89 protein-coding genes, 3 tRNA genes, 1 pseudogene and 1 riboswitch (1 of these 94 only partly in view) are annotated in these 105,365 nt (G+C 45.2%); of the genes and pseudogenes, 45 read left to right on the forward strand and 48 right to left on the reverse strand.

The annotated features are described in order from the left end of the window. Both AC27G9_RS18345 and AC27G9_RS18350 read left to right on the forward strand, forming a co-directional pair. A protein-coding gene (locus tag AC27G9_RS18345; protein WP_487075939.1) for an EAL domain-containing protein crosses the window boundary here: on the forward strand, positions 1-2,814 show its 3' portion. It extends 1,671 nt beyond the left edge of the window; the window shows 2,814 of its 4,485 coding nt (coding positions 1,672-4,485); its start codon lies beyond the left edge, outside the window; the stop codon is at positions 2,812-2,814. Positions 2,815-2,983: 169 nt separating this feature from the next. Continuing rightward, entirely contained in the window at positions 2,984-3,160 is a 177-nt protein-coding gene (locus tag AC27G9_RS18350; RefSeq protein WP_487075940.1) for a hypothetical protein, read from the forward strand. 389 nt (positions 3,161-3,549) lie between these two features. On the opposite strand, the gene fadJ is transcribed toward AC27G9_RS18350, so the two are convergent. Continuing rightward, positions 3,550-5,691 (reverse strand): fatty acid oxidation complex subunit alpha FadJ, encoded by a 2,142-nt coding sequence (gene fadJ, locus AC27G9_RS18355; protein ID WP_487075941.1) that lies wholly within the window; start codon positions 5,689-5,691, stop codon positions 3,550-3,552. A 1-nt stretch (position 5,692) separates the two neighbouring features. Then, positions 5,693-7,003 carry an acetyl-CoA C-acyltransferase FadI gene (fadI, locus tag AC27G9_RS18360; protein WP_487075942.1) on the reverse strand — a complete coding sequence of 437 codons (1,311 nt, stop codon included), beginning with the start codon at positions 7,001-7,003 and terminating at the stop codon, positions 5,693-5,695. A 469-nt stretch (positions 7,004-7,472) separates the two neighbouring features. Here fadI and AC27G9_RS18365 point away from each other — a divergent pair, with 469 nt between their 5' ends. The 15 genes from AC27G9_RS18365 (at position 7,473) to AC27G9_RS18435 (ending at position 25,020) form a co-directional block, all read left to right on the forward strand. Continuing rightward, a complete protein-coding gene (locus AC27G9_RS18365) occupies positions 7,473-8,429 on the forward strand; it encodes an AAA family ATPase (protein WP_487075943.1) in 957 nt (318 codons plus the stop codon). A 1-nt stretch (position 8,430) separates the two neighbouring features. Continuing rightward, positions 8,431-9,390, forward strand: coding sequence for a DUF58 domain-containing protein (locus tag AC27G9_RS18370; RefSeq protein ID WP_487075944.1), 960 nt, complete (start codon positions 8,431-8,433; stop codon positions 9,388-9,390). After that, positions 9,387-9,887: a DUF4381 domain-containing protein gene (locus AC27G9_RS18375; RefSeq protein ID WP_487075945.1), complete on the forward strand. Its 501-nt coding sequence runs from the start codon at positions 9,387-9,389 to the stop codon at positions 9,885-9,887. Before AC27G9_RS18370 ends, AC27G9_RS18375 begins: the two co-directional genes overlap by 4 nt. Beyond that, positions 9,880-10,890: a vWA domain-containing protein gene (locus AC27G9_RS18380; protein WP_487075946.1), complete on the forward strand. Its 1,011-nt coding sequence runs from the start codon at positions 9,880-9,882 to the stop codon at positions 10,888-10,890. Before AC27G9_RS18375 ends, AC27G9_RS18380 begins: the two co-directional genes overlap by 8 nt. Continuing rightward, entirely contained in the window at positions 10,887-12,770 is a 1,884-nt protein-coding gene (locus AC27G9_RS18385) for a vWA domain-containing protein (protein WP_487075947.1), read from the forward strand. Before AC27G9_RS18380 ends, AC27G9_RS18385 begins: the two co-directional genes overlap by 4 nt. Next, a complete protein-coding gene (locus AC27G9_RS18390; protein ID WP_487075948.1) occupies positions 12,770-14,473 on the forward strand; it encodes a BatD family protein in 1,704 nt (567 codons plus the stop codon). The genes AC27G9_RS18385 and AC27G9_RS18390 overlap by 1 nt, the downstream gene beginning before the upstream one ends. A 21-nt stretch (positions 14,474-14,494) precedes the next feature. Further along, complete coding sequence (locus tag AC27G9_RS18395; protein WP_487075949.1) at positions 14,495-16,333, forward strand: DUF885 domain-containing protein; 1,839 nt, start codon at positions 14,495-14,497, stop codon at positions 16,331-16,333. Positions 16,334-16,480: 147 nt separating this feature from the next. Further along, the gene (locus AC27G9_RS18400) at positions 16,481-17,038 is read left to right on the forward strand and encodes a sigma-70 family RNA polymerase sigma factor (RefSeq protein ID WP_487075950.1); all 558 of its coding nucleotides are present in this window, start codon (positions 16,481-16,483) and stop codon (positions 17,036-17,038) included. Next, the gene (locus AC27G9_RS18405; protein ID WP_487075951.1) at positions 17,031-17,738 is read left to right on the forward strand and encodes a DUF3379 family protein; all 708 of its coding nucleotides are present in this window, start codon (positions 17,031-17,033) and stop codon (positions 17,736-17,738) included. Before AC27G9_RS18400 ends, AC27G9_RS18405 begins: the two co-directional genes overlap by 8 nt. 117 nt (positions 17,739-17,855) lie before the next feature. Next, entirely contained in the window at positions 17,856-19,364 is a 1,509-nt protein-coding gene (gene putP / locus AC27G9_RS18410) for a sodium/proline symporter PutP (RefSeq protein ID WP_487075952.1), read from the forward strand. Positions 19,365-19,559: 195 nt separating this feature from the next. Beyond that, on the forward strand, positions 19,560-20,474 hold the full coding sequence (cysD, locus tag AC27G9_RS18415; RefSeq protein ID WP_487075953.1) for a sulfate adenylyltransferase subunit CysD: 915 nt from the start codon (positions 19,560-19,562) through the stop codon (positions 20,472-20,474). Continuing rightward, positions 20,474-21,070 carry an adenylyl-sulfate kinase gene (cysC, locus tag AC27G9_RS18420; protein ID WP_487075954.1) on the forward strand — a complete coding sequence of 199 codons (597 nt, stop codon included), beginning with the start codon at positions 20,474-20,476 and terminating at the stop codon, positions 21,068-21,070. The genes cysD and cysC overlap by 1 nt, the downstream gene beginning before the upstream one ends. A 1-nt stretch (position 21,071) precedes the next feature. Beyond that, positions 21,072-21,860: a 3'(2'),5'-bisphosphate nucleotidase CysQ gene (gene cysQ, locus AC27G9_RS18425; RefSeq protein ID WP_487075955.1), complete on the forward strand. Its 789-nt coding sequence runs from the start codon at positions 21,072-21,074 to the stop codon at positions 21,858-21,860. 3 nt (positions 21,861-21,863) lie between these two features. Next, complete coding sequence (gene cysN / locus AC27G9_RS18430) at positions 21,864-23,279, forward strand: sulfate adenylyltransferase subunit CysN (RefSeq protein WP_487075956.1); 1,416 nt, start codon at positions 21,864-21,866, stop codon at positions 23,277-23,279. A 16-nt stretch (positions 23,280-23,295) separates the two neighbouring features. After that, entirely contained in the window at positions 23,296-25,020 is a 1,725-nt protein-coding gene (locus AC27G9_RS18435) for an SLC13 family permease (protein ID WP_487075957.1), read from the forward strand. A 33-nt stretch (positions 25,021-25,053) separates the two neighbouring features. Here the strand turns inward: AC27G9_RS18435 and AC27G9_RS18440 are convergent, their stop codons facing one another. Both AC27G9_RS18440 and AC27G9_RS18445 read right to left on the reverse strand, forming a co-directional pair. Beyond that, a complete protein-coding gene (locus AC27G9_RS18440) occupies positions 25,054-26,247 on the reverse strand; it encodes an ABC transporter permease (protein WP_487075958.1) in 1,194 nt (397 codons plus the stop codon). 2 nt (positions 26,248-26,249) lie between these two features. Further along, positions 26,250-27,029 carry an ABC transporter ATP-binding protein gene (locus tag AC27G9_RS18445; protein WP_487075959.1) on the reverse strand — a complete coding sequence of 260 codons (780 nt, stop codon included), beginning with the start codon at positions 27,027-27,029 and terminating at the stop codon, positions 26,250-26,252. A gap of 158 nt (positions 27,030-27,187) precedes the next feature. Here AC27G9_RS18445 and AC27G9_RS18450 point away from each other — a divergent pair, with 158 nt between their 5' ends. Further along, a complete protein-coding gene (locus AC27G9_RS18450) occupies positions 27,188-27,892 on the forward strand; it encodes a YIP1 family protein (RefSeq protein WP_487075960.1) in 705 nt (234 codons plus the stop codon). On the opposite strand, the gene AC27G9_RS18455 is transcribed toward AC27G9_RS18450, so the two are convergent. Then, positions 27,881-28,750, reverse strand: a complete 870-nt coding sequence (locus AC27G9_RS18455; RefSeq protein ID WP_487075961.1) for a DUF3025 domain-containing protein — start codon at positions 28,748-28,750, stop codon at positions 27,881-27,883. The genes AC27G9_RS18450 and AC27G9_RS18455 overlap by 12 nt on opposite strands. 69 nt (positions 28,751-28,819) lie before the next feature. Between AC27G9_RS18455 and AC27G9_RS18460 the strand changes: the two genes are divergently transcribed. Further along, positions 28,820-30,466, forward strand: a complete 1,647-nt coding sequence (locus AC27G9_RS18460; RefSeq protein ID WP_487075962.1) for a M28 family metallopeptidase — start codon at positions 28,820-28,822, stop codon at positions 30,464-30,466. A gap of 227 nt (positions 30,467-30,693) precedes the next feature. After that, entirely contained in the window at positions 30,694-32,367 is a 1,674-nt protein-coding gene (gene asnB / locus AC27G9_RS18465; protein WP_487075963.1) for an asparagine synthase B, read from the forward strand. 42 nt (positions 32,368-32,409) lie between these two features. Here the strand turns inward: asnB and AC27G9_RS18470 are convergent, their stop codons facing one another. The 3 genes from AC27G9_RS18470 to queE are packed head-to-tail and all read right to left on the reverse strand — an operon-like array spanning position 32,410 to position 34,348. Next, a complete protein-coding gene (locus tag AC27G9_RS18470; RefSeq protein WP_487075964.1) occupies positions 32,410-33,294 on the reverse strand; it encodes an amino acid ABC transporter substrate-binding protein in 885 nt (294 codons plus the stop codon). A gap of 4 nt (positions 33,295-33,298) precedes the next feature. After that, positions 33,299-33,694 (reverse strand): hypothetical protein, encoded by a 396-nt coding sequence (locus AC27G9_RS18475; RefSeq protein ID WP_487075965.1) that lies wholly within the window; start codon positions 33,692-33,694, stop codon positions 33,299-33,301. Between the two features lie 3 nt (positions 33,695-33,697). Then, positions 33,698-34,348, reverse strand: a complete 651-nt coding sequence (gene queE / locus AC27G9_RS18480; RefSeq protein WP_487076029.1) for a 7-carboxy-7-deazaguanine synthase QueE — start codon at positions 34,346-34,348, stop codon at positions 33,698-33,700. 114 nt (positions 34,349-34,462) lie between these two features. Here queE and queC point away from each other — a divergent pair, with 114 nt between their 5' ends. Beyond that, positions 34,463-35,119 (forward strand): 7-cyano-7-deazaguanine synthase QueC, encoded by a 657-nt coding sequence (gene queC, locus AC27G9_RS18485; protein WP_487075966.1) that lies wholly within the window; start codon positions 34,463-34,465, stop codon positions 35,117-35,119. A gap of 174 nt (positions 35,120-35,293) precedes the next feature. On the opposite strand, the gene AC27G9_RS18490 is transcribed toward queC, so the two are convergent. The 3 genes from AC27G9_RS18490 to AC27G9_RS18500 form a co-directional block, all read right to left on the reverse strand. Next, positions 35,294-36,220, reverse strand: a complete 927-nt coding sequence (locus tag AC27G9_RS18490; RefSeq protein WP_487075967.1) for a LysR family transcriptional regulator — start codon at positions 36,218-36,220, stop codon at positions 35,294-35,296. 189 nt (positions 36,221-36,409) lie between these two features. Further along, on the reverse strand, positions 36,410-38,419 hold the full coding sequence (gene uvrB, locus AC27G9_RS18495) for an excinuclease ABC subunit UvrB (RefSeq protein ID WP_487075968.1): 2,010 nt from the start codon (positions 38,417-38,419) through the stop codon (positions 36,410-36,412). Further along, entirely contained in the window at positions 38,416-39,792 is a 1,377-nt protein-coding gene (locus AC27G9_RS18500) for an MATE family efflux transporter (protein WP_487075969.1), read from the reverse strand. The genes uvrB and AC27G9_RS18500 overlap by 4 nt, the downstream gene beginning before the upstream one ends. Before the next feature lie 1,140 nt (positions 39,793-40,932). On the opposite strand from AC27G9_RS18500, the gene AC27G9_RS18505 reads away from it, so the two are divergent. From AC27G9_RS18505 to nth, 9 genes are all read left to right on the forward strand, one after another. Beyond that, positions 40,933-41,009, forward strand: a tRNA-Asn gene (locus AC27G9_RS18505). Between the two features lie 26 nt (positions 41,010-41,035). Next, a tRNA-Asn gene (locus AC27G9_RS18510) sits at positions 41,036-41,112 on the forward strand. 211 nt (positions 41,113-41,323) lie between these two features. After that, positions 41,324-41,905: an electron transport complex subunit RsxA gene (gene rsxA, locus AC27G9_RS18515; RefSeq protein WP_487075970.1), complete on the forward strand. Its 582-nt coding sequence runs from the start codon at positions 41,324-41,326 to the stop codon at positions 41,903-41,905. Then, a complete protein-coding gene (gene rsxB, locus AC27G9_RS18520; RefSeq protein WP_487075971.1) occupies positions 41,905-42,468 on the forward strand; it encodes an electron transport complex subunit RsxB in 564 nt (187 codons plus the stop codon). The genes rsxA and rsxB overlap by 1 nt, the downstream gene beginning before the upstream one ends. Next, positions 42,469-44,913, forward strand: coding sequence for an electron transport complex subunit RsxC (gene rsxC, locus AC27G9_RS18525; protein WP_487075972.1), 2,445 nt, complete (start codon positions 42,469-42,471; stop codon positions 44,911-44,913). Between the two features lie 3 nt (positions 44,914-44,916). After that, positions 44,917-46,011, forward strand: coding sequence for an electron transport complex subunit RsxD (rsxD, locus tag AC27G9_RS18530; protein WP_487075973.1), 1,095 nt, complete (start codon positions 44,917-44,919; stop codon positions 46,009-46,011). Beyond that, positions 46,008-46,643 (forward strand): electron transport complex subunit RsxG, encoded by a 636-nt coding sequence (rsxG, locus tag AC27G9_RS18535; RefSeq protein ID WP_487075974.1) that lies wholly within the window; start codon positions 46,008-46,010, stop codon positions 46,641-46,643. The genes rsxD and rsxG overlap by 4 nt, the downstream gene beginning before the upstream one ends. Positions 46,644-46,647: 4 nt before the next feature. Beyond that, on the forward strand, positions 46,648-47,340 hold the full coding sequence (locus AC27G9_RS18540) for an electron transport complex subunit E (RefSeq protein ID WP_487075975.1): 693 nt from the start codon (positions 46,648-46,650) through the stop codon (positions 47,338-47,340). Positions 47,341-47,361: 21 nt separating this feature from the next. After that, complete coding sequence (gene nth, locus AC27G9_RS18545; protein WP_487075976.1) at positions 47,362-48,051, forward strand: endonuclease III; 690 nt, start codon at positions 47,362-47,364, stop codon at positions 48,049-48,051. A 6-nt stretch (positions 48,052-48,057) separates the two neighbouring features. Here the strand turns inward: nth and AC27G9_RS18550 are convergent, their stop codons facing one another. After that, positions 48,058-49,089, reverse strand: coding sequence for an MBL fold metallo-hydrolase (locus tag AC27G9_RS18550; protein ID WP_487075977.1), 1,032 nt, complete (start codon positions 49,087-49,089; stop codon positions 48,058-48,060). A 52-nt stretch (positions 49,090-49,141) separates the two neighbouring features. Between AC27G9_RS18550 and gloA the strand changes: the two genes are divergently transcribed. Together gloA and glpQ are read left to right on the forward strand one after the other, a co-directional pair. Next, positions 49,142-49,528 carry a lactoylglutathione lyase gene (gene gloA, locus AC27G9_RS18555; protein ID WP_487075978.1) on the forward strand — a complete coding sequence of 129 codons (387 nt, stop codon included), beginning with the start codon at positions 49,142-49,144 and terminating at the stop codon, positions 49,526-49,528. A 4-nt stretch (positions 49,529-49,532) separates the two neighbouring features. Further along, entirely contained in the window at positions 49,533-50,525 is a 993-nt protein-coding gene (gene glpQ / locus AC27G9_RS18560) for a glycerophosphodiester phosphodiesterase (protein WP_487075979.1), read from the forward strand. A gap of 37 nt (positions 50,526-50,562) precedes the next feature. Here glpQ and AC27G9_RS18565 read toward each other — a convergent pair whose 3' ends face one another. Beyond that, entirely contained in the window at positions 50,563-51,426 is an 864-nt protein-coding gene (locus AC27G9_RS18565; RefSeq protein ID WP_487075980.1) for a flagellar protein MotY, read from the reverse strand. A 307-nt stretch (positions 51,427-51,733) separates the two neighbouring features. On the opposite strand from AC27G9_RS18565, the gene rnt reads away from it, so the two are divergent. After that, a complete protein-coding gene (gene rnt / locus AC27G9_RS18570; RefSeq protein WP_487075981.1) occupies positions 51,734-52,363 on the forward strand; it encodes a ribonuclease T in 630 nt (209 codons plus the stop codon). Positions 52,364-52,468: 105 nt separating this feature from the next. On the opposite strand, the gene AC27G9_RS18575 is transcribed toward rnt, so the two are convergent. Next, positions 52,469-53,074, reverse strand: a complete 606-nt coding sequence (locus tag AC27G9_RS18575) for a peroxiredoxin (protein WP_487075982.1) — start codon at positions 53,072-53,074, stop codon at positions 52,469-52,471. A gap of 241 nt (positions 53,075-53,315) precedes the next feature. Here AC27G9_RS18575 and AC27G9_RS18580 point away from each other — a divergent pair, with 241 nt between their 5' ends. After that, a complete protein-coding gene (locus AC27G9_RS18580) occupies positions 53,316-53,510 on the forward strand; it encodes a bacterioferritin-associated ferredoxin (protein ID WP_487075983.1) in 195 nt (64 codons plus the stop codon). Between the two features lie 9 nt (positions 53,511-53,519). Here AC27G9_RS18580 and AC27G9_RS18585 read toward each other — a convergent pair whose 3' ends face one another. The 5 genes from AC27G9_RS18585 to AC27G9_RS18605 all read right to left on the reverse strand — a co-directional run bounded on the left by AC27G9_RS18585 (position 53,520) and on the right by AC27G9_RS18605 (position 61,862). Beyond that, positions 53,520-56,345 carry a TonB-dependent receptor plug domain-containing protein gene (locus AC27G9_RS18585; protein ID WP_487075984.1) on the reverse strand — a complete coding sequence of 942 codons (2,826 nt, stop codon included), beginning with the start codon at positions 56,343-56,345 and terminating at the stop codon, positions 53,520-53,522. 410 nt (positions 56,346-56,755) lie between these two features. Continuing rightward, complete coding sequence (locus AC27G9_RS18590) at positions 56,756-57,811, reverse strand: FecR family protein (protein WP_487075985.1); 1,056 nt, start codon at positions 57,809-57,811, stop codon at positions 56,756-56,758. Further along, complete coding sequence (locus AC27G9_RS18595; RefSeq protein WP_487075986.1) at positions 57,808-58,377, reverse strand: RNA polymerase sigma factor; 570 nt, start codon at positions 58,375-58,377, stop codon at positions 57,808-57,810. Before AC27G9_RS18595 ends, AC27G9_RS18590 begins: the two co-directional genes overlap by 4 nt. A gap of 156 nt (positions 58,378-58,533) precedes the next feature. Continuing rightward, positions 58,534-61,101 carry a TonB-dependent receptor plug domain-containing protein gene (locus AC27G9_RS18600; RefSeq protein ID WP_487075987.1) on the reverse strand — a complete coding sequence of 856 codons (2,568 nt, stop codon included), beginning with the start codon at positions 61,099-61,101 and terminating at the stop codon, positions 58,534-58,536. Between the two features lie 398 nt (positions 61,102-61,499). After that, positions 61,500-61,862, reverse strand: coding sequence for a Grx4 family monothiol glutaredoxin (locus AC27G9_RS18605; protein ID WP_487075988.1), 363 nt, complete (start codon positions 61,860-61,862; stop codon positions 61,500-61,502). Between the two features lie 339 nt (positions 61,863-62,201). Here AC27G9_RS18605 and AC27G9_RS18610 point away from each other — a divergent pair, with 339 nt between their 5' ends. From AC27G9_RS18610 to AC27G9_RS18625, 4 genes are all read left to right on the forward strand, one after another. After that, a complete protein-coding gene (locus AC27G9_RS18610) occupies positions 62,202-62,786 on the forward strand; it encodes a Fe-Mn family superoxide dismutase (protein ID WP_487075989.1) in 585 nt (194 codons plus the stop codon). 192 nt (positions 62,787-62,978) lie between these two features. Beyond that, positions 62,979-64,901, forward strand: a complete 1,923-nt coding sequence (locus AC27G9_RS18615; protein ID WP_487075990.1) for a PrkA family serine protein kinase — start codon at positions 62,979-62,981, stop codon at positions 64,899-64,901. A gap of 29 nt (positions 64,902-64,930) precedes the next feature. Further along, on the forward strand, positions 64,931-66,214 hold the full coding sequence (locus tag AC27G9_RS18620; protein WP_487075991.1) for a YeaH/YhbH family protein: 1,284 nt from the start codon (positions 64,931-64,933) through the stop codon (positions 66,212-66,214). A 1-nt stretch (position 66,215) separates the two neighbouring features. Then, positions 66,216-67,745 carry a SpoVR family protein gene (locus AC27G9_RS18625; protein ID WP_487075992.1) on the forward strand — a complete coding sequence of 510 codons (1,530 nt, stop codon included), beginning with the start codon at positions 66,216-66,218 and terminating at the stop codon, positions 67,743-67,745. A gap of 29 nt (positions 67,746-67,774) precedes the next feature. Here AC27G9_RS18625 and AC27G9_RS18630 read toward each other — a convergent pair whose 3' ends face one another. The 5 genes from AC27G9_RS18630 to prmB form a co-directional block, all read right to left on the reverse strand. Further along, positions 67,775-68,662, reverse strand: a complete 888-nt coding sequence (locus tag AC27G9_RS18630; RefSeq protein ID WP_487075993.1) for a hypothetical protein — start codon at positions 68,660-68,662, stop codon at positions 67,775-67,777. Positions 68,663-68,777: 115 nt separating this feature from the next. Next, positions 68,778-69,188: a hypothetical protein gene (locus tag AC27G9_RS18635; protein ID WP_487075994.1), complete on the reverse strand. Its 411-nt coding sequence runs from the start codon at positions 69,186-69,188 to the stop codon at positions 68,778-68,780. A 119-nt stretch (positions 69,189-69,307) separates the two neighbouring features. After that, positions 69,308-70,447: an MFS transporter gene (locus AC27G9_RS18640; RefSeq protein ID WP_487076030.1), complete on the reverse strand. Its 1,140-nt coding sequence runs from the start codon at positions 70,445-70,447 to the stop codon at positions 69,308-69,310. 88 nt (positions 70,448-70,535) lie between these two features. After that, the gene (gene aroC / locus AC27G9_RS18645) at positions 70,536-71,636 is read right to left on the reverse strand and encodes a chorismate synthase (RefSeq protein WP_487075995.1); all 1,101 of its coding nucleotides are present in this window, start codon (positions 71,634-71,636) and stop codon (positions 70,536-70,538) included. 4 nt (positions 71,637-71,640) lie between these two features. Continuing rightward, complete coding sequence (prmB, locus tag AC27G9_RS18650) at positions 71,641-72,579, reverse strand: 50S ribosomal protein L3 N(5)-glutamine methyltransferase (protein WP_487075996.1); 939 nt, start codon at positions 72,577-72,579, stop codon at positions 71,641-71,643. A gap of 164 nt (positions 72,580-72,743) precedes the next feature. Here prmB and smrB point away from each other — a divergent pair, with 164 nt between their 5' ends. Further along, positions 72,744-73,325, forward strand: a complete 582-nt coding sequence (gene smrB, locus AC27G9_RS18655; protein WP_487075997.1) for an endonuclease SmrB — start codon at positions 72,744-72,746, stop codon at positions 73,323-73,325. 80 nt (positions 73,326-73,405) lie between these two features. Here smrB and AC27G9_RS18660 read toward each other — a convergent pair whose 3' ends face one another. The 4 genes from AC27G9_RS18660 to AC27G9_RS18675 form a co-directional block, all read right to left on the reverse strand. Further along, entirely contained in the window at positions 73,406-73,531 is a 126-nt protein-coding gene (locus AC27G9_RS18660) for a DUF3149 domain-containing protein (protein WP_487075998.1), read from the reverse strand. Between the two features lie 320 nt (positions 73,532-73,851). Beyond that, on the reverse strand, positions 73,852-74,487 hold the full coding sequence (locus tag AC27G9_RS18665; protein WP_487075999.1) for a transglycosylase SLT domain-containing protein: 636 nt from the start codon (positions 74,485-74,487) through the stop codon (positions 73,852-73,854). An 80-nt stretch (positions 74,488-74,567) separates the two neighbouring features. Continuing rightward, positions 74,568-76,154 carry a glutamate--cysteine ligase gene (gene gshA / locus AC27G9_RS18670; RefSeq protein ID WP_487076000.1) on the reverse strand — a complete coding sequence of 529 codons (1,587 nt, stop codon included), beginning with the start codon at positions 76,152-76,154 and terminating at the stop codon, positions 74,568-74,570. Positions 76,155-76,275: 121 nt separating this feature from the next. Beyond that, positions 76,276-79,098, reverse strand: coding sequence for a M16 family metallopeptidase (locus AC27G9_RS18675; RefSeq protein WP_487076001.1), 2,823 nt, complete (start codon positions 79,096-79,098; stop codon positions 76,276-76,278). A 256-nt stretch (positions 79,099-79,354) separates the two neighbouring features. Here AC27G9_RS18675 and AC27G9_RS18680 point away from each other — a divergent pair, with 256 nt between their 5' ends. From AC27G9_RS18680 to AC27G9_RS18690, 3 genes are read left to right on the forward strand one after another with little or no spacing between them, the layout of a single operon-like run. Next, entirely contained in the window at positions 79,355-79,930 is a 576-nt protein-coding gene (locus AC27G9_RS18680; RefSeq protein ID WP_487076002.1) for an Hpt domain-containing protein, read from the forward strand. After that, positions 79,927-80,613 carry a pseudouridine synthase gene (locus AC27G9_RS18685; protein ID WP_487076003.1) on the forward strand — a complete coding sequence of 229 codons (687 nt, stop codon included), beginning with the start codon at positions 79,927-79,929 and terminating at the stop codon, positions 80,611-80,613. Before AC27G9_RS18680 ends, AC27G9_RS18685 begins: the two co-directional genes overlap by 4 nt. Further along, the gene (locus AC27G9_RS18690; RefSeq protein ID WP_487076004.1) at positions 80,589-81,524 is read left to right on the forward strand and encodes a ketopantoate reductase family protein; all 936 of its coding nucleotides are present in this window, start codon (positions 80,589-80,591) and stop codon (positions 81,522-81,524) included. The genes AC27G9_RS18685 and AC27G9_RS18690 overlap by 25 nt, the downstream gene beginning before the upstream one ends. Here the strand turns inward: AC27G9_RS18690 and lysS are convergent. From lysS to AC27G9_RS18705, 3 genes are all read right to left on the reverse strand, one after another. Further along, positions 81,521-83,062, reverse strand: coding sequence for a lysine--tRNA ligase (lysS, locus tag AC27G9_RS18695; RefSeq protein ID WP_487076005.1), 1,542 nt, complete (start codon positions 83,060-83,062; stop codon positions 81,521-81,523). The two genes, AC27G9_RS18690 and lysS, sit on opposite strands and share 4 nt — an antisense overlap. A 23-nt stretch (positions 83,063-83,085) precedes the next feature. Further along, positions 83,086-84,184, reverse strand: a protein-coding gene (gene prfB / locus AC27G9_RS18700) for a peptide chain release factor 2 (RefSeq protein ID WP_487076006.1) whose coding sequence is annotated in 2 segments (ribosomal slippage) — positions 83,086-84,108 and positions 84,110-84,184 — 1,098 coding nt in all. Because the reading frame shifts where the segments join, the coding sequence is not laid out codon by codon here. A 160-nt stretch (positions 84,185-84,344) separates the two neighbouring features. After that, complete coding sequence (locus tag AC27G9_RS18705; protein WP_487076007.1) at positions 84,345-84,917, reverse strand: NADPH-dependent FMN reductase; 573 nt, start codon at positions 84,915-84,917, stop codon at positions 84,345-84,347. A 146-nt stretch (positions 84,918-85,063) separates the two neighbouring features. On the opposite strand from AC27G9_RS18705, the gene AC27G9_RS18710 reads away from it, so the two are divergent. Next, on the forward strand, positions 85,064-86,812 hold the full coding sequence (locus tag AC27G9_RS18710; RefSeq protein ID WP_487076008.1) for a PAS domain S-box protein: 1,749 nt from the start codon (positions 85,064-85,066) through the stop codon (positions 86,810-86,812). Between the two features lie 66 nt (positions 86,813-86,878). After that, the gene (locus AC27G9_RS18715) at positions 86,879-87,250 is read left to right on the forward strand and encodes a VOC family protein (RefSeq protein WP_487076009.1); all 372 of its coding nucleotides are present in this window, start codon (positions 86,879-86,881) and stop codon (positions 87,248-87,250) included. A gap of 41 nt (positions 87,251-87,291) precedes the next feature. On the opposite strand, the gene argS is transcribed toward AC27G9_RS18715, so the two are convergent. From argS to AC27G9_RS18765, 10 genes are all read right to left on the reverse strand, one after another. Further along, on the reverse strand, positions 87,292-89,025 hold the full coding sequence (gene argS, locus AC27G9_RS18720) for an arginine--tRNA ligase (RefSeq protein ID WP_487076010.1): 1,734 nt from the start codon (positions 89,023-89,025) through the stop codon (positions 87,292-87,294). Positions 89,026-89,037: 12 nt separating this feature from the next. Then, the gene (prfC, locus tag AC27G9_RS18725; RefSeq protein WP_487076011.1) at positions 89,038-90,615 is read right to left on the reverse strand and encodes a peptide chain release factor 3; all 1,578 of its coding nucleotides are present in this window, start codon (positions 90,613-90,615) and stop codon (positions 89,038-89,040) included. A gap of 170 nt (positions 90,616-90,785) precedes the next feature. Beyond that, positions 90,786-91,235 carry a ribosomal protein S18-alanine N-acetyltransferase gene (gene rimI / locus AC27G9_RS18730; protein ID WP_487076012.1) on the reverse strand — a complete coding sequence of 150 codons (450 nt, stop codon included), beginning with the start codon at positions 91,233-91,235 and terminating at the stop codon, positions 90,786-90,788. An 8-nt stretch (positions 91,236-91,243) separates the two neighbouring features. Next, positions 91,244-91,681 carry a hypothetical protein gene (locus tag AC27G9_RS18735; RefSeq protein ID WP_487076013.1) on the reverse strand — a complete coding sequence of 146 codons (438 nt, stop codon included), beginning with the start codon at positions 91,679-91,681 and terminating at the stop codon, positions 91,244-91,246. Between the two features lie 54 nt (positions 91,682-91,735). Then, positions 91,736-91,812 (reverse strand) — tRNA-Trp (locus AC27G9_RS18740). 78 nt (positions 91,813-91,890) lie between these two features. Next, on the reverse strand, positions 91,891-92,718 hold the full coding sequence (locus AC27G9_RS18745; protein WP_487076014.1) for a phosphotransferase: 828 nt from the start codon (positions 92,716-92,718) through the stop codon (positions 91,891-91,893). After that, positions 92,702-93,304 (reverse strand): nicotinamide riboside transporter PnuC, encoded by a 603-nt coding sequence (gene pnuC / locus AC27G9_RS18750; RefSeq protein ID WP_487076015.1) that lies wholly within the window; start codon positions 93,302-93,304, stop codon positions 92,702-92,704. The genes AC27G9_RS18745 and pnuC overlap by 17 nt, the downstream gene beginning before the upstream one ends. Then, complete coding sequence (locus AC27G9_RS18755) at positions 93,297-93,563, reverse strand: YkoF family thiamine/hydroxymethylpyrimidine-binding protein (RefSeq protein WP_487076016.1); 267 nt, start codon at positions 93,561-93,563, stop codon at positions 93,297-93,299. Before AC27G9_RS18755 ends, pnuC begins: the two co-directional genes overlap by 8 nt. A 9-nt stretch (positions 93,564-93,572) precedes the next feature. Then, entirely contained in the window at positions 93,573-95,630 is a 2,058-nt protein-coding gene (locus AC27G9_RS18760; protein ID WP_487076017.1) for a TonB-dependent receptor, read from the reverse strand. Between the two features lie 54 nt (positions 95,631-95,684). Continuing rightward, positions 95,685-95,783: riboswitch (TPP riboswitch) on the reverse strand. Positions 95,784-95,851: 68 nt separating this feature from the next. Continuing rightward, a complete protein-coding gene (locus AC27G9_RS18765; RefSeq protein WP_487076018.1) occupies positions 95,852-96,271 on the reverse strand; it encodes an acyl-CoA thioesterase in 420 nt (139 codons plus the stop codon). 62 nt (positions 96,272-96,333) lie between these two features. Here AC27G9_RS18765 and AC27G9_RS18770 point away from each other — a divergent pair, with 62 nt between their 5' ends. Beyond that, positions 96,334-98,406, forward strand: a complete 2,073-nt coding sequence (locus AC27G9_RS18770) for a GNAT family N-acetyltransferase (RefSeq protein WP_487076019.1) — start codon at positions 96,334-96,336, stop codon at positions 98,404-98,406. A gap of 75 nt (positions 98,407-98,481) precedes the next feature. Here AC27G9_RS18770 and AC27G9_RS18775 read toward each other — a convergent pair. The 7 genes and pseudogenes from AC27G9_RS18775 to AC27G9_RS18805 all read right to left on the reverse strand — a co-directional run. Next, a pseudogene (locus tag AC27G9_RS18775) lies at positions 98,482-99,752 on the reverse strand (tetratricopeptide repeat protein). Positions 99,753-99,754: 2 nt separating this feature from the next. After that, on the reverse strand, positions 99,755-100,366 hold the full coding sequence (locus AC27G9_RS18780; protein WP_487076020.1) for an energy transducer TonB: 612 nt from the start codon (positions 100,364-100,366) through the stop codon (positions 99,755-99,757). Position 100,367: 1 nt separating this feature from the next. Continuing rightward, positions 100,368-100,766, reverse strand: coding sequence for an ExbD/TolR family protein (locus AC27G9_RS18785; RefSeq protein WP_487076021.1), 399 nt, complete (start codon positions 100,764-100,766; stop codon positions 100,368-100,370). Positions 100,767-100,777: 11 nt separating this feature from the next. Continuing rightward, positions 100,778-101,302 (reverse strand): MotA/TolQ/ExbB proton channel family protein, encoded by a 525-nt coding sequence (locus AC27G9_RS18790; protein WP_487076022.1) that lies wholly within the window; start codon positions 101,300-101,302, stop codon positions 100,778-100,780. A 1-nt stretch (position 101,303) separates the two neighbouring features. After that, on the reverse strand, positions 101,304-102,662 hold the full coding sequence (locus AC27G9_RS18795) for a MotA/TolQ/ExbB proton channel family protein (protein WP_487076023.1): 1,359 nt from the start codon (positions 102,660-102,662) through the stop codon (positions 101,304-101,306). A 6-nt stretch (positions 102,663-102,668) separates the two neighbouring features. After that, positions 102,669-103,433 carry a DUF3450 domain-containing protein gene (locus AC27G9_RS18800; RefSeq protein ID WP_487076024.1) on the reverse strand — a complete coding sequence of 255 codons (765 nt, stop codon included), beginning with the start codon at positions 103,431-103,433 and terminating at the stop codon, positions 102,669-102,671. Positions 103,434-104,175: 742 nt separating this feature from the next. After that, positions 104,176-105,365 (reverse strand): TonB-dependent receptor domain-containing protein (locus AC27G9_RS18805; RefSeq protein WP_487076025.1); only part of this gene is annotated, 1,190 nt, incomplete at its 5' end.

Consider the following 105,365-nt stretch of genomic DNA (forward strand, 5'->3'; position numbering starts at 1 on the left):
CAATTGGATAAGTTGACACTAAAACCTGTGGCTCAATTTGCCAAGGATAGCTTTGGTATCGTGCATTCGTCGATAGAACGCAACGGCACACTTTGGATTACTACCAGTGAAGGCATTGTATTCATCTCGTTAGAAACCAAAGCGGTCACAGGTAAATTAAGCAACCGAGAATTAGCGTTCAACAGTTTAAACGAAGGCGCTGCTCTGGTAACCAATAATGGCAGTGTTTTTCTCGGCGGAACAGACGGGTTTCATTTTGCAAAGTTTGGCGAGTTTGAACCTAGTGCGGTGAGCACTACGGTAAGCCCTTCCCCTCGTCTTCTTGGCCTTTCTGTCTTTGGAAGAGAACTGGCAATCGATACTGATGGCCCTCTGAAAAAACCCTTATACCTAACAGAATCACTGACATTAGCCTATAACGATTCTCGTTTTAGTTTGAATTTTGGCGTGACCGACCCTAACTTTTCTCGAAAAGTGGTATACCGTTATCGCATGAAAGGGTTTGACAGTGACTGGACGGAGACAGATAGCGATCGCACGGCACACTACAATAACGTCCCTTTTGGCAGCTATGAGTTTCAGGTCCAAGCGAAAACAAAAAACTCAACTTGGTCACCACCCACCGAGTTAAGCATAACCATTGAGAGACCACCTTGGCTTCACGTTAACGCCCTGTTTGCTTATGCTTTTGTTGTACTTGTTATATTGCTCTATCTAGTTCGCCAATATCAGGCGCGCAAAGCCAACCAGTTGGCGATTAGAGAATCAGAAGAGCGGTTAAAGCTTACTTTATGGAGTAGCGGTGATGAGTTGTGGGACTGGGATATATACCGCGGCCAAGTATTCCGTTCCAATACCTGGGGGTCTTTAGACTTTCCCCAAGACAATATCAGGACCAACAGCGCTTATGATGCCAACATCCATGCCAATGACATTACCCGTGTGCAAACGGCACTGCGTGAGCATCTCGAGGGCAAAACCGAATTCTATGAACTCGCCTATCGAGCGCGCACGTTTAAGAATGTTTGGATATGGGTGCTGGACAGAGGCAAGGTGGTAAAACGCGACCATAATGGCCAGCCTTTACGTATGACGGGCACGTTAAAGAACATACATCACCTTAAAGAAGCTGAAGAGCAACTCAACTTGTTTAAACGCTCCATCGAGAATATCTCCGAAGGTGTGTTCATTACCAATACCCAATTTAAGTTTATCTCTGTCAACAATGCCTATTGTAACTACACTGGGGAAACCCGCGAGCAGGCATTGGCCAGCTATATGTACTTCCATCAGTACCCTGACGCTTTTACCGAAGAAATCAAGAAAGCCCTACGCACGAAAGGCAATTGGTCGGGTGAAGTGGAGTCGGTTCGCATCAATGGCGAGCGCTACGAAATGGAACTGAATATCGATGCGGTCCACGATGAAGATGGGAAGATGAGCCATTTCGTAGGTGTATTTTCCGATATTACAACCCGTAAGAGTACCGAAAAAGAGCTGCTTAAACTCGCCAATACTGACCCGTTGACCGATTTAGCCAACCGCTCATTTTACCAAGCCAGTCACAACAATCTCGTTCGCAAAGGCGTGCCTCATGCTCTGCTCTGCTTGGACATGGACAACTTCAAAAAAATCAATGACTCTTTGGGTCACCAAACTGGCGACATATTGATAAAACAAATCGCCAAACGCATTCAAAGAATGACAGGTTCTAATGCTACTTGTTACCGTCTTGGTGGGGATGAATTCAGTGTGCTGTTAGAGGAACTGGGAGACATTCACCGGATTACCCATTTTGCCCAAAGCTTATTAGACACTCTTGCTCGCCCCTTTATTATCAACAAACAAGAGTTTGTCTTGGGTGCCAGTGTAGGTATTGCTTTCTACCCTGATGATGGAGCGACGCCACAAGAGTTACTCAAAAATGCCGATACTGCCATGTATTTTGCCAAGAATAATGGCGGCAACAGCTACCAGTTCTTTAGCGGTGAGATGAACCAAAATGCAGTTAGGCAGCTACAAATTGAGAACTTAATTCGTCAAGGCATCAAAGACGATTTGTTTACGGTTTACTACCAACCCAAAGTGGATATCGCGTCCGGTAAATTGGTCAGTATGGAAGCACTCGTTCGCTTTGAACACCCGCAAAAAGGCATTGTCAGCCCCAGTCAGTTCATTCCCCTCGCCGAACAGACTGGCCAGATTATCGAGATTGGCGAACAGGTACTGAGAAAAGCGTGTGAAGATACCAAGCGTTGGGTCAGCGAAGGCTTATTCTCTGGTCGCGTGGCGGTAAACATCTCTGCAAAACAGTTTGAACTGCCTAATCTTGACGACAAAATCGAACAGATACTTCGCAATGTTGGCTTATCTCCGCTCCACCTTGAGTGTGAGATAACCGAAGGCACCTTAATGGAAAGCCCGGAACAAGCGTTACAAATGATGGAAAGGCTACGAGAAAAAGGTATTCACCTTGCCCTCGATGACTTTGGGACCGGGTATTCTTCGCTGGCTTACCTCAAGCGCTTCCCGCTTAACACATTAAAAATAGATAAAGCCTTTATCGACGATATCGCCGAAAGCAGTGTAGACAGGCACATGGCCGCGGCAATTATCAATATTGCCCACAACCTTGGCTTAAAAGTGGTCGCCGAAGGGGTTGAATACGAAAAGCAGCTCAACATATTGAGCCGCTACGATTGTGAAATGATTCAAGGTTATTTGTACAGTAAACCTCTCACGGCGGACAAATTTGAAAAACTGCTGAGAGATAACCAGCGCTTACAGCACATATCTAGTCCGGCGTCATTTTAATGGCATACAGAACCTGAACTAAATGTTTTGTGTCAATTCCCCAGCACCTCCCATTATTCTCAATAAAATCAATGGTTTAAACAACATCTAAACTTGGCACGATCCTCGCTAATACATATTGACTGCAACGTCAGTCAGTTTTGTTTGTATAAAAATCGAGGAATATATAATGTTGAAAGCATACGCAGTAGCACTAGCACTATCTACATCAGCACCAGTGGCGGAAAAGCAAGAAGATACGGTTCAAAAACAAGATAAAAAAGAGCTTGTTCAAACGGTAAGCACGGAAGTAAAAGGCGGAAAAGGCAGACAGGGTTGGAATACCAAGAATACAACAGGTTTTTAATTGCCCGAAAACCAAATGGAGGCATTGCGCCTCCCTTATCTCAGCCCTAAGCACCGATATACAAATTATCGAAACCCACATCCCTACGCCATGCAATATGAGCGCTGATCGAAAACATAGGCAAGATAAAGGGTCCAAACACTAATCCCGCCACAGCCCACTTTTTAGCATTAAGCCCAAGCTTAAACGCTTTTACATAAAAGTACGCACTGCTGACAACTAAAACGAGAATTGCCATTAAGATCATGGTGTAAAATCCGCCCAGATAGAATAATAAGTCGGCGTATTTTACTGATAATTGCTCACTTAACCATCATTTTTATTATTTATATTCAAAAAAACCGGGCAAAGCCCGGTTTTTAACAATTATATAACACTTGGTTTTGATATTAGTAAAACGACTTACCGTCTTTCGCCATGGCAACCAATATCTCAGCTGGCGTAAACTTAGCATCCACAGTCTGTGCATAGTGATTGAGCTTATCAACTACGGTTTGCACGCCTAGCCTATCCATATAACGGAATGGTCCACCCAAGAACGGCGGGAAGCCAATACCAAAGATAGCGCCGATATCACCGTCTCGTGCGTTGCGGATAACACCTTCATCTAAGCAGCGCGCCGCTTCATTAAGCATCATAAAGACGCTGCGTTCTGCAATATCGCTTTCACTCAATTTAGCAGCGGGTGAAATACCAAGTACACTGTAGATAGTTTCATCCACTTCTTTACCCGGCTTTTTACCCGTGTAGTTATAGAACCCACGCTTGTTCTTTTTACCTTTGCGGTCATCTGCCAGAACTTTTTCAAAAGCATCTGGTGCAGTAAAACGCTCGCCAAATTGCTCAACCAAGAAGGGAATAATTTTGGTACCGACATCAATGCCGACTTCATCGAGTAGTTTAACTGGGCCCACTGGGAAACCAAACTTCACAAGCGCTTTATCGATTTTTTCAATTGGCTCACCAGCCAAAATCATAGACGCCGCTTCGTTCATGTATGGCGCTAAGATCCGATTGACATAAAAGCCCGCCCCATCTTTAACGACAACTGGTGTTTTACCTTGTTTCTTTGCAAACTCAACGGTCGTTGAAATGGTCTCGTCAGACGTTTTGTTGTGTGCAATCACTTCAGCCAATGGCATCTTGTCTACTGGTGAGAAATAATGCAGTCCAATTACGTTTTCAGGACGCGCCGCTTTTTCTGCGATCTGAGTAATAGGAATCGAAGACGTGTTAGAAGCAAAAATCGTCGTCTCCTTACCATTTTGTTCAACATCAGCGACCATTTGCTGCTTCAAACCCAAGTCTTCGAACACGGCCTCTACGACCATGTCTGCATCTTGTAGACCGTTGTAGTCCAACGTACCAGTTAGCATAGCAAGCTGTTTTTGCATCTGGCTTTTCAGCATGAAGCGACGCTTTACTTTCTTGTTGAGAATGTCGTAGCTGTACTTCATCGCATTCGCAATGCCTTCAGGGCGCACATCTTTGATGCGCACTGGCACGCCGGCTTTTGACGCAGTAACGAAAGCAATACCACCCCCCATCAAACCACCGCCAAGTACACCGACCTTATTCACTTTAGTCGGCTCGACACCGTCGACACCATTTTCTTTCTTCATCTCGGTAGTCGCGAAGAAGATTTGTCTTAGCTCAGCGGATTCAGGTGTCATACATAACTCACCAAACGCACGAGCTTCGGCGTCAAGTCCAGCAACTATTCCCTTACTTAAGCCCGCTTCAATTACGTCAATGATCTTCATTGGTGAAGGGTAATTGCCCTTTGTTTTCCCCAGGGTTTGCTTACGTGCTTGGCCAAATAAAAAGTTACGACCGAATCCCGTGCCCTCAAGTACCTTGTTCACCAGACCTTTCTGCTTAAGCTGTCTATTTGGCTTCGATTTAAGCGCGTAAATTTCAGCCACATCCATAAGGACAGATTGAGGAACAACATCATCAACAATGCCGTATTTTTTCGCTTGTTTTGCTCTTGCTGGAGCGCCTGTCAGCATCATCTTCATCGCTTGTTGAATGCCAATAAGACGAGGCAAACGCTGTGTACCGCCACTACCAGGCAACAACCCGAGTTGTACTTCAGGTAGGCCCAACTGCGTACTGTTGGAATCAGTACAAACCCGATAATGACACGCCAGAGCAAGTTCCAACCCGCCACCTAATGCAGGGCCGTGGATTGCAGCGACAAATGTTGCACGCATTTTCTCAATGCGATCAAATACACGCTGACCGCCCGCGGCGATAGTTTGTGCATCGATGGCAGTATTACAGGCATCCAGCATGGTAATGTCTGCACCCGCGACAAAACTGTTGGTTTTGCCACTAGTCAGTACTACCCCTTTGATTGATGAATCTTGCTCGATGTCATCAAGGATGGCACTGATTTCATCACCAAACTGCGCTTTTAGCGTGTTCATTGATTCGCCGGGCACATCCATCGACAAAATGGCAACACCATTGTCTTTTTTCGTCAAAGTGAATGCACTTTGCGCTGCTGTGTTCGCTTCTTGAGTCATCTTATTCTGTCTCCACAATCATCGCTGCACCAAGGCCACCGGCTGCACATGCTGTCAGTAAGCCCGTGCCACCGCCTCTGCGATTCAGTTCATTCAACATTTGGGTAATCATTCTTGCACCTGTGGCGGCGAATGGGTGACCGTACGCAATTGAACTACCCATCACGTTAAACTTGTCCATATCGATTTCGCCCGTCGCCTTGTCGCGACCCAGCTTTTCTTTTGCAAATTTATCACTGGCAAACATTTTCACGTTCGCTAGGGTTTGTGCCGCAAACGCTTCGTGCATCTCGATTAACGTCAGGTCGTTGAGCGTCATACCCGCCCTATCGAGTGCAATTGGTGTCGCATAAGACGGCCCCATAAGCATGTCTTCCCATACATCTATCGCTGAGAAAGCATAGCTCTTGATATAACCCAATGGGGTATAACCCAACGCTTTGGCTTTTGATTCCGTCATCATAAGTACCGCTGACGCCCCGTCAGTGAGTGGTGTCGCGTTTGCTGCAGTCACAGAACCGTACTTGCGGTCAAAAACTGGGCGTAGCTTGGCGTAACCCTCTAACTTTGAATCAAATCGGATATTGTTATCTTTATCCAATGCACCTTTAAATGGTTCTGCATAAGCCGTCATGACTTCACTGGCAAGTTTGCCCTCTTCCCAACTTTGCGCAGCAAGAGTGTGTGAACGGTGCGCTAGTTTATCCTGCTCTTCTCTCGAGATTTGATGTGATTTGGCCATTTGCTCAGCAGTTTGTCCCATCGACAAACCCGTGCTGTATTCCGCAACAGCTGGCGGCACTGGCATAAGATCTTTAAAGCTCAGCTTTTTAAGCACATTCCACTTCTGCCCCATCGTTTTGGTTTTTTGCAAATCGACCAAAGCACGGGCCAAGTTTTTCGACACACCAATAGGCGACACTGACGTAGAGTCGGCTCCGCCCGCAATACCGATTTCTACTGTTCCCGCCATCATAGACTCAGCGACATTCACGGTAGACTGGAAACTGGTTGCACAGGCACGAGAAACACTATACGCATCAGTGTGAACATTCATTCCGGTGCCCAAGACTATTTCACGCGCAATGTTAGGCGCTTCTGGCATTTGAACGACTTGTCCGTAGACAAGCTGGTCAACCATTTTTGGGTCTAGCCCATTTCTGATCATCATTTCATTGACAACCATCTTGCCTAAATCAACAGCGGGAACGCCGTGGAAATATGTTGCCATCTTCGCAAATGGAGTTCGTAAACCGTCAACGATCGCGATGCGATCACCTGAGCGAGTTGTTACGTCGAGTTTTTTAGCCATAATGCACCTAAATTATTGCCATCAAAGTGGTCAGACCTGTAGATAGTCCAGATTTTTACAGACTATGAACAAAATAGCAAATTTCCATTGACGTTAAATAAAGCCGATTGAACACTGCGGTGTAAATAATGTTGAACCTAGACAATGATGATCGCGCCATTGGCTAGCCTAAAATCACGACTCAACATCCAACACAGCTCAACCAACCGTTTTGTCTAAAAATCATACGGCAACGCAAAACATACGCGCTCTCGGTCTTGATAAAAAGCCAATTCACCCTATCAAAAGCGAACGTTGAACAATTAAAATGCGGTTGAAATACTTGTTAACACTGAATTATTTGGCATCCAACGTAAATTTATTGACAATAAACGTGTCAAACTTGAAGAAATTCTAGGGAACCTTATATAAAAGGCAGAGCCTAAACCCCACTCCACGACGAGTAACCCTGAGTAAACGGATAAGAAAAATGGCAGCAGCGCAGTTTCAGCACCTTCAAACCTACCTTGATACCCAAATCATCGGTCAGCAACATTTAACAAAAAACTTGCTTATCGCTCTGTTAGCAGATGGTCACCTTTTGGTTGAAGGTCCGCCGGGACTGGCGAAGACACGTGCGATTAACGCATTAGCGAAAGGGATTACTGGCGACTTTCATCGAGTGCAGTTTACGCCGGATTTGTTGCCAGCGGATTTAACGGGGACTGATATTTATCGCCCTGAGACCGGTGAATTTGTCTTTCAAAAAGGGCCGCTGTTTCACAACTTGGTGTTGGCAGACGAAATTAACCGAGCGCCAGCAAAAGTTCAGTCGGCGTTATTGGAAGCCATGGCTGAACGCCAGATCACGGTGGGCAACAAAACCTACCAATTGCCAGAACTCTTTCTGGTTATGGCCACACAGAACCCCTTAGAGCAAGAAGGCACCTACCCGCTGCCAGAAGCTCAACTCGACCGCTTCTTGATGCACGTTGAAATCGACTACCCCGATGCTCAAACCGAGTTGAGTATTTTGAAACTCACTCGCGATGAAGAGTTAGACATCCCTCAGGTCATGCCACCAACGCTGTCACAAGACGATATTTTCGCCGCGCGCAAAGCGTCACTCGCATTGCATATGGCCCCCGAGCTTGAGCAATACCTTGTCCAGCTCATTATGGCTACGCGCCAACCCGGCAGTTTTGATCAAGAGATGGCCCAATGGATAGAATTTGGCGCCAGTCCGCGAGCAACCATTTCACTGGACCGCTGCGCTCGAGCACATGCTTGGCTTGCTGGCCGAGACTTTGTCGGCCCAGACGACATACAAGCCGTTTTCCCCAATGTTTTAAGACACAGAATCATTTTGTCTTATCAAGCCGAAGCCGAAGGCATAACGGTCAACAAGGCACTGGAAAAAATACTTAGCGTGGTTGCCGTTCCTTAATATGGCTGTTTCTGATTTCAATAAACAATTAGCCCAACTGCAAAGTGACGGCGTCACCTTGCAGCTTCGCGAGTTGGTCAACTATCAGGCGCAAACCAAACTGTTGGACCTTGCGCCCAAAAGCGCCCCCCAAGCGAGATTGGCAGGCACCTATATTACCAAGCACAAAGGCCGGGGGATGGAATTTGACGAGGCTCGTCATTACCAACCTGGAGATGATATTCGTGCGATTGATTGGCGAGTGACGGCCAGAACGGGAAAGACGCACACCAAGGTGTACCGAGAAGAGCGCGAACGTCCAGTTTTTATTCTTTGCGATCTGAGCCACAGCATGCATTTTGGTACGCAGCTTTTACTTAAAAGCGTACAAGCCGCCCACTTGGCAGCACTCACCGCTTGGTCTGCAATCAAACGTGGAGACAAGGTAGGTGCGCTTATCTTTAACGATGGGCAACACGTCGAAAGAAAGCCCCTCGCGACGAAAAAAGCCGTACTCAACATTTGCCACGAACTCACGGCTCTTCACGGCAATGCACAAGCTCCAAAAGCCAACGATGCCAACGCTTTTTCACAGGCGTTAGGCCGTCTGCGTCGTTTAGCCAAACCGGGGAGCCTCATATACATTATTTCGGATTTTCAAAAAATGGATAGCGCATCACAGCAACACCTATCCAGTCTTTCAAAACACTGTGAAGTACACGGCCATATCATTGCCGACCCCCTTGAGTTGAGCCTGCCCGACTCACCTGTCATCCAACCGGTGACTGTCACCGATGGCAATGAGAAACAAACTTGGATACTGGGAGATAAACATCAAGCCAATCAGTACCACAAGCGCCAATCACGGATGTATCAAGACATTGAAATCTCGCTCACGAAAAACAGAGCAAGTTTTACTTATGTGTCTGCTGGTCAAGGGATTAAAACACAGTTGGAAGCGTCAAGAGGTCTAATACAATGAACCCATTAGACCAACTCAAAGACATAAAGACAGCAAGCACCGTTGATTGGTGGCCACTCTCCTGGGGATGGTGGGTACTCATCGGTGTCGTGGTTATGCTAATGATCGTTGCGGGTGTGTATTGTTGGAAACGATATCGATTCAACCATACCAAACGCCAAGCTATTGCTTCACTCAACGAGCTGGATGTCAGCGATGCAACCTGTGCCCAACAAATAAACGGAATTTTAAAACGAGTGACCCTTGCGTATTTTGATCCTCAACACAGTGCCTCCCTGCACGGTGCACAATGGGTTAACTTTTTGCTCGCACAACTGCCAAATTCTCAACATAAGGTAGACTTGGAGCCCCCTTTAAGTGAACTGCAATCAGCGCGATTCAAAGCCGACACGCCTTCAGAAGCCAGTTGCATAGCGTGGCGTGATGCAGCGCTCAGATGGCTAAAACACGCCGATCTGAAATGCGTCTATCCACAAGTGGAGGTATCGCATGTTTGAGTTTGCGTGGTGGTGGGCGTTGTTTGCACTTCCTGCGCCATTATTAATGAGGCTTTTGCCGGCGAAACAGAGGCAACAAGACGTTGCCTTACAAGTGCCACATTTGCCTACAGCAATGACGAATTCGGGTAACACCTTGAAAAAACCCAAAGCTAAGTTAGTACTTGCTAGCCTAATTTGGACTTTATTAGTCTTATCTGCAGCTCGTCCTCAGTGGCTAGGTGAACCCATCAGTATTCCGTCTGAAGGCAGGGAGCTTATGCTCGCCGTGGACCTTTCAGGCAGTATGAAAATCGAAGATATGGAAATCCGCGGCCGCCAAGTGAACCGTCTGACAATGATAAAGTCTGTACTCTACGACTTTATACAACGTCGAGTGGGCGACAGGCTCGGTCTTATTTTGTTTGCCGATACCGCTTATCTGCAGGCGCCATTGACCTACGATCGCGAAACCGTGTCGACCCTTTTATCGGAGTCCTTGATTGGCTTAGTGGGTGAACAAACGGCTATTGGTGACGCTATTGGCCTAGCAGTAAAGCGCTTTGAACAAAAAGATCAAACCAACAAGGTTTTGATTTTATTGACTGACGGCCAAAATACCGCGGGCAATATCACACCAGAACAAGCCAAAGAGTTGGCGATAAATAGTGGCACGAAAGTCTATACCATTGGCGTTGGCGCTGATTCCATGATGGTGAGACAATTTTTCGGGACTCGCCAAGTCAACCCCTCTCAAGAACTTGATGAAGACATGTTGTCAGATATCGCACAATCGACAGGCGGTCAGTATTTTAGAGCGAGAGATGTGAACGAATTAGAGGCAATCTACGCCACGCTAGACGAATTAGAGCCCATTGCTGGAGAGAGCCGAAAAATGCGCCCTTTGACGGCCCTGTTTTATTTTCCTCTAGCGTTGGCATTATTACTTTCTGCACTTCCATTTGTGCTGTCATTGCTGCGACACGGGTTATCTCGTATCAGTACTAAGGTTGCTAAAGCATGATTGACTGGCAAGCATTTCACTTTATTCGTCCAGAATGGTTTTACGCCGTCATACCGGCGATGCTAATTTGGGCGCTGTCGAGATTCATCGCAAAATACCAATCTGGCTGGCACGGTGTCATCTCTCAACATTTGTACCAAAGAATGTTGGGGCAACATTCAACTAAAATAAATCATCGTTCGCTAAATGTTTTGCTGATAGGCTGGATAATCTTAATCGCAGGGATGGCAGGGCCAACATGGGAACGGTTGCCGCAACCCGTTTATCAATTACAGACCGGTCACGTTCTAGTACTGGATATGTCGATGTCAATGCGGGCGACAGATGTATCTCCTGACCGATTGACTCGTGCAAAATATAAGGCAATTGATCTCGTCAACAGTATCAATGAAGGTGAACTAGGACTCGTCGCTTATGCTGGCGATGCGTTTGTTATTTCGCCTCTCACCACTGATGCCAATAACATTGCCACTTTAGTGCCAAGCCTCAGTCCAGAAATTATGCCCACTAGTGGTAGTGCGCCGATTACGGGAATTGAAGCGGCAAGCGAATTGCTTAAAAACGCCGGTTACAAAGACGGTTTTATCTATTGGATTACAGACGGTATTGAACTGTCTGACGTCGCCGAAGTGAGAAAGTTTGTATCCGAATCACCGTACACGTTAAATGTACTGGCAGTGGGTACACAAGCTGGTGCGCCAATTAAACAACTCAATGGCGAACTGCTTAAATCCAGAACCGGTGCTATCGTTATCCCAAAAGTGGATTCAGCTTCGCTGAAAGCACTTGCTAAGGCCGGACAAGGACGATTTGCGGAGATGACCCCAGATGAATCGGACATCAATTATTTGAGTACGCTATCAACATTAGAAACTCAACAAAACGCCGAAGCTAATGATACCGAGAACGCCGGAGATCAATGGCAAGAACAAGGTCCATGGCTGGTTCTTTTGGTTTTGCCATTCGCCATGTATGCGTTTCGTCGAGGCGTCCTTATTGTGTTGTGCACGCTCTCAATCGGTATCGCTATGCCAGATATAGTTTATGCACAAGACTCAGTATCATCAACGTCGTCGCCTTGGTGGAAACGACCATTTCAAAATGCCAATCAGCGAGGCTTAGAAAGTTACGTCAATGAGAACTTTGAAGACGCCGCTGCACATTTTAATGATTCCAACTGGAAAGGCTCAGCACTTTACAAAGCCGGTGACTATCAAGGGGCGTTACGTGAGTTTGCGAAAGATCCCTCACCCACAGGCTTGTTTAATCAATCAAACGCCTTAGCGCAACTCGGCGAGTTGGACGACGCTATCTCGACTTTGGACGACTTGCTCGCCATCGAACCAGACAATCAAGATGCGTTGCACAACAAAGCGTTATTGGAACAGCTAAAAGAGCAGCAAGAACAGGAACAAGACAAGCAAGAGCAAGATTCTTCAGAGCAAAACGAACAGGGAGAGCAAAACTCTGATTCGTCGGAACAAGGGGATAGTGAACAGCAAGATCAACGGGGCGACCCCTCTGAGAGTGAGAATCAAGACGCGCAACAAGGCGATCAAAGCCAACAGTCTGGCGAACAATCAGAACAAGATTCTCAGCAACAAGGTCAACAACAAGAGCAAGCTCCTGCACAAGAGGAACAAGGCGATCGCCAACAACAAGATGGCGAAGGTCAAAAAAGTGAGGAGGAATCACAACAGGCTGCAGCCGTTAGTGAGTCCGAAATGACAGACGAACAAAAAGAGCAACAACAGAGGCTGGAAAATCTTATGCGTCGAATCCCTGACGATCCCGCATTTTTACTCAAGCGCAAGATGCAACTCGAAGCACAAAAACGACGTCGAGAAAGGCTCCCCGCTTCGAAAAGGAGTGAATGGTAATGGGAAAACTTTTTTCTGCCGTCTTACTATTGACACTCTCATTGAGCGCGTTTGCGGATATCGAGTCTGTGGATGCGATTGTTGACCGAAACCCAGTGATGTTAGATGAAGCCATTACATTAACGGTCGTTGCTAAGGGTGACGCCGAGCGAGAAGCATTTGACAGCAGCGTATTACTGTCAGACTTTGTTGTGGGTCGCACGTCGGTAAGCAGTAAAACTCAGATCATCAATTTTCAATCTGAACAATCAACGACGTGGACAACCACTCTGTTTCCTCGTAAAACAGGCAAATTCACCATTCCCGCCTTCACCATCGAAGGTGTGTCTTCGCAGCCGATTTTTATAGAGGTCATCCCCGTCCCCACGGGTCAGAACCAACCGGCAAGGGATTTCTTTATAACCACCGAGGTCAACAGTACAGAGATCTATCTACAGCAACAATTGCAGTACACTGTAAAACTGTACTTAGCCACCGGAATTGAACGTGGCAGTTTGCAACCGCCAACACTTATTCAATCTCAAATTCAACAAATTGGCGAAGACAAGCAATATACAGATATTCAAAATGGTAAGCGCTATCAAATTATTGAGCGAACGTTTGCCATTATTCCGCAACAATCTGGCGATTTGACCATACGTGGGCCGATCTTTTCGGGAGAGGTGCTCGCGCCGAATACCAGTACGCGCTTCGGTATGTTCAATCGCACAACGCCGATCAATCGAGTGGGACCAGATATTGACGTCACCGTATTACCGATCCCAAGTGACATAGACTACCCTTGGTTGCCCAGTGAGTTTGTCGACCTTACCGAAGAATGGCAAAGCGATACCTTTGTCGTGGGAGAACCTGTTACGCGGACATTAGTACTCACCGCTGCCGGTTTGGTAGAAGAGCAAATACCTGAAATTGAACAGTTTTATCCGCCCGACTTTAAAACCTACCCGGATCAGGCGAGTACTGCGACCGTAGAGCGAGACAAAAAGTTAATTTCTCAACGCACAGAATCTATTGCCGTGATACCAACAAAAGTAGGTAAAACCATACTGCCCGAGGTAACTGTGCCTTGGTTTAATGTGAAAACAAAAAAGACTGAATTTGCCACGATTCCTGCACGTCAAATTGACGTTATGCCTGCCACAGTGACAGAACAAGGCTCAACGGCATTACCGTCAGCAATTCAACCACAGGCAACACCACTGGACGCTACCCAGACTCAGGAAATACTGATAGATAAACCTATTTGGTCTACTACCATGGGAATCTTGCTCATTATCGTCAGTATCGTATCGACACTGGGTTGGTTTATTACCTGGCTCTTTTTACGTCGTCCCGTCATCGATGACAAAACCTTGGTTGTCTCGCCATCGCAAAATAATCCAAACGAAGCACAGTTGTACAAAGCATTAATGTCGGCAGCAAAAGCAAAGCGCTCAGACGATGCTTATAGGTTAGTTTACGAGTGGCTGAGCGCAGGATTGGGATTGCAAATCAGCCCCGGCCAACAGCTGGGTCAGTTTCAACAAACCCAAAAACTGGCAGGTGCCGTAGAAGACCTCGTAGCATCGCGCTACGGCAGAAACGAATCGCAATGGCAAAACCAAAAGTTTATCGAGCAGATAGCTGCTTTTCGACAGCACTACTTGTCGGAAAAAAAATCGCATAAACAAGGTTTGAGTCCACTTTACCCAACCACTAAATAATAGAAATAATACGGGGATGACATGTTAAAACACACATTCAAAGCAGCATCTTTGTCGCTCGCAATAGCGACAATGTTTGGTTGTTCACCGACGACGGAAGCACCCACAGCACAAGTTGAAAAAGAAGAGGTTGCCACGCAATCAGAATCGGAAAGGCTTGCGGCTTTCTTCGCTACAGAGTTTGAAAATGACCTCAAACGCTCTCCCTTGTATCAGAGCTATTTGGGCATTAAATGGGATTACGATAAATGGAATGATTTATCTGAGGCCAACGTTGATGCCAACATCGCTACTATCAAAACAAGACTTGAACAAGCTCAAGGATTTGATACGAGCCAATTGAGTGATCAAGAACAGTTAAGCTTGGCACTATTTAAACTGGGTATTGAGCGCGATTTGGCAAACGATGAATTTCGTCACCACACCTATGTCGTACACCAATTCAGAGCGGCGCACACTTTAGTCCCTAGCTTTTTGATCAACATTCACCGAGTGGGCAGTGAACAGGATGCAAAAGACTATATTTCGAGACTCTCGCTAGTAGACGAAATGTTTGCTCAGGTTATCGAGCAAATGAAACTGCGGGAAAAAATGGGCGTTTTCCCGCCGAAATGGTCTTATGATCAAATGATTCAATCGTCGAAAAATGTTATCGCAGGCGCCCCTTTCGACGATAGCGACAACGACTCAACTATTCTCAACGACATCAAGAATAAAGTATCTAAATTAGACTTATCGCAAGAAGCAAAAGATGACCTGATCGCGCAAGCTAACAAAGCGTTAATTGACGATGTAAAGCCTGCCTACGAAAATCTGATTGCTGAATTAGAACACCAAAGTGAGCTAACACCAGAGGGCGACGGTGTATGGCGTTTACCTAACGGCAAAGAATGGTATCAAAACCGACTAAATTGGTTTACCACAACTGACCTGACTGCAGATCAAGTACACCAAATCGGCTTGGAGAATGTCGAACGCATTCACAATGCGATGCGTGACATTATGAAACAAGTTGGCTTCGAAGGCACACTCAATGAATTCTTCGAATTCATGAGAAACGATGAACAATTCTATTACCCCGATACTGACGAGGGCCGTCAACGCTATATGACGGAAGCAAAAGCACTCATTGATACGATGGAAGCTGCACTGCCAGAATACTTTGGCTTGAAACCCAAGGCACCGATGATAGTCAAGCGTGTGGAAGCGTTTCGGGAAAAAGCCGCAGGCAAAGCTTTCTACCAAAGCCCGGCGCAAGACGGCAGTCGCCCAGGTATTTACTACGCGAATTTGTACGACATGAAAGCGATGCCAACCTACCAAATGGAAGCATTGGCGTATCACGAAGGTATCCCGGGTCACCATATGCAACGTGCTATTGCACAAGAATTGGAAGGCATTCCCCAGTTCCAGAAATTCCTGAGTTTCACCGCTTATACCGAAGGCTGGGGGCTCTATACGGAAGAACTGGGTAAAGACATGGGCTTTTACGCCGACCCTTATTCTGACTTTGGTCGTTTAGCGATGGAGTTATGGCGTGCTTGTCGATTGGTTGTCGACACAGGCATTCATGCAAAAAAATGGAGCCGCGAAGAAGCCATTCAATATCTCATTGATAATACGCCAAATCCTGAATACGATGCTGTAAAGGCGATTGAGCGTTATATTGCAATGCCTGGGCAAGCAACAGCATATATGATCGGTAAACTCAAAATCATGGAATTGAGAGACAAGGCGCAAACAACGCTTGGTGAAAAGTTCTCTTTTGCAGGATTCCACGACGAAATACTAAAAGATGGCCCTGTTCCATTGTCGGTATTAGAACAAAAAATTGATAAGTGGATTGCTTCACAACAATAATATTGTGCTCGTCGCCGGTGCCTATCGCCGGCGACGTATTAAACTCAACCCCATGTTATAAAACACTTTTCTCATTCTTCTCCAATCGATTTCATATTTGTTGTACACTGTCCCTCTGGCAAGCACGACAAAAATTGTAAAAAATCTATGTTTGGCCGTAATAAAAATGACGATAGGCAGGTCTTATCGGACATGATGGAAAAACAAAAACGCTATGAAGCACTAGTCAGAGCATTTCATGCCGATATTTATCGGTATGCATACTGGTTAGTCAAAGATAAAGCCGTTGCTGAAGATATCGTTCAGGAGACTTTCTTGCGCGCCTGGCGCTCGCTCGACTCACTGAAAGACGAGAAAGCAGCAAAATCTTGGTTAATTACCATTTTGCGTCGGGAAAACGCACGTCGGTTTGAACGCAAGCAATTTGACCTTGTCGACATTGATGATGTCTCGGTGGCAGATGACCACGCAAGTCAAGACAATGCGCTCGAACATAGAGAACTGCGCAACCTCATGGCAGGATTATCAGAAGAGTATCGCGAGCCGCTAATGCTACAAATTATGTTTGGCTTTAGTGGTGAAGAAATCGCCCAACAGCTTGGGTTGAATAAAAACACCGTGATGACGAGATTATTCCGCGCCAGAAATCAGTTGAAGGATGCGCTAGATAGTGAAAGTAGTTTGAGAGGTCGTAATAGTGGATGAATTAGAATTTAGGCGTCGCGTATACGCTGATCCAGACACGACTGATGTTGCGGTGTTGGAAGCAGCTAAAGAAGATGCCACTAAATTATCATTTTTAAATGACATGCGAATGATGAACAGCCAATTGCGCCAAGCAATGGACGTTCCTGTACCTGAGGATTTAGCCAATAAACTCATTTGGCAACAATCGATGACTGAGCATGTGAGAGAAAAACAAAGAACTCGCTGGTACGTAGCGATGGCTGCCACTGTAGCTTTTGTGTTCGGCCTGAGTTTTACGTTAACGCAGCAAAACCAAGTCATCAGTTTGGGTAATGAAGCCTTGGCGCACATGCATCATGCGAGTGACGAGCTAGGGTTTTCAACCACGCCATTGACATTGGCGCAAGTCAATCAAAGGTTGGAAGAATACGGTGCACATTTGGCCTCTGATATCGGTCCGATTGAAGTGGCTAATTACTGTCACCTCGACAAAATCCGTTCATTGCACATGATTTTGAACAGTGAGAATGGCCCAGTATCAGTATTCGTCGTACCTCACTCGGACGATGCAACTGTCCCGAGTAGTTTTGGTAATGACGCCTACGAAGGCCAAGGGTACCAGTTCAAACATGCCAATATGATGGTTGTTGGGGACAAGAATACAGACATCAGTGCGTTTAAAGAAAAATTGCGCAACAGTATTCAGTTCTCAGCGTAATCGAAACAACGAAAAAGCCCCTATACGGGGCTTTTTTTGTATCTGCAGCCCCGCAAATACGGGGACATCGCCCCACTATTCCTGTTAGCATAAAGAAAAAATAAAAAAGGAATACGTATGACGACGGGAACCCTCATTGCCTTAGCAGTCTATTTCATGGCAATGTTAGCGATTGGCCTATATGCCTACAAAGAATCAGAAAAAAGTACATCGGGCTATATGCTCGGAGGGCGTCAACTTAGTCCAGCGGTCGCAGCCTTGTCTGCTGGTGCGTCTGATATGAGTGGATGGTTGCTCATGGGCTTACCCGGGGCGATGTTTGTGTCTGGCATGTCGGCATCATGGATAGGTATAGGGCTTATTATAGGGGCATGGTGCAACTATCTCATTGTCGCTCCGCGATTGCGTATCTACACAGAATTGGCAAATGATTCGATTACGTTGCCCGATTATTTTGAAAACCGTTTTGCCGATAAAACCCGTTTGCTGCGTATCATCGCATCGCTAGTCATCGTCATTTTCTTTACGCTTTACACGTCATCAGGTGTCGTTGCTGGAGGTAAGCTTTTCGAATCGGCATTTGGCATGACTTACGAAACGGGCCTCTACATCACAGCGCTTGTCGTCGTTGCCTACACGCTAATTGGCGGCTTTATGGCGGTTAGCCTGACCGATTTCGTACAAGGCATATTGATGTTTATTGCATTGATACTTGTTCCTATCGTTGTCTTTTTTGATTTGGGTGGTTTTGCCCCGATTTCATCTGAATTGACTCAAATTTCGCCTCACATGTTCTCTCTATGGATTGATGCGAATACTGGTGAAGCCTTATCTATTATAGCGATTATCTCACTAATGGCTTGGGGACTGGGATACTTCGGTCAACCCCACATCATCGTCAGATTTATGGCGATAAAAAGTGCTTCTCACGTTCCTGTCGCCCGCAGAATAGGTATGTCTTGGATGATATTATCAATGCTGGGGGCACTTGCTACGGGACTATTCGGTGCCGCTTACGCTAGCAAAAACGTCATCACACTCGATCCCGAGACTATTTTTATCTATCTGTCACAAGTTCTACTTTCGCCGTTAATTGCTGGCTTCCTACTCGCGGCCATACTAGCGGCAATTATGAGTACGATTTCCTCTCAATTGCTCGTAACGTCAAGCTCTCTGACTAAAGACTTCTATCAAATATTTTTACGCAAACACGCGTCTGAGAAAGAATCGTTAATTGTTGGGCGAGCTTCTGTTGCGCTTGTTGCTGCAATTGCTATTGCACTAGCCTATGACAGAGAGTCAACAATACTGTCCTTGGTCAGCAACGCCTGGGCTGGGTTTGGTGCTGCGTTTGGACCGCTGGTCATATTTAGCTTATTAAGCCGCAAAATGACTGCGACTTCCGCTCTCGTGGGTATGGTAACCGGCGCGGCAACCGTACTCCTCTGGATTTACCTGCCTATCACGATTTACGGGCAATCTCTTAGCGGGTTTATTTACGAGATCGTTCCCGGTTTCATCGCTTCTAGTCTCGCTATCATGGTATGTAATAGTTTGATATCGCCACCTGAGCACATTACGAAAAAGTTTGATCAATATCGCACTGCATTAAAAAGTCTGAATTAACGGCCGGCAGCGACTACTATTGATAATTGGTGCTGCGACACTACTCACTCTCGTGTAGTGTCGGCCAGCTCACAATTAAAGTGTTCTAAAACGCTATTTAAAATAGCGAAATAGCATACATAGACACCATACAAATATGTTAAGGTTCTATACATATAATAGTTTCATATATTAACTAAACAAGCGGACTGGAAAATGACTCTATCTATACCGTCTATAACCCACTTAAAGCAGCTTGAAGCTGAAAGTATTCACATTTTTCGCGAAGTGGCTGCGGAGTTTGACAACCCTGTGATGTTGTACTCTGTCGGTAAAGATTCTTCGGTGCTATTACATTTGGCGCGCAAAGCCTTTGCACCGGGTAAAATCCCCTTCCCTCTTTTGCATGTGGATACCACATGGAAATTCCAAGAGATGATCAAATTTAGGGACGAGCAAGCGAAAAAACACGACTTTGATTTGCTGGTGCATATTAACCAAGAAGGCGTTGAACAGGGCGTTGGGCCATTTTCTCATGGCAGTGCAAAGCACACTGATATCATGAAAACGGCCTCTCTCAAGCAAGCACTCAACAAGTATAAGTTTGATGCAGCCTTCGGTGGAGCTCGTCGAGATGAAGAAAAGTCACGAGCAAAAGAGCGCGTGTACTCGTTCAGAGACAGCAACCACAGATGGGACCCAAAAAATCAACGACCTGAACTTTGGAACATATACAATTCACAAATTGATAAAGGTGAGAGCATTCGAGTTTTCCCAATGTCAAACTGGACGGAATTGGACATTTGGCAATATATTTATCTTGAAAACATCGAGATCCCATCACTTTACTTGTCCAAGCCTCGCCCCGTCGTTGAACGCGATGGCGTTTTGATCATGGTGGACGACGACCGCATGCCATTGGAAGAAGGCGAGAAGCCTGAAATGCGTTCTGTTCGTTTCAGAACACTAGGCTGTTACCCATTAACAGGTGCGGTGGAATCTGAAGCCAGTACATTGCCCGAGGTTATCCAAGAAATGCTACTTACCACGACATCTGAGCGACAAGGCCGAGTTATCGACCACGACAGTGCGGGTTCGATGGAGAAAAAGAAAATGGAAGGTTATTTCTAATGGCGACCGACAACGTTGTTTGGCACAAACATGAGGTTAACAAAGCCTCTAGAGCAGCAAAGTTGTCCCAGAAACCATTAGTACTCTGGTTAACTGGCTTAAGTGGGTCAGGTAAGTCGACACTTGCCAACCTGCTTGAGAAAAAGCTGTTCGAACAAAATAAGCACACCTACCTCCTAGATGGTGACAATATTCGTCACGGACTATGCGGAGATTTGGGGTTCAGCGACAAAGATCGCGTGGAAAATATTCGCCGAATCAGTGAAGTCGCAAAGCTGTTTGTCGACTCAGGCTCTATCGTATTGACGGCATTCATTTCACCATTTCAAGCAGACCGCGATTTTTGCCGTAATTTGCTTGGCGACAGTGAATTCGTTGAAGTGTTTGTCGATACGCCACTAGCCGTATGCGAGTCGCGAGATCCTAAGGGTCTATATAAGAAAGCAAGAGCCGGAGAAATCAAAGATTTCACAGGCATAGATTCGACTTACGAAGCGCCAAGTACACCAGAAATCCACCTCAACTATGTGGAAGAAAGTGCGGAAGCGACAGCAGAACGCTTGTTCGAAATGCTGGTACAAAAGGGATTTATCTAATATGACATTTACTCATCCATTAGCGAGCGACGTGCTCGCGATTGCGAAGCAAGCTGGAGACAAGATCCTAGAGATATACCAAAAGGATTTCGCTATCTATGAGAAACAAGATACAAGCCCTTTGACAGAAGCCGACCTCGCTGCACATAAGGTGATTGTTGGTGAACTAGAAAAAGTATCTGACTTGCCTATTCTCTCTGAAGAATCGGCGGATATCCCATGGGAAGAGCGTCAATCTTGGTCCAGCTATTGGCTGGTAGACCCATTGGACGGCACCAAAGAGTTCATCAAGAAAAACGGCGAATTTACGGTGAACATCGCGTTGATCGATAATGGCAGACCTGTGATGGGCGTCGTTTACGCCCCCGTTTTGGATAAAACATATATTGGTATTGAAGGTGAAGGCGCTTGGGCCGGCACGGCGGGTGATTTAGCACCTATCGCGGCAAAAGTACATCAACCTGGTGACGTTTGGCGCGTTGTAGGTAGCCGCTCTCATCAAAGTCCTGAAATACAAAACCTATTAGCACAGCTTGAAGGTGATACCGAGCTTGTTGCAATGGGCAGCTCGTTAAAGCTATGTCTCGTCGCTGAAGGTGAAGCCCACCTCTACCCAAGGTTAGGCCCCACTTCTGAGTGGGACACTGGTGCGGCCCACGCTGTAGCGATTGCAGCCGGTGCCAAGGTAACGGTTCTAGACGCAGAAAATCCATTAGCCAAAGATGCAGCCGACCTGACGTATAACCAAAAAGATTCTGTTTTAAACCCATTTTTTCTTGTGAGCGCTTAAGCCATGATAATTGAAAACGAATTACTACAAGAAGACATTCTTGCGTATTTAGAACAACACGAACAAAAAGATTTGCTCCGTTTTTTGACTTGCGGAAGCGTTGATGATGGTAAAAGTACTCTCATTGGTCGGTTACTACACGATTCAAAAATGATCTATGAAGACCAACTTGCTGCGATTACCAAAGACAGTAAAAAAGTCGGTACAACGGGCGATAAAGTCGACCTAGCTCTATTGGTTGATGGATTGCAGTCAGAACGCGAGCAAGGTATTACGATAGACGTTGCCTACCGTTACTTCTCTACGGATAAGCGCAAGTTTATTATCGCTGATACACCGGGGCACGAGCAATATACTCGTAACATGGTAACTGGTGCATCAACCTGTGACCTTGCGATATTAATGGTCGACGCCCGAGCTGGAGTCAAAACACAGACAAAACGCCACTCTTTCTTGGCCTCGTTGCTTGGCATCAAGCACGTAATTGTCGCCGTCAATAAAATGGACTTAATGGGTTTCAGTGAAGAGGTTTACAATGAAATTAAGGCCGACTTCATTGAATTTTCTAAGGCTTTGAATATCCCAGATATTCAATTTGTACCAATCTCGGCACTCGATGGCGATAACGTTGTAAACAAAAGCGAGCACACACCTTGGTACGATGGTGACACGCTAATGCATTTGTTAGAAACCATTGAAATTGGCAACGATAACAACCATGATGATTTTAGATTCCCAGTACAATACGTAAACCGCCCTAATTTAGACTTTAGAGGGTTTGCTGGTACTGTCGTTTCAGGTCAGGTAGCGCCTGGTGATGAAATTACCGCCCTGCCCTCTGGCAAAACATCCAAAGTGGCTTCTGTTGTTACATTCGAAGGTGAACAAGAGCGAGCATTTACGCCACAAGCTGTGACATTGACGTTGGAAGACGAAATTGATATTTCACGTGGCGACATGATTGTTAAGTCTGATAACAAGCCATTGCTTTCTACCCAGTTCAAAACCCACCTAGTTTGGATGGCAGAAGAACCATTGATGCCAAACAAGCAATACAGCTTTAAATTCGCAACTAAGCTAACAACAGGCACAGTGGCAAACATCGATTATCAAATCGACGTTAACACCTTAGAGCAAACGCCTTCCGTTCACATGAACCTGAACGAAATTGCGGTTGTCGATATTAAGCTGACTCAACCAGTAGCCTGTGATGCTTACGATAAAAACCGAGCAACAGGTGCATTTATCGTAATCGATCGCTTAACAAATGGTACCGTAGGTGCAGGGATGATCATTGACGCATTGGCGACAGATGAACAACACGCCACGCCTCAATTCTCTGAGTTCGAGCTTGAGTTCAATGCCTTGGTCCGCAAGCATTTCCCTCACTGGAACGCGGTTGATATTACTAAGCTATAAACAATAGGCTGGCTTTATGGACCTAAACCAGTGGATAGTACTGAGCGTTTTGTTCAGTACTATCGGGGCGCTTATTTTTTCTAATAAACGCCCTTCTACTATCTTTGCAGGGACAATGCTGGTTTTGCTTGTTTCTCAGCAGGTAATGTTCGACGATATTCTGCACAACTTTACCAATAAAGGGCTAGTGACACTGATACTGTTGCTACTCATAAGTAGTGCAGTGGACAAGACAGCGTTAATTAAACGCTTAGGTCGAACCCTAGTCGTCAATAGTTTTAAGGCGTCATACTGGCGGCTGTTTACGTTGACGTTTTTCTCGTCAGCTATTCTCAACAACACGGCAATTGTCGCAAGTTTAATTGGCCCAGTTAAACAAAACCAATATCATCCTGCGTCAAAGTTACTCATACCCTTGTCATATGCAGCGATTTTGGGCGGCACTGTGACCTTAATTGGTACCTCTACTAACCTGATTGTCGATAGCTTCTTACAGGAGCAAGGGCACCCTGGGTTTAAGTTTTGGGACTTTACCCTGTTTGGTTTAATCGCCGGCTTAAGCTGCGGGTTTCTGTTGTTTTTGGTTTCGCCATTGTTACCTGATATCAAAAACAAGCAGGCTGCCTTTACCGAATACTTTCTTGAAGCAGAAGTCGAGGCCGACTCTGAACTAATTGGCAAAACGGTAGAACAAAACCACTTAAGAAATTTACCTGAGTTATTTCTTGTGGAGGTCATACGCAATGGAAAACTCATTAGCCCAGTCGGGCCCGACCTCATCATTGAACAGAGCGACAAGCTTATCTTTTCTGGCAATGTTCAGAGGATCGATAGTTTGAGCCACATCAAGGGATTGAGTACGTTTGCTGAAGCCGATGGCCTGATGCGAGAGAACCTCACTGAGGTCATCGTATCCAATCGCGCGCAAATCATTGGGCAGACTATCAAGGCTCTCGGCTTTAGAGCATTGTTCGACGCTGCAGTCGTTGCCATACGGCGAGATGGCGAGCAGTTATCAGGGAAACTTGGTGAAATTAAACTGCAAGCGGGCGACTTTTTGCTTTTGGCGACAGGCGCCGATTTCCATTCCCGGCACAACTTAGCAAAAAACTTCTTTGTTGTATCTGAACAAAAAGTGTCTAGACCTCTCGCCATAAAACAAGAGTGGATTACCGTTGGAGGGTTTCTCACCGTTGTCGGCTTAGCGGCGACCAATATAGTGCCACTAGCCATCGGTTTGCTATTTTTTGCTGCTGTACTTGTCGCGGTAAAAGTGACATCAAATGCCGAAGTAAAAAGAAACCTGCCACTTAACTTGATCATAGTGATTGTCGGTGCGCTAAGCTTAGCCACGGCATTAGAACGCTCTGGTGTTATTCAATTAACTACAGAATTAATGTTACCGGTGTTATCCGAAAGCAACTGGTTCGTCGCATTGGTTGTGGTCTATGTTGCCACCTTGCTGTTAACTGAATTCGTCACTAACAACGCCGCGGCAGCACTAATGTTTCCTTTCGCTTATGGCGTTGTTCAAGCATTGGGCGCACCGTTAATGCCCTTTGCTCTGGCCGTAGCATTTGCAGCTAGTGCTAGCTTTATCTCACCGTATGGTTATCAAACCAATTTACTGGTCTACAATGCGGCAAACTATCGATACAAACACTTTTTGAAAATTGGCTTACCGATATCAATAGCCTACAGCGCGATAGTCCTTGTACTTCTCAATTTCATTTACTTATAAAAAAAGCCCTCGCAACTGCGAGGGCTTTTTATATTAACGAAACAATACTTTTTCTTTGTTACACCAGTGAACACAAAAAGCTAACAACGCCCCTGCAATAATCGCTGTAGAGCTAAAAATGGCAAACAAAGCGACATAGTCCATGGTCCCCTTAATAATCTCTTTCATCGCCAATGCCACATTCGTCAACGGTACCCATGCCCAGCCACCTTTTAATTCAATGCCGGGTAACATAGCAAGCACTACCGGGACGATAACCACCATCATAATAGGAGACATATAACCCTGCGCTTCTTTAAAACTGCGAGCATAGATTGATAAACTCAATAACACCGCGGCAAAAATCGCGACAACGGGAACTAGCATTAAGAACATCAAGAAAAAGTCGAGCACACTGATAGCGCCCATAAACTCTAGCACCAGTTTAATCGCCATTCCCTGCCCTACGATGAGTCCCCATATTGCCATAGAAGAGACGGTAACCATGGCAGATGTCACACCAGCTAAGGCAATCGTAAAAAACTTACCCAAAACCAGTTTGTAACGTTCAATGGGAGAGATAAGTAGGGTTTCCAATGTGCCCCTCTCTTTTTCTCCTGCACCGAGATCTGTCGCAGGGATCATTGCTCCCTGTAAACACAGAATAAAGACAACATAAGGAATAAAGCCGCCAACTTTTTCTCCCCAGTTTTCACGGTTGTCTGCAACATTCACCTTCTCAACGGTAATTGGCTTCAACAACGCTTGTTGTTGGTTGCTATTGAGTTGAAGAGTGTCAAAGGCAGCGGCTTGGTTCGCATTAGCAAGTTCATTAACGATATCTTGCAAACGACCTTGTACCATATTAAGACCAGCATCATTTAGGTAAAGCGTTAGTGAGACTTGCACGCCACTTAGCGGGTCATTAGTGAAGTTTTCTGGAATAGCCAAAACAAAATCTGCGTTGCCATCTTTGACCCATTGTTTAACATCCACACCTTCGGGTAGTTCGACACGTTTAAACTCTTCTGTGCTCCCGAGCTTTTCTACTAAGTGAGCAGAGTACTGTGCGCCGACAACACCGTAGGTCAACACCTTCGATTGAGCATCTTCAATCGCTTTGGACGAAAAGAAAATCGCAATGCCAAATATCAAAGGGAATATCAAAATCGGCAGGGCAACCATAAAAAATAAGGTTTTTCTGTCTCGCAACAACTCTTTAATTTCTTTCAAAAATACTAACCACATGACTATGCCTCCTTTCCAATCGCGGCCATGAATGCTCGGTTCATCGACTCCGGAGCGAGTGATTTAAACGCATCAATACTGTCGTTGAAGCACGTCGTGCCTTGATTAATCAAGGCAACCCGATCACAGAGTTGCGATACCTCTTCTAAATTGTGAGTAGAGAAGATGACGGGTACGCCTTTTTGCTTCAAACCTTCTATGAACTCGAGCACAGTGTTTGCGGCAACAATATCTAGCCCCGTAGTAGGTTCATCGAGAATCACCACTTTGGGGTCGTGAACAACAGCTCTAGCAATCGCTGTTTTTTGCTTCATTCCGGTCGAGAAATTATCACTTTTGCGATCTAAAAACGTATGCAAGTCCAGCAAATCGGCTAACTCGAGGATTTTGGCATCGATAGCGGCTTTGTCCATTCCGTGCAATTGACCAAAATAAGCAATGTTCTCTCGCCCCGTCAGTTTTCCATACAAGCCAGTCGAACCGGACAAAAACCCAACCATTTGGCGTGCCATCAAGGGGTTATCCAGCACATTAATACCTTCGATGCTGATCTCACCACTGTCGGGTTTAATAGCTGTAGAAAGCATTCGTAAGGTGGTTGTTTTTCCTGCACCATTGGGACCAAGTAAACCTAAAACTTGGCCTTGTTCACAAGTGAATGAGACGTTTTGAACAGAATGAAAAAACCGCCCTTTTAATCTTGGGTCTTTCTTTTCTTGTTCGCTCAATTTCTTTGGGTTTTCCACCGTAAATTTTTTGGCTAATTGTTTAATTTCAATCATATCCATCCATCGCCTAATTGTTATTCCGCTTATATAGTCATCGACAAATTTACTTTATTACAGTGTTTAAAAAAAAACTAAAAAATAATTAAGTAGGTCTTGAACAATTGAATTGTATGAGTATTTTTGAATAAGTGTCTCTACAAGGAATTAAGAATATGCAATCTGTTAGCAACCCGCTTCAAGCACTGACCGACGTTTTTTATCAACCCGCAGCAGTGTTCCAATCACTCGCCGAAAAAAACAATTGGTCTTGGCTCCCCTTTTTCATCGTAGTGGGTTTTGGCTGCCTTCCTGCGTATTTATATTTTGGTTTTATCGATATCACCTGGTATCAAGATATGGCGCTGGCAAGTCAAGCTGACGAGCTCGCGCCAGCTCAACTCGACCAGATGCGCGAAGGCATGTCTCGAGGCATATTAGAGACATCCGCGCTGGTTACAGGGCTGTTATTCCCTGTCATTTTCACGGCAGTGTTCGCTATTTATTTGCATTTAATGACGAAAAGTGACGAGTCACAGGTTTACGGTTTTACCGATTGGTATGGCTTTTTATGGTGGACTGCGCTTCCCTCTGTACTCAACAGCCTAGTCGCCCTGATTTTGATTGTCACCGCGACAAACCACCAGTTGGAAATCACCACATTGAACCCGCTTTCTCTTGCCAACGCATTTTCAGTATCCATGACGGCAGATTGGTTTGGCTTCTTGTCATATTTTAGAGTGGATGTGGTGTGGGGCGTCCTGTTAACCGGTATTGGAATTAACCAGTGGACTTCATTTAGTAAGGCGAAATCTTTCACTCTTGCAACGGCCCCCCATATTGTCATTTTGACAATTTGGCTCCTGTTTTTAGTGATGTAAACACTGCAGCGGTAGTTGCACTGTGGGTTTAGTCCAATCGCGACGGGGGCGAAAACAGCTCTCGTCGCAGTAAAATTCACGATTTTGGTTCGCAGCCCAGTTTGGAATACCCAACAGGGGTATGGGCTTCAATATATTGTCCAATGTAAAATCAGCTAATTCCCGTATCCGAGAAAGCATCGCATCATCCAATAATTCTCGCTGTCGCTGCCAAGTAAGAGAGGAAAAATCGTCGTCAACCACCACAGCTAACCATTTCCCAGTCAACCCTTTGTATGGATTGAGCATCATTTCAAAATTAGCGTGTCCAAAAACTTCAGCATGAACAGCCTTACCCCAGCTATGACGCTCATTATACAAACTCTCTATCCATCGGTGGTCAGCGAGATGAGTCAGTAACTCATTGCCTGCAACCAGGTATTTTCGCGGTATGGCGAACACCACACCGCACTCATCAAAATGCGTGATGTGATTCCTTCGCCTTGTTCTTGGATGCGTGCCATGAACGCGAATATCGCGAATATGCAGTTCATTGAGATAGCGCTTTGTTTTAGGAAACTGTAACCATATCAACGCATTAAACAAGTCATGCCAACTGTTTTCTCTGGTGGGGACAAAACCATGTTCATAAATAATTTCTTCGTAGTACCCCAAGCTCTCGTCGACGTCTTGTTGATCCCTAAATTCAATTCCCTCGAGCGCTGTAGAGGATTGCTGCTCAATCCAGTCATTCCAAGTTGCCGATCGGGGGAATTGGGCACATTGCGCTAAGTTAAATCGAAATTTTACAGTTTCGAGGGGATTCAACAGGGTTGCAGAGTTGAGAAACTCGCTCCAAGAAGGTTCTGAATTTGACATATCGAGAGTTGGTTACAGCAGAAGATTTATCTATACTGCCCGCTATTGTAGAGCAAACAGAGACTAAAAATGAAAAGAATTCTTTTGCCGCTTAGTACCCTTGCGATCGTATTGAGTGCATGTACGCCGACAGAACAAGCCTCAAATGGTGAAGATGTTGCGAAAGATAATTTCCAGCAGGTATACGATAACATAAGCGTTGAAAAAATTGTTCCGCCACTCAAAACACTTGCCTCCGATGAGTTTGAAGGCAGGCTTCCAACAACAGAAGGCGAAAAGAAAACCCTCGATTTTCTGGTTACCGAGTTTAACAAGCTTGGCTACTCCCCAGGCAATGGTGACAGTTTTTTGCAAGAAGTCGATTTGATGGAAATCACCGCAGACCCAGACATGACTATGTCTATCGGTAGCCACACCTTTTCGTACAAACAGGACATGGTGGCATCATCCAAGCGCGAGCAGAAGGAAGTCACGTTAAATGACTCAGAGCTCGTATTTGTTGGCTATGGCGTAAACGCGCCTGAATATGAATGGAATGATTATGCAGGGTTAGATGTTGCCGGCAAAACTGTGGTCATTCTGGTCAACGACCCGGGATTTGAAAACCCTGAAAGTGGCAAGTTTCAGGGGACAACAATGACCTACTACGGGCGTTGGAGTTATAAATACGAAGAAGCGAGCCGTCAAGGTGCCGCTGGCGCCCTAATCGTTCATGAGACCGCTCCGGCTTCCTACGGCTGGTCTGTTGTTGCTAATAGTTGGAGTGGACCGCAATACGGTTTGGTATCAGCAGATGCAGGCGCAAGCCGTGTTGCTGTAGAAGGTTGGCTGTCTTTGGACGCCGCAGAGAAGGTCTTTGCTGAAGCTGGGCTAAGCTTTGCTGAACAAAAAGCAAAAGCCATGCAAGGCCCGTATTCTCAACCGATGGATATCAGTGCGTCAGTGACAGTAAAAAACACGTTCAAGCAGTCGAAAAGTCACAACGTTATCGCCACACTACCGGGAAAATCGAAACCGGAAGAACACGTTATTTATACGGCACATTGGGACCATCTCGGTAAAGACGAAACCAAAGATGGCGACCAAATTTACAATGGCGCGCACGACAATGCTACCGGTACAGCGGCCAGCGTAGTGATGGCAGAAGCATTCAGTCAGTTGACAGCCCGCCCTGATCGCTCTGTGACTTTCCTTATCGTTACGGCAGAAGAACAAGGGTTGCTAGGGTCAAAATTTTATGCTGATAATCCGATCATTCCCGACGACAACACAGTTGCAAATATCAACATGGATGCTATGAATGTACTAGGCCGTACAAAAGATGTTGCCGTAGTCGGAATGGGTAAATCAGAACTTGAGCAATACTTAGAAAAAGCGGCCGAAAAACAAGGTCGTTATCTCACTCAAGAAGACAGACCAGAAGCTGGCTATTACTACCGTTCCGACCACTTTAGTTTTGCCAAGAAAGGCATTCCTGCCTTGTATGCTGAAGGAGGCAGTGAACCGATTGATGATGCCACTGCGAAATATCGCAAACGCATGAGCTTGATCATTACCGGATGCTATCATCAGGTTTGCGACCAATATCGCGATAGCTGGGATTTGTCAGGTATTGTGCAAGACACCCAAATGTTATTTGATGTCGGTGTTCAAGTAGCTAACGCGGAAACCTGGCCCAAGTGGATGCCAGAGAGCGAATTTCAGCGTCAACACTGATAGTCAGCAAACAAAAAGCACCGCATCTGTGGTGCTTTTTTAAGCACCCTTATTGATAAATGTCTATTTGCTAAAAATTTCACCACATTCCCCTTGCAATTTCGTGTGAGACTGGCACATTCAGTACACGCGAGTGAATCAATTTCCAAAAACAACAATATCCACCGCATTCTCACGACAGAAAATCGACATCTTTTTTTAACAAGTGACAAGAGAGAACTCCTTTTATGTGTGGTATTTTCGGTATCTTAGATATCAAAACCGATGTGTCTGAACTCAGAACCCAAGCGTTAGATCTTACTAAATTGCTGCGCCATCGCGGCCCTGATTGGTCGGGTATCTGGAATAATGACAATACCATCTTGTGTCACGAGCGATTAGCTATCGTTGACGTTGATACAGGTGCCCAACCATTAACCAGTCGTGACGGTCAGAATATCCTTGCCGTAAATGGTGAGATCTATAATCACAAGCAACTCGCTCAAAATTTAGCTACACCTTATGACTTTAAAACGCGCTCAGATTGCGAAGTTATTTTGCCGCTGTATCAGCAGCGCGGTATCGACTTTATCGATGAGCTCGAAGGGATGTTTGCTTTCGTTTTGTACGATCAAGAGCAAGACGCCTACCTTATCGCAAGAGATCACATTGGAATTATTCCTCTGTACACTGGCTATGACGAACATGGCAATTTTTATGTCGCTTCAGAAATGAAAGCGCTAGCGCCGATTTGTAAAACAATCAGTGAGTTCCCTCCAGGCCACTATATGTGGAGCAAGACCGGTGAACTGACCAAGTACTACCAACGCGATTGGATGTCTTACGATGCGGTTAAAGGCAATGAAACCAACCTAGACGATTTAAAAGACGCTTTTGAAAAAGCGGTGAAGTCTCACTTGATGTCTGACGTTCCTTACGCTGTCTTGCTTTCAGGTGGCTTAGACTCATCACTAGTGTCTGCGGTAGCAGCCCAATACGTCGCTAAGCGCGTTGAAGACGAGGACAAATCAGACGCTTGGTGGCCAAGATTACACTCCTTTGCCGTAGGCCTAGAAGGTGCGCCAGACCTCAAAGCGGCAAAATCTGTTGCCGACATGATTGGCACCGTTCATCACGAAATCCACTTCACTGTTCAGGAAGGCTTGGATGCTATTCGCGACGTGATCTATCACTTGGAAACGTACGATACCACGACAATTCGTGCCGCTACACCAATGTATTTGATGACGCGAAAAATCAAAGCTATGGGTATCAAAATGGTACTTTCTGGTGAAGGTTCTGATGAAATATTTGGTGGTTATTTGTATTTCCACAAAGCCCCAAATGCCAAAGAATTCCACGAGGAGACAGTACGTAAACTCGATAGGCTTCACATGTTTGACTGTGCTCGCGCAAACAAAGCAACATCGGCATGGGGTGTCGAGGCACGCGTTCCCTTCCTCGACAAAAACTTTATTGACGTCGCCATGCGTTTGAATCCAGAAGACAAAATGTGCGTAGATGGCAAGATGGAAAAATGGATTCTGCGTAAGGCCTTTGACGATGGCAACACACTACCGGCTGAAGTATTGTGGCGTCAAAAAGAACAGTTTGGCGATGGTGTTGGTTACTCTTGGATTGATTCAATTCGCGACTTTGTTGACGCGGAAGTATCGGATCAACAGCTCGCTTCTGCTGAGTTCCGTTTCCCAGTAAATACGCCTGATACCAAAGAGGGATATTATTACCGCACCATTTTCGAAAGCTACTTCCCGCAAGAAAGCGCAGCGAAATGTGTGCCCGGTGGCAAATCTATCGCGTGTAGCACGGCGGAAGCCCTTGAATGGGACGAAAGCTTCAAAAACAATGCTGACCCTTCAGGTCGAGCGATGAAAGACGTACACGCAGGTGAGAGTCACTAATCGCTATAGGAATTGAAAAAGCAGCGTTATCGCTGCTTTTTTTTATTTTGCGTTTGGCGGCACAAACCAATAATTTTGAATATCCAATGGCGTATCATTTGACAGCAATGGATTTTCTAACGTAAAAACCGTCCGCTTATCAATATTTAATCGAGCCAGCGTGTCGGCATAGGTCTGTTGGAACAGCTGCTCGAATGAGCCATCGGCAATCGCTCGCTCCATACCCGTTTCGATCAGTCGCGCCAACGTTGGATTTGACTTGTTAACAAAGAAATACATAGCCGTCGGATAATAGAGCGCAAATGTCGGCTCTAGCACGATATCAGGGTCTAGCCCACGTATATTAAGTTCGGCTTCTACTTCTATCACCGAACGTGGGTAGATATCCCCTTGCATCGCCACCAGAGCATCAAAGCCTTCGGTAAACTGTCCAATTGGGAAAATGTGAAAACCATTAGCCTGCAAAATTTTGGTATCAGGCCAATCTGCCCCCTGAATCACCTTTAGCTTGTGAAGATCAGACAATTGAGACATATCACCGATATCAGCAATTTTATCCTGTCGTGTCATAAAGACCCGTAAACCGATCAGCCCTTTTGCAAGTGGAATACGGATGGGCAATAACTCGTCTTCTCTGTTGAGATCAGTCATAGTCCATACTACATTCACTTCGCGATTTTCTCTGAGTTGCCTAACGGCTTTGCTAGAAACTAATATTCGGTCGGATGCGTTTAACTCGTAATTCACCCCAGTTTTACTCAGAGCGAGCTTGAGTAACTCGAGAGGATATTCATGCCTGTGATCTCGCTCTTCAATGGGCCGCGGATACTTGATATTCCAAACAGCAGCGTTCGCGCCAACACTCAACAGCGCAACCATCACCCCCATCGCAAAACGAAAAACAAAGGTGGCAAATCCTTCGGTCATATCGCTATTCTCCATCAACTACTGACACGACTATGGTGAATCCACCGTCGGCATCAGACTGAATGGTGTAAGACGACTGTCGTTCACTCATCACCTCATCGCTCTGATCACTTAGCCACTGCCATTTGACTTGGACAAAGTATATCGAACTCGATAATTTCAAGACTTGCAGTACTTGTGGGTTGTGATGATAGGGTTCGCTCAGCGCTGCATTTTCAAGATAATGAGAAAGCTGAGATTGCAATTGGTCTGTTGTAACACACGCGTTTTTTACCCCTTCTTCGACAAAAATTGTTGGAATATGAAAAAAAGGCACTAACTTTGAGACTTGCCTTGCATCTACGGCGCCGGACAATGCATCGAAGAAGGATTGCGCTTGTAACTCAACAGATTTATCCATAACTCATTCAATACCAATATATTTATGTGTCTGTAACGATAGCCGCCAGTTTCTTTTGATACAAGTTTGAATCGCTAATTCCGTCGCTCTGGCTTGCTGGCTAATTGGCTGCAAGCAAACGGTTGGCACTTTATCTTCAGGTAGAGTAGCGAGCAATTCATCCAGCTCATCAATGTGTTTTTGCATAGCAATGGGGTGTTTAATCTCATTAGCCCGCAGTAGCGCTGACGTCAATACGTCGTAGCCCCCTTTCATGTTGACCTTGGGAGAAACCGTTACCCATGTGTTTTCACTACAATGCACTTCAAATGTACCGCTGGTTTCGATTTGCGCACTATACCCCAAGGCTTCCAATTTCTGCGTTAAGGGAACGAGGTCATACATGCATGGCTCGCCGCCAGTAATCACAACATGCTTGGCGTGATAACCGTAGTCTTTAAACAGAGCTATTAACGATTCTGGAGAGGCAGTGAAAAAGGTTTCGGACTCTTGCCCTTTGTTGACGACAGCAGCCACAGGTGACAACTTGGTTTCGTCGATGACCCAAGTGTGTTTAGTATCACACCAAGGACAACCGACAGGGCAACCTTGCAGTCGAACGAAAATAGAAGGCACGCCAGTATGCATCCCTTCACCCTGAATGGTTTCGAACATCTCATTAATTTTCAATTCTGTGAGCAACAAATTTCACGCCTCGCTAAAATCATTATTGGGATTTTATCAGGGATAACATAAAATTCGGTCATCATTTCTAAAATAAATCTATTTATGTCAGACAAAGTTATCGTTATTTACTCCGGTGGTATGGATTCTTTCACCGTGCTAAACAAGGCCATTGCTGACGGTAAGCAGCCATTAGCCTTATCTTTCGATTATGCTCAGAGACACAAGAAAGAACTCGACTATGCCGCTCGAGTTTGTGCTGAACTCAATGTCCCACACAAAATTGTAGATATCTCGGCAATCAATGCCATTGTCGGCGGCTCAGCGCTGACTGACGATATTGACGTACCTGAAGGCCATTACGAAGAGCCGAGTATGAAAACAACTGTGGTGCCTAACCGCAACATGATTCTACTATCCATGGCTGTGGGTTACGCCGTGAGTGAAGGTGCTAGTGAGGTGTATTATGGCGCTCATTCAGGGGATCACGCCATTTACCCTGATTGTCGTCCGGAGTTCGTCGAGAAAATGAATGATGTATGCCAAATCGCTAACTACGACGCAATCACGATTGTCACTCCTTATCTAGACGTCAGTAAAACTGCAATATTAACTGACGGCCTTGCCATGGGGCTTGATTACGGAAAAACATGGACTTGTTACAACGGAAGAGAAAAAGCCTGTGGGAAATGTGGGGCATGTCAGGAACGACTTGAAGCATTTAGAGATAACGGTGCCGTCGATCCTCTCAGCTATGAATAAATTGGTTTTACTCATTCAGCGGCGAGATATTTATCTGATGTAGCGCTATCCTCTGCAATCGAGCTTAACAAGAGGGATTGTGAGCACACTAAACGATTCGAAACACCGTATCACGGCACACAGTCGAAAAAAAACCAACACATGGTGTTGGTTTTTTCTCGTGTGGAATGAGGGTTAGCGCTGACTTTCACTAATAAAGTACGAAAGCTCTTTAATACAGTGCCTCAATACTGGGTTTAAGCGCGTATTTTTGCCGTTCATCACAAATAATTCATGGCTAAAGCTAAACAGTTCACCTTTCGCTATCGGCACGAGTCCGAGTGCGACACCTTGCTCTTTGGCCATATAATCTGGTAACAAACCAACATATTCGCCTGTCATAATCGCTGACATCGCCGCATCATAAGAGTCGGAAAACGTCTGAATAGATAGACGTCTCTCATCTTGAATGTAATTCGCTGACGACAAACCAGATATACCAATCGCTGGATAATCTTCAATGCGAACACTTTCAGGCAACTCCGTATCTTTGTATTTCGCTAACGGGTGACTTGATGAGCAATACAACCTACCCTCGCAATTCAGGCCGACAGGGTGGAAGGTCACTGACTCAGGTTTCACCATATCGTAAGTCGATACGACTAAATGGCATTCGCCACTCAATGCAACATGCTCTACTTCGTTGTACAAACGGGTTTGGATATTAACGTGAATATCATCAAACTTTTTCATCGTGCTCTTCACAGCTTTTGAAATTGCCAGCTGCATCGATAGCGGTAAACCTGCCATCATTACCAGAGTGATATGACCTGAATAGTCATCGTGAAGTGATTTCAAATTGAAGACGAAATTATCGAATGCATTAAAAATGCGTTTCGTTTCTTGGAATACAACCTCGCCCTCTTTCGTCATTTGGAAACCACCTCGGCCTCGATGGCAAAGTACAAGGTCCAAACGTTCTTCGAGCTTCTTGATTGCTGCACTGATATTCGGGCGTTGCATACGGAGAACTGGTTCAGCTGCAGTAAAGCCGTTACAACTCGCAACCGCATAAAATACTCTCAACAATTTAATGTCGGATTCTTGAAGACGGTTTAACATGATGGCACCACTTATAGGTATAGTTATAGATACTTATAACACCATCATAGGCAAGTGTGACGGGGATTACAACGGCTAATTAGATAAAAAATCAGAGAAAAATGGCCACTTCGAGAGGAAGTAGCCACATAAAGAGATGCGCGTTAATACTTTTCGTCCTGATTGCTGCCCCTGACCAGGCCAGCAAGGTTAGCTCAGTTCAACAATTTGCTTGCGTAACTGTTCTATTTCATCCCGTGTACTTGCCGCTTTTTCAAACTCTAATTCCTTTGCAAAAGCGAACATTTGCTTCTCAAGTTCAGCCACTCTCGCCATTAGCTCGGTGGGAGAAGCACTCAGCTTAGGCTTAGTTTCCGCCACCTTGCGTAACTTCACTTTGTTAGCGTCACCACTGCCATCACCTAAGTCCATAATGTCAGTAATAGGTTTCACCAGCCTTTGTGGCGTTTGATTGTGAAGCGTATTGTATTCTTCTTGCTTGGTGCGGCGGCGAAGTGTTTCGTCCATGGCTTTTTGCATCGACTTCGTTATCTTGTCAGCATACAAAATAGCTTTGCCGTTAATGTGCCGAGCGGCTCGTCCTATTGTCTGAATCAGCGACTTTTCGGCGCGCAAAAACCCTTCCTTGTCCGCATCGAGGATAGCAACTAGAGACACCTCAGGCATATCTAGGCCTTCTCTTAACAAGTTAATACCAACCAGTACATCAAACTTACCAATACGCAAATCACGAATGATCTCAATTCGCTCAACAGTATCAATATCGGAATGCAAGTAACGCACTTTTACACCGTGCTCATTGAGATATTCACTCAAATCTTCGGCCATGCGTTTGGTTAGTGTCGTGATTAACACTCGCTCATCCAACGCCACGCGTTTTTGAATTTCAGACAAAACGTCATCAACTTGGGTGGACACAGGACGCACTTCTATTTCAGGGTCAAGTAACCCAGTTGGCCTCACCACCTGTTCAACGATGTCTCCATCTGATTTTTCGAGCTCGTAAACACCCGGTGTAGCAGACACATAAATCGTTTGGGGAGAAATATGTTCAAACTCTTCAAATTTTAGCGGTCGATTGTCCAACGCCGACGGCAGGCGAAAGCCATACTCCACCAGCGTTTCTTTCCGCGAGCGGTCACCTTTGTACATGGCACCAATTTGCGAGACCGTTACGTGAGATTCATCAATGAACAACAATCCGTCAGCGGGGAAATAATCTAATAAGGTCGGCGGTGGCTCGCCAGGCGCTCGACCCGAGAGATACCTAGAGTAGTTTTCAATACCTGAGCAATACCCCAGCTCAAGCATCATCTCAACATCGAATTGAGTACGTTGGCTGATGCGTTGTTCTTCAATCAGTTTATTCACTGATTTCAATTGGTCTTTGCGCTCGACCAATTCTTCTTTGATTTGGTCCACGGCCGCTAGGATTTTCTCCCGCGGCGTAACATAGTGCGTTTTCGGGAATACCGTCGTTCTGACCACACTTTTATCTACGGCGCCGGTCAGCGGGTCAAACAAGCTGATCTTATCGATTTCATCATCAAACAATTCCACTCTGACAGCTTGTGCCTCTGAATCCGCTGGAAAAATATCAATGACATCTCCTCGAACTCTGAACGTACCGCGTTCAAAGGCAATGTCATTTCTGGTGTATTGTAACTCCGCCAGGCGACGCAATATGTCGCGCTGGTCCATAATGTCTCCTTGGCGCAAATGCAGCAACATTTTCATATAGGATTCGGGGTCGCCCAAGCCGTAAATAGCAGAGACACTGGCGACAATGACAACATCCCTGCGCTCCATCAGCGCCTTTGTTGCAGACAACCGCATTTGCTCGATGTGATCGTTGATTGACGCATCTTTTTCGATAAAGGTATCGGTGCTAGGAACGTAAGCCTCAGGCTGATAATAATCGTAGTAAGAAACGAAATATTCGACAGAGTTGTGAGGGAAAAACTCTTTCATTTCCCCGTACAACTGGGCCGCAAGGGTTTTGTTGTGAGCCAGAATCAACGTGGGACGTTGAACTTGATTGATGACATTGGCCATCGTGAAGGTCTTACCCGACCCCGTTACTCCCAACAAAGTTTGAGAAGCAAGACCGCATTCTAAACCGTCCACTAACGTTGCAATTGCATTAGGCTGATCACCTGCTGGTTCGTACTTGGCAACCAGTTCAAAACCTTTTGTCATGAATGTGACTCACTCATTTGCGTTGATTGTTGATTCACAGCATTTTTGAACCAAACGAAGGAACAAGCCGCCATCAGTAAATTGGCAATCACTGTACCGATGAACAAGCCCTCAAGGCCAAAAAAGTAACTTCCAGCATATGAGATTGGAACGAAAAAGACGAACAATCGCAATACACTCAGTACCAAAGCGGTCATCGGCATATGCATGGCGTTGAACGAGGAATTCGTTAATATCACGATTCCCTGCATGCCATACCCCAAAGGTACAATAGTAAGGAACATAGCAATCAGTACGGCGACGTTCTGTTCCTTGGCGAACAGCTCTGCGATAAGGGGGGATGTGAGCCACAATAAAACAAAAACCAACAGCTGCCAGCCAATTACGAATTTTAACGTTGCCATGTAAGCATCTTTAACTCGGTCTAAACGCCCTGCTCCTAGGTTTTGGCTGATAAATGGAGGGAGTGTCATGGATAACGCCAACACAACGATATTGGCCATCGACTCTAAGCGATTACCGACTCCCCACGCCGCTACAGACTCAGCACCGTAACCCGCAACAACCGCCGTCATGATGGCACCAGCAATCGGTGTCAACATATTTGCCCCAGCAGCGGGTAAGCCAATCTTAAGTATGGAAGCCGCGCTTTCACGTAATTCGGCCAATGTGAGTAAACGAGGCAGCATCAGCTTGCGTTTGTGCGCGAGTAACACAATGATCCAGGTCGCACCGATAATCCAAGCAATCAAGGTTGCATAAGCTGCACCTTTAATACCCATTCCTTCAATAGGCCCAAGACCGAAAATAAGCAGAGGGTCCAGTGCAGCGTTTATCGCACCACCAGCGGCCATGATGATACTCGGCGTTTTGGTATCACCGCAGGCGCGTAACACGCTGTTACCGACCATGGGAATACAGAGAAAAATCCCTGATAGATACCAGACGCCCATGTAATCTGAAATGTGTACAAGCAAGGCATCTGTGGCACCGAGCAAGCTAAAAATGGGCTCTACAGTAAAATACCCAATGATTGCCAGCACACCGACCATCAAAGTAGACAGCATGATGGCGCCAGTTGCATACATTCTGGCGTTTTTTATATCGCCTTGACCTTGAAGCTTTCCGATAATCGCAGAGGTACCGATGCCTAAGCCAATGTTGAGACTAATTACGGTGAAAGTAACTGGAAATGTAAAACTGATCGCGGCGAGTTCATCAGTCCCCAGTAAACTGACGAAAAACGTATCGACGAGCCCAAAGCTCATCAGCAGTATCATGCCTAGAATCATTGGAATCGTCATGCGTTTCAATGTTTCGAAGATATTACCCTGAGTCAGGTTAGATGTTGCCTTTGAATCCTGAGTGGTCACGTTGTTAGGTTCTCTATTGATTTTGGCGTTGCTGACAGTCGTATCAATGACTTCAATACGCTATTGGAGGAGAAATAGCTTAGCTTCTTCTTCACTGTACGTACTCATCGTCAAAAAGACACAAACACAACTGAACGAGCCACAGTTCTCGGACGCTTGAACAAGGACGATTAGCTCGACGATAATTGATGGTGAGATAATACCAAGGTTATGAGAAAAAAATAATAATTAAACGATAGATTAACGCTATCGCGAGCTATACAACTTGTAGATAATAAATCAAGTTGACGCTTGACGTGCACAAACGAGATTACAGACAAATTTGGTCATTTTACGCAACCTCAATCTCAAGTTTAGTTTGGCTTTCACACAATATTCTAGCGGCAAAACGCGCCTGAAACATAAGTGTCATCTTGATGAAGCATTTTGTTCACACAGTTTTATTTCAGAAACATCGAGAAAACGGCCATGGCGCGTTAATAATATGTTAACAGCAAAAATATTGTGCATTTTTGTCGCAACTCGCTCGGATTTAACACACAATCGCCACTGTGCTATCAACACTGAATCTCTTTTTATCCCAAAGCCTTCCCCAAATCACACAACACAATGATTTTAATAAAAAAACATGCCAATTCATGACATGATCATTTAGTGCGATCCAGATCTAAAAGGATGAACAGCCTGGTTTAACCACACCTATCAACATAGTTATCCACAGATTTAGTGGATAACTGTCCAAGCCCTCGTATTAACGGGCATTCATGGTCTTTAGGTCAGTTTTTAGGTAAGTAACGACTAACCTCAAGACGCAACAACAAGGTTACAGATTTATGAAAAGCTGGACATACAAACAGTAATCAACGAATTTTTAATAGCTTTTAGGTATAGATACACCTAATTTTAGAATATGAGATTGCATTTTTGCGCAAAGGAAAACAGCAAGAGCATTTTACCCTATATTTACCCGCGCCAAGACCGGTTAGAGAAGACATAACTCACTTTTTTGACCATTTAATAGGCATTTTGATGCGAAAGCATACAAAAAAACAAAAAAATAAATTTAAGGCGAAAAAAATCGGTAAGATTGTTGACAGCGCGATATTACGTCTTTAATATTCGCCTCCGTTGAAACACAGGTCCCCCTTAGCTCAGTTGGTTAGAGCGACGGACTGTTAATCCGCAGGTCCCCCGTTCGAGTCGGGGAGGGGGAGCCAAGTTTCGACAGAGTGAAATAGACTGTTCCCCCTTAGCTCAGTTGGTTAGAGCGACGGACTGTTAATCCGCAGGTCCCCCGTTCGAGTCGGGGAGGGGGAGCCACTCTTCAATTTTCCCAGTGATTCTCACTATCTTACCCACAGTACTATTTAATTCATCATTTCATAGAAATTCGACCGAATAACCCTAGTTTTATCAAGTTGTTTATCAACGCACAAAAAGCGATAATAGCGCACTAAACCAATATTTTACTTCCTGCGTAAAACGCCAAGTAAAAGCAGCAAACACAATCACAATGATTAATAGTGGGTAAATGACAGATTTTTTCCTTTTATTGATTGGTACCGTGCTGGTCAATAACTTTGTTCTTGTTAAATTTTTAGGCCTGTGCCCGTTTATGGGCGTATCGGGAAAGCTTGAGACAGCGATTGGAATGTCGTTGGCGACCACCTTTGTTCTAACTCTTGCATCAGTCTCAAGTTACTTAGTTGAATCCTATATTCTGCAACCGTTAGGTATTGGTTACTTGAGAACACTGGCGTTTATTCTCGTTATTGCTGTTGTCGTCCAATTTACGGAAATGGTGGTGCACAAGACAAGCCCAACCTTGTACCGCTTACTCGGAATATTTTTACCGCTAATAACGACCAACTGCGCGGTGCTCGGCGTTGCACTGTTGAACTTAACCGAACAACACAACCTCATTGAGAGCCTTATATACGGATTCGGTGCCGCTGCAGGTTTCTCTCTTGTACTCGTATTGTTCGCCGCGATGCGGGAACGCCTTGCCGCGGCGGATGTGCCCTCCCCCTTTAAAGGTGCGTCTATTGCTATGATTACTGCGGGCTTAATGTCTCTCGCATTTATGGGCTTTAGTGGATTGGTGAAATTCTGATGTTTAGCGCCGTTTCCGTCATTGGCCTGTTGGCACTTATCTTTGGATTAATATTGGGATACGCCGCGATTCGCTTCAAAGTAGAAGGGGATCCGCTTGTCGATCAAATAGATGAAATTCTGCCACAAACGCAATGTGGACAATGTGGTTACCCAGGCTGTAAACCTTATGCAGAAGCCATTGCTAACGGTGATGAAATCAACAAATGTCCTCCTGGCGGTGAAGCAACCATTAAGCGCTTAGCTGACCTGATGGGCGTAGAGGCAATACCACTAGATGCCGCGCATGGTGAGGAAGATAAAAAGAAAGTTGCCTACATCCGTGAGGACGAATGCATTGGTTGTACCAAATGTATTCAAGCCTGCCCAGTAGATGCCATCTTGGGCGCGGCTAAACACATGCATACAGTCATTGTCGACGAATGTACAGGTTGTGATTTGTGCGTAGACCCATGCCCAGTAGACTGCATTGATATGGTTGAAATTGAACCGACGACAAACTCTTGGAAATGGGACTTTGAGCAAACAAGTAAAGGTAATATTCCTGTGAAAATGGTGTCTTAAATGAGAATCGAAGAATTCGATACCATTGTCGAAAGATTAGCAAAAGGGCGTTTGTGGGACTTCCCTGGCGGTGTCCACCCCGAAGAGAAGAAATACCCTTCAAACCAAGCTTCAATTGGCCGTTGCGACATGCCAGAACAATTAATTCTGCCAGTAAAACAACACATAGGTGTAGAAGGCAGGTTGTTGGTGAGCGTTGGCGAACACGTACTCAAAGGCCAAAAGTTAACTCATAGCGCGCAACCTTTTGCTGTCCCTGTTCACGCGCCAACTTCTGGCGATATTATTGCGATAGAGAACAGGATAGTCGCGCATCCAAGCGGTTTGACAGAGCTCACCGTCGTTATTGCGCCAGATGGCAAAGACGAATGGTGTGAATTACAGGCAGTCTCAGATTTCCAACAAATGCCAAATGACATTATTGTCGCAGCGATTTGTGAAGCGGGTATCAGCGGAATGGGTGGAGCTGGCTTTCCAACACACATCAAAGCAAATGCGTCGAAGCCCGTTGAATTCCTAATCGTCAACGGTATTGAATGCGAGCCCTACATCACTTCGGATGACAGGCTCATGCGCGAGCACGCGTGGCAGATTCGCCAAGGTATTGATGTACTGGCTCATATTGCACAACCCAAAATGACCATTGTCGCCATTGAAGACAATAAACCCGAAGCCATAAAGGCGATGCAGATAGCCTGCCAAGGCAAAGACGATTTCCTTGTTGTCTCCGTGCCGACCAAATACCCTGCGGGCGGCGAAAAACAACTGATTCAGGTATTGACCAATCGCGAGGTACCGGGAGATGGATTACCTGCTGATATTGGCATAGTCATGTTCAACGTTGGCACCTGCTACGCTGTTGCTGACGCCATTTACAATGGAAAACCCTTAGTTGAGCGTGTAGTTACCGTGACAGGTAACGCCGTCTCTGCACCACAAAATTTTTGGGCACTGTTGGGCACACCTGTAGGCCACCTTTTGCAACAAGCCGGTTATGCGCCAGCCAAACAGGCGGTCCCACAAGTGATTATGGGTGGCCCTATGATGGGGTTCGCTGTTCCTACGGCAGAGGTACCTGTAGTCAAAACGACAAACTGCTTACTCGTGCCGGGAAAGGACGAATTGACCAACGGTGATGATGAGCGAGCCTGCATTCGTTGTAGTGAGTGTGCAGACGCCTGTCCGGTCAGCCTGTTACCCCAACAAATGTATTGGTATGCAAAAGCCAGTGATCACGACAAAGTACAAGAATACAATTTGTTTGATTGTATTGAATGCGGCGCTTGTGCGTATGTATGTCCAAGTGAGATCCCCTTAGTTCATTATTATCGTAAAGCGAAGTCGGAAATTCGTATTCAGCGTGATGAAAAGAGTAAAGCCGAAAAGGCAAAAGCCCGATTCGAATCTCGTAACGATCGTTTAGAGCGAGATAAAAAAGAACGAGAAGAGAAACACCGTTTGGCGGCAGAGGCTCGTAAGAAAGCCCAGCAAGGGTCACAAACTAAAGGCCCTTCAGACAAAGTCGCCGCTGCACTAGCTCGGGCAAAAGCCAAAAAAGCACAGTCTAACGACGAGGTTAGCGCGTCAAACACGCAAACGAAATCAAATGTCGCTGCAGCAATCGCCCGCGCAAAAGCAAAAAAAGCGCAACAAACAGATGCCCTAACCGCCGAAGCTCAAGAGGCAACAAGTCACTCTGCAACTGCCCAAAACGAAGATAATAAAGCAAAAGCTGCGGCTATTATCGCCAGGGCAAAAGCCAAGAAAGCGCAAGATGCGGCGCAGACGCAACAAAACGATGCCAGCGAAAAGGTTAACGAACAACCAGACAAGAAAGCCAAAATAGCCGCTGCGATTGCAAAGGCGAAAGCAAAACAAGCCGAGCACGAAGCGAACCAAACAGCTGATGACGTCAGCGAAGATAGCGCCACCAACGCTCAAACAGATAAACTGACAAAAGTGGCTGCGTCGGAACAAAAAGCCAAACGCGTAGAGACTGAGCAAGACCCGAATAATGACACGGCTTCGCCAGCGACTGTAAATGCGGAACCAGAACCGAGCATCTCAAAAACGTCTGACGAAGAGAAAAAAGCAAAGATTGCCGCTGCTGTTGCTAGGGCAAAAGCCAAAAAGAATCGCTCATCTGAGGAGCAACAAGCTGCTGAACTATTGCCTTCTTCAAGCAGTGAAGAGGTTGCAAACGCATCTGATGCACCAACAAGTGAGCAAGAGACAGACGAGTCAAAAATAGAATTGGATGATAAGCAAGCTAAAATTGCTGCCGCCGTCGCGAAAGCCAAGGCGAACAAAGCCAAAAAAGATGAGGTCTCATCCAAAGTCAGGCAAGTGGCAGATGACGACAAACAAGCCAAAATTGCGGCTGCCGTAGCGAAGGCAAAAGCGAAAAAATTAGCTCGACAGCAACAATCTAGCGAGAAAGAGTAGTAAATGATACCAACGCTAAAGCTCAATAGCTCTCCACACCAACGAGTGAAACGCGATACAGGCCAGGTAATGCGGCTTGTCATCTATGCCATGCTACCGGGAATAGCCTTGCAAACCTATTTCTTCGGTTTTGGTGTCATTATCCAATGTATTTTAGCGACCCTCACCGCCGTTGCTGCCGAAGCGCTTTTGCTGTTTATACGGAAGAAAAATATAGAGCGTACACTGAGTGACTACAGTGCCGTTTTAACAGGATTACTCATTGCCGTCAGTATTCCTCCACTTTTACCTTGGTGGATGACAGTCCTGGGAACCGCTTTTGCTATCATCATTGTCAAGCAGCTGTATGGTGGCCTTGGATTTAATATGTTCAACCCTGCGATGGTTGGGTATGTCGTACTGCTGATCTCCTTTCCCGCGGCGATGACAATGTGGTTACCACCAAACAGCCTGATGTATTACGAGGCCAATTTTGTTGATACGGCAATGGTGATATTCAGCAATTTCACCCAGTCCGGCTATGATATTCAACAGTTGCGAGTGATAGCCGACGGCACCACAATGGCTACGCCATTGGATGCAGTCAAAACTGGATTAGCAAACCAGCAAACCTACGGTGAAGTATTGTCTACGTCACTGTTCAATCAAGATACGATCAACGCTGCAGGAGTGGGTTGGGCTTGGGTGAGCATGGGTTACTTGCTTGGTGGCCTATATCTTCTGAAGATTCGTGTTATCAGCTGGCAAATCCCAGTGAGCCTAGTGTGCAGCGTAGCCGTGTTATCTTTGCTGTTCTTTGGTTATGACAGCGATCTTTTTGCCTCGCCTTTGTTTCACCTGCTTAACGGCAGTGTTTTTATCGGCGCTTTTTTCATCGCAACGGATCCTGTTTCCGCCTCGACTACACCAAGGGGCCGAATTGTATTTGGTGCCATGATAGGGTTTTGGATTGTAATCATTCGAAACTTTGGTGGGTATCCAGACGCTGTCGCCTTTGCGGTTATTATCATGAATATGGCCGTCCCTTTGATCGATTATTATACCCAGCCAAGGACATATGGTCATAAAGCAAAATCCGCGAGGAACTCCAACTCATGATCGATAAATCTATTGTTCGTAACGGTGCCCTGCTGGGATTATTTGCGGTGATTACAACAGGTCTCATTGCAGTCACTCATTTCAGTACCAAATCGCGGATTGAGACTCAACAAGCACATAAGTTAAAATCGCTTATCAATGAAGTCTTTCCTCAAGACAGGCATGACAACGCGATCTTAGACGATTGTATTCAATTGTCCTCACCACTTCTGGGGAGCACTGAAGCACAAACCATTTATCGAGCAAAACGACAAGACGAGCCCGTGGGTTTTGTCGTCACTACGATTGCGCCAAATGGTTACAGTGGGCAGATTAAAATGATTGTCGGCATTACCCTAGACTTAGAGATTCTCGGTACTCGCGTGATTGAACACAAAGAAACCCCAGGGCTGGGAGATAAAATAGATCTAGCGGTGAGTGACTGGATTTTAAGTTTCTCCAACAAAACCTTTTCCGATGACAATGCACGACAGTGGCAGGTCAAAAAGGATGGTGGGCAGTTTGACCAATTTACTGGCGCAACTATCACACCGAGGGCGGTTGTTGGCAGTGTCGCAAACACCGCCAGATTTGTTCATGACAACATGAGCCAATTACTTTCTGCGCAAACTAGCTGCCCAGCGAAGGAGTAAATCCGTGGTAGATTATCAGAACCTAACGATAGAAGGTCTTTGGAAAAACAACCCAGCACTGGTTCAGTTGTTGGGGTTATGTCCTCTCTTAGCCGTTACAGCGACCTTGATAAATGGTTTAGGCCTAGGCTTAGCAACGACCTTGGTACTCATTGGGTCTAATGTCACTGTCTCCCTAGTAAGAAACTACGTGCCCAATGAGATTCGTATTCCGGTGTTTGTCATGATTATTGCTGCCTTCGTGACAATCGTTCAACTACTGATGAACGCGTTCACATATGACTTGTATCTAGCGTTAGGTATATTCATTCCTTTGATTGTTACGAATTGTGCGATTATCGGTCGCGCAGAAGCGTTTGCCTCGAAAAACAATCCCCTACCCGCTGCTTACGATGGTTTAGTGATGGGAGCCGGTTTTACCGCTGTATTGATGTTGCTCGGAGCCATCCGAGAAATATTGGGCGCAGGTACCTTGTTCAGCGGTGCAGATCGACTACTCGGTGATTGGGCGCAGGTTATTGAGATTCAACTGTTTACAACAGAGCAGCCATTTTTATTGGCTATTTTGCCACCCGGCGCTTTTCTGGGGATGGGTTTTATCATAGCGGCGAAAAACGCGATCGATAACCACATTGCAAGTCAACAACAAGTAGCGGTAGAGAAGGTGTCTCGTGCTCGTGTTACTGCTGAAAACTAAAATAAGACCTCGCTATTGATTATGACTAACACAGACAAGCCAATCTCCAAAGCAGAGAAAGTCACAGAGATAATTCGAATTCTAGAAGCGCTTTACCCTGAAGTTCCTATCCCCCTCGATCACAAAGACCCATACACTTTGTTAGTTGCAGTGTTGTTGTCGGCTCAGTGTACCGATGAACGCGTGAATCAAATCACGCCTAAACTCTTTGCCAGGGCCGATAACCCGTTCGATATGGTTTTAATGAGCATTGACGAAATCAAAGAGATAATCAGGCCCTGTGGCTTATCTCCAATGAAGTCGAAAGGCATCTGGCACTTATCAGATATGATTATCAAGCAGCACAATGGCGAGGTGCCACAAGACTTCAAAGCACTAGAAGCCATGCCAGGAGTCGGCCATAAAACAGCCTCTGTCGTGATGGCACAGGCTTTCGGCGTACCAGCATTTCCAGTAGACACTCACATTCACCGATTGATGTATCGCTGGGGTTTGTCTAATGGTAAGAGCGTTGAACAAACGGAACGCGACGCCAAACGATTATTTCCAAAAGAAAAGTGGAACGACTTGCACCTTCAAATTATTTTCTACGGCCGTGAGTACTGCCCTGCTCGAGGTTTTTCCCTCGACAAATGTTTGATTACCCGTCAATTCGGCAGAAAGAGTTTCATCAACCAAGTGCTAAAAGAGCAGGCCAAAAAGAAAAAATAGCAAGGCTTATAATTGGACTTTCATCAAATCTTCTGCCAGTAAAACTGGTTTGCCTGTTTCTTTCGCCACTAGCGCCCGAATCGCCTCTCGCTGAGGGGCACTTCGATTCATAAAATGAGACAAGAGAATGCGTTTAGCAGCACTGTCATTAGCGATAGCTGCAATGTCTGATGGACGCATATGTAGCCTTGTCGCTACGCCCGAAGCGTGTTCATCGATCGCCGCATGCATAATGGCGAGATCGGCATTACGAGAAAATGCAGCGAAATCTTTGTTCGTGCCATTCATATCACCTGTGTAAGTAATTACACACCCTGCCACATTGATTTTCCAAGCCACAGCCGCTATCGGACCGTGTTCCACTGGTAAAGATTGAATGCGTATCGTCGAGGAAATACTCACTTCTTCACTGATGCGGTTGGCCGGCTGATTGACAACGCGTATAGGATATTGTTGTTGTGTATCGTCAAGGTTATCAGCAAGATACTGAAACGCGCCAGATTCACCAATTTGTCTATCAACAAATTGGGTCGTCGAAGGCATCAGTCTATTCCCACTGGGGCCCGCGATGACAAGCGGCTTATCACGGGGAGTAAAAAAAGCGCCCTTAATGTAAGAAGCAAAATCGGCGCTGTGATCGGAATGAAAGTGGCTAAACACAATCGCGTCGAGTGTATTCATATCGCCATGGGCATGATCAAACTGCACACTGCTCCCCGAGCCCGTGTCGACAAGCACCCGAGACTCGCCTTTGTACCAAATTAAATAGGAAGACGAGGCTCTGCCATCGTTGAGTTCTGGGCCGCCACTACCGAGCACTTGAACCTCAACGTCATCACACACATTGGCAAGTCCGGCTTGCGAAAATAAAACAAAACTGATCGCGCTGATGAATCTCATGTAAGCTCCTTTTTTATCACTATTGAAGTGACCGTAAAACGTCATATCTTCTTCCCGAGCACACACGATTGCTGTACCAAACTCAAAAAATACACCGTAAATCGCTAAAATACAGCTCTGCACCGCGAAAACTGTCATACTTAAGGGCTATAACTGAAGTTACGCTATTGAAAATTAACGGAGTTGCCGGATGAGAATGTTACACACTATGTTACGCGTAAAAGACCTTGAAAAGTCGTTATCGTTTTATGTTGATACCATGGGCATGACGCTTTTACGCCAGAGTGAAAACAAGGAATATCAATATACTTTAGCGTTTGTCGGGTACGGTGACGAGCAAAGTCAGGCAGTAATTGAATTAACTCACAATTGGGGAGAACACGATTACGATATGGGCACAGCATACGGCCATACGGCTTTCGCTGTGGATGATATCTATACGTTCTGCGAACAACTTAAAGCTAAGGGAGCTGAAGTTTACCGAGAGCCGGGCCCGGTGAAAGGTGGTTCAACGGTAATCGCATTTGTTCGCGACCCAGATGGCTACGCTATCGAGTTAATTCAAGAAGGTGAATAACCAAATGAAGCCACGTATTTTGTTTGCAGGTATTTGTCTCATTGCCAGCGTGAGTAAGGCTCACGCCTTTGATGTCATTGCCCACCGAGGAGCTTCAGGCTATCTTCCTGAGCATACGTTAGAGGCGGCTACCCTCGCCCATGCGCAGTCACCTACTTTTATTGAACAAGATATCGTTCTCAGCAAAGATCTCGTCCCCATTGTCCTTCACGACATTCATTTAGAAACCGTTACCGACGTGGAGCAAAAATATCCCGGAAGAGCGCGAGAAGATGGTAGGTTTTATGCTCTGGACTTTACCTTAAAAGAATTGCGAACGCTGAACGTTCACGAACGTACTGACAAACAAGGTAATCCTGTCTTCCCCAGTCGCTATCAAGGCGATGCGTCATTTCAAATCGCCACATTGAAAGAGCATATTGAATTGATTTCCCAGCTCAATCGACTGACGGGACAAAATATTGGTTTTTACCCGGAAATCAAATCCCCAGCCTGGCATCGCGAACAGGGCATCGATATCAGTTCAATTGTGATTGAGCTATTGAGACAATACGGTCTTGATTCGCCTGATGCACCGATTTATGTCCAGTGTTTTGACCATGAAGAGCTCCGTCGAATTCGACATGAACTAGGCGCAAAAATGAAACTAGTTCAACTGATAGCAGAAAACAGTTGGGCAGAATCTCCCACAGATTACGACTGGTTGAGGACATCAGAAGGGTTAGCATCGGTTGCCAGCGTTGCTCAAGGTGTCGGCCCTTGGATCGTTCAGCTTGTCGATATGCCTAAATTGGCACAAGGACAGGTTGTGCCCCAACTCTGGCTGAAAGAAGCCCAATCATTGGGATTGAAAGTTCATCCCTATACCTATCGTATCGATGCCCTACCGCAGGGTATAAGCGGAACTATGCTACTCGATATTCTGGTGGACAAGGTTAAGGCGGATGGTGTATTTACCGATCAGGTACCGCCTGTAAAGCAATTTTTAAACAAGTAAGTGCTTTGATGAAAAAGGGAGCGTAAGCTCCCTTTTGTTATGACTTGGTTAGTCTGACGACAACACGGCGGTTTTGCGCTCGACTTCGGCTATTTGTATTCGGCGAGATGTGACGTTTTTCTCCATGGCCTGTTACGGCAATACGGTCCATTGGCACGCCCATGGAAGCAAAGTAATCCTTGACGACATTAGCACGCCGAATTGACAGCTGTTCATTGTTCCATCTACCACCGTAACTATCGGTGTAGCCATCTAATAGAACCAACTCCAGCTCGTTATCCTCTTTGAGGTAGTCGCCGATCATCGCCAAGCGTTTCTTTGAGTACTTCGTCAACTCCACACTATTTTTTTCATAACTCAAAACAGTGTAAGCGATATCCTCAAAGCTGTACGGCAAAAGATTAGATACACATTGAACAAAATCGCGGTAGCTAGACGCAAAGTTAGCGGCATTTAAGCCCACTGAAACTTTGTCGTATTGGTTGTACCAATCTTGATAGTAAAGTGTTGGCCAATACCCTTTTTCTAACTCAGACAGCATGGTCCATGCGGCTTGTTCGGGCAAATCGCCATCGTACTGTGTGCGGATAGTCATATCTGCAATCGTCTTGCGGCTATGTCCGGGCATCCAGCTTGGAGGCATTGAATACACAGCTGCAACGCCAAATTTCTTGGGGAGCAACAACATGTCTAACTCAAACTCCATATTGAGCTGTTTTGAGGCTACACTCGTAAATAGCGCGTCGCCGTAACCCGGAATAGGATGAGAAAGAGTACAGGCTAGACGATTTTGCTGGGTCACCTGCCATTCAGAATTTTCTATTGTTGCAGCATACTGCCGCATTGCTCCGTGACTAGACAAAGAGATCACGGCAACTAAACTGATTAATATTCGACGCATTAAAAAGCCTCCACTTCAACAGAGTTATCGTCCGTTGGCGCGAAAAGTTTAGACCATATTGCTCGTGCTCATTGGTCTAAACAATACGGTGACGCTAACAATTGTTTACTTTTGCCAAGATTTACACAGACAAGTCTTACAAAAAAGGACAAAGCGCCTCGTTCATTGTGCCAAAAGTCTCGATTTGCGCCAATGCTATTTATCGCGAATTTGGGCCTGGTAGAAAGATGTGTTACGCCGCGCAATATGCGATAATTAATATTTACCGGCACATGCCTCACATCACATAAGAGCAAAACCCAACAAGATGTCAAAACAGCAACATGTATTGTCACAGCGCTTCCGTGGCTATTTTCCCGTCGTTATCGATGTCGAAACGGCTGGTTTCAATGCCAACCAGGACGCCCTTTTAGAAATCGCAGCGGTAACACTAAAGATGGATGAAAACGGCAACCTAGTGCCAGATAAAACCTTCCATCGTCATGTTGTACCGTTTGAGGGTGCCAATCTTGAACAAGCGGCACTGGATTTTAATGGTATAGATCCATTTTGTTCATTGCGCGGCGCGGTAGAAGAATCGGATGCAATGAAAGATTTGTGTAAATCGATTAGAAAATTGCAAAAGGATGCCGATTGTCAACGTTCAGTTATCGTCGCTCATAACGCGACCTTTGATCAGGGTTTTGTCAACGCAGCTATCGAAAGAAGTGGTATAAAACGTACTCCCTTTCACCCATTTGTGTCATTTGATACAACTAGCTTGGCCGGATTGACACTGGGCCAAACTGTACTTGTTAAAGCTTGCCAAGCGGCGAAAATAGCATTTGATCAAAAAGAAGCCCACTCAGCACTATACGATGCAGAGAAAACCGCTGAGTTGTTCTGCTATATGGTAAATCGTTACAAAGCACTCGGTGGCTGGCCTGTGGCTGAGTAATAGACGCGTCAGATAGCGAGTTTTTGCATTGCTATCGCGGGACATCGATAAAAACAAAAAAGCCTGACGATAGTCAGGCTTTTTGAATAAAAATAAAGCGTGAGATTATAGTTCTTCTGCTTTTTCAGCTAGGTACTTAGCAACACCTTCTGGACTTGCGTCCATACCTGATTTGCCTTCAGTCCAACCTGCAGGGCAAACTTCACCGTGTTCTTCGTGGAATGCCAAAGCATCAACCATACGTAACATTTCGTCGACGTTACGACCTAGTGGTAAATCATTAACAACTTGGTGACGCACAAGACCATCCGCATCGATTAGGAATGAGCCACGGAATGCAACGCCATCTTCTGGGTGCTCTACGTCATACGCCTGACAAATTTCGTGTTTAACGTCAGCAACCAAAGTGTATTGAACTGGACCAATACCGCCTTCGTTGACTGGCGTGTTACGCCATGCGTTGTGGCTGAATTGAGAATCGATAGACACACCGATTACCTCAACACCACGTTTTTGGAATTCTTCGAAACGCTTATCAAAAGCGATTAGTTCAGATGGACAAACGAATGTGAAGTCCAATGGGTAGAAAAATACAACGGCTTTTTTGCCTTTTATTGCTTCACTTAACGTGAATGAATCAACAATTTCACCACTGCCAAGAACGGCTGCAGCTGTAAAATCCGGTGCTGGACGACCTACTAAAACACTCATGATTGCTCCAATGTTTTCTGTTGTTATATGGGAGAGAGGACTCCTCCCGATTCTCAATTAGTCATATTGGTTCTTATTTAGAGAATACAAGTCTGAGCAGACAAAATAATTGCAAAACCATTGACTTAAATCACGACCTTTAAGAAAACGCGTTTCTAAATAAAAATTATTCGCAATTAAATCTTGATCGGTTGGAAAATAACAATTATTATCATTTGCGTTGAAGTATTGAGGTAACCTTATGTACGTTTGTATGTGTTTCGGTGTAACAGACAAAGCAATTAAGCAAGCTGTTGAAGAGAACGGCGTGGGCAATTTGCGTGAGTTACGTCAAACATTAGAACTTGGTACTCAGTGTGGAAAATGCGTGCAAATGGCGCAGCAAATCATCGATTCTACTATCATCGACGAATCCCTTTTCAAGAACGTGGGCTAGCTAGCCACTCTAATCAAATTCATATTTCAGTTGAGCGTAGTAATAACCGCCATTCATCCCTAGCGGAGACGTTGGAGGGTATCTTGCACCCGCAACATCACTAAATGGGTTCAGAGACGGTCGATTGTCAAACAAGTTCTGTGCACCAATTGTGAATTTCCAATCTTCGGCGAATTGATAGCTCAATTCCAAATCGACCACTATTTCTGCACTCCCCTCAATATCAAGCCCTGCAGCAGCATCGAGATGGTCTTCGTAAAACTCAGAGAAGTAACGCACTCGCCAAAGAGCACTGTAGGCTTTGTAATTCTGTGTCAACGCCATTACAACCCTAAAGTCAGGTAAGTTTTCCTCAAGCATTCTGATACGCGACGGTGCCAAGTTTGAAACGAAATCGATACCGCCGGATTCATTAAGCCTAGGATACAGTGTCACTCTGTCAACGTTAGTATGGGTCCAGTTGAAGGAAGTCGACAATGTATTCTCGATGTTGCCAGTGGCAAACTCGTAGTTCAACACGATATCGACGCCCTGAGTTGTCGTATCGAAGTCATTAGTGAAAAATTTCACACTTTCGAATATCTGGTTAGCAGGTACACCTTGTTCCACTAGGCTATTAACATCACTTTCGGTAAGTTGGATAGCCGATGTCGTGCTAATGCGGTCGTGTAATGTAATATGAAAATAATCCATCGTTACGAAAAAAGCATCGTTCCAGTAGTAAACCATACCAATACTCTTATTCACCGACTCTTCTGGGCGCAATGGCGTCGCCCCCACTTGTTCAGAAATAGGGTTGGTCGGCGGTAAGGTTGCTTGATCTTCCAACCCTCGAGCGGAAAATGCCGTTGTTACATTAATGACATTGCTCTGCCCCACCGTCGGCGCCTTGAATCCCGTACTGATTGAACTCCTAAAAGATAGCTGGTCGTTCAACTCATAACGCGCAGTAAGTTTCCCCTCAAATGTCGAGCCGAAGTCATTGAAGTGTTCATATCGAAGTGCAGTACCGACGAGTAAAGATTCCTTGAGATAGGTCTCGACATCGATGTACACCGCCCAGTTCGTGCGGCTCCAATCGCCTGCAGATTGCGGCGTGTATCCAGGAAAGCCGTTCGAGCCAACACTGAAACCTTGGCTTAAACCGGTATCGGGCTCCATGGCTAGAAAACCAACCTCATAGGAGTTGAGTTCTCCTGCTTTTTGATGATAGCTCTCCTTTCGCCATTCGATACCCGCAGCAAAATTGACGGCTTCATGCCACCCAAGATCTAAGAACTTTCTGACATCAAGATTAATGCTACGCTCTACTTGGCGAGCGCCTCCTGGATTAAAAGACGTAGGAGAATCAGGTCCTAGGGATGGGTTCACTGTGTTAGAAATCAAATAATCGATATTGGAATAGCCCAGGCCAATGCTGATATCGTAAGCCCACTCTGAAGGCGTATACCCTTTCACTCCAATACTCATCGCCGCGTCTTCAACACGGCCCCCAAACCGAGGAGCAAAACCGCCGGGTAACACTTCGTTAAATGCAAAACAATTGCGCCCTAGTGCCGTCGTATTGTCAGCTATCAACAAATAGTTGGGGTCATCGAGTACATTGTCATCAGTGATGAACACGTCAGGGCAACTCAACCCTTGATTGAGTCCATCGAGATCACCGACCAATAGCCGCGTATTCTCTGCTGTTGATTGGGGATCGGCAAAGACTCCTCTGCGAAAATGGGGATGACGAAAGTAAAACCCCCCTTCTATTTCTCTGCGAGCAAAATTTGAAAACGCATACCAACTGGTTTGCTCATTGAGTTGAGAGCCAAGGTTGGCCGCGAGTTTTACATCGCCATCAACGTCTAACGTCCCCCAATATTGGGCTGGATTTTGCACAAACTCATTGCCACCGTTGACTAGTTGTTGAGCGTCTGCCCGTTGTAGTGCCCGATTAGTATCATTCCTTTGACGGAATTCCGCACTTAAATTAGCAAAGCCATCTTCTCCCAAAGGCAAACCAATATTGGCGCGGAATTGGAAATCCTCACCATCTCCCTGGAAAAACTGGCCGCCACGGACGGCTACGCTACCACCAGAATTGGCATCGTTGAGGACGAAATTGATTACGCCTGCAATAGCGTCTGAACCATATTGGGCAGCAGCGCCATCTCTGAGGACTTCTACTTGTTTTACAGCCGAGGCTGGTAATACCGACACGTCGGGGCCCTGCGCACCATCGGACAACCCGCCTCCTAGGAAAGTTATCGCAGCGCTTCTATGCCTTCGCTTGCCATTTACCAGTATCAAAGTATGGTCAGACGCCATACCCCTAAGGTTTGCCGGACGTACTAAACTAGCTGCATCGTTAATCGATTGATCATTGACGTTAAGCGAGGGCACAAGGTTACTCAGCATGCTGAGGACGTCACTATCACCTTGTTCAAGCAATTTAGCATTACCAATAATATCGATGGGTACAGATGAAGAGACAACTGTTCTTGGGGAACTTCTGCTGCCCACAACGGCAATCTGCTCAATAGCATTCATCAGAATATCGTCTTCATCGTTGTTAACGGTGATGACAGGTAATTCGCTATCACTTGGTACAGGGGTGGCTTGTACGCTAAGTAAACCTTTATCGTCACGTACTACAATTAAAGACGTGCCGTGAAGTAACTTAGTAAGGCCATCGAAGTGAGAATAGACTCCAACCAAAGCTTGGGTATTCTCTTGTTCCGCTTCATCGAATGGGAACAATAAGGTGATGTTGGCCTGCCTAGCAAAAAGAGTAAGAGCAGTATCTGCGCGTTGAGCAGGAATAGCGAAGTCTGCCTCTTGAGCCATTGCGGCACAAAAGGAACTAAAGAAAAGCACGCACGTTGCAATCCACAACCTGTTAATTTTGAATTGCGCGCGAGAAAACCTACCTACCATCAAGTAGTGTACTCCGAATACCACGCCAGATTTGCTCCCCTTTCAACAGGCAATTAGGAGAGCTGACCCAGACGCTGCCTACAGCGAACTGTTCTAGCCAATTATTCCTGATTAAACACGAATTAAACGTAAACCGTATCATTGTTATTTTTCTTGTACTGCAAATCCCTAATCGGTCTAAGTGCCAATATTTATGGGAGCATTCGGTTCTTTAGAATATAAAAGTAAAAGCTACATGATAGCGGTATCAAAGACAATAAAAAGGGAGAAGAAAGCCGTCAGTAGGCCGTAATCTTAAGACAAGCGTTAAAAAGGGAGCGCTACGCTCCCTCTGAAAGCAATATCGTGAGCTCTGACACCCGCTCATGTTGAATAGAAAAACTGTTTTCTAGCGCACTTAACAAAGCCTCAATATCACCGACTTTGAAGTAACCAGCAACACGTCGGGATTTCAACGCCTCATCAGTAATCTGGAAGTGTACCGGTGTATAGCGCGTGATCTCCTCCAAAACACTGTCTAGAGGTTCACCTTTGAACACCAACATACCTTTTTGCCAAGCCAAATCATCTTCCATATATTCGCTTGATACGTTTTGACGCTGCGTGATTGCCTTCTTAACAATGGCTTTTTCGCCAGAGAAAACGAGTAGACCTTCATCAATGATGGCGCGCTGCCCCGTCAGAATTTTAGCGTCTTCATCTGCTCGTTGCACTGCCCTGTCTTGCACTAATACTCTGCCCTCAGTCACCACTAGCTCGAAGCTAGCATCCTCGACGATCTCGACGTTAAATGCCGTTCCAACCGCCGTTACGGTATTTGCTCCCGCAGCAACGACAAACGGGCGAGTTGTCTCGTGAGCAACATCGAAATAAGCCTCGCCTTGTAGCAGCGTAATACGACGCTCTTCATCGGAGTACGCAATACTGACCACTGAGTCTGTATTTAGATGCACAACCGAGCCGTCGGATAAGGTGATGTTTTTCTGCTCGCCCACTTGAGTTGAAGCCCGTTGCGCAGCGACGGCTAAAGCTTCAGGCGTAGTTTGCCAACTGGACGAAAAAATGCCGCCAATTGCCATAAACAAAAACGCAATACTCGCAGCGACTTGCCAGCGAGACGCTCGGAACACTGGTGTCGAAGCGGCTTCATTTGAAGTATTGAGTGGAAACAATCCACTAAGCTCATGCATCACTGACATGTCATCCCACAAGCTAGCCACTTCAAACAGCGCTTCTCTATTGGCGTTACTCTTCGCAGCCCATTGTGACAATTCAGTTTGTTCTGCATCGCTCAAGCCGCGATCCATTCGGCTAACCCAAACGCACGCTTGCTCGTGTATGTCCTCGCGAGTACTAAAACTGTGAACATTACTCATGGATTGATTCCATCTCTTAATTCAGCACGACCACTCGGATTATCCGAACTTCCGGTGCCTTGTTGTGATAATTGTTTTAAATAGCGGGAACAGAGTAACAAGCCTTTGGCAACATGTTTTTCTACTGTGCTCTCGCTCAATCCAAGGAGTTCTGCGATTTCTCGTTGGCTTTTGCCATACACCTTTTTTAACAAAAACACTCGTTTCACATCAGCAGAGAGTGTGTCTGTTGCTCGGCAAAAGTTCAAAAAGCGTTCTTTGCTTTCTACATTTTTTTCTAATGTATACCCCACCAATTCGTGAGGTAATGTATCCATGTCATCCAACTGGTCGCTTTGTACATTTTCGGCACGTGTAACGTGATTCAATGCGAGGTTACGAGCAGTTTTGAGCATGTATGTGCGTTCGTAGCGGATTTCTTGTTTAAGGTCCGCTTCGTAACTTTTAATAAATGTTTCCTGAACAATATCTTCGATATCTTCAGAGGGCACAATCGCCCCAACCGCCCGCATTAATTTCGAGCGATACTTTAAATAAGTTACAGCAAGTGTCGACTTTCTCGTCATATTCATCCTGACCTAGTCGTATCAAATACTTTACAAACCCATGTTATTATTTTGTCGGATATTATTGCAAAGTGAGACACTGAGATTGTTCTACTTTTCTGTCACTGCCATCCTAACAAAAAAGGGGGCGAAAATCGCCCCCAGGTGACCAATCAATTAAAAGGTGTATAAGCCTCTTAGATAGTAGAAGCCACCATTAATCCCAATGGGAGACGTGGTTGGGAATGCTGAACCTGCAATTTCGTTGTCATAGAGCGTGTTGCGATCTGGATCTTCATCCAAGGCGTTCTTCGCACCAACAACGAGTTCCAAGTTATCTGTTACGTGGTAACCCACTTCCAAATCCAAAGTAAACTCAGAGCCTACTTTGTCAATTGGCAAGCCAGAATCCAAGTGATCTTCAAAGATGCTACCTGTGTAGTTCAGGCGGCTGAGGAAGCGCCAGTCACCGTTATTGTGGTTAGCTGTTAAGCTATAACGCACTGCAGGCAAGTTGTCTTCGATCATTCGAATACGATCAGCTGAAATAAACTCAGATGCTTGGTCTACGGTTGTCGATGTCCAGTTGTATGCCAACGAGAACTTGGTATCACCACCGAACATTTCCATGCCGTAGTTCGCTACGATATCTACACCTTTCGTTGTCGTATCGAAGTCATTTGCAAAATAGCTTACTTCTGAGAAGCTTGAAGCATCGCGAATGCCACGAGCCAACAATGCGTCAATATCATCCTGCGTCAGAGCAATACCCGATACGGTACTAATGCGGTCTGTAACTTCGATGTTGTAGTAATCGGCGGTAATGAACAAGCCATTATCGAAGTTAGCTACGACACCAAAGCTGAAGCTTTCAGACTCTTCAGGTTGAAGTGGCTCACCACCAACCTGTGCTGCAATTGGGTCTGTTGGCGGAAGCGTTGCACGGTCGATAAGACGACCATCGGTACCAAATGCCGTTGTTACGTTTCGTACATTACTCTGACCAATAGTGGGTGCTTTAAAGCCTGTGGAATAGGCACCACGTAACGCGATGTTATCTAGCATTTGATAACGGAAAGACACTTTCCCTTTTGTGGTGTTACCAAAGTCAGAGAAATCTTCGTAACGAATTGCAGCCGTTAGTAAGAAGTCTTCCGTTAGATACGCTTCAGCATCTAAATAAAGCGCGATGTTATTTCTTGAAGCTTTACCTTGGCTACGAGCAGATAGGCCAGGGAAGCCGTTTGAACCGATACCAAAGCCTTGTGAAGCCAAAGGACCAATTTCATACGACGCAGGGTCGCCTGCGATGCTCTCGTAAGACTCGTTGCGATACTGGAAACCACCCGCTAAGAACAATGGCTCATCTAAACCGATGTCAATGGGTTTGGTTAGATCAAAGTCAAACGTTTGTTCTGATTGGATATATTTACCCGGGCTAAATTCAAGTGGTGTATCTGGACCTAGAGATGGGTTAATTGTGTTTGAGATAGCAAAATCAATCTCGTTCTGACCTAAATTAACACTGACGTCATAGCCCCACTCATTACCAAATTCACCTCTGGTACCAAATACGATTGAAGAGTCTTTGACCGTACCACCAAAACGAGGAGTAAAACCGCCTGGCAAAATCTCATTGAATGCAAAACAGTCTGGGTTATTTGCAACTTGGTCGATATACGTTTGGTTTTGTAATACGTTAGCACCTACTACGATGTCCGTTGGGCAGTTGCCAGTGCCGTCTGCGGTCAAATCGCCAACCAGGAGTAGCTGTTCGCCATCGGCATTCGTGCCACCATCATAAACACCACCGCGGTTATGAGGATTACGGAAGTAGAAGCCACCTTCAACTTCACGCTCAGCGTAGTTACCGAACAAGTAAGCTTCGGCGTTGTCGTTCAACTCTAGGCCTAAATTTGCGAACAATTTAATGTCGTGTTTGATTTCTGGGCTACCCCAGATTTGCGCTGGGTCAGCAACTGCTGTGTTACCTGCGGCAATTAGCGCAGCAGCATCGTCACGTTGAACACTACGAGAAGTATCGTCAGCAGTACGGTACTCCGCACTGAAGTTTGCAAAACCATTGTCTGACAAAGGCACGCCTACGTTAGCCGCGATCTGGTATAAATCACCGTCACCTTCATAATACGAGCCAGTACGTACTTCTACTGCACCGCCTTCGGTGTTGTCTTTTAATACAAAGTTTACTACGCCGGCGATAGCATCCGAACCGTACTGAGCAGCAGCGCCGTCTCTCAATACCTCAACCTGCTTCAATGCGATTGCTGGAATTACAGAGATGTCTGGGCCTTGCGCACCATCAGATAAGCCGCCACCAAGAAAGGTGATAACTGCAGAACGATGGCGACGCTTACCGTTTACCAACACCAAGGTGTGGTCAGATGCCATACCACGTAAGTTGGCAGGACGAACTAATGTCGAAGCATCATTGATTGGTTGGTCGTTTACGTTGAAAGAAGGCACGATGGTTTGCAGCATCGACACCATGTCGGTCGAACCTTGATTAGCAAATTCTTCATCACCGATGATATCGATAGGTACTGAAGAATCTGCGACGGAGCGAGGCGCTGCACGTGTACCTACGACAGCAATTTTTTCTACGTCTTTGGCTTCACCTTCGGCTTCTTGTGCATTTGCAGGCGCAATAGCAACCAAACTGAGCGCAGCGGTTGCACCCAAAGCAAGGCGTAATTGTTTAGTCAGTAATGACTCTGAAGTTCTCATAATGGTTTCCATGGATAGCTTGGTTTCTACAGTCAAAAACACAACAAATTTTGGCCGTGAACCTATTTAATTTTTATTCACTACAACACTTATCAACTAGGTTGACATCAATTCTTATAGCGCTTAAAACCATTGAAAACAAACAAAAAATAAGAAAATAAAAATATTTTTTCAAGCCGTAGAGGATTTCATTTTGTGGCTTGTCTATATAGATAATTAGGGGAGTTTATGCCTTGCGAAAATGCCCCCATTTTCGCCGTAATCACCTTTAATTAGTGAATACAATTGTGGCCTTCTGACCACACAATTTTTTTCTGAAAATCACTGATTTTGTTCTCGTATGAAAATCAGCCATAAAAAAACCTGCGAAAGCAGGTTTTTTTCATTTCATCGTTTGACTATTCAGCCGACGGCTGGTCGTCGTTATATTTTTCGGCGGTTTCTTTTATCAGAGGTTGCAACTCACCTTGTTGGAACATTTCCAAAATAATGTCACACCCGCCCACTAGTTCACCATCAACCCATAACTGAGGAAAGGTTGGCCAATTGGCATACTTAGGCAGTTCTGCGCGAATATCTGGATTCTGCAAAATATCGACATAGGCAAATGGTTCGCCACACGACATTAAGGCTTGTGACGCCTGAGATGAGAATCCGCAACTTGGTAGCTTTGGTGATCCTTTCATATATAAAAGGATTGGATTCTCAGCGATTTGCTCTTTAATTCTTTCAACCGTATCTTGGTTTTCAGTGGGTTCCATATCTTCCTCACTAGAGTAAATGATCTATTGCTGGCATTAATATGGGCTCTGTACACGCAAAATCAAGCACAATGCTTAGACATTTTTAATATCTTTTGTTGAAATTTGATCTTAGTTAAGCAAACTATGCTATACATCATAAAATTGCTTAAAAACGCTGTAAAACCTTATGAAATATAGGGTTAAGCGAACTTTGAAATATTGAAAAATTTTGTTGGATTACTACAATTCGACCCTATATCTACAAACTCGTTGCAGGAATCAACACTGAGACTCGGCACAATCCCACTGCCTTGGTGAAGAAAATGCAATATATCACGACCTATATGGAGACCGACAATGGCTTTTGAATTACCAGCATTACCGTATGAAAAAAACGCGCTTGAACCACATATCTCTGCTGAAACATTGGATTTTCACCACGGTAAACACCACGCAACTTACGTTACTAAGTTGAACGGTTTGATCGAAGGTACTGAGCTTGAAAGCAAAAGCCTAGAAGAGATCGTAAAATCTTCTGAAGGTGGTGTTTTCAATAACGCAGCCCAAATTTGGAACCACACGTTCTACTGGAACAGCCTAAGTCCAAACGGTGGTGGCGAGCCAACTGGCGCACTGGCCGACGCTATCAACGCAAAATGGGGTTCTTTTGCTGACTTCCAAGCGGCTTTCAACGACAAGGCAGTAAACAACTTCGGTTCTAGCTGGACTTGGTTGGTAAAAACTGCCGACGGTGGCTTAGACATCGTGAACACGAGCAATGCAGCAACACCTATCACTGAAGAAGGTGTTACGCCACTTCTTACTGTAGACCTGTGGGAGCACGCTTATTACATCGACTACCGCAATGTTCGTCCTAAGTACCTTGAAGGTTTCTGGGCACTTGCAAACTGGTCTTTCGCAGCGGAAAACTTCGGTGCTTAATTTCAGCGAATAAACACGTTTCAAAAGCCCTGCAATAGCGGGGCTTTTTTATATTCATCGAATTATAGCAATACCATTATTTGTTATATTCAATAACGCTAAATTTCTAAATTTATTCGATAAATTACCTCACCCTTTTGTAAATACCGACTAAGCTTTAAATAAGCGCTCGGTTTCTTCAAAGGGGTCAAAATGGGTATTTTCGAAAAATATCAACAACGCTACGAGGAACACAAGGAAGAAGAGTTTACACTTCAAGAATTCCTCGATATCTGCAAAAAAGAGCCACTCTCTTACGCCAACTCGGCGGAACGGTTACTCAATGCCATCGGTGAACCAGAAATGATTGATACGGCCACCGATCCCGCGCTGAGTCGAATTTTTTCCAATCGCGTTATCGCACGTTATCCCGCATTCAGTGAATTTTACGGTATGGAAGAAGCAATTGAACAGATTGTTTCCTATCTCAAACATGCCGCGCAAGGCCTTGAAGAGAAAAAACAAATCCTTTATTTACTGGGGCCTGTAGGTGGAGGTAAGTCATCACTGGCCGAGCGTTTAAAAGAGCTTATGCAAAGAGTTCCTATCTATGCACTTAAAGGCTCACCGGTAAACGACCATCCATTTTGCCTATTCGATGCTGGAGAAGATGGCGACATTTTAGAAAAGGATTATGGGATTCCCAAACGATATCTGAAAACCATTATGTCGCCTTGGGTACGCAAACGCCTGCACGAATACAACGGTGACATCAGCCAGTTTAAAGTCGTAAGGGTCTACCCCTCCATATTGGACCAAGTTGGCATCGCCAAAACAGAGCCAGGGGACGAAAACAATCAAGATATTTCATCACTGGTTGGTAAAGTAGATATCCGCAAACTGGAGCAGTACGCGCAGAACGATCCCGATGCATATAGTTACTCTGGGTCATTGTGTAAAGGCAACCAAGGGGTAATGGAATTTGTTGAAATGTTCAAAGCACCAATCAAGGTGCTTCACCCTTTGCTTACCGCAACTCAAGAAGGCAACTACAATCCGACTGAGGGATTTTCTGCCCTACCCTTCGATGGCCTGATTTTGGCACATTCTAATGAATCAGAATGGCAATCGTTTCGAAATAACAAAAACAACGAAGCGTTTTTAGACCGAGTCTACATTGTCAAAGTACCCTACTGCTTGCGAGTGTCTGAAGAGATGCGTATTTATCACAAGCTAATAGCCAACAGTGAGTTAACTGGCGCGCCTTGCGCACCTGATACTTTGGAATGTTTGGCGCAATTCACTGTGTTGTCTCGCCTCCACGCTCCGGAAAATTCCAGTATTTATTCAAAGATGCGCGTGTATGATGGCGAGAGTCTGAAAGATACTGATCCCAAGGCGAAATCGTATCAAGAATACCGAGACTATGCGGGTGTAGACGAAGGCATGGAAGGCCTTTCAACTCGATTCGCTTTCAAGATTTTGTCACGTGTATTCAACTTCGATCACCAAGAAGTCGCCGCTAACCCTGTGCACTTGTTTTATGTTTTAGAGCGGCAAATTGAGCGAGAACAGTTCCCACAAGACACCGCTGAGCGATACAAAGAATTTCTCAAGGGATATCTCATCCCGAGATACGTGGAGTTTATCGGTAAAGAAATTCAAACCGCCTACTTGGAATCGTATTCAGAATACGGTCAAAACTTGTTTGACCGGTATGTCACTTACGCTGACTTTTGGATACAAGACCAAGAATATCGAGATCCTGAAACTGGCCAACTCTTTGATAGAGAGTCTTTAAACGCCGAACTTGAAAAGACGGAAAAACCCGCAGGTATCAGCAATCCCAAAGATTTTCGAAATGAGATTGTTAACTTTGTTTTGCGCGCAAGGGCAAACAACAGTGGCAAAAACCCAACTTGGACTAGTTACGAAAAATTGAGAACCGTGATAGAGAAAAAAATGTTCTCAAACACAGAAGACTTACTACCTGTCATATCGTTTAACACGAAAGGCAGTTCTGAAGACAAGAAAAAACACGATGACTTTGTCAACAGAATGACGGAAAAAGGCTATACCCAAAAACAAGTAAGACTGCTTTGTGAGTGGTACTTGCGAGTGCGTAAGGCGAGTTAGATACGTCAGCATTTTGATTAGAGGTAAATATGGCGCATTTTATCGATCGCAGGTTGAATAGTAAGGGAAAAAGCACTGTCAATCGGCAACGCTTTATTCGACGTTACAAAGAGCAAATAAAGCGCGCCGTTTCAGATGCAGTGGGTGACCGTTCTGTCACGGATGTTGAAACAGGCGAAAAAGTCAGTATTCCCACTCGGGATATCTCAGAGCCTCTTTTTCATACCGGAAAAGGGGGCAAACGAGACCTTGTACATCCCGGCAACGACCAATTCACTGCTGGCGACCGTATAAAACGCCCACCACAGGGGCAAGGGCAAGGCAGCGGCGAAGGTGAAGCCAGCGACAGCGGTGAAGGCCAAGACGACTTTGTTTTCTCTATTTCGAGGGATGAATATCTAGACTTGTTATTTGATGATCTGGAGTTGCCAAACTTGCAACAGAGTCAGTTTGACCAAACCGTCCAGTATGAAACTTACCGAGCGGGTTACCAAACCGATGGTGTACCCAGTAACCTAGATATTGTTAGATCGTTAAAAGGCTCGGTGGCACGGCGTATTGCGTTGACAGCTGGAGACAAACGGCGTTTAGCGCAACTCGAGGAACAAGCGAAATCCCTTCGAGAAGACAAACACGATAATACTCTCGCATTACGAGACCTAGAGCTGGAAATCGAAGCACTAAAACGCAAGATCGCCGGCGTGCCATTTATTGATACCTTTGATTTGCGGTTCAAAAATTTCGATAAGCGTCCAATTCCAACATCAAAAGCCGTTATGTTTTGTTTGATGGATGTGTCAGGCTCTATGGACCAAGCCACAAAAGACATGGCGAAGCGGTTTTACATTTTGCTGTACCTTTTTCTTACACGAACCTATGAAAATGTTGAGGTCGTTTATATCCGCCACCACACTCAAGCAAAAGAAGTGGACGAGCACGAATTTTTCTACTCCCAAGAGACCGGTGGCACCATAGTGTCCAGCGCTCTTAAGTTGATGGATGAAATTGTTCAAGAGCGCTATCTCACAGGAGATTGGAATATTTACGCGGCTCAAGCGTCAGATGGTGACAATTGGGCTGATGACTCGCCGCAATGCAGTGAATTACTGACCAAACGCTTGCTACCAGTGACACGCTACTTCGCCTATATCGAAATTACCGAACGCCAGCATCAAAGTTTGTGGCGTGAATATCAAAAAGTCGCAGAGTCCACGGAAAACTTTGTGTGCACGCATATTCAAAACGTAAACGATATTTACCCAGTATTTAGGGAGTTGTTTAACAAAAATCGTGACACCTTGAGGTCGATTTAATATGCCGACAAAACGGAAAATCGAAGTAACGCCATTAGATGACGGCCCCGACTGGTCCTTCGACTTATTGGAAGAATACGAAGCTGAAATAGACAGGGTCGCAAAGGCCTTCAAACTTGATATTTACCCAAACCAAATCGAAGTGATCACTGCTGAGCAAATGATGGATGCCTATGCCAGTATCGGTATGCCCATCAACTATACGCATTGGTCGTTTGGCAAAAAATTTATTCAAACCGAACAACAGTACCGACGTGGCCAAATGGGGCTGGCCTATGAAATTGTTATCAACTCCAACCCCTGTATTTCCTATTTAATGGAGGAAAATACGATCACAATGCAGGCGCTCGTTATGGCACACGCTTGTTACGGTCACAATTCCTTTTTTAAAGGTAATTACCTGTTCCAAACGTGGACTGATGCAAGCTCAATCATCGACTATTTAGTGTTCGCCAAAAACTATATTGCTAAATGCGAACAAAAATATGGTGATAAAGAAGTCGAGAGTATTTTAGATTCTTGCCATGCTTTGATGAATTATGGTGTTGATAGGTATAAACGGCCGCAAAAGATTTCGATGCAAGAAGAGCAGAACCGCCAAGAACAGCGCGAAGCTTACATGCAAAGCCAAGTCAACGAATTGTGGCGCACGGTACCTGAGTCTAAAGAAGATGCTAAGCCCAAAAAGCAGCGTTTCCCGACAGAACCTCAAGAAAACTTACTGTATTTCATAGAGAAAAATGCGCCTTTACTTGAGCCATGGCAACGAGAAATAGTGCGAATCGTTCGCAAAGTTTCCCAATATTTCTACCCACAAAAACAAACTCAAGTGATGAACGAGGGATGGGCTTGCTTTTGGCACTACCACCTATTAAACACCTTATACGATGAAGGTAAAGTAACCGACCGCTTCATGCTCGAGTTTTTACACAGCCATACCAGTGTGGTCGCACAACCCGATTACAACAGCCCCTATTACTCGGGTATAAACCCATATGCACTGGGCTTTAATATGTTCATGGATATCAAGCGAATTTGTGAAGCGCCAACCGATGAAGACAAATACTACCTTCCCGATATTGCCGGTAAAGACTGGTTGGAAACCGTACACTTTGCGATGCATAACTTTAAAGACGAAAGCTTTATTAGTCAGTTTTTATCGCCAAAATTGATGCGAGATTTCAAGTTTTTCGCCGTTGAAGACGACGCGATAAAAACTTACGTCAGTGTCAGCGCAATCCATGATGAACAAGGTTACGCACAAATCAGAGAAAAGCTATCCGCACAGTATAATCTGAGTAACTTGGAACCTAATATACAAGTGCATAACGTCGATGTAATGGGAGACAGATCTCTCACACTGCGTTACATACCTCAAAATGGTATTCCATTAGCTGATTCGAAAGAAGAGGTGATGAAACACTTACATCGGTTGTGGAAGTTCGATGTCAACCTTGAACAAAAAGACGAAAACGGCAACGTGCAAGTGATTGCCAGTTGCCGTAAATCACCGTCAATACTCAATGAGTAACAATGAAGGCTTATGATTGGTAAGCTCGGTTAGCTGTCACAAACAAAAGCGAGCATTGAGCCACGCTTATCCACATGAATACGGCTGACTAGCCCTTTACAATACGCGGAGACGTCTAACCACTCTTGCCATTGACTACCGGGGCTGTGACTATCCCACCCTAGTATTTTACTTTCTACGCCAGTCAATGCGATTCCCGACGGAAACCAGGCCATATAATAAGCCCCCAAAGGCATAGCAACCATTGGGTTGGTTTCCAAAGTTTCTGGGTTTACTGCCATTAATGTCCAGGGTTGCCCATCGGGTGACGGATTTTTGGTATAACTGAACATGTCGGTCCCAGGAATAGGCCAAAGACTCGCTCCTATGTTGTCATCAACTAGTTCAGCGGAATTGTCCTGCCCCAACTTCTGCAACGTATGAGGCTGACCAAGTACGAAAGCCAATACGTGGTTCCTATCTATCCAAACATGATAACCAATGGGCTCAACATTAGTTAGCTTATCACCTAACTGACCGTCCATATGGTATTGATACAACCATTGTTTCTGGTTGCCATCCACATGTATCGCACTAAAACCATCTCCTGATGGATTAGGTGTAGGCGAATACTGAGATGAAGCGGATTCCGTAACCCTTGTGTGGAAGTGCTTACTAAGATGGTACGCCATCACATCGGTTTGCTCACTGCTCTGCTCATCAAAGCCTTGAGTGTAATACAAGATCTTCGAATCCTCGGTAAAATGAGGTTGATTGGAGTAACCCTGGTTGTCAGTCAGCTTGACCGCTCGATGAATGGTGACTTGCCCATCGTTTTTTTCCAGTTTGAGTAGCCAAATATTAGAGGTTGGCAATTGTCCAAAAGAAGACAAAGGTATAAGCGTGGAGAGCAATACCAAAAGAGATATGTATTTCATATTGAGCACTGTCAGTCTGGTTTATTTTCCCCTACCCTAAGACAAAACTGAACCCAAACCAAGTTCCAGAGCTAGATTATCAGTCAATGTGACGACTCAATCTGGTTATCGCAACCTAGGCAACAATGTAAGGCGATAACACGTCAAACCCTTGATAAGACAGCCAACGAAAAGCGTCACTCTCATTATCAAAGCGTTTTAGGCTGTGTGTATCACCTTGCTGAATCATTTTGTCGAGCTGAAACTCTTTCAAACTGTGGGGGTTGAGCACTTGTGCTGTAAAAGCCAACTGCCTCAATTCACACCACAGAACTAATTGTTCAACAATCGGTTCGATTTCGGGCGTACCCAGTTGCCAGTCGTCCAAATAAACAATGTGCGCCCACGGGCCTGGCGCTAAACTCTTGACTAGCTGCTTGAATCTATGACTATAAGCTAACACGCTACTCGCATTGGAAATACCGCTTAAATGGGCCACGATAACGCGGTTGTCGAGCCTTAGGCTGAACTCTCCAAACTTATTCATCTTGTCTCCCAAATAACGCACAGCATCTATATCGAGTTCTGTACGACGCCTGTTCCAATATAGCTCAAAATTGGGAGTGAAGGTCTAAAAAAACAGCGAAAGCAGCCAGCACCACAAACCTAAGTATTGCTGTTCATCGCCTTTGGCTTCACAAACAATAGCGCCATCGTACCAAGTAGTGCGGCACTGCCTGACACAGCGAAAGACAGACTCGCTCCTGCGCCTTGCATCCAGGTGACGCCGGCGAGGTAGCTGCCAATCGCTCCGCCCATACCGAACGCTACGCTTATGTAAACCGCTTGAGCTCGACTATGGTACTCGGGAGCGAAATAATGATGGATAAAGTGAACAGAGACGGCATGTGTCAGACCAAAACTCAGAGCGTGAATCAATTGGCTGGCCATAACAATCAACAGACTGTCAGCAAGATACCCCAATACGAACCATCGTACCGCGGTTGCTGCCATACTAAACACCAATAAATTCCATACGCCAAACTTCAGAATTAAGCGTCGTGCAGCGAGAAAAATCCCAACTTCAGCTACCACGCCAAGTGCGATCAACATGCCCGTTTCCTGTCCTGAGTAGTCGAGGTCGCGCATGTACAAAGAGAAAAAGCCGTAGTAGCTACCAAAACTGAACTGCAAAAGTGTCGCTGAAACCATAAAAGCGATAAATACAGGGCTTTTGACCACATCGAGCAACGAGGAACTGTGTTGGGATGCCTTGGCTTTCAGTGGCGGCTGCTTAATAAATAAAGTCACCACCCACAACCCACTCAAGGTCGCCATCGATACCACAACAGGCGTTTCGGTAGAGAAGATATCAAGTAACCAGCCAACTAAGACGGTGAGTACAATAAAGCCAATACTGCCCCATAAACGCACCTTGCCATACCCTATGTTTCGGGCGGCAATGCATTGCATTGTAATGACTTCCAGCTGGGGTAAAACCGCTGTCCAGAACATCATCATCAAGCTAAAGCTCAATGTCATGCCCCAAAAACTTTCAAAGTAGAACACTGACGCAAATGAAGACATCGTTAGAAATGTCCCCAGCCTCAGTACACCTAAGGCTTTGCCTTTTTTATCGGCAATGTTGGCCCACATAATGGGGCCTATGATACGCGCCAGGGTAATGATGGCGAGTAGTTCGCCGATTTGTACAGAAGAAAAACCCCTGCCATCGAGAAAAACACCAAGGTAAGGTACAAGTACACCTAATTGGCCAAAATACAAAAAATAGGTAAGCCCCAACATAAAAATGTTGGTTGGAGAAAAAGCGCGATCTAACAAGGTATAAAATCTAGTAGCAAAGGAGCCAGCCCAAAGGGCTGGCTTCAAGGGTTTAGGTCAGTGAGCCGGGAATAACTGGCGTGTCACTAATAATTCCGGCATTCTGTCCGCGATGACGTAAACAATGGTCCATCAAGGTAAGGGCAAGCATGGCCTCGGCAATCGGTACCGCTCTGATACCGACACAAGGGTCGTGGCGACCTTTCGTCACAATGTCAATTTCTTCACCTTGTTTATTAATCGTTTTTCCCGGTACTGAGATACTAGAAGTAGGCTTAAGGGCCATATGCACGATCAATTCTTGCCCAGTAGAAATACCACCGAGTACGCCACCTGCATGGTTGGTTTCAAAACCATTGGGAGTCAAAGTATCACGGTGCTCACTGCCTTTTTGGTTGATAACGTCAAAGCCATCGCCGATCTCCACGCCTTTAACGGCATTAATGCCCATCATGGCATGGGCAATATCTGCATCTAGACGGTCAAAAACAGGTTCACCAAGCCCAACGGGGACGTTTTTCGCGACCACAGAGACTTTGGCGCCAATCGAATCACCAGATTTTTTAAGGTCTCGCATATACTGATCAAGCGCATCTAATTTAGACGCATCAGGACAAAAGAAAGGGTTAGTATTGGTTATCTCATGATCGACAGTGTCGATAGCAATAGGACCTAATTCCGATAAGTAACCGTGTATCTCAATGCCGTGCACTTGCTTTAAGTACTTTTTCGCGATACCACCAGCTGCAACGCGAATCGCTGTCTCTCGAGCCGAAGAGCGACCACCACCTCGGTAATCTCTCGCTCCGTACTTTTGATCATACGTGTAGTCTGCATGTCCAGGACGGAACCGGTCGGCAATATTCGAGTAGTCTTGACTGCGTTGATCTTTGTTTTTGATCAGTAAACCAATACTTGTGCCCGTTGTTTTACCCTCAAACACGCCTGACAAGATTTGGACTTCATCATCTTCACGCCGCGCTGTGGTGTAACGAGAGGTACCCGGTTTACGACGGTCCAGATCGCCCTGCAAGTCGGCTTCACAGAGATCGAGCCCTGGAGGACAGCCATCAACAACGCCACCAATCGCAATACCATGACTTTCGCCAAACGTTGTTACCGTAAACAATTTTCCAAAGGTGTTACCTGACATATTCTTACTTCGTACCTCGTTGTTGATAGGCTTCCATGGCCGCTTTACTGACTGCAAAAATACCGTGACCGCCAGACTCGAACTCTATCCATTCAACGTCTAGGCCGTCGAAGCGATTCGCCATATGCACTTCACTATTACCGACTTCAACAAACATCCAACCACCGTCATTTAGAAAATCTGGCGCTTGAGCAATCATGATCTCTACTAGGTCTAGCCCGTCATCACCGGCGGCAAGAGCTAACTCCGGCTCGTGGTGATATTCATCGGGAAGGTCTGCCATGTCTTCAGCGTCGACATAAGGGGGGTTTGATACTATCAAATCGTATTTTTGGCCATGTAACTGTGAAAACAAATCCGATTTAATCGGAAAAACTCTGTGGCTTGCATTGTGCTCTTGAATATTGAAATCGGCGACGTCCAGGGCATCTTGACTAATATCGACAGCATCAACTTGGGCTTCATCAAATGCATAAGCGAGAGCGATAGCGATACATCCGCCGCCCGTGCACATATCGAGTATGGTGTTTGGCGCATCTGTTACCCAAGGCGCAAATTGCTTTTGAATCAACTCAGCAAAAGGCGAGCGCGGTATCAATACTCGCTCGTCAACGTAAAAGGGCAAATCACAAAACCAAGCTTCATGGGTAATATAGGGTAACGGCATACGAGTTTGAACGCGTTTGAGCACAAGCTCTGCGACTTTCTCTCTCTCACTTCGCGTTAGCTTCGCGTCAAACAAACCATCCCCTGTTTGTTGAACAATATGCTGGGGTAAATGCAGTGCTTGCAGCACAAGACTCACCGCTTCATCCCAAGCGTTGTCTGTACCATGACCAAAATAAAGACCCGCATCGTTAAAGCGGCTAACTGACCACCTTACAAAGTCCAACATAGTATGTAAGTCATCAATCGCTTCGTTTAAATATATTTTATCGGTCATAGCACTCGGGCAAGCTAAAAATTCAAACGGCTATAATACCCAATGTTTTACGGTGACACATGTATTATTTTGTTATCTGATAAGCTTTTCGGCGCAATTGGTCAGTGCCGCCTTTGATTCATTCATGATAAAATTATATGAGCTGTCGGAATACGTGTGTGGATATGAAAGATAAACTCAAACAAATTGGCCAAACGCTGTCGAATAGCGAAGATGACTTTTCTCTTTTTCAGGCATCAATGAAGGGGATAAAGCCATTACAGCAAGACAAAGTGGTCCACGAGAAAAAAGCAGTCACACCTTCAGGACGGCAAAAACAAAGAGCGCAAGACGCGATTGCGCAAAAGCAAAGTGCTGCTAGCTTCGAGTTTTCTGACGTGTTTCAAGCTAAATTGCCCGACGAGGGACCAATGCGCTATTGTCGAGAAGATAAACCAACCTATTTACTCAAACAATTGCGCAGAGGGGATTTTTCACCCGAATTAATCCTAGATTTACATGGCCTGACTAAACAGTCTACCAAGCACGAAGTAGCCGCGATGATCCATGCAGCGAGAAAACAGCGCCTTGACTGCGTTGCAATCGTTCATGGCTTAGGCGGTGGCGTTTTAAAACAGGCATTGCCTCACTACCTTGTTCAGCATCCCCATGTGTTAGCATTTCATCAAGCACCGCTAGAGTACGGAGGCCAGGGTGCGCTGGTAGTCTTGCTAGAACTCGACGAATCTCAATCAGGTAAGTTCTAAGACGTGCTGACCTTTGGCGTGCACGCTGTCGAGATCTGGCTTACTTATAGTGTGAGACTACCGCTCGGCCTAACAGAGCACTACTTGTTTTCGTCAGCGCTATTATGCATAAACAAATACGTGTAGTACCCCATCATCACGCAGATGATTAAAATACCAAGTAGTGAACCCCAAACGACTGGATCTTTCAACATTGTTAGGAACATGACGCTCTCCTTCACGGTGTGTTTTTATCTTCAACACCATTATCTGAGAGCGCTGGATGGGATTTACTGATCTAAATCATATAAGCCCCGTGAGTCACCTGAATCACTTGATGCAGATCAAAAAAGTGAAAAACTTCAAAAAATCACTTGATAATGATTCTCATTTACATTAAATTTAATCCTGCCTGTTCGGCGCAGGTTTAACGGTCTTGGCTTTGCGTCGATTTTAAAAAGCGGTTATGTGTGGGATGTAACCGCTTTTTCTTTTTTCCTAACAAGAGCTAGGTACAGCAGACTCGTACTAATTTGGGCGTGTTGAACTAGAACAATCCGAAAAACCAACCTTCTTTTAAGTCTTCTTCACACGTTTTTAGCTGCTTGGCATAACGCAAGCTTCGCGCTTTCACTTTTTGAGCGACTTTTTTGAGCCAAGGCTTTTTGTTGTAGCTCTTCTTTCTGTAGCCTCCCCAACCTTCGTGGTAGTTGAGGTATTGACCATAGGCATCCCATTTGGACACGCCATTCACTTTGTTTGACTTGTAGATGAACCACCCCATGAAGTCGATTGCATCATCAAAATCATCTCGGTCAGCGCCCGAATTACCGGTTTCTCGGATATAGTCACTCCACGTTGGCGTTTTAGCTTGGGAATAACCATAGGCAGAGCTGACTCTGCCCCAGGGGATCAAACCAAAAAATACGTAATCTTTTGGCGGTAATGCGTCGTGTTTAAAAGAACTCTCCTGGTACATCATTGCCATGGGCACGTGAATTGGTGCACCCCACTTATCTCTGGCATCTGCCGCAGCTTCATACCAATCAGATTTTTCCTCAAAAATGCTGCAGATATTACTAATATCCGATGGCGGCGTCGTAGAGCAGCTCGCCAGCAGAAGAGGTATGACCACAACAAAAAGTAGTCTTTTTTTTGTACAAGAAGTGAACTTTACCGACATGTGTTGTCCAACATAGTGTTCTAGTAATGTGTGTTTCCCTGGAACTTCTTTGATGCCTGGCTGCACCAGCCAGGCTTTTTTTATGCTTGCGGCGCCTCGAAATATTCTCGTATAAACGTATCGAAGTCTTTATCGTCTTCAGCTTCAATCTCGCTCTGCTTCGCTAATGACGTTTTTGCTTGCCCAGCAAAACTTGACTCGTTTGTGTGTACATAGTCGTAGGAGGCTAATGTTTGAGTGTACTCATCGGCTAGCTTCAATCCCAAGTCTCCATTATCCCAATCATTCTCTAGTAATTGCCCCAACCACTTACCCGATGGCGTAGTGTCTGGGTGTAATACTTTTTGCCACTCTCTTTCACACGCTTGGGTATAACGTCGTGTATCGTTAGCTTTATCAAGCAATACTGCAGTACGTTTGAAATTGGCAAACAGGGTTTCGGCCCATTGCTGCATGGGTACAGCTTCACCGTTTTGCTGCAACATTAAACCCGGCTTTCTGCCCTCTAATACGATACGAGAAAGATTGTCATCCGACTCTTTAAATGTCACCTCTGTTAGCTCTTCGCTCGGTGTTAACAAGCAAGTCAGAAGAAAGATATCGAGAAAATCAAACTGCTCTCTATCAATTCCCAATGCCGAGAATGGATTCACATCTAACGCGCGAACCTCGATGTAACTTACCCCTCTGCGGGCCAATGCATCCGTTGGTTTTTCCATTGATGCTGTGGGTTGTTTAGGACGAATGGGTGAATACAACTCGTTTTCAATCTGTAATACATTTTTGCTAAGTTGTTGGTAGTGCCCGCCTTCACCCGCTGCATACTGCGCGTAGCTGGTAGAAGGGGAATACATTGCCTCACGTAACAAAGCAATATAATTGTCTAGCTTGTTGTAGCAAATCTTCAATGCCGATTGTTCAGCATTGGTATAACCCAGATCACTCATTCGAAGCGACGTAGCATAAGGCAAATAATAGGTGCCTTTGCCCACACGCTCAAAAGGCAGTTTGTGTTCTTTGCCTTTTAGGAAAGAGCCACACAATGCCGGCGACGCACCATACAAAAATGGAATGAGCCAACAAAAACGACGATAGTTGCGAATAAGCGAAAAATAAGCAGCAGATACCGTATCTTGTGAATACTCTACCCCTTCCATTTTTGCCCATTGTTGCCAAAACTCATCGGGGAATGAAAAATTAAAATGCACACCAGAGATAGCTTGCATCATACTGCCATAGCGGTTTTTCAAACCAACGCGATAGACTTTTTTCATTTTGCCGACATTAGATGAGCCATAGTGAGCAATGGGAATACTGGATTCGTCTTCGATGAAACAAGGCATACTCATTGGCCACAAACGCTCGCCATCTAAGTTGGCAAGGACATACTTGTGCACATCGGCCAATTGCTCCATCGTCACCTTGCTATCGGCTTCTGGCGGCGTAATGAATTCAAGTAGTGACTCAGAAAAGTCTGTCGTGATGGATTCGTGAGTTAGAGCTGAACCTAAACTCACAGGATGTGGAGTTTGGGCCAGTGTGCCATCACTCTGAATTCGCAGGGCTTCGCGTTCTACTCCGCGGCGAATGTTTTTTAGCGTTGTAAGAAAATCGACGCTGTCCAACGCAGCGACACGGGCTTCAAATTGTGTTTGATTCGCAGCCAAAGCAAAATTCCGTAATATCAAAGGGCTATTCCAACATGGGAACAACCGAGTTTTTTTTCAAGTGAACACCATCGCGAATCCGACTGTGTTCACGGTCAAAACGTTTATCGCTTCCCGGTGACTATAGCACCAATTCTTCGATAGGAAGCTTCAACGATTGCAGTTGCGGTAAAATTTTTGATTTGTCGCCCACTACGACAATTTGCATATCTTCTGCTTGCAACTCTCTTTTTGCCACGGCATTGAGCTGTTCAAGTGTGACATTTTTGATAATAGAAGACTGCTCGTCACGATAAGTTTTATCCAACTGATAATTATACAAATGACGTAAGAAGGATGCCTTACTACTCGGCGTTTCATATTCTAATGCATCACTTAATGTATATGCACTTCGCATAAACGCGAGTTCACTGTCTGTCATCCCATTCTCGCGATAGGCTTTCAACTCATTAAATATTTCCCGAATACCATCTGCCGTATTTTCGCCATTCAAATCTGCACTCGCCTCAAACCATCCCAACGTTTTCCCTCCCAAGAACACTGAGCTGGCACCGTAGGTATAGCCTTTGTCCTCGCGAAGGTTCAAATTGATGCGGCTGTTAAACGCGCCACCCAATGGGAAGTTCATCAATCGCGTATAAAAAAAGTCACCTGTTGCGTCATAAGGTCTTGAGCGCTTAATTATCGATACGACAGACTGCACCGCTCCGGGGTTATCTACAAGATAGATTTTTTGTTCACTATATTTCGGGAAAGGTGAATATGGCGGAATGTCATAGTCAGTGCTGTGCCATTTTGACAAAAACGTTAATGCTTTGAGGACGTCGTTTTTGGCTAAGTCACTCACCACAATAGCACTGGCTTTTGACGCATTGATATAGGTTTGATAATAGTGTTTTACATCATCTATGGTCAGCGCCGCTATCGATTCTTGCGTGCCAGAATCTGGCCAGCCAATGCGATTTTCATCACCGTACATCAAGCGATATTTGGCTCGCTGCGCCTGTGAAGACGGGTTTTTCTCATCTTGTTGTAGACCTTGTAGCGTTCTCGCTTTTAAGGTCTCAAATTCAGTCGTATCAAATTTTGGCTTGAACAGTTTTTCTTCCAGCAGAGCCAATGTTGCCGTCAAATTTTTGGTCAAACTCGACACATAAATTTGGGTGTAGCGACCAGAAGCACTGAAATGAATCGAACTGCCTAACTTGGCCAAGTCATTGGCCATTACTTCGCTGGTTCTGGCCTGTGTCGATTCATTCAACATGGCAGCAGTCAAACTGGCAACCCCCGCCTTGGCTAACGGTTCCACCAACGAACCACCTTCAAGCGCAATAGAAAGACTCACTGTCGGTGTTTCGTCACTGGTTATTCCGAGAATATCGATTTCAAACGCTAATTTATCACGCCAGAAATCAGGTACTTTAACCACTGGTGCCTCACCAGCCGGAGGCTGAATACTGCGATCAAAGTTATCAATAATACCGTTATTTACTGCTTCGCTTGTTACAGTATCTATCGCGATATTGCGTTCTGGTTTGACAAAATTCACCTCTGCTAATTCAAGTTCAGTTTGCCCTCTTGGAACTAGGCTTAATTTGACAGCGGGTTTGTCTTTTATGTAAGTGTTATAAACGCGCATAACATCTTGTTTTGTCACATTACTATATCGCGAGAGATCTTTTGCGACTAAGTCAGGCTCACCGTAAAACGTTTGGTTGGCAGCTAGTGTTGACACCTTACCTGCAACACTTTGTAAACCATAAACCGTTGAAGACTCTATCGCCGCTTTTGTCCGCAACAAATCATCTTCAGTTACTCCTCTGTCTTCAAACTCTTTTAACGTCTCATCAATGATCTTTTCAAGCTCATTAAGATTCTCAATATTTTGAGGATTAGCGAGGGCCAGTAGCTGGAATTCACACGCCAACTCTCGACACGGGTGAGATACAATCGCTTGTACTGCTGCCCCTTTTTTGACTAGGTTTTTGTAAAATAAAGACGTTTTCCCACCACCGAGTATATCGGCAAGCACGTCTAAAGGCGCCTCATCAGGGTGACGTCCATATACGGTTGGAAGCGTAATTTGTAACAGAGGTAGATGCACATCATCCTCTAAGGTGAGATATCGGTCATTTTCCAATACCACTTGGGCTTTTTCAGCTTGCTCAACAACAGGGCCCACACTAATTGGCCCAAAGTACTTTTCGATCCAAGCCTTCGTTTGGGCAACGTCGATGTCGCCACCGATCGTCAATACGGCATTGTTAGGGCCATACCAGCGTTTAAAAAAGGCTTTTAGATCGTCAACAGTAACGCGATCTAGGTCTTCTACATATCCAATCGTCGACCAAGAATAGGGATGATTTAGCGGGTAGAGCGCCTCACCTACGCGTTCACTTCTCAGGCCGTATGGCTGATTGTCTACTCGCTGCGCTCGTTCATTTTTTACCGTTTCTCGCTGCACTTCGAACTTTTCTTGAGTCACCGCCTCAAGCAAAAAACCCATACGGTCAGCTTCAAGCCACAACACTTTTTCCAATTGATTGGCTGGAACAGTCTGGTAATAGTTTGTCCTATCCATGTTTGTCGTACCATTGAGGTTACCACCCGATTCAGTTATCACCTTAAAGTGTTGTTCATCAGCAACGTGCTTAGATCCCTGAAACATCATGTGCTCAAAGAAATGGGCAAAACCGGATTTGCCAACTTCTTCGCGCGCCGAACCCACGTGATAAGTAACATCTACGTGAACCAGAGGATCTGACGTGTCTTGATGCAGAATTACGGTCAGGCCATTTTCCAATGTGTACTTAGTATGAGGAATGTAAACCGCAGATTGCTGTGTTTCGACCGACTGGTCGACTTTGTCTGGTGTATGAAGACAAGCCTGAAGTGATATCCCACCGAGCGCGATAATCGCTGCGGAAAGAAAAGAGAAACGCATGTTGAACCTCTTTAGAGTATTCGCCCCAGCTTGTGATTCAACATGGAACGAAATATGTACGAGCATCCCTTCAGATTACCAAATTCAATCAACAAATACCCATACGAATTCCAGTGCTTTGTATCATTTTGTTGCCCATTGGTCGCAAAAAACAATTTTTGCGTACAAAATGTATGCAAATCATATTTTTCTAATACTAAGCTTAGAAATAATTCTGGGTATCGAATACACTTAGAGCGAGGGACAGGAGAGAACTATGAATTCACCAATTGTGCTTGATGTCGAGTTTGGCATATCGCAACTCAGTGGTAACAAAGGTTTACTATTAACTTTACTCAGAAAATTTGCTGACGAATATCGTCAAACTGAGCAAAAGCTCAATGCGCTCATTTCAGCGTCTGCATGGGAAGATGCACGGGTGCTCATTCACACGTTGAAAGGTGTGTCAGGAAATTTGGGCTGTGTTGCTTTGCATATGAGTTGTAAAACATTAGAAGCCGATATCAAAGAGCAGCAAGCGACTTTGAGCCATCTGCCACAGTTTTCTGCAACACTGAATGAAACTATCGGCACGATTGACGCGCTCAGTTCAGAACAACAATTATCTGTTAGTCCGACCACACAAAAGGCTGAGCCCGCCACAGCAAATGCACAGAGTAGCAAAGACGCCTTATTAACGGCTCTCCAAGCCAATGAATTCATCCCACCAGAAAAACTCAACGATTGGCTGAGTCAACTCTGCGATGATAATGATAAAAAAGAAGCCATTCAGGAAGCCGTTGATGAGCTCGATTATGGTATTGCAATCGACCTAGTCAATCAGCTTTCATGACCTATGACATAGAGATATGTCTCGAACATAAAGACTTTATTATTGTTAACAAGCCCTCTGGCGTCGCGATGCATGACGTCAATGAGGGCATTGTCGCACTGACTAAATCGCAATACGCCAATGAAGTGCTGTTGCCTTGCCATCGCCTGGATACGCCAACATCCGGTTTACTTATTCTCGCTAAATCCAGCGAGGCTGCTGCTGAGTTTGGCGAACTTTTCGAACGCAGAGCCATTCAAAAATTTTATGTGGCATTGACCGATGGCAAACCCAAAAAGAAGCAAGGCACCATCGAAGGCGATATGAAAAATCGCCGACGCGGACAGCATGTATTGCTTAAATCAAAAGATAACCCAGCGGCAACACAGTTTTTTTCTCATGGCTTAACCCCAGGCACAAGGGCAACAATCGTTCGCCCATTAACGGGAAAAACGCATCAAATTCGAGTTGCTATGAAAAGCAATGGAAGCCCGATTTTAGGTGACACTCACTATTCTGGTAAATCGTCGGATAGGCTGTATTTACACGCTTACCAGTTGTCATTTTGTTATCAAAACGAACCATTTACTGTTTGTCGCCCCCCAACGAGTGGCCAACACTTTTGCACAGACGCCTTCGCGGCTTGGATTGCACAAGTTGGCGCGCCGGAATTACTCAAATGGCCAGCATACAAAAAACGATGACACCGCATAACCGCTTTGGGGATTTGTTCATTGTAGGTGCTGGCGCAATAGGCAGCCTGATTGCAGCTGGCTTTTCCCATTCTGAGATAGCATATCAGTGGATTTTACGCGAGAAGACCTTGCCTCCAGACGCTGTCAAAACTCTCAGATACGGAGAGATCAGCCTACTCGACAAACAATGGCAACGAGGCAAATTCAGTGCGAGTGACATAATTGTTTTACCGTTAAAGGCGTATCAAATTGCCGATGCACTGAAGTTATTACAACCTCTGCTTCACCCATCAACGGTCGTCATACTTATGCACAATGGCATGGGGGGCGCTGAGGTTGCGAGAGAAGTACTTGGCCCTCTTCAACCAACCTATCTCGCAACGACGAGTCAAGCCGCGTTAAAACAGGCGGCGACACGGGTTGAGCACACTGGACTAGGTGACACCTATGTAGGGATGTCTTGGCTTTGCAATGCAACAAACAAAAGTGATGATATCGCTAATCTACTGGAGCAAACGCTAGCTCCCACTTTTGTGGCAACTGACATGAAGGCGGCGCTTTGGAAAAAGCTCATCATCAACGCCGCTATCAACCCGCTCACCGCGCTACACAGCATCAGAAATGGAGAGTTACAGCAGACACAATATCGAGAGACAATTACTCGAGTATGTGAGGAGGCCTGCGCCGTTGCAAAATGTGAAGACATTCTGCTAGATAGTATTGAAATGGTTGAAACAGTGTTGCGAGTCGCCAAAGATACCGCACAAAATTATTCGAGTATGAACCGCGATGTTCACGCTAGACGGCAAACAGAAATCGATTCGATCAGCGGGTATATTGTTGAAATAGCCAATAAAAAAGGCATCCACGTTCCCGTGAATGCCTTACTGTATGAATCAATAAAGCAGTGTGCTATTTAGTCCTGCTCTTGTGGCTTCATGTGCGGGAACAGGATCACATCTTTGATAGTAGAACTATCGGTAAATAGCATCGCGAGTCTATCGATACCAATACCTTCCCCGGCCGTCGGTGGTAACCCATATTCAAGCGCGCGAATGTAATCTTCATCGTAATGCATGGCTTCGTCATCGCCCGCATCCTTTTCTTCCACTTGCTTTCTGAATCTTGCTGCTTGGTCTTCCGCATCGTTTAACTCGCTGAAACCATTGGCTAGCTCTCGACCACCAACAAAGAACTCAAACCTGTCAGTAATGAACGGGTTTTCATCGTTACGACGAGCAAGTGGCGATACTTCCCACGGATACTCAGTAATGAATGTTGGCTGTTCAAGCTTTTCTTCAGCGGTTGCTTCAAAAATTTCACACAAGTACTTGCCTGCACCCCATATACCATCGACTTCAGGCTCTTTAATGTGTAACTGTTTAGCCATCGCTTTAAGTTCATCAAGATGCGCTTCAGGGTCACGAATGGCTTGCTCATTGGCTTCTGGCCAATACTTCAAAATGGCTTCGCCCATACTCAAACGGTCAAATGGTTTGCCAAAGTCATATCGAATTTCTTTTTCAATATTGCCTTCGCTGTCCTTGATCGTGTTGATAATTTCAGTTGAACCTAAGATATCTTGTGCAAGCGTACGTAGCATATCTTCCGTAAGGTTCATCAGATCGTTGTAATCAGCATAGGCTTGGTAGAATTCAAGCATAGTGAATTCTGGGTTGTGACGCGTTGATAACCCTTCATTTCTGAAGTTGCGATTAATCTCGAACACACGTTCGAAGCCGCCAACAACAAGTCGTTTCAAATACAACTCTGGTGCAATACGCAAGAACATATCGATGTCTAATGCATTGTGATGAGTAACAAATGGTCTAGCCGTGGCACCGCCGGGAATAACTTGTAACATCGGCGTTTCGACTTCAATGAAATCTCTTTGGCTCAAGTAATTGCGAATACCATTGACGATTTTGCTTCGAACGACGAAAGTTTCACGTGTTTTCTCACTCGTGATCAAGTCAACATAACGCTGACGATACTTGGTTTCCTGATCCGCCAAGCCGTGAAACTTTTCTGGCAGCGGACGCAGTGACTTGGTCAACAACTCGTATTGTTCCATATTCACGTAAAGGTCGCCCTTACCTGATTTATGCAATGCACCAGCTACGCCAATAATGTCACCGATGTCCAGTGCACCGTATTGCGCTTTTAAGGCTTTTTGAGTGTCTTTGTCAGCGTAAGCTTGGATGCGACCTGTCATGTCCTGAAGTAACAAGAACGGACCGCGTTTTGCCATGATACGGCCTGCAATACTGACTTTGTTATCTTGCTCAATCAGTGCTTCTTTGTCTAACTCACCGTACTTTTCCTGTAGCTCCTGTGCGTAGTTCTCGCGACGGAAACTGTTTGGAAAGCCATTTGCGCGGCAGTTTTCTCGAATAGCGTTGAGTTTTGCTCGACGCTCTGCAATTAATTTGTTTTCATCCAGTTGTTGGTCAGTCATAAACCTTTCACTTGTGTTGATTGCTACAGACCTGATTTCAGGCTGGCTTCAATAAATTTATCTAAATCGCCGTCAAGAACCGACTGCGTATTCCTATTTTCAACCCCAGTTCGCAAGTCTTTGATACGTGAATCATCTAACACGTAAGAACGAATCTGGCTTCCCCAGCCGATATCTGACTTGCTGTCTTCCAGGGCTTGTTTTTCCGCATTTTGTTTTTGCAGCTCATATTCATACAATTTCGCTTTGAGCTGCTTCATCGCCTGATCTTTGTTTTTGTGCTGCGACCTATCGTTTTGACACTGTACTACGATCCCCGTAGGTTCGTGAGTAATTCGCACAGCCGAATCCGTTCTGTTGACGTGTTGTCCACCTGCTCCAGAAGCCCGATACGTGTCGATACGCAAATCTGCAGGATTAATATCGATATCAATATTATCGTCAATCTCTGGGTAAACAAATGCTGATGAGAAAGAAGTATGACGGCGATTGCCAGAGTCAAATGGTGATTTTCGAACCAATCGATGGACGCCAGTCTCGGTTCTCAGCCACCCGAACGCATATTCCCCTTCAAAACGAATTGTGGCGCTTTTGATTCCCGCGACCTCGCCTTCAGAGACTTCAATTAATTCCGTTTTAAAACCATGAGCCTCACCCCAACGCAAGTACATGCGTAACAACATATTGGCCCAATCTTGTGCTTCAGTACCACCAGAACCTGATTGAATATCAATGTAACAATCACAGGTATCGTTAGGACCTGAGAACATGCGGCGAAACTCGAGTAACTCCAATTGCGAGGTCAGGTCAGCGAGTTCATTTTCAGCGTCGTCAAACGTTTCTTGATCTTCAGCTTCAATGGCGAGTTCTAACAAACCCTCAACATCCTCAGCACCGGCTTCCAAACGTACTATGGTTTCTACAACTTGCTCGAGTGTAACTTTTTCTTTGCCGAGGGATTGCGCCCGCTCTGGTTCATTCCAAACTTCTGGGCTTTCCAGTTCTCTATTAACTTCTTCTAAGCGCTCTTTCTTGACATCAAAGTCAAAGATACCCCCTAAGCGATGCTGTGCGCTCTCGAATATCAGCAATCGCGTTTTGCACGGGATTAATTTCAAACATAGGTGAATTTACTTATTACGCGGTAAGAGGCGGGATAGTAACGAATTTAGCGAAATTTTGATAGATGAATGTGGGATAAATAGTGACTGAATTACATAAAAACACAGTAATGACATAAATCGGGAGGCTGAGTGCCTCCCTCAGAAGATATTCGCCAATTTTAGCGGTTTATTTTTGCCGTCAGCGAAACCAGATCCGCACCGAGCTTTTTCAATTGCTCAGCCGTCTTTTCGTCACTCACGTTGCCCTGCTCATCAACCAAACCTGCGGCTTTAGCCACAGAGCGCTGGTTTGGCATTACGATGACACCTAAGTTTTCTAGTAACATACGCAAGGTAACTAGCACTCTCATACCGCCGAGCCCCCCTGGTGAGGCCGCCATAATTCCCGCCACTTTGCCTCGATAGGCACCAAGCATAGGTTCGTCGCCTTGCTTTCTGCTTGCCCAGTCAATGGCGTTTTTGAGTAACGCAGGATAACTGCTGTTGTACTCAGGTGAAGCAATCAAAAATCCATCGTGGCTGATCAGCAACTCTTTGAATGCTTGTGCCCGTTCTGGAATACCATTTTGCGCTTCTTCATCCTCGTTAAAAATTGGCATCGCATAGTCTGCCAAATTGATGACGGTGACTTCAGCTCCCGCTTCACTTGCCCCCTCAGCCGCCATTTTTACAATCGCTTGATTGAATGAACCAGACCTTGAACTGCCGGAAAATGCTAGAATTTTAGTCATTTAAATATCCTGTTTTACGAATTTAATCGTTTGTTTTTGTTCCAATCGTCTACGCTTTATTTCAACGGATTAAAAATCAAAGCTCAAGGATTCCACACACTTTTCCAAAGCGATTGTGGAAAGTAGCGCCTACACGGAGAATTACCATGTTTACGATGTGGTTTAATAAAAGCAACGACCAACAAAAAAATATACTTGAGCAATGTATTGATGCGGTAGTGAGTATAGATGAAAACAACAACATTACGTTTTTTAATGCTGCTGCAGAAAAGCTATGGGGTTACACCGCCTCAGAAGTCATGGGACGAAATGTAAAAATGCTGGTTCCCAGGGCAATTCAAGCCAATCATGATGATTATGTAAACCGCAACCGAAGAACAGGCGAAGACAAAATCGTCGGTACATCGAGAGATATTGAACTTGAAACTAAATCCGGAAAAAAGATTTGGTGTAATCTCTCACTCTCTCGGGTAAAAATAGCGGACAAAATTAGCTACACCGCCTTTGTTAAAGATATTTCTGCGGAAAAAGAAAATGCAGAGCGCATCGACCAAACTCTCGAGCAGTGTATCGATGCCGTTGTGACCATCGACGAAAACAACAATGTCATCTTTTTCAATCGCGCGGCGGAGACACTGTGGGCGATATCTCGAGAAAAAGTGTTGGGCAACAATGTAAAAATGCTCGTTCCAAAAGGGATTCAAAGCCAACACGATAGTTTTGTGAATGCCAATCGCAACACAGGGAACGATAAAATTGTCGGTACCTCTCGAGATATTCAGTTAGAGACCTTTGATGGCAGAGTAATCTGGGCAAATTTGTCACTCTCGAAAGTACAACTTGCTGACAAGATTGTTTACACCGCTTTTGTCAAAGATATAAACGCGGTGAAATTACAGCAAGAAGAGTTTGCCACCTTGTCTTTGGTTGCAAACGAAACGGACAACTCGGTCATCATCACAGGTGCCAATGGAAAAATAGAATACGTCAATCCGGGATTTAGTCGATTAACAGGCTTTGCCCCAGAAGAGGTCATCGGCAAAATACCCGGTAACGTGCTGCAAGGAAAGCATACTGATCCTCAGACCGTTGCTCGTATCCGCGATAATCTACAAAAGCGTAGAGCGTTTTATGATGAAATTCTCAACTATGACAAACAAGGCAAGCCATATTGGATTAGCCTTGCCATAAACCCAGTGTTTAACCAAAGTGGAGAAGTCGTAAAATTTATCTCTATTCAAGCCAATATCGATGAAACCAAGCGCAGAGCGTTAGAAAATGACGTAAGGCTTGAAGCCATTAATCAAAGTAATATTGTTATGGAGTTTTCTCCCACAGGGGAGCTCACAACCGCCAACGCCATGGCACTCTCCTCATTTGATGCTACCCACACTGACGAACTCAAACGCGTTATTCCATCGTTGAGAAACTACTTATCGACAGAAAACTGGGACACACTTCTCCAAGGAAGCAGCATTCGCACAGAGTTCACTATTGAAGTATCACAAAACCAACAAGTTAGGTTAGACGTTGCCTTGTCTGTCGTGGTGAATTCAGAGGGGGATATCGACAAGTTACTGTTGTATGGGTCTGATGCGTCTGAAAGAAATGCGGTGATATCGAAAACTCACGGAGCAATGTCACAGGTATTGGATCGTATTGGCAGCATTATTCAAACAATCAATGGTATTTCCGACCAAACTAACCTGCTGGCACTGAATGCGGCCATAGAATCCGCGCGAGCAGGTGAGGCAGGCAGAGGCTTTGCTGTCGTCGCAGAGGAGGTAAGAAATCTTGCGCTACGCACGACTGAATCTGCTGGTGAAATTAGCTCACTTATCGATGAAACGAAAGATCACGTAGACCAATTATCAAGCTACATGAGTGAAGAATAAAAAATACTGTACATTTATACAGCTATAGACTAGAGTAAAATTTCACCTACACGAGGAGGAAGATTCATGATTGGCTATGTAACATTGGGAACGAACGATTTGGCCGCAGGTGCTGCATTTTACGACGCACTACTTGCTGAAATAAATGCTGGACGGTTTATGGAGGATGATACTTTCATTGCTTGGGCAACCGCGCCGGATCAACCGGCAATCTCTATTACCCGTCCATTTGATGGGCAAGCTGCAACAATCGGCAATGGTGTGATGGTCGCGTTGCAAGTAGACAGCAAAGAAAAAGTAGATGCCCTTTACGAAAAAGCGATGTCTTTAGGAGCCACTGATGAAGGTAAACCAGGGCCTCGGGGAGACAATTTTTACGCGGCATACTTTCGTGATTTAGACGGGAATAAGTTAAATTTTTTCTATTTTGATCAATAGTGTTTATGGCCATAAAAAAGCCCGCTTTCGCGGGCTATTTTTTACATTTTATCGAGTGTGTCGATACCAAGTAGGTCTAGTCCCAGCTTTAGTGCATTCGCCGTAAGAGATGCCAACGCTAATCGACTTTCTTTCACAGCAGGCTCAACATCAGACTTCAATATTGGGCAAGCTTCATAAAATGACATAAAGGCACTAGCAAGTTCGTACAGATAAGAACACAGTACATGTGGCGTACCTTCGCGAGACACAGCGCCGACAACTTCTTCAAATTGCAGTAACTGAACAGCGAGCGTGTGTTCTTGTGCGGCGTCAAGAGATATTGCCTTAGATAACTGGGCCACATCTACGCCAGCCTTGCGAAAGATACTTTGAATCCGAGTGTAGGCATATTGTAAGTATGGTGCAGTATTACCTTCAAAACTCAGCATACTGTCCCAACTAAACATATAGTCTGTGGTGCGATTTTTGCTCAGATCGGCGTACTTAACAGCGCCTATACCCACTGTCTTAGCAACCTGATTGCGCGCAGCTTCGTCAAGATCAGTACTGCGCTCAGCAATCAGTGTACCCGCTCTCTCGACGGCCTCATCAAGTAACTCTACCAACTTAACCGTGCCGCCAGAACGAGTTTTAAAAGGCTTACCATCACTACCCAGCATCATGCCAAATGGGCAGTGTTCATAGGTTTGATTTTCTTCTATGAAGCCTGCTTTTCGCGCGACGATTTCAGTTTGTTTAAAGTGCAGCGCTTGCCGTGCATCGGTCAAAATTAGCGTGCGATCTGCGCCTAACACTTTATTGCGGTAGCGAATAGCCGCAAGATCGGTTGTCGCGTATAAATAACCACCGCCTGACTTCTGTACGATATAAACCGCAGGGTTGCCTTCCTTATCCGCCAATTCGGGAATAAAAACGACTTGCGCCCCTTGATCTTCAACCGCAAGCCCCGCAGCCTTCAAATCAGTTACGACATTAGCGAGATCGTCGTTATAAGCAGACTCACCTTTAATGTCTTCACGGGTTAAGCTAACGTTCAACTTGTCGTACACTTCTTCACTATGGGCGATAGACACATCAATAAATTGATGCCACAGCGTCATACATTGCTCATCACCACTTTGAAGTTTTACGACATATTCTCGCGCGCGATCGGCAAAGCCGTTTTCTTCATCAAATCGGACTTTTGCTTCGCGATAGAAATCTTCTAAATCAGACAATGCCGTTTCCGCAACTGCATTTTCAGCCAGCTTATCGCTCAAATGTGCAAGCAACATCCCAAATTGGGTACCCCAATCGCCCATGTGATTTTGTCTGATCACATTGTGCCCCAAAAATTCTAGGGTTTTGACCACAGCGTCACCGATGATAGTGGTACGCAGATGCCCAACGTGCATCTCTTTGGCCAAATTAGGAGAGGAGTAGTCCACCACTACAGTTTTAGCAGGTGCTTTTGCAATGCCCAAACGGTTGTCGTTCAATGCTTGATTGCACCGTTCAGATAACCATTCGTTGCTCAAATGGATATTGATAAATCCCGGCCCCGCCACTTCAAGCTTAGTAGCAACATCATCAAGCTTAACCGTTGATAAAATCGTTTGAGCAATATCTCGAGGTTTTTGCCTTAGTTGTTTTGCTAACGCCATTGCACCATTGAATTGATATTCGCCAAACTCAGGACGCGCGCTTCGCGTGACAGGAACTGGCGCGTCAGTTACGCCCATCTCTTCTAGTGCTTGAGAGAACCGACTAACTAATAGAGAGTGTATATTCATAATTGCTGTATCTTAATGTTCACGCGTTTTAGTAAATTCAATATCGGGATAACGTTCTTGCGCCAGTTGCAAATTGACCATGGTAGGCGCAATGTAAGTCAAATTGTCGCCCCCATCCAATGCTAAGTTTGCATCTGCTTTGCGTCTAAATTCATCGATTTTCTTATCATCGCCGTAGACCCAGCGCGCCGTTGCGACATTGACATGTTCATACAAAGCATCGACGTTGTACTCAGCCTTCAAACGAGCGACAACCACATCAAACTGCAGCACACCTACCGCCCCAACGATAAGGTCGTTGTTCGCGAGCGGCCTAAATACTTGAACAGCACCTTCTTCTGATAGCTGAATCAAACCTTTAAGCAATTGCTTTTGTTTGAGTGGATCTTTTAGTCTAATGCGCTTAAACAGTTCAGGCGCAAAGTTCGGGATCCCTGCGAAACGAAACGATTCACCGGAGGTAAAAGTATCACCTATTCGAATCGTACCGTGATTGTGCAAGCCAATAATGTCACCTGCATAGGCCTCTTCTAATAAGGCTCTATCCCCCGCAAGGAACGTCAATGCATCTGAGATACGGATGTCTTTGCCAATTCGAGAATGGCGCATCTTCATGCCTTTTTCGTATTTACCAGAAACGATTCGACAAAACGCAATACGGTCACGGTGTTTAGGGTCCATGTTCGCTTGAATCTTAAAGACGAATCCACTGAACCCCTTTTGGTCAGCTTCCACTCGACCGCTTTCAGTCTCACGGCCCTGTGGAGCGGGCGCCCACTCAACGAGGCCATCAAGCATATGATCGACACCAAAGTTACCCAAAGCCGTACCGAAAAATACTGGAGTTAACTCACCTTCCAAAAACATTTCTTGGTCAAATTCGTTAGATGCTCCCATAACAAGCTCTAGCTCTTCACGTAGCTGCTCTACCAAGCCACTGCCTATTGCTTCGTCTAATTCTGGATTGTCTAGCCCTTTGATGATTCTCACATCTTGAATGTGATGCCCTTGGCCGGTTTGATAGAGAATCGTCTCATCACGATGTAAGTGATAGACACCTTTAAACTCTTTACCACAACCGATGGGCCAAGTAATAGGCGCACACATGATGTTGAGTTCCGTCTCGACTTCATCAAGCAATTCCATCGGGTCGCGAATATCGCGGTCTAATTTATTCATGAAAGTGACGATAGGCGTATCACGCAATCGGGTGACTTCCATCAATTTACGAGTTCGGTCCTCTACCCCTTTCGCCGCGTCTATCACCATTAAACACGAATCCACTGCAGTCAGTGTTCTGTAGGTATCTTCAGAGAAATCTTCGTGCCCAGGCGTATCAAGCAAATTAACAAGGTTGTCGCCATAGGGAAACTGCATCACCGATGTGGTCACCGAGATACCGCGTTCCTTTTCCATGTCCATCCAGTCAGACTTGGCATGCTGGCCCGACTTTTTACCTTTAACCGTACCCGCTGTTTGTAGCGCATTTCCGTACAGTAATACTTTTTCGGTGATCGTAGTTTTACCGGCATCCGGGTGCGAAATGATCGCAAACGTGCGCCGCTTGTTAATTTCTTGCGGTAGAGACATGTATCTTTCAGTAATTTAGACGTTATTAAGGGCGCGAATTGTACCTGCTTATGGGACTAATACCAAGTATTACACCAAGATGAAGAAGAGAGACAATTGCGGGATTTGAGTCAGGAGAATCAGAAAAAGCACAAGGGATCTTGCTGCTGCAAATTGATAGGTCGTATGAGCTAGTTCTGCAAACTCAAGTCCAGACACATTATATTCGCATCTTCTTTACCATCAGTGCTGTCATAGTAACCTTTTCGCACTTCAACGACTTCAAAACCAAGGCGAGCATACAAACTAAACGCAATATGATTTGACGCTCTCACTTCTAACCAAATTTTGGCAATGGATAAAGCTTGAGCTCGCTCGATGACAGTTTTCAACAACGCCCTGCCAATCCCTTTTCCCCTTGAACATTCATCGACGGCGATGTCCATTAACGTCATTTCATCAACGACAATTAACAGTATCGCGTACCCAGCGACGGTTTCATCGTGCCACTGGACAAACGCTTCATAGGGTTTGGTAAAACAGTCTTCAAATGCAGACGCAGACCAGGGTTTTATATGGGCATTTTTATGAATATCGTAGGCTAGCTCAGCTTCGCGAGTGCCCGACACCAACGTTGTCATTGACATGCCTATAACTGACTCACATTTAGCCAAAGCTGGCGCTTTTGCTGAGGGGTCAAATCAGCCGGACAATGCACGCGTTGATTCGCAACTGAGATTGTCTCAGATTCCACCCACTGAAACTGTTTTGCAGCCGCACCTATGACGGTTTCAAGCGCCATGTAAACATCGTCGAATAATTTGGATTTACTCGCTTTTTCAAGCAATGGTATTGGGACCGGTTTTGCAATCGGTTCACTGACATCGCTCGTTTTCGCTTGTTCTTTGCCAAGTGCAGCGCGCAAGCTAGCCAACCCTTGAGCAGGATTTCGCGTTCTAGCCGGTTGCGCCATTGGCGACTGGTTCTCAGGCTCAATATTGGATTGCTCAACAGTAGCAGACTTATCTTGCCACACGATGATACCCATTTGCTGAAGTGCAGCGATTTTAGATTGAGAAAGTGTCATGACAGAATTCGTGAACTGTGGTAATGGAAAATATTACCTGAAAAGAAAGCGTTTTGGCAGGGGTGGAGGGACTCGAACCCCCAACCATCGGTTTTGGAGACCGCTGTTCTACCAATTCGAACTACACCCCTAACGCGGATTTGCATTATACGTATCGCAAATTAAAGGTAAAGCACTTTTGTGTAAACTCTTGAATAGTTGCACATGCTTTAACCAATTGATTCATTTTCGTTCGAATCTTGCGCTTTTTCAACGCGATTATTTGCCTCTAACGCTTTTGCCCAAAGTGTATAAGTCAGTTCAACAATGGGTTGAAATGCATTGGTTCCTTGGCGCACATCTTGTTCCGGAATCCCCACCAATTTAGCATAGGCCACTTCTAAGGTTTCAACTTGCGCAGGGTTGAGTTCGTTTATCAAGCAACACGCAACGATATCAAAATACCGATTCCCCATTGCCGCATATTCCCAATCCACCACGATAAATGGAGAACTTGATAAAATATGCCCGAAAGAAAGGTCATTGTGACAAAGGCATATATCACGGTCTTGATTCAACAGACGACTCAGTGTTGGGCGATACTCTGCAATTTTTGAGAATAGCTCGTCGGCGCGTTCAAGTTGGGCAAACTCACAGTAATGTTGCCAACGTTCGCTCAAATCCAGTGGCCTACCAGTAATTGGCTGGGCGTGAATGTGAGCAAGGCATGTTGCCAAAAGCTCTATGTCTATTTCACTTTGCATTCGAGGGCTATCATGCCACGACTCCACCCATAGTCGCCCTTCCTCATCTAACCAAATTGGGTCGGGAGCAAGACCTCGACTCGCGAGTTGCTCTTGCAAGGCGTACTGATGAATACGATTGATACCGCTGAATGAGTCATCACCAATCCACTTGACCGCATAGCAACGATCACCATCAATCAGTTTATACACATTATTGACAGCTCCTCCACCAATAGACTGGAGTCTAGCATCAGGGCTCAACCCCAAAGGGGCGGTGAGTAAACCAATAATGTTGTTAGGGGGTGACTGCAAGGCTACGCGTCCTTTCTTGTTGCCATTTAATGTAACCATACACCGAAAAGCCAACATAACCAATGTACAAACAGGCAGATAGCGCTAACCCAGATTGAAAATACAAGTATGCAGAAGCAATATTAATAAAAAACCAGTAAATCCAGTTCTCTAGCACTTTGTGCGCCACCATAAACGTTGTGACGACACTGAATACCTGTAAACTCGCGTCTAGCAATAAATAGTCACTATTAAACTGACTTGACGCAAAATACGATAGCGCCCACCCCAAGCTCGCTAATGCAACGACCAACAGTAAATGATGAGTCCAGTGGAAAGAGCGAATCATAGTAGTATCACTTTGCTCTCCCCTTCGCCATTGCCAATACCCATACACTGCCATGATCATATAGAACACATTTAGTGCAGCTTGAAACGGTAAGGTGACTTGCCAAAAAAGATAAACGTAAATACTCGTGCTGAGGAAAGCACAACTCCAACACCAGTTGTTTTGTCTAGCAGCTAACCAAACGTAGCCGATAGCAAATAGTACGGCGAGCCACTCTAAGAGTGACGTCGCCGCAAGTTGTTCGACAAAGTCAGTCATGCTGCTCTCGAGTTTGCATTGCATCAAAGTTCAAGAACTTAGTGACAAATATCGCTTGCCCCACAGATTCATGAGTCCGCTGCATTTCTTGTCCGAGAATACTGATCACCTCTTGATACTCGCCAGTCACGTGCGTGCTCGTCGCGTTAGTTGACACATCCAATGCATCATACGTATTTAAGCGGTCGATGAAGGATTTTATCGCTGGGATAAAATCGTTGGCTAATGGGTACAAAGAGATTTCCACCATGACTTGCATATAATACTCCTAGTATTGATATCGAACGGTCAAGCCAAACTGACGTTCAGCACCCAATTGAAAATAGGGTTCAACAAACGCGTATTCGTCTCTTGGGTCGTTGCTGAATCCACCAAAACCACGGACATAGTATTCGCGGTCAAAGGCATTTCTCACCCATAAACTCGCTTCCCACTGATCTTGTGACCACACTAGCTGTGAGTTCACTAAGGCAGTAAATGGTGACAATTCATTGTGGCCATCGGAAAAGCGATGCTCGTCTTTTACATCAAGATCAATTCGCCACATGAGGTTATCGGTCAACAACAACTCACTAAATAGGTTTGCTGTGTAGTTTGGCGACTGCGCTTGATTCTGCTCTTCCACCACAGAACCGTCAGCTCTTTCATAACCTTCGAAAGTGGCGTCTAAGTAGCCCACATTGAGATTAACTCTCCAGCTATCGGTTGCCTGCCACGCTAGCTCTGCTTCAACCCCTTGATTGACACCGAGGTCCGCATTATCGATTACATCGATGAAGTCAGGTGTACCATCATCTCGGACTAATACATCAAAGTCGCTAACTTGAGTGTTTTTCCTGTCCATGTAAAAAACCGCAACACGTGAAGTTAACGACGGATGGAATAACTGCCCTTTATAGCCTAACTCATAGTTCCAAGCGAACTCTGCGTCGAAGAAACGTTTTTGCTGACTGACTCGCTCATCTGGATTAAAGCCCGGCCCTTTGTATCCTCTAGAGATACTCGCATACCACAAGCTGTCATTAACGAAATAATTCAGAGCGAGTTTACCGCCAACCATGGTTTCGTCGTTGCTCTGTGTTAAGCCGGAATTATCGGAGTAGTCAAAATCATAGTTTTCAACACGCACCCCTGCGACAAGTGATAACTGCTCACTGAGGTCGGTAGTTGTTTCCAAGTACACCGACATAGCAGTTGGCGAGAAAGTACTTGCAAAGTCACTATCTGCAAAGGTGTATTGACGCAGTAGTTCTTCGTCTGTGGATTTGATATGTGCACCAACAACCCAACTCATCGCACCATTGAGCAAACTGGCCTGCTCTGAAGACGCAAAACGAAGTTCAGCCATTGTAGTATCAACATCTCGATAGTAAGCATCAAATGAGGTATAGCCGAACGGGTGGAAGCCAGTAAATGTCCAATCCTCATCATAGGCGTAGCCAATATCATGAGTCATATGGGTAGCGACAAGCGTAAGTAAGCCCGCATCGAATTCTATTTTTTGATTCAAGCCGAAAGCGTGCGTCTCTTGGCGGTCAAATCCCGGCTCATCAGATAGGGTTTGACCATTGTTATCGAGTGAGAAGTCATCGTAACCGTTGTCGATATCATACCAACGATAGTTTAGCGTTAAGGATGAACCATCACTCAAATCGAAACCCAGAGACAATTTTGCGGCAGTCTCATCAATGTTACTGGTGTCGTCACGACCTAAAAAGGTATTCTCTATGAAGCCATCGCTGCGATTATGAACGAAGGCCGCTCGGTAAGTCACGCCATCGCTCAATTCACTACCATAGGCAGCCTCCACGCGATAGCTGTCTTGGGAGCCAGCTCTTACTTCTGCATACCCATTAGCATCGCTGGACAAACCGTTAGAGGCAATTTTTACTGCCCCAGCGAGTGCACCTGTGCCAAACAAAGTAGCTTGAGGTCCACGAAATACCTCGACTTGTTGAGTGTCAAATATCAAGCCCGAGGCACCCAGGCCAGAAAAATCAAAATCATCAACAAACAAACTTACCGAGGGGTTTATTGGTTCCGCAAATTGGCTGCGTTCGCCGATGCCGCGTATTTGTACAAAACGTCCACGTGATGCACCTGAGGCGAAATTGACATTAGGAGCAATACTAAGAACCGAATCTAAATGCTCAGCTTGGCGACTTTGAAGACGGACGTCATCGAGTATCGACGCACTCGCGCTCAACTGATCGATTGTAGCCTGGCGAAAGTCGCTAGTCACAACAATGTGTTCGATATCACTATCTTCGGCCATCGCAGCATTTGAGGCAGCAGCGAGCGCTAAATAAAGGTATGTGTGTTTCATAGGATCTATTGGTCTCTCGATCAATCGATCCGGCTTAACGGCAGGTGTAGTGGTAGATTGTCAATTCACCATCCCTACGCCGGTATTATCCGGATCAGGTTGAAGGGTTCTCACTAGGTGAATCTCAGCCTTTCGGCACCCCTTGGTTTAATTGGCTCGGAGTCTATCAAGACTACCGAAATCGTCAAGAATATGACGAACTAATTTATATGTTTTTTGTTTTACTCTTCGATTAAGTTCAAGCTGCGCAATTCCTCGTTAGTTTGTTCTTCCAGACTCTCCAAGGTTTTGCCATGAGGTGTCGGTTTACGAGTATCCGGGTCGACTTTAACGAATACAATATCGTCAGCAAAACATATCGTGCGCTTAGTCGCTTTATTCCTTACCAAACATGAGACAGTAATTGAAGTTCGCCCCAATGCCTTCGTTTTTAAACCAAACTCAACAATATCCCCTTGCAGCGCTGGACTTTCAAAGGAGATTTCCCCGATGTGTTTGGTTACAAGGCAATTCGTCTCCAACTGGCAAATGGCGTAGATAGCCGCCTCTTCATCTATCCACTCAAGTGCGCGCCCACCAAACAATGAATTGGCGTAATTTAAGTCATTTGGCATGACAAGACGGCGGGACAAAAATCTCATTCGAATTCCTAATAGTTAATCGTTACACTTCTCACATACTATTATACGGAAAATTGACAAGAATGACCTTCGATGATGTGCTTAATTGGGTGGAAGCCAGAAATACAACACCCACACATCGACAGTTATTATGGCTAAACGGCGAACCATTGGAGTGTTACGCCAACGCCCTTTCGATTATGGAAACCGTTTCAGAAGATAGCGCCTCGGTTTGGATAGGACAAACAGCGGATACGCCTCAGTGCGCCATCGATTATAAGCATTATCAAACCTACCTCGGGAACGATTACTCGTTAGTGATTTACAATGCCTTTGGCGGTTTTAAGCCTGATGTATTTCTCGCGCTTTGCGGCTGTATTCCAGAAAATGGTTTACTGGTTCTCTTATCCCCCTCTAAAGCAAATTGGGCCGACTATTTAGATCCGATTCAAGCTACTTGGCTAAGTCACGGACATGAGTTTAAGGCATCTCTCTACAATAGTTTTATTGCTGAGAAGCTTGCAAATTCTGCTCAAGTCGCGCACTTCAACGCCAATGGCAGTGGTTTATTGCCCGAGGCGACCGCCGAGAACACTGAGTCTCGCCGATGGGATGTGTTTAGGACACAAGATCAAGCAGAGGCCTTTGATCTCTTAACACAGTCTTGCTCTAACACTCCCATTTTGCTCTCGGCCAAAAGAGGACGAGGTAAATCGACACTTCTCGGTCTGTTTATTGCCGACCAGCTTAGCCGTGGTAATCACATCAACCTGACTAGCATAAGTAGGCGTTCTGTCGACAGCATATTCAAAGGTATTGATTTCGCAAAGCAGAGTATCGATATCAAAGCTAACTCAGCAGTACACCAATGCACGGGTGCCATCTGCCAATGGTTGGCAAATGACAACCCCAATTTATATACGTCTTCAAATATCACCATAGTGGATGAAGCTGCAGCCAACAGCTTAATTGTCTTAAACAAGCTAAAAAATGTTCACAATTCACTTATCCTCGCTACGACCACAGACGGTTATGAAGGAAGCAGAGCGGGCTATCAACTCAAGTTTATACCCGATTTGATTAGCCAATTTCCTGACACCAGACAACTGTCTCTTGCAGCGCCGATTCGATGGCATCGAGATGACTGGATGGAACCCTTTACCGAGTCACTATTTGCTATTAACTCACACTTTAGTCACATTGAGCATAGCAATAAAGACACACTCGAATTGGTTACACTAACGAAAAAAGCGCTGTTAGCCGACAGACAATGGTGTCACCTTCTTGCCTCTTCTCACTATCAAACTAGCCCCGACGACCTGGCTCGCATTGTTAATGCCCCCGATATTCGCGTTTTTGCAGCAAAACAAAACCAAAAGCTATTAGGTTTGGTCATTGTAATAGAGGAAGGTGGTGAAAGACTATCTGATTTAGCTGACGACGTGTCCAGCGGCATGAGAAGGCCCAGAGGTCACTTAGGTGCACAAAGCTTGTCTATGCTCGGTGCAGACCCAGTCCTGGCAATAACACCCTCATGGCGTATCAACCGGATTGCAATCCACCCTAGTATCCAAAGACGTGGCTTAGGCTCTAAAGTGATAGCTTACATTCGAGAACAAGCAAAAGCTGAAAATGTAACTTTACTAACGACATCGTTTGCACACACTGATTCAGTTTGCCAATTTTGGGAATCCAATCGTTTCTTGCCAGTTAGGTTGGGTAAAAAAATTGATAATGCAAGCGGTACTTCTAGTACCTTAATGTTTTCTGGAGACGCCAACTATAGCTGGCTCTCTTCACTCGCCGTCTTAGATGGCGAACTGGGAACAATTGATGACTTCTACACATTGACCATAACAACCCAACATGCAGTTAATAAATGCATGACTAGAAGACTACAGCAATTTTTGTTAGGCAAGCGAAACCTGATTCATTTAGGCTTTAGTCTTGAGTGGTTTGTGCATGCCAACAGTATTGAAGTCAGCCGCCTACCTGACCTTCTTCGCCAATTTGTCGCGTACCAGTATCGACTTAGCGAACTGCTTAATCGCAACCCAGCGATTGGCAAAAAAGAGGTGATTAAAAACCTTAGTGTGCAAGTGAAAGAGATGCTGTCTCAATACGCCGAAAGTATCTTGCAAGGAAGTAATCAGTAGATATGTTTTTTAAAACACCAATGAACTGATTAGGAAAAAAGGCAAAAAAAACCCGTCTATCGACGGGTTTTTCATTTAGATTTTGATTCCGCGATTTTTCGCTTTCTCTTTAATGTAGGGTTCCCAAGCCACTGCGTTACGACGCATCGTCTTGTCCTTCTTAGCTAGCCCTACATGGCGGTATGCTTCTTTGAAGTTACCTAAGTAGAAGTTAGCTTCCATTAGTGAGAAGTGAATCTTACCTTGATCTTCCGCGCCGCGTTCAATTGCTGCAGTCAATGCTTTAATTGCGCCTTTGTAATCTTCTGCTACTAGCAGAAGTACACCTTGCTTACGGAAGTACTCAGGATCAGAAGTCAGCTCAGCAGCCTTAGCATAATACTTAGCGGCTGTTTTATAATCCTTAGACTGGTGGTACATGTTCGCAAGAGATGAATAATTTTTATCATCTTTCTCAAACAAGCCCTCGTCTAGGTACTTCTGGTAAATTGAAGCAGCTTTATATGGAATACCATTAGTTGCATATAGCTGAGTTAGCGTTTTAATCTCGCTTTCTTTTTTCAAGAAACCTTGGTCATACGCAATCTCAAATGTGCCTAACGCTTTTCCATAGTCTTCAACTAGCATGTAAAAGAAACCTAGTCTTACCCACCATTCGCCTTGACCAGGGAATACAGTTACGAGTTCCTCTGCAACTTCAATCGTCTCTTTGTACATTTTTCTTTCGAAATAAGACTGAAGCTTCAAAACGTAAGGGTTTTTCTTTGGTTCAGGATAAAGTGCAATCGCTTTGTTTGCTGGTTCTACCATCTTATCCAACTGCTTAGCTGAATAAAATGCAGAAGCCATGCGCGTGTATACGTCCGCATCTTCTTTACATGTGTAAAGTCCATCCACTTTTCGTAGAACTTAATCGCGTCATTGTACTTCTTCTCTTGCATGCTCAAGTCACCCACAAGTTTGAGTGTTTGAGAATGTTCAAGGTCATTTAGTACTTTGTTGTCGACAGACGACGTCAAGTAACCAAGTGCTTTGGTTCCCTGACCGTCTTGACCAGCAAGTAAGTTACCAATAAAGCGGTTTACATAGGCTTTATCGAAATCATCCTTAGGGTTAATTTCGTAAAGAATGTTCAAAGCTTCATCAACCAAATCTTGGCTATACGCTTCAAACGCCTTCTGGACTTTTTTACCCGTTCGCTCACCAACAAGTGTTGTCTTACCCTTTTCGTAACCAGGGCATACTACAGGTTGGCTTGACTGAGCTTGTACTGCAGGAGCGCTGAGCACAGCACCCGCTGACAATACAAGAGCAATAGCAGAATGTCTAAATGTAGATTTAATCATCATTATTGCTCCAATTTAAAGTCTAGTTGAACGAACATATTCGTTTGTTTTTCAGGCTTGCCATCAACGATTTTCGGCTTGTACTTCCACTTGCGTAGTGCACGACGTGCTTCACGGTCGAAGATACGTTTTGGTTTAGCGTCAAGGACAACGATGTCTTCAACACCACCAACCTCGTTGATTGTGAACTGAAGTCTTACCCAACCTTCGGTTCCATCACGGGCAGCCTGCGGCGGATATTTAGGGTCGATACGAACGATTGGTGTTGCATCACCATCGCGTTGCATCGCGCCTACAGCACCGATATTGATACCTACACCACCAGTATCTACAGCAGGGATATTCATGCTAAACCCTTCTGAATCTGGCTCTGCAGCTTCCGGCTCGACCGGCTGCACCTTAGGAGGTTGCTGCGGTGGAGGTGGAGGCGGAGGCGGAACACGAGTACGTGTTTGTACTTCGTCGTCCGGCTCTTGCATCACGATATCGATTACTGGTGCTTCTGGCACTTCGTCTGCTGGCCTAGCTGAGTTTTCAATCAGCTTTGCCATAACAACGAACAAACCAAAAGCGGCAATCGCGCCTAATAATAAAGATACAATAAAACGACCCATATTAACCCCTCGCTGCTACTGAAACGCGATCAACACCAGCGGCTTTGACCTGGTCCATAACTTTGATAACAAGACCATGCTTGGCTTTGATATCAGCTTGGATAATGACGTAGTCAGTCGGTTGCTCAACTAAAAGTCGTTCTATGTTCGCCCTGACGCTGTCCACAGCCACTTCTTTCTTATCTAACCAAACACCACCATCTTCTGTTACAGCGATGAAAATGTTGGCATTCTTATGAAGAACGGCTCGGCTCGCGTCAGGCTTATTCACTTCGATACCCGCTTCCTTAACGAAAACAGTGGTAACGATGAAGAAGATAAGCATGATAAACACGATGTCCAACATCGGTGTCATATCTACTGCAGCATCTTCTTGCTCGGTTCTGACTTTACGAGACATAAACTCTCTCTCTAATGATGTGGCAGGCTATCAACCAAGCCTTCTTTCGCCATTTTCACCTTGGCTTCAAGACGAGAACTGATGAACAGCCCTGATAAAGCCGCAACCATTCCCGCCATTGTTGGGATAGTTGCCATAGAGATACCAGCGGCCATCAAACGGGCGTTACTGGTACCCTGTGTTGCCATCGTCTCGAATACATTGATCATGCCGGTAACAGTACCAAGAAGACCAATTAGAGGACACATTGCAACCAAGGTGCGAATGATGAGCATCCGCGCATCTAAATTATCAGATGCCTGAGAAATCCATGCATCACGGATTCTATGCGCATACCAAGAGGTAGTATCTGCTCGGCCGTCCCAGTCAGAGATGATTTGTTTTTTCACCTTTGGGAAGACCGATGAGATATACCAGTAGCGCTCAATCATTAATACCCACATGAGAAAGAGCGCGGCAGCAACGGCGTATAATACGTCACCACCGGTAGCGATAAAGTCCCTGACCGATTCCCATAATCCAATCAGGTAAACCATATTATGCTTTCTCCGACTCTGCGTGCTCTGCGATGATACCCGCAGCTTGCTCGTCTAGGATGTGTACGATTGACTTACTACGTGAAGCTACGATGCTGTGCGTTAGGATTAGAGGCAATGCCGCGATAATACCTTGAGCCGTTGTAACTAGTGCCATAGAAATTGAACCAGCCATCATACGTGGGTCACCTGTACCGAATAGTGTGATAGTTTGGAACGTTGCAATCATACCAAGTACCGTACCAAGTAGACCTAGTAGCGGTGCGATAGCAGAAAAGATTTTGATTACGTTAATGCCGCTTTCGATTGAAGGAAGTTCACGTAGGATTGCTTCATCAATTTTAAGCTCTAGGTTTTCAGCATCAGCGTCTTTGTTCTCTTGGTATACCTTAAGGATACGACCTAGAGGGTTTGCATCAGATGGGTTGTTTGCATTCTTAAGCTGTGCACGCATCTTACCGCCAACAAGTGTAAGCGTGATGAACTTGAACAGACCGATCAACAAACCAATCGCCAACATACCAGTGATTACGTAACCTACTACGCCACCAGCGTGATAACGCTCAGACATTGTTGCTTTTTGCTTAAGAAGGCCAAGGATGCTACCTTGAGAAGGGTCAGCATAGAATGGTACTAGACCAGACGTTGCATCACGCATTTCTTCAGCAGAAGCTACCAAGTGGCTATCAGGTTGACGGCCCAGTGGTTGAACAACTTGGTTCTCTTGGTCGTATGTCAAGTAACCTTCATCACCTACTAGGTTGAAAGTACCAACACGTACGATTTGCTGTGTGTTTGTACCACCATCTAACGCAACAACGTCAGTTGTGAAACGAACCACTTGACCAGATTCCGTCATTTCAGTTTGTAGTGCATACCAAAGATCTTCCAATTCTTTGATATTTGGTAGGCCTTCTGATTCTTCAGACATACGCTGAAGGAATGCTTCACGACCAGGATACTGAGCACTTACAATTGAAGTCGCAATCAGACCGTAAGCTTCTGAAGACGCTTGACGAACAACACCAAACATTTCACCAAGCGTGCCTGTCGCTTGGTCTAGCTCTGCCGCTTTCTCGTTCAACGTTACTTCGTTGTCAGAGAATTGCTTTTGTAAGCGAGTACCACGGTCCTGCTCTGCCTTGCGTTCAGCTTGAGCACGACGAAGCAATGCTTGCTTGTCTGCACGTGCTGATTGGAACTCAGCCTCGCGCTGTTTGTTTACACGTGCTTCAGAAACACGATTGTTTTTTACTTCTTCAAGTAGGCCTTTAAGCGTAGTCGCTTCTTGAGCCTGCGCTGCGGTTGCTAATACAGCAAGAGAGGCAGCAGTAATGATAGATTTAAGTACTGGTTTCATTAAAACTTACTCCGCTGCTTGGATAGGTAGCTTGATCAAATCAGGTGGAATGACATTACTAGCCATCTTGATAGCATCAACCACTGAAGATAAGTACTCGTCACCTAAACGGTCATATCCGCGAGTTTCTTTGTTGTAAACCCAAGCGCTTTTCTGATCTAGAGAAAGTGCAAGTAAGGCTGTACGACCAAGGTTGAAGAAATCAACAGTAACTTCTGTACCGTTTTCATCAATAGTACCTTGGTAAGACGCGATACGCGTACCGTATTGGTTTTCAATTAGGTAAGCTTCGATCACCTGACGGAACTGCTCAGAAACAGTCACATCTGAGTTAGCCATCAAATCACGTAGGCGTTCAACACGCGCAGTACGTTCTTCTAGGTTAATAGGCACGTCTAATTGAATGAACTTCTCTAGACTGTCAATCATACGGAACATAAGCGGTACGATGCCCTGCTTAGTTTCTTCGATGCTGTCGATTTGGCGTTGCAACGAATCAATACCACGCTGTTGGTCTGCAACCAAGCTCGCGATGTAATCGTTGTAAACTTTCAGATTTTCAGTTTCATCAATGACCTGACGATACTCAACTAGCAATTCTTGTGATTGCTCGAATAGCGCATTGACTTTTTCTTGAGATTTCGCTGCATCAGCATGGATTTTCGCTTCTTCTTTTTGAAGCTCGCCAAGCGTATCTGCAGAGACGACTGCGCTACCTGTTAGTGCGAATGCACCCATCACAGTAGAAGCAATAAGAGTTCTCTTGCTCATTTTGGACATAGTTCCCAACCAAATTTCTTATTTGAATCCTTGTTGCTGTTGTAAGAAAGATAACAACAAGGGGCGTATAAACTGAATACAATTGTTTTCTTCTGAAGGTAGTGGTTAACACTTTTGTGACAACCCTACGAACGCAATATAGTCACATGGATCGCCAGAAAGAGTCAAGCCTGTCTATCTCATATCACCCTTTGAAACCCTGTTTTAACTAGGCTTTCTTTTTTCACTGGACAATTAAACAACAGCAAAAGGCCGTTATTTGTACTGTTTAGAACAGATTCTGTTTATTTTTCGTTCGAAGCACAACTGGTACGTCCAGAATTTATCAGACAAATTTTATTGAAAAAAAATGCCTATAATTACTCCGAAGTCAGACCAAAACAATATTTTGCCATTAACTAATTATTTACAATACATGTGAATCGTTTTTTGCATAAGTATGACAGTAACAATGCATGCTTAGTTCACATCGTCTCATGTCATTTATCTCAAATCATATTTCCTCACCCTAGAGAAAAAACACACAGAGACCCAAAAGTAGAATTATTAGAATCAAAGACAAAAGAAGAATAGAAGGAAAGTTGTCAGCAAAGGAAAGCAGTCAAAAGAAAGATAGCGAACAGTGCATAACTTTTATTGAGTTTAATCGACAAAAGCAGAAATAAAAAAAGCCCTGTTAAACAGGGCTTTTTTAAAGTTTTGAAATGCTATTACGCGTTTCTATTCAATCGGATTAGAAAGTAGCTCTAACACCCATGAACATGAAACGGCCGCCAGCATCGAATACACCAGCAATTGTGTTAGCTTCTACGTTAGTACCTGTACCTGGAGTACCGAAAGTAGTAACAACCGGTGGATCGCGATCTAGAAGGTTGTTAACACCAGCACGTAGCGTTACGTTCTCTGTTAGGTCGTAGAACATAGTAAGGTCTAGGTAGCTGATAGAGTTCAGGTCAGTAGCGATACCTGGGTCAGCTTTAGTGATACCACCAGTTGCGCCATCAGCAATGAAGCCGTTATCAACTGAACCTACTAGCTCACTTTCACCGTAGAAACGCCATACCAAAGAAGCTGTAAAGTCGTAAGGTGAAACCCAAGTAGTTACTAGGTTATGTCTGTACTCTGGGTTCGGGTTACCACAAGACTGACCGTACCAACCAGCACAATCAAAGCTCGCAGTACCAGGTAGAGTTGTAGTATCGAACGACGTTAGGAACGTAGCGTTATAGTTGAAGTTAACTTCACCCCAATCGCTCATGTCCAACGTGTACTGAACTTGTGCATCAACACCAGTCGTACCGAACTCAGCGATGTTCGCCGCAGCTGTTGCGATGAACGCTTCTTCACGTGGGAAGAAAGTCAAAGAACCATCTGGGCCACGTTGGATTAGGCTACAGAACGCATCTGTACCAGCTTCCAAACACTGCTCAAGCGTTGTTGCAGCAGGTACGTTACCAATTGCATCTTCAACTACGATATCAAAGTAATCCAATGACACCATTAGGCCGTCAATTTGTGAAGGCTGATATACAACACCGATAGTTACTGTGTCAGATTTCTCTGGCTCTAGGTTCGGGTTACCACCAGTTAAGATGTTAAGCTGACCTGAATCTGGTGGTACAGAGCCGTAAAGCGCTGCACTTAGACCAGTGTTAGCACACTGAGCTTGTGTAGCAGAAGGCGTTGTACCCGCACAAGGGTCAGTTAGCGATGTCAAGCTAGAGTTCTGAGGCAAGAACAATTCGTTGATGTTTGGAGCACGAACTGCACGCTGGAACTGAGCACGTACACGTAAATCTTCAAACGGTACCCATGCAAGACCTAATGCGTAAGTATCAGTATCAAGGTCACCACCTTGAGTTGCATTTAGGTTGTTTGTAGATTCGTAATCAGAGAATCTGTAAGCAGTAGTCAAGTCTAAAC

It is taken from the genome of Alteromonas sp. 5NS40-0096 (assembly GCF_057544385.1).

What these genes read in the sequence shown, in the direction of transcription:
- AC27G9_RS18350 (WP_487075940.1), top strand. Translation starts at nt 2,984, where the DNA reads ATGTTGAAAGCATACGCAGTAGCACTAGCACTATCTACATCAGCACCA.
- fadJ (WP_487075941.1), bottom strand. Translation starts at nt 5,691, where the DNA reads ATGACTCAAGAAGCGAACACAGCAGCGCAAAGTGCATTCACTTTGACG.
- fadI (WP_487075942.1), bottom strand. Translation starts at nt 7,003, where the DNA reads ATGGCTAAAAAACTCGACGTAACAACTCGCTCAGGTGATCGCATCGCG.
- AC27G9_RS18365 (WP_487075943.1), top strand. Translation starts at nt 7,473, where the DNA reads ATGGCAGCAGCGCAGTTTCAGCACCTTCAAACCTACCTTGATACCCAA.
- AC27G9_RS18370 (WP_487075944.1), top strand. Translation starts at nt 8,431, where the DNA reads ATGGCTGTTTCTGATTTCAATAAACAATTAGCCCAACTGCAAAGTGAC.
- AC27G9_RS18375 (WP_487075945.1), top strand. Translation starts at nt 9,387, where the DNA reads ATGAACCCATTAGACCAACTCAAAGACATAAAGACAGCAAGCACCGTT.
- AC27G9_RS18380 (WP_487075946.1), top strand. Translation starts at nt 9,880, where the DNA reads ATGTTTGAGTTTGCGTGGTGGTGGGCGTTGTTTGCACTTCCTGCGCCA.
- AC27G9_RS18385 (WP_487075947.1), top strand. Translation starts at nt 10,887, where the DNA reads ATGATTGACTGGCAAGCATTTCACTTTATTCGTCCAGAATGGTTTTAC.
- AC27G9_RS18390 (WP_487075948.1), top strand. Translation starts at nt 12,770, where the DNA reads ATGGGAAAACTTTTTTCTGCCGTCTTACTATTGACACTCTCATTGAGC.
- AC27G9_RS18395 (WP_487075949.1), top strand. Translation starts at nt 14,495, where the DNA reads ATGTTAAAACACACATTCAAAGCAGCATCTTTGTCGCTCGCAATAGCG.
- AC27G9_RS18400 (WP_487075950.1), top strand. Translation starts at nt 16,481, where the DNA reads ATGTTTGGCCGTAATAAAAATGACGATAGGCAGGTCTTATCGGACATG.
- putP (WP_487075952.1), top strand. Translation starts at nt 17,856, where the DNA reads ATGACGACGGGAACCCTCATTGCCTTAGCAGTCTATTTCATGGCAATG.
- cysD (WP_487075953.1), top strand. Translation starts at nt 19,560, where the DNA reads ATGACTCTATCTATACCGTCTATAACCCACTTAAAGCAGCTTGAAGCT.
- cysC (WP_487075954.1), top strand. Translation starts at nt 20,474, where the DNA reads ATGGCGACCGACAACGTTGTTTGGCACAAACATGAGGTTAACAAAGCC.
- cysQ (WP_487075955.1), top strand. Translation starts at nt 21,072, where the DNA reads ATGACATTTACTCATCCATTAGCGAGCGACGTGCTCGCGATTGCGAAG.
- cysN (WP_487075956.1), top strand. Translation starts at nt 21,864, where the DNA reads ATGATAATTGAAAACGAATTACTACAAGAAGACATTCTTGCGTATTTA.
- AC27G9_RS18435 (WP_487075957.1), top strand. Translation starts at nt 23,296, where the DNA reads ATGGACCTAAACCAGTGGATAGTACTGAGCGTTTTGTTCAGTACTATC.
- AC27G9_RS18440 (WP_487075958.1), bottom strand. Translation starts at nt 26,247, where the DNA reads ATGTGGTTAGTATTTTTGAAAGAAATTAAAGAGTTGTTGCGAGACAGA.
- AC27G9_RS18445 (WP_487075959.1), bottom strand. Translation starts at nt 27,029, where the DNA reads ATGATTGAAATTAAACAATTAGCCAAAAAATTTACGGTGGAAAACCCA.
- AC27G9_RS18450 (WP_487075960.1), top strand. Translation starts at nt 27,188, where the DNA reads ATGCAATCTGTTAGCAACCCGCTTCAAGCACTGACCGACGTTTTTTAT.
- AC27G9_RS18455 (WP_487075961.1), bottom strand. Translation starts at nt 28,750, where the DNA reads ATGTCAAATTCAGAACCTTCTTGGAGCGAGTTTCTCAACTCTGCAACC.
- AC27G9_RS18460 (WP_487075962.1), top strand. Translation starts at nt 28,820, where the DNA reads ATGAAAAGAATTCTTTTGCCGCTTAGTACCCTTGCGATCGTATTGAGT.
- asnB (WP_487075963.1), top strand. Translation starts at nt 30,694, where the DNA reads ATGTGTGGTATTTTCGGTATCTTAGATATCAAAACCGATGTGTCTGAA.
- AC27G9_RS18470 (WP_487075964.1), bottom strand. Translation starts at nt 33,294, where the DNA reads ATGACCGAAGGATTTGCCACCTTTGTTTTTCGTTTTGCGATGGGGGTG.
- AC27G9_RS18475 (WP_487075965.1), bottom strand. Translation starts at nt 33,694, where the DNA reads ATGGATAAATCTGTTGAGTTACAAGCGCAATCCTTCTTCGATGCATTG.
- queE (WP_487076029.1), bottom strand. Translation starts at nt 34,348, where the DNA reads ATGTTCGAAACCATTCAGGGTGAAGGGATGCATACTGGCGTGCCTTCT.
- queC (WP_487075966.1), top strand. Translation starts at nt 34,463, where the DNA reads ATGTCAGACAAAGTTATCGTTATTTACTCCGGTGGTATGGATTCTTTC.
- AC27G9_RS18490 (WP_487075967.1), bottom strand. Translation starts at nt 36,220, where the DNA reads ATGTTAAACCGTCTTCAAGAATCCGACATTAAATTGTTGAGAGTATTT.
- uvrB (WP_487075968.1), bottom strand. Translation starts at nt 38,419, where the DNA reads ATGACAAAAGGTTTTGAACTGGTTGCCAAGTACGAACCAGCAGGTGAT.
- rsxA (WP_487075970.1), top strand. Translation starts at nt 41,324, where the DNA reads ATGACAGATTTTTTCCTTTTATTGATTGGTACCGTGCTGGTCAATAAC.
- rsxB (WP_487075971.1), top strand. Translation starts at nt 41,905, where the DNA reads ATGTTTAGCGCCGTTTCCGTCATTGGCCTGTTGGCACTTATCTTTGGA.
- rsxC (WP_487075972.1), top strand. Translation starts at nt 42,469, where the DNA reads ATGAGAATCGAAGAATTCGATACCATTGTCGAAAGATTAGCAAAAGGG.
- rsxD (WP_487075973.1), top strand. Translation starts at nt 44,917, where the DNA reads ATGATACCAACGCTAAAGCTCAATAGCTCTCCACACCAACGAGTGAAA.
- rsxG (WP_487075974.1), top strand. Translation starts at nt 46,008, where the DNA reads ATGATCGATAAATCTATTGTTCGTAACGGTGCCCTGCTGGGATTATTT.
- nth (WP_487075976.1), top strand. Translation starts at nt 47,362, where the DNA reads ATGACTAACACAGACAAGCCAATCTCCAAAGCAGAGAAAGTCACAGAG.
- AC27G9_RS18550 (WP_487075977.1), bottom strand. Translation starts at nt 49,089, where the DNA reads ATGACAGTTTTCGCGGTGCAGAGCTGTATTTTAGCGATTTACGGTGTA.
- gloA (WP_487075978.1), top strand. Translation starts at nt 49,142, where the DNA reads ATGAGAATGTTACACACTATGTTACGCGTAAAAGACCTTGAAAAGTCG.
- glpQ (WP_487075979.1), top strand. Translation starts at nt 49,533, where the DNA reads ATGAAGCCACGTATTTTGTTTGCAGGTATTTGTCTCATTGCCAGCGTG.
- AC27G9_RS18565 (WP_487075980.1), bottom strand. Translation starts at nt 51,426, where the DNA reads ATGCGTCGAATATTAATCAGTTTAGTTGCCGTGATCTCTTTGTCTAGT.
- rnt (WP_487075981.1), top strand. Translation starts at nt 51,734, where the DNA reads ATGTCAAAACAGCAACATGTATTGTCACAGCGCTTCCGTGGCTATTTT.
- AC27G9_RS18575 (WP_487075982.1), bottom strand. Translation starts at nt 53,074, where the DNA reads ATGAGTGTTTTAGTAGGTCGTCCAGCACCGGATTTTACAGCTGCAGCC.
- AC27G9_RS18580 (WP_487075983.1), top strand. Translation starts at nt 53,316, where the DNA reads ATGTACGTTTGTATGTGTTTCGGTGTAACAGACAAAGCAATTAAGCAA.
- AC27G9_RS18585 (WP_487075984.1), bottom strand. Translation starts at nt 56,345, where the DNA reads ATGGCTCAAGAGGCAGACTTCGCTATTCCTGCTCAACGCGCAGATACT.
- AC27G9_RS18590 (WP_487075985.1), bottom strand. Translation starts at nt 57,811, where the DNA reads ATGAGTAATGTTCACAGTTTTAGTACTCGCGAGGACATACACGAGCAA.
- AC27G9_RS18595 (WP_487075986.1), bottom strand. Translation starts at nt 58,377, where the DNA reads ATGACGAGAAAGTCGACACTTGCTGTAACTTATTTAAAGTATCGCTCG.
- AC27G9_RS18600 (WP_487075987.1), bottom strand. Translation starts at nt 61,101, where the DNA reads ATGAGAACTTCAGAGTCATTACTGACTAAACAATTACGCCTTGCTTTG.
- AC27G9_RS18605 (WP_487075988.1), bottom strand. Translation starts at nt 61,862, where the DNA reads ATGGAACCCACTGAAAACCAAGATACGGTTGAAAGAATTAAAGAGCAA.
- AC27G9_RS18610 (WP_487075989.1), top strand. Translation starts at nt 62,202, where the DNA reads ATGGCTTTTGAATTACCAGCATTACCGTATGAAAAAAACGCGCTTGAA.
- AC27G9_RS18615 (WP_487075990.1), top strand. Translation starts at nt 62,979, where the DNA reads ATGGGTATTTTCGAAAAATATCAACAACGCTACGAGGAACACAAGGAA.
- AC27G9_RS18620 (WP_487075991.1), top strand. Translation starts at nt 64,931, where the DNA reads ATGGCGCATTTTATCGATCGCAGGTTGAATAGTAAGGGAAAAAGCACT.
- AC27G9_RS18625 (WP_487075992.1), top strand. Translation starts at nt 66,216, where the DNA reads ATGCCGACAAAACGGAAAATCGAAGTAACGCCATTAGATGACGGCCCC.
- AC27G9_RS18630 (WP_487075993.1), bottom strand. Translation starts at nt 68,662, where the DNA reads ATGAAATACATATCTCTTTTGGTATTGCTCTCCACGCTTATACCTTTG.
- AC27G9_RS18635 (WP_487075994.1), bottom strand. Translation starts at nt 69,188, where the DNA reads ATGAATAAGTTTGGAGAGTTCAGCCTAAGGCTCGACAACCGCGTTATC.
- AC27G9_RS18640 (WP_487076030.1), bottom strand. Translation starts at nt 70,447, where the DNA reads ATGTTGGGGCTTACCTATTTTTTGTATTTTGGCCAATTAGGTGTACTT.
- aroC (WP_487075995.1), bottom strand. Translation starts at nt 71,636, where the DNA reads ATGTCAGGTAACACCTTTGGAAAATTGTTTACGGTAACAACGTTTGGC.
- prmB (WP_487075996.1), bottom strand. Translation starts at nt 72,579, where the DNA reads ATGACCGATAAAATATATTTAAACGAAGCGATTGATGACTTACATACT.
- smrB (WP_487075997.1), top strand. Translation starts at nt 72,744, where the DNA reads ATGAAAGATAAACTCAAACAAATTGGCCAAACGCTGTCGAATAGCGAA.
- AC27G9_RS18660 (WP_487075998.1), bottom strand. Translation starts at nt 73,531, where the DNA reads ATGTTCCTAACAATGTTGAAAGATCCAGTCGTTTGGGGTTCACTACTT.
- AC27G9_RS18665 (WP_487075999.1), bottom strand. Translation starts at nt 74,487, where the DNA reads ATGTCGGTAAAGTTCACTTCTTGTACAAAAAAAAGACTACTTTTTGTT.
- AC27G9_RS18675 (WP_487076001.1), bottom strand. Translation starts at nt 79,098, where the DNA reads ATGCGTTTCTCTTTTCTTTCCGCAGCGATTATCGCGCTCGGTGGGATA.
- AC27G9_RS18680 (WP_487076002.1), top strand. Translation starts at nt 79,355, where the DNA reads ATGAATTCACCAATTGTGCTTGATGTCGAGTTTGGCATATCGCAACTC.
- AC27G9_RS18685 (WP_487076003.1), top strand. Translation starts at nt 79,927, where the DNA reads ATGACCTATGACATAGAGATATGTCTCGAACATAAAGACTTTATTATT.
- AC27G9_RS18690 (WP_487076004.1), top strand. Translation starts at nt 80,589, where the DNA reads ATGGCCAGCATACAAAAAACGATGACACCGCATAACCGCTTTGGGGAT.
- lysS (WP_487076005.1), bottom strand. Translation starts at nt 83,062, where the DNA reads ATGACTGACCAACAACTGGATGAAAACAAATTAATTGCAGAGCGTCGA.
- AC27G9_RS18705 (WP_487076007.1), bottom strand. Translation starts at nt 84,917, where the DNA reads ATGACTAAAATTCTAGCATTTTCCGGCAGTTCAAGGTCTGGTTCATTC.
- AC27G9_RS18710 (WP_487076008.1), top strand. Translation starts at nt 85,064, where the DNA reads ATGTTTACGATGTGGTTTAATAAAAGCAACGACCAACAAAAAAATATA.
- AC27G9_RS18715 (WP_487076009.1), top strand. Translation starts at nt 86,879, where the DNA reads ATGATTGGCTATGTAACATTGGGAACGAACGATTTGGCCGCAGGTGCT.
- argS (WP_487076010.1), bottom strand. Translation starts at nt 89,025, where the DNA reads ATGAATATACACTCTCTATTAGTTAGTCGGTTCTCTCAAGCACTAGAA.
- prfC (WP_487076011.1), bottom strand. Translation starts at nt 90,615, where the DNA reads ATGTCTCTACCGCAAGAAATTAACAAGCGGCGCACGTTTGCGATCATT.
- rimI (WP_487076012.1), bottom strand. Translation starts at nt 91,235, where the DNA reads ATGACAACGTTGGTGTCGGGCACTCGCGAAGCTGAGCTAGCCTACGAT.
- AC27G9_RS18735 (WP_487076013.1), bottom strand. Translation starts at nt 91,681, where the DNA reads ATGACACTTTCTCAATCTAAAATCGCTGCACTTCAGCAAATGGGTATC.
- pnuC (WP_487076015.1), bottom strand. Translation starts at nt 93,304, where the DNA reads ATGACTGACTTTGTCGAACAACTTGCGGCGACGTCACTCTTAGAGTGG.
- AC27G9_RS18755 (WP_487076016.1), bottom strand. Translation starts at nt 93,563, where the DNA reads ATGCAAGTCATGGTGGAAATCTCTTTGTACCCATTAGCCAACGATTTT.
- AC27G9_RS18760 (WP_487076017.1), bottom strand. Translation starts at nt 95,630, where the DNA reads ATGAAACACACATACCTTTATTTAGCGCTCGCTGCTGCCTCAAATGCT.
- AC27G9_RS18765 (WP_487076018.1), bottom strand. Translation starts at nt 96,271, where the DNA reads ATGAGATTTTTGTCCCGCCGTCTTGTCATGCCAAATGACTTAAATTAC.
- AC27G9_RS18770 (WP_487076019.1), top strand. Translation starts at nt 96,334, where the DNA reads ATGACCTTCGATGATGTGCTTAATTGGGTGGAAGCCAGAAATACAACA.
- AC27G9_RS18780 (WP_487076020.1), bottom strand. Translation starts at nt 100,366, where the DNA reads ATGGGTCGTTTTATTGTATCTTTATTATTAGGCGCGATTGCCGCTTTT.
- AC27G9_RS18785 (WP_487076021.1), bottom strand. Translation starts at nt 100,766, where the DNA reads ATGTCTCGTAAAGTCAGAACCGAGCAAGAAGATGCTGCAGTAGATATG.
- AC27G9_RS18790 (WP_487076022.1), bottom strand. Translation starts at nt 101,302, where the DNA reads ATGGTTTACCTGATTGGATTATGGGAATCGGTCAGGGACTTTATCGCT.
- AC27G9_RS18795 (WP_487076023.1), bottom strand. Translation starts at nt 102,662, where the DNA reads ATGAAACCAGTACTTAAATCTATCATTACTGCTGCCTCTCTTGCTGTA.
- AC27G9_RS18800 (WP_487076024.1), bottom strand. Translation starts at nt 103,433, where the DNA reads ATGAGCAAGAGAACTCTTATTGCTTCTACTGTGATGGGTGCATTCGCA.